A 90,158-nucleotide genomic window follows, 5' to 3' on the forward strand; every position below is an offset into this window, starting at 1 on the left:
GTGATTGTAAAAAAGAATGGGTTGCTGAAACAGAATTTTCTGAATTAAATAGATCCAATTCTAGAATTCAATACAAGGTTATAGAATAAATACTCTTTAGATCCTGTGCAGGATATATCTTATCTGTTCCACTCTAATCAGACAACATAAGAAACCGGAGACATTGATTATGGACAATGAAAATACTAAGCTTAATGGAAAATTTGCTGCATGTTTAAATTGTATTGATGGTCGTGTCCAATTACCCGTCATTAACTGGATTACATCAACATACAATATCGATTTTATAGATATGATCACCGAACCCGGCATGGATGGTTTTTTGGTTGATTCAGAATCTGAATTAAAACCATTATTAGATAAACTTAATATCGCCATTAAAGTTCATGATTGTGAGGAAATATTCATTGTAGCTCATGAGGACTGTGCAGCAAATCCCGTTGATTTTAAAACCCATGCCCCAAACTTGAAAATTGCATCTGAAAAAATCAAAGATGTCGCCTCCAAATGCAAGGTAATATGTATTTATGTTTATCTAAATGGAAATGTTATAAATTAATTGAGAAATAATTTTCAGAAGAGTATGAGAATATGATTTCTAGAAAGGATTTTTAAGGAGGAACCAGAAATCACATTCCAAATACTACTGAGGATCGCATTTGTTTACTTATCGGCTGAACAATAAGTAAGGAGGTTTTGGTTTGCCCATATAGGGCAAACCAGTGGTTCTTTTTAAAGAAAATTGGTTTTTCTTTAACTTGACCCTATTCTATAGATCGCATACAATTCTACCCACTCATTTTTAGGCACACCTAAATCTAAGTGTTAGTTATAGTAACTAACTCATAACATATAAATATTTCGTAATTTTTAGGTTAGCCTAAATTTCTTTAGTTTAACTTAAAATTATTTTTAAAGATGAATTTCACACAAGTTTCATTCTAAGCCCGTTTTTTATACTATTTGATCACAAAATATTTTGCAGATACAACCAAAAAAAAATAGGCAATTAAATATTATAAAGAAGTTATATGCATTTCCATTTTATACTGTGCTGGTAAGGTTAAGAATCACAGCACCACCAATAATCACCCCCATTGCAAATGAATTTAAAGGATTGACTTCTTCACTAAAAAAAATAAGGCCCATTATAGCTACTAGCCCAATTCCCAAGCCTGCCCAAACCGTATATACGGTTCACATCTAAATAGATTTAAGACATATAGAAAAGAGGTAAGTATACTTGCAAAGAAATAAGAAATCCTATAGTGGGTATACTTAGTAAAGCTCTGATAATTTTAAGCAAATAGTTGCCGCTACTTAAAGCCCACTCCAATTAGAAGTAAACCCCAGTCATTAGGCATAATTTCCTCACCTTAAAATAAAAGACCTGGAATAAATTAAATATTCCATCCTAAGCTTTCATTTTGAAGTTTCACTAATCTACTATACAGATTTTCATTATTAATTAACTTATCATGTGAACCCTGTTCAATCACCTTTCCTTTATTTAATACAACGATTTTATTTGCGCCTTTTACTGTTCGCATCCTATGGGCTATAATTAGTAAGGTTTTATTTTTGATTAGTTTTGTTATTGCCTCCTGTATCTGGGTTTCATTTTCAACGTCTAGTGATGCTGTGGCTTCATCAAGTAAAATAATTGGAGCATCTTTAAGTAATGCACGAGCAATGGATATTCGTTGACGTTCGCCTCCAGATAATGTCCACCCATTCTCTCCAATTTCAGTATCATATCCCTCAGGCATATTCATTATGAAGTCGTCACAGTTGGCAAGTTTCGCTGCAGCTATAACTTCTTCAGTTGTTGCATCTTTTTTACCAATCTTTATATTGTTTAATACTGTGTCATTAAATAACACAACATCCTGAAAAACTATGGCAAAATGGGATAAGAGTGTTTCAGGATCAATATCTTTCACATCTTTCCCCCCAATTACTATGTTTCCTTCATCAACATCCCAAAAACGAGCTATTAACTTAGCAATAGTACTTTTACCACTTCCACTTGGTCCCACTAGAGCAGTTACTTCGCCCTGTTTCACGGTTATGGAAACATCATCCAATACTTTTTCTTCATTGTATCCAAAACTTACATCTTTTAATTCAACATCATAATCATGTATACTGAGGTTGGTTGCGCCAGTCATTATTTCCTGATTTTCCATTTTATCCATTCTATCAATCATGGTCATTAACACAAATACTTCTCCCAATTTCATCATGGCTATGGTTAATGGATCGTATAATCGTACTGCAACGATTAAAAATAGGATGTAATATATGAAATTGATGCTTCCTGCAGTTAATGCATCTACACCAACTAAAATTACCAATGGAATTCCTACTCTTAAAGCCATTTGAGCTCCACCAATAAATAGACCCATTACCAATTCCAAAGTCATAGCACTACTGAAAAAGTTTTGTAACTTAAAATCAACTTTATCAAAGTGATTGTCTATCTGGTTCGATGATTTAATTACTTTTATTCCCTCTAAAGATTCTTGTATAGCATCAGCTACTTCAATTTTGTTATTCATGTGTTTATTTGCAAGTTTATCTTTAACTTTTCCACATCCCCAAAGAAGTGCTAATGAAACCGGAAGACCAATTAATAAACTGATACCCATTCTCCAATCAAAAAGCATCAGCATAACCACTATTATTACTATGGCAATTGTTGATCCAAACAGTTGCGGAACAGAATGCGAAAATATGTTTTCTAGAAATGTAGCGTCATCCATCATGGTTCCTGTAAATTCAGCTAGATCTTTTTTACCAAAGAATGATAGGGGTAATTTTCTTATTTTTTCAGCTAGCCTTATTCTCCTATTGGCGCTTTCTTCATATGCTGCAATATAAGTCTTCTTATAATAATACAGTTGAGTTAGAAATATTACTAATAAAATTGCTCCTGCAATCATAGTATAAATTATTAGATTTAAATTAGCGCCACCTAAACCAAGCAAAGGATTTAATAATTGCTGAATAAGTCCCAACAATATAAAAACGGGCAACATTAATGTTAAATCAGCCAATACTACTGAAAAAATGGCTTTTTTTAAGTCATTAGCACCTTTATCTGTTAAAACAAATAATTCTTTAAACATTTGGTTCTACCTCCTTGTTTTTCTCCTTGTTTAAGATATGCTCCTCTGAAACATTCTCATACTTTCCAGAATTGATTAGTTCAGCATCAGTAGTTATATTATCAGTTTGCTTTCCAACATTCCACGATAAACCTAATTGATATTCTCTCCACATGTTAGAATATAATCCCCCATTTCCCAAAAGCTCATCATGGTTTCCTTTTTCGATAATTTTGCCTTTTTTAATCACTAATATTTCATCTACATTTTTTATGGATGATAACCTGTGGGCTATCATAATCACAGTCTTATTTTTTGTGAGTTCCTCAAAGGCAAGTTGTATTTTGTGTTCATTTTCCGGGTCTGCAAAGGCTGTTGCTTCATCAAAGAGAATTATCGACGAATCTTTTAAAATTGCTCTAGCTAAAGATATTCTCTGTTTTTCGCCTCCAGATAAATATACTCCCTTAGTTCCAATTACAGTGTCAATGCCATGGGGTAATTTTTCCAGTATATCTTCACACTGGGCCAATCTTGCTGCTTTTAAAACATCTTCTCGATTTGCATCAGGATTAGAAAACTTTATGTTATTCAAAATACTGTCTTTAAATAGGTAAACATCTTGAAACACAATGCTCAATTTGTCCATTAACTCAGAATAACCGATTTCTTTGATATTTATATTACCAATTGTTATCTCCCCACTATAAACATCCCAAAATCTTGGAATTAAATTGGCTATAGTTGTTTTACCTCCTCCAGAAGGCCCCACTAAAGCCATTATTTTGCCCTCATCTACTTCAAATGAAATATTTTCTAAAGCCATTTCTTTTTTCTTCTCATCTGACGATGCATAGGAAAAACTCACATCATAAAATCCGATATTATTATTTTCAGGTATTTTGGGATTTTTTGACTCTTTTAATGGTTTTTCCTCAAAAAGTGCGTCAATTTTTTTTAGAGATTCTGAAACCATCATCTGATCAGAAGCAGTGTACATAATCTTCATGAGCATAGATGCCGTGACTGGCGCAAATACTGCGTAAAATATGAAACTCAAAACGAATGACTCGTAATTTGTAGCATAATAACTCAATATAATACCTGCAGGAATCAGTAAAAAGAAAGCCCCATTAATGACAGTTACAAATAAACTCATTGATTTTTCCATGGACAATGCATACTTCAAAACAAAATCTTTGTATCGTATTATAGAATCGTAGAAGTTTTTAAATGAATATATGGTCTGCCCAAATACTTTTACTACGGATATTCCCCTTACATATTCCACAGCAGAGTTATTCATATCCCCCAAAGAATTTTGGTATATTTCCAAAAATTTTTGGCTTGATCTCTTCATTATAGCATATTGAATAGCAAAACCTACGATTAATGGGATTAAACAAATTATCCCCAAAAGCCAATCAAAGTATAATAATAATATTAAAATAGCAATAGGCGTAACCAGACTACCAACCAAATCCGGTAATCGGTGAGCTATGAAATCTTCCAACTGTAAAGTATTAGTTTCTACAATTTTACGAAGTTTTCCACTGGGATTCAGGGTATGGAACCCCAGAGGTAATGTAGCAAGATGTTTTAATAGATTGTATCTCAAATTTTTGATTGTTTTGAAGGCCACTACATGAGTACACATCAATGCTGCAAAGGTCACGAAAATTCCTGAAATGGCGAAAAGCAGCGCTAACCAACCGTAATGTATTACTAAACCAGTATCCACTAAGCTTATATTCCCTCCTACCATTAATATTTCCTTGATTATAAAGTAAATATAAACAAAAGGACCTAATGTTAACAAACTACCAATTGCAGATAAAATACATCCTAAAACCAATAGTATCTTTAATTTTCCCGTTAGTTCCATTAAACGTGAAAAACCGTGGTTTTCTTTATTTTTATTCAATTTTAGTCTCTCCAAAAAGTTATATATAAATTCTATTTTTCAGATTTTAAATGGCCTAATATTCTAATTGCCATCATAACCAATAAAAAATCAAAAAATAATCGTTCAAGCACACGTTTTTTTAAATTAAAATTAAAAATCATTTGTTATAATTAAAAACATTGCTTTTTCAAAATAATTTGATTTTCATTGGCAAATAGTAATTTATACTCATACTATATAAATTTAGGCATACCTAAAAATATTTACCAAACAATATAAAGTAATACCCAGTAAAGCCCAAATCTCTTAAATTCAAAAAAGGCTCCTTAAAAATTTCTTAATTTTTAGGTATACCTAAAAATTTATATATTGTTTAGGTGTAACTAAATTATGCACTACGTTGATGAAGTGAATAAAATGTTCAAATCATCAGATCCATCAAATAAAAAAAAAAGTGAGTAAAATGAATAATAAATTAAACACAAAAGATTTAATTACAACCGGAATATTCACAACGATTTATATTGTGATATTTTTCACTTGCGGTATGCTTGGATACATTCCGATTTTACTAGTATTGCTTCCGCTTATTTGTCCAATTGTAACTGGGATTCCATTTATGTTATTTTTAACAAAAGTGAAAAAGTTTGGAATGGTTACTATAATGGGACTCATTATAGGGTTAGTTATGTTTTTAACAGGACACACCTTCGTTCCAGTCATAACAGGATTAATATTTGGTTTAGCTGCAGATTTGATATTTAAAGCAGGTAATTACCAGAGTTTTAGAAATTCGGTTATTGGATATGGGGTGTTCAGTCTTTTCATACTAGGGGCTATGGTTCCCATGTGGGTTATGAGAGATAGTTATTTTGTGCATATGAGTTCTAGTATGGGAACAGAATATGTAAATACAGTTATGGCACTTACTCCCGAATGGATGTTCTTTGTTCTGATAATCATAGCTTTTGTGGCTGGCATTATTGGGGCTTTTCTTGGAAAATCTGTCCTAGAAAAACATTTCAAAAGAGCAGGTATTGCTTAATGAGGATAATTTAATGAACAGTGAAATTCTACAATCCTCAAATACCATTTCTAATTTTAAAATAGACCCCAGAACAAAAATAATTGTACTGGTGATACTAAACTTGATGGTTTTTGGGGAGGCACCACTTTATGCAACCATATCCATGGTTAGCATCCCCTTTTTTCTTTTATTATTCAATAAAAGAAAAAAAGTTGCATTGATCTATATTTCAGCCTATACCCTGGCCTTGTTGGGAGAAATATTTCTTGTACCAGCGACACATGGGATATTAAACCTGTTGATTGTAATGATTACTAATCTTTTAGTCCGGATGATGCCTGGAATTATTATGGGATACTATTTGATTGTTACTACCACTGTTAGCGAATTTTTAGCATCAATGGAAAAAACCAGAATTCCAAAAATGATATCTATACCCATTTCAGTAGTTTTTAGATTTTTACCAACTTTAATCGAAGAAATTCGTGCTATACTTGATGCCATGCATATGCGCGGAATTGGACTAAATTTAAAAACAGTTAAATCCCCATTAACAGTGCTTGAATATATTTTAGTGCCTTTATTAATTAATGCTGTTAAAACAGGAGATGAATTATCTGCAGCTTCATTAACTAGAGGACTGGGTAACCCTATAAAAAGAACCCATATCTGTGAAGTAGGATTTCATATTCAGGATATAATTTTATTAACAATTTCTGTGGCAGCATTGATCATATTTCTTCTATTTAAATGAGGAGTTTTTTGTTATGCTAAAAATTAAAAACCTCAATTTTTCATATAATGGAAATGATAAAGAACTAGATTTAAAAAATATAAATCTTCAGATTAAAAAAGGAGAATTGATACTTTTATGTGGAGAATCAGGTTGTGGAAAGACCACACTAACCCGAATTATCAATGGCCTGATCCCATACTTTTATGAAGGATCAATTAAGGGTGAAGTAAAAATTAACAATAAATCCATCAATAAAATCCCGATATATGAAACAGCTAAAATTATAGGATCAGTATTTCAAAATCCCCGATCACAATTTTTTAATGTGGATACCAATAGTGAACTAGTTTTTGGCTGTGAAAATATGGGCCTTCCTATTGAAGAGATCCGAAAAAGGCTTTTGGATGTGATATCTACTTTTAATATCCACGATTTATTAAATAAAAGCATTTTTAAACTATCCGGGGGTGAAAAACAAAAAATTGCTTGCGCCTCTGTTTCTGCGTGCCGACCTCAAATTTTGCTTTTAGATGAACCCTCATCAAATCTTGATTCCAAATCCATACGGGACCTTAAAAAGCTAATTTCAATATGGAAAAATAGAGGAGATACAGTAATAATAGCTGAACATCGTTTATATTTTTTAAACGGCCTCATTGACCACATTATCTACATGAAAGATGGGAAAATCCAAGAAAAACTAAGTAAGGATGATCTAAAATTCATGGACAATGACTCATTTTCAAAATTAGGTCTTCGACCGTTATATTTAGAAAATATTTATAAAAAAGGATTTTCTCAAAAACCAGTTGATATGAATAATAATCTAAATCTGACCAATATGAAATATTACTATGGGAAAAAAATAGCAATCAATATCCCACATCTGAAAGTTCCACAAAATGAAATAATAGCCATAATTGGGGAAAATGGTGCTGGAAAATCTACTTTTGCACGGTGTCTTTGTGGACTTGAGAGAACATGTAAAGGTTTACTAGAAAAAGAAGGAATGATCTTAGGGAATAAAGAACGTTTGAAAATTTCTTATATGGTTATGCAGGATGTAAATCATCAAATTTTTACAGAAAGCGTATTGGATGAAATTTTACTAAGTATGGAAAATGATAAATCACCTGAAAAAGCCAAAACGATATTAGAAAAAATGGATTTGATACATTTAAAAGAAATGCATCCAATGGCATTATCTGGTGGGCAAAAACAACGCGTGGTCATTGGTAGTGCCATTGCTTCAAAAAAAGAGATTATTATATTCGATGAACCTACAAGTGGTTTAGATTTAAAACACATGCAAAAAGTAGCCCATAATATTAAAGAACTTCAAAAAAAAGGCATCAGCATATTTATCATTTCTCACGACATGGAACTTATATTAAAATGTTGTTCCCATGTTTTACATTTTGAAAAAGGAAGAGTAGTTGATAATTATGCTTTAGATGAGATTGGAGAAGAAAAATTAAAAAGATTCTTTATAGATCCTGTTAAAGATCTCCAGGTTACACCAAAACCTTCAATTTATAATGCTTGATAAAATTTACAAAAAGGAGGAATTATATTGAATCTTGTAAGAAAGATCCTGGCAAACACCCGTAAACCCAAGGAAAGTACAAGTGGTAGAATTATGTTAAAGATGATGAACATCATGCATGACAAAAATGCCATGTGGGGTTTAAATCATATTGAAATAAAGAATTCTGCTAATATCTTAGAAATTGGGTGTGGTGGTGGGAAAAATATTTCAAATCTATTAAAAAAAAGCCCAGAATTCTAAAGTTTACGGTGTGGATTACTCCAAAACAAGTGTAGAAACTTCAAGAAAATTCAACAAAAAATCAATTTCAGAAGGGAAAGTGGATATTGTTCTTGGAACTGTTTCATCTCTACCTTTTGAAAATGAAAAATTTGACCTTGCAATCGCTTTTGAGACCATATACTTCTGGTCTGATTTAATAAATGATTTTAAAGAAGTTAATCGTGTTCTTAAACATGGAGGCGAATTTTTAATATGCAATGAAGTATCCAAAAACGAAGGAGTTGAATGGGATAAAATTATTGATATGAACATTTATACTAAAGAGGAAATTTCAGATGCACTCATTAAAGCGGGTTTCGATAAAATAATCAGCCATGAACATGAAAATAAAAAATGGTTATGTGTAATTGCTCAAACCTTAATTACAGAAAATTCAATTAATAAATGTAAATCAAGTACCTAAACCATGTTACTATCTTTTAAAATACAATAGCCCACCCTAATACGCTTAATTTAATTAAATAAATAAATATACATCCCTACAATCTGATTTACAATTCTACTTTGAATAATATTAACTATTTTATAAAATCAATTGAGAAATATTTAACACAACCAGCAATTATTAATTATAATATTCAGAAAATAGTAAAATTCTATTTCTCTATTTAATCTAACAAAAAATTATCCATATGTGATTAAAAATGATAGGAATAAGTGCAGATTTTGACCCAGTCCACAAGGGACACGTAAAATTAATTCAAAAAGGGCGAGAAATTGCCGAAGAAACTGGAGACGAAGTAGTAGTTTATCTTAACAAAGGTTACAGTGCCAACCACGCCCCATTTTTCGTGCCATATGAGGCCAGAGCAGAAATGGCTCTAAAAGCAGGGGCAGATCGTGTAGTGTCCATAGAAGGATTGCATCACAGATTAACTTTAGCATATACCGTCCCCATAAGAATAGCCATGATGATTGAGGATGGTGCTGTGGATTATGTAGACGCTGCTGGAGTGAATGTTTCCGTGCCCATGCTTACTAAAAAAGCCAAACAATTTGCAGAAAAAGGAATATTCAGTGGTATTCCTCGAAGTTTACCTAACAGAAATGTTATACGCTGGTTTGCGGTTAATGAATTTTTATATAACAAATATAACCGGAAAATGAAGTTCCATATTATTCCTGAACTTTCCATGGGTGGAAAAATATCTGGAAGAGAAATTAGGCGCGCTATAATTGAAAATAATATGGAAATACCTTCTGAAGTTGAAGAATTTCTCCCATCAAGCACAGTAAAAATTCTAAAAAGAGAAATAAAAAAAGGAACCATTCCCGGTTATCGCGACCTACCCATTATTATTAAAAGAATGAATACTTATTCCCGGGCCAAATTAATGGAAATAGCCCATTTAAATGCAAATGCAATTAACGAAATCATAAAAGGAAGAGTATACCGTGAAGAAGACCAAATATGGGCTGTTTTCAGGCGAGCAGGATATGGGCCTGTATTAACCAGGCTTGCTATAAGTGCCATAGAACAAAATGTCACCAGGGTAGAAGTTCATAATCTGATTAAATCCTATGAAAAGCAGGGCTTAATTCCCACAGATCAAACTATTGACAAAGTAATTCAAAGGGCATGGTTTGTGGCCAATAAAACAGTCCATGGAATAAAGTCTTCAGAGGCACATGAAGAATTTAGAAAAGGATCAACTTTAAAAAGTCCCCCTGATTTAAGTTTTGATGGGGGATTTAATATCCGCAGTTTTGAAGCAGAAAAACTTGAATCCAATATGGATGCCAAAATATACGTGGACCAAAACGGGGTTTTATCATGCGAACTGCGGGCCGGTGAAAAAATTAAAAGTCCATTGAAATTGCCTGCTAAAATGGCAACATATCTCAGGTTGCTGGTTGATTCTCATTTCATCCCAATTAAAGGAACTGTAATTAAAAAAGAAAGAGGTATTCGAATTAGAATAGAAATTGGGGAGAATTAATATTATTTCTCTCCTCTTTTAATAAATTCCTCCCTATGCTCCACTACAGGGCAGCTCCATTCTTTACAGAATGTCATAACCAATTTACCATGATCTGTGTTAATATAAATTCTCCAGCACTCATCATCATAAGACTTGAAATTTATGTCAATAACTTTTTTTCCCACGAGTTTTTCCAACACTTCCCGACACTCATGGGCTTGATCTTCATTATGCATATTAAAATCTCGCGCATATTATTTAATAATGAATAAAATTCTAATTGATTTATAGTTGATATTTTAATTTAATAAATAATAAAATTTTGCAAATTCAAAAACTCCTCGGTTTTTGGCCCATGCATTTACATTATTTATTTTCTAAATCAAATAGCTTAAAAATCTCTTGATAATTTGCTGGTCGTTCATCCAGTTTTCCTAATCTTTTAAAAATTAATTCAAAAATGTTTTCAGTGGATTGAACCATTAATGATTCATTGATCTGAGATAAAAAATCTTTAACTTCAATAATTTCCTCTGATCGTCTCTTTGAGTGGAATGCACTACTAATTAATCTGGATTTAGCAGATTCTTCAAAGTTTGGTCCTTCCGTCTCAGCAATAATATTTAAAACCTCTTTATCTAGCCCTAATTTATAAGCAGCGAATACAGTTTCCCATAGGATCATAGAAACACCCTTAGTATAAGAACTCCTAAGCATCTTTATAGCAGAGGCTTGGCCTATCTCCGATCCCACTATTTTTATATTGAATCCAAAATCATTTAGTTTTGAAAAATCTTCCGCAGAATTCCCCGAAGCAATGATTTGAACTTTATGGCCTTTTTTGTGTACGCTGCCAATTATAGCCGCGTCCACCACCTTATGATTCTCCACAAGGGAAAGTGATTTTTTTACAGTTTCCGGCGAAACATTATTTATATCCACATAAATACCTTTAGATAATTTTCCCAGCTCATAAGCCACAGAAATTGCCATTTCAGGAGTTACAGAAGAAATTAATATATCTGCCTCTTCTGCAACATCCCTATTTCTTAAACATAATTTTGCACCACTTTGTTTTGCTAGTTTTTGAGTTTTTGAACTCCTACCATCTACACAAGTTAAAACATTTACCCCTTCATCTATAAGCCCGCGGGATAATTCTGATGCAACTTCACCAAAGCCTACAAATCCTACTTTCATTAAAAACCACCATCATCATAAAACCAACCACAACATGTATAAACCAGATAAGAATATTAAAAAACCAGAAATCTGTTTTATTTTAATTGATTGCCCCATCAGTTTTTCCAGATTAATTTGGGAAATGAATAATCCCACTGCGAATATGCTAACTGCAAATCCCGCAGTATAAGAAATGATATTTATTGAACTGTAAAATGGGTCTCCAGACGAAACACTGAAAGTAATTAATGCTATTAAGTAAGAACCATAACATGGAGCCCATGCCAGAGAAGTGAGTAACCCCCAAATAAAAGAACCAATAATACCTTTTTTATTTGACTCATAAGAAAATGAAAATTTAAAAAAGTTTTTATTTATTAAAATCATCAACCCCAATATTATTAATATGGCAGCGGCAAGTATACGAAAATAATTTAAATAAAATTGTATTGCAGCAGTAAATAATATGGTGAGGACAATAGTAAGGGCGAATATAGAAAATAGTCCTATTACGAATGCTAGAATTTCCGTATTTTTTCTTTGAGGTAAAGTATAGCCAATAACTACAGGTATGATCGGCAAAACACAGGGCGATACCACTGAAGCCACACCAGCTAAAAAAGATATGATGGGAACTATATTCATGTTATCTTCCATTCACAATAAATTAAGAAGATCTTCTGGAGATTGATATCCCAAAAGTCTTGTTATTTCTTTCCCATTAGAATCCATTATAATTATGGTAGGTAAACCATATATTCCATATTCTGAAGATAATTGAGGATTGTTATCTGTATCAATTTTAACTGAAACATATTTTTGAGCCAGTTTCTGCTTGACATCATCATTAGAAAGAGTATTGGACTGAATTTCCTGACAGCCCGGGCACCAATCTGTATAAAAAAGTGCAAAAATGGATTTATTATTATTTTGGGCCTCTGAAATTGCTAAGTTCATATCAGTATACCATTTAAGTTCGCTTGGCCCTTGAGAATCATTATCCAATTGAACATTCTGGTTGGTAGCGGGTTTATTAATAAATGCAATGGCAGCTACAATAATTAGACCAATGGCAATTGCTGTGATTATCCAATTTTTCATGAATATTATATAGAAGTTCTTCTGATAAAAAATATACCTCTGTAAAAAAATATCTGAAATAAATAAATTAAACTTAAAAAAATTAATTGATTTTTAGTAAAATATTTGATTTCTCTTTAACCCCTATATCTCTAGCAGTAGCTGAACATTTCGTATTTAATAAACAGAAAACAGGGGTTTGGCCAAGATCAATCTCAGTTAATCCTTCATAATTCCCCAAACCTTTTGCAATAATCAATTCTGCATGGTCAAATATCTCTTTAAATTCAGCAGATAATTCATCATATATAACTCCAACCGAATCTGTCCCCGTGGTGATTATCTCCGCTGAATCATCCAACCCAACTTCAATAGCATCAACCATACATGCATCATTTAAGATAGGTTTTTCTTTTACTGCGACTACGATTTCGACACCATATTCCTTTAATTTTTGGATAAGGAGTTTATCAAACATTATTTCCCCAGTATTATCTGCCAAATATAAAACTTTTTTTGAGCTTTTTAATGCAGATTCCAACTCTTCCCTATCATTAATTACCAAAGGAGATTCCATAACAGATTCCATAATATTTAAAGGGTCAAAATCTACACCCAATGCTGCAAAATCAATTAAATTCCCAATTATGGCTGCTTTGATATAATTTTCAAGAGTATTCTCTTTTTCTAATATTCCAATTATTACTGGAAGCATTCTTTCTGCTATTTCATTTCCTTTCTTTTTTTGAAGAAAGTAGGGGTCATCATTGCCAGTCTTTTTCTTAATAATCCTATGCATAGCAGTTCCCATGGAATTAGACGCTGCACCCTCTTTAAATTCCCTGCCTAAAAAAGTAATAATCTCTTCCATGATTTTTATTTTCAAATCCAGATCATCAGTAGCCAAATCCAGAGCTTCCTTAGCCTGGCGTAAAAAACAAGGCGCACATTCGTAGTAGACTTTCATTTTAATTCTCCAAAAAACCCCATATAATTTATTAATCAGATAAAAACAATATTATATCTATTAACCACCATATATTACCTTAATTATCTCAATAACATCGCCTTCATGGATTTTCTCTTCTTCTATCACAATTTGTCCATTTTTTTTCACAACTACGGTTTCAGTTGGAAAATCCATATCCTCCAGGATATTTTTAATAGTAATTCCATCCTTACTATCTTTAGATTCTTTTTCGTCTCCAATTATTAAAGTAAATTCCATAAATATTCCTCTTAAATAAATAATTATTTTTCTAATTCCCTGAGAAAAATACAAGCCCTACATAATTCATTAGCTGCTGGTTCTCCACAGTTAGTACATTCACCGACACCAAACTCTTTTTGGAATTCTTTTTTGATTACCGGCCTAATTTTATCAAATCCCCTCAATGTAGAATACATTATAGTGGGATGTTTTCGGGAAAGATTCTTTAAAATCTGACCAACTTCTCCCCTAAACGATTCTTCAGAATAAGGGCACCCCGCAAAATGAACTTCAAGGTTTTTAGCTACCACATACAATCCAATTTCTTTTTCAGGAATTTCTCGAAGTGGTTTAATTTTTACGGTGAATTTATCACTTTTTGAACGGGTTTTTGGGCCGATTTTAGCCAAGTTTTCGATATTGCCCTCCAAATAATTCATTAAAATGGCCTGTGTTTCATCATCCAGATTGTGTCCCGTGGCTATTTTTGTGGCCCCCATTTCAAGTGCGACTTTATTCAAAATCCATCGCCGGAAAACCCCACAGTATGTGCATGCTTTTCTTTGAGAAGATCCGTCCATTATTTTATCCAGAGTCAAATCAAAATATTCATCAAAGGTAACTATCCTGTGTTCTATACCCAAACTCTTAGCATGGTTTTTGGCAATTTTAACTCCGTCTTCGCGGTATCCTTTAATTCCCTCATCAATAGTGACTGCAACCATATTAATAATTCCCCTCTCATAAAGGGAATTTAGTATATCAAGCAGCATTACACTATCTTTACCCCCAGATAGAGCAACTAATACTTTATCTCCTTTTTCGATGAGTTTGTACTTGCGAATATCCTTTAAGACTTTTCTTTCAATACCCTGCACAAAGCAGTCCTGACAGAGTTTTTGTCCAGAGTGTTTCTTTATTATGATTACCTCCGGGGCTCCACATTTTGTACAATTCATTATAATTTTCTCCAAACTATCCTTTTAAGGCATTAAAATTCTTTTTCTATTTCAAATGGCTTTTTAAATAATTCAAAGTCTTGAGTGTAATTTTTATTGGTGATTAAAGCAATTTCTGCCTTTTGTAATTCAGCACCCATATATGTCGCGTGCTCCAATCTGCTAATTAAATTTAACTTGAGTAGTTCGCCATAAATTTTTTTGGCTGTTTGACCTACTATGACCATAGTCGGTTCCATTTTTTTATAATGAACTACTTTTATTTGATTGTCATCCACCATTATCTTGAAACTTCCAGCTCTATCCTGTACAAATTTTTGATCTCCCGTGGCTTTAACAATAGGGACATCTAATTCAATTTCCATCTTTTCGAGTTTTCTCTTATCCTTAAAAACAACTAAGTTTATACCCAAGTCTTTAGGAACTGAACCTCTATTTCTGGCTAAAAACATCATTTTAGAAGAGACCGCTAATTCATAGACACTTCTTAATGTTTTACCACTTTCTTCAGGAGTAAACAGAATGCTGGCTTCTAATTCCATAGCAATACCCGATAAGAGAGAATTAACTCCAACAGAATCAGTATCTAAAAGTTCAGTAACGTTCCCAATTCCAAAAAATAGGGGTTCTGGATTTTTTTGGTGGAAATCTTGGCATGCCCTTAGGGAATCTACTATGCTGCTACTATTAATTGGGTCCAATATGGGATCAGCAATAACATCAATTTTTCTACATTTTTTACGAAGTTCCTCAAGTGATTTTACCCTACCATCCACTGTTTCAGGAACCCACGCTTCTTGAAAGTTAGTAGGTAATATAACAGCAGGAATCTGTTTTTCTTCAATTAAAGGAAGAACTGAGTCGCAGTTACCATGGTCCAAACTCAGTACCATATCCACCCCGGATTCAACAGCACTTTCTATTTCAACAGGATTTAAAGTGTCGATACTTATAGGGGTGTTTTTAAATTTGTTTTTGAGTGTTTCCACCATTTCAGGGATTTTATGAGATAAATCTTCACCCGCGACCATCCCAATATCTACCATGTCTGCTCCGCTTTTGATAAAATATTCTGTCCTTTTAATTAGGTCTCCTTTAGTTAAAAAAGGAGCATTTGCAATTTCTGCAAGTACCCTCATTGGAAAATCCTTCCCAACAGGAAGATTACCCACCATAATATTATCCTGTTTTTTAAGAAGTTTTGATTTGTTTTCTTCATTCTTTTCAAAGTTTTCAATGAATTCCAGGGCTTTTTTTCGCTGTTCTTCTTCGATTAATCTGTCTGCAGAAGTTTTAGGTGAAAGTTCTATATCATCAAGCATATCCAAGACAATTTGCAAATCTGCAGCATCAGTCGGGCCTTTGACTGCACTAACACCTAGTTTCTCCTTAATGAAACTGGCGTCTTTGCGTATCAACCCCGGGATAATAATCAGGTCAATAGACCCCAAATCTATTTCTGAATTAGATTGAAGTTCTTTACTAATTTTTTGAGGAGTTAAAAACGCAGCTATGGGATTATTTACTACATGAATCTCTACATTTTGCTTAGATTTTTTAGAAATACTCTGTACAAGAGGATTTGCAAGTTTTCCCGTGACTATAAGAACTTTCATAATCATGCCTCTATTAATTAATGATGACCATCACCTATATATATTAAAAATTTATAATGATTAACTATGAGGAATGGAGGTAAAAAATGATCGAAATTCGATTTCACGGACGCGGTGGACAGGGCGCAGTTACAGCAGCAGAGATTTTAGCAAAGGCTGCTTTCGAAGATGGCAAATATGTGCAAGCATTTCCATTTTTTGGCGTAGAAAGAAGAGGTGCCCCCGTCATGGCATTTACCCGAATAGACGACAAACCAATCAGGCGAAGATATCAAGTTTATAACCCAGACTACGTTGTAGTTTTAGATGATGGGCTTTTAGATGTAGTAGATGTGTTTTCAGGACTAAAAAATGATGGCGTGGTAATTTTAAACACCAATAAGGAAGTTCCATCACACGAAGGATCAGAAACTCATGTGATAGATGCTACAGGTATTGCACTTGAAAAATTAGGGCTGCCAATTGTGAATACAGTAATGTTAGGAGCATTTGCAGGAGCAACAAATCAAGTGACCCTCGATTCCCTTATAAAAATTATCAAGGAAACTTTTCCTGGTAAAATTGGATCAAAAAATGCTGATGCTGCTGAAGCAGCATATAAACACGTTAAATAATTAATTAAAGAAATAACCAAATAATATAAAATTATTCAATTTTAAATTTATATTTAATACAATATTAAATTTCGCAGGTGATTACATGGAAATTGGAGGAGCTGTCAAAGAACCGGGAAGCACTCGGAAAAACAAGACAGGGAGTTGGAGAACCTTCAAGCCCATTTTAGACAAGGACAAATGTATAGACTGTGATAACTGCATACTATTCTGTCCAGAGGGCTGTATTAATAAAGAACACGACATTGATTATGATTATTGTAAAGGGTGCGGCATATGTGCCGAAGAATGCCCAGTGAAAGCCATAAAAATGGAGAGGGAATAAATGGTTCTTAAAGTTATGACCGCTAATAGGGCTGTAGCCGAAGCCGCAAAACTTGCCCAACCGAATGTAATTCCTGTTTATCCAATTACCCCTCAGACAAGCATATCTGAATATTTAGCACAATTCGTTGCTGATGGAGATATTGATGCAGAATATATAATGGTGGAATCTGAACACAGTGCTATAAGTGCAGCAGTAGGTGCTTCTGCAACAGGAGTGCGTACTTTTACTGCAACCTCTTCCCAGGGTTTGGCTTTAATGCACGAAATTTTGTTTATAGCCGCAGGGTTAAGGCTCCCCATTGTGATGGCTAATGCTAACCGAGCACTTTCAGCCCCATTAAGTATCTGGAATGATCATCAAGATTCTATCTCTCAAAGAGATGCAGGGTGGATACAAATTTACGTTGAAAATGGTCAAGAGGCTTTGGACTCAATCATTAGATCATATAAAATTTCTGAAAATAGTGATGTATTACTACCAAGTATGGTCTGTTTGGATGGATTCATATTAACTCACACAGTAGATCCAGTAGACATACCATCAGCAGAAGATGTTAAAAACTTTTTACCAAATTACGATGCGCAACACGCATTTTTAGACCCTGAAAAACCTATGTCCATAGGTACACTCACAGATCCAAATTATTACATGGAAGCAAGGTATCAAATGGAATTGGCTATGGAAAAATCTGGAAAAGTCATTGACAAAATAAATAGCGAATTTGAGGAAATATTCGGACGAGAATATCAGTCTGTGAATGAATATTACTGCGAAGACGCGGAAATTATCTTAGTTGCTATGGGTTCAATATGCAGTACTATCAGAGATGTAATTGATGATCTTAGAAGTCAAGGTGAAAAAGTAGGATTATTAAAAGTGAGAACTTACCGTCCATTCCCTAAGAAAATGATTGCTGAAGCTGTTAAAAACGCCAACAAAGTAGCTGTTTTAGATAAAAACATTAGCTTTGGAATTGGTGGGGCTTTATACACAGATATTAAGGCAAATATTGACGTGGAAACTTATGGATTCATTGTGGGGCTAGGGGGAAGAGATATTACTCCAGACCATATCGAGGACATTGTTAAAAAGACCAGAAATCCTACCAGGGACATTACCTGGATCGGACTAAAGGAGGAGGAGGTCTAAATGAAAATACCTGAAGAAGAATTACTGGCACCAGGACACAGAGGCTGTGCCGGGTGTGGTGCTACCATAGCTGTTAGATTAGCCCTTAAAGTATTAGGAAAAAACACAATTGCAGTTTCTGCAACAGGTTGTTTAGATGTTATAACAAGCCCTTATCCTGAAACTTCTTGGGAAATACCATGGATACATGTAGCTTTTGAAAACGCTGCAGCTGTAGCTTCAGGGATAGAAAGAGCCCTAAAAACCCAGGGTAAAGATGATGTTAATGTAGTCGCCTTTGGGGGCGACGGAGGTACAGCAGACATTGGGATGCAAGCATTATCTGGAGCTATGGAAAGGGGACACAACCTTATCTATATTTGTTACGATAACGAAGCTTACATGAACACTGGAATTCAAAGAAGTGGAGCAACACCTTATGGTGCTTCTACCACCACCTCACCACATGGTAAAGAGAGTTTTGGAGAAGATAAACCAAAGAAAAATGTTCCTATGATCATGGCCGCTCATGGAGTACCTTATGTGGCCACTGCATCTATTGCTTATCCTGAAGATTTTATGGCTAAAGTCAAAAAAGCTGAAGAAACTGAAGGACCTGCCTATATACATATCAGCCAACCATGTACTACCGGTTGGGGTTTCGATCCATCGAAAACTATTGAATTAGGTCGATTAGCCGTGGAAACTGGTTCATGGATCCTATATGAAATTATTGATGGTGAATTTAAAGTAACTTATAGGCCAATCCAAAGGAAACCAGTGCATGAATACTTAAATGCTCAGAAAAGATTCAAACATTTGGTTGATGAAGAAAAATCCAAAATCCAGGAATACGTTAACCAAGTATGTATGGAATTAAAAATATAAAGGGGGATAGAACTTGGATAAAATAATAATTCAGCCAGAACTTTGTGATGGCTGTTTAGACTGTGAGGAAGCATGTGGAAAGCTCCATGGAGCATCCAGAATTATGATCCGAGAAATTGAAGGATCATATTATCCAATTATCTGTCAACAGTGCGAAGATGCTCCCTGCAAGACTATCTGCCCTACAGAAGCTATTGAAGATAAAGAAGTTCAATCAGAGAAGTGTATTGGATGCGGATTATGCATGATGGTGTGCCCATTTGGTGCAGTGGTTCTGGAAGATCGTAAAGCTCAAAAATGCCATCAATGCCCAGATTATGATACGCCCTCCTGTATTAAGGCTTGTTCTAAAAGAGCCCTTACTTTAGTAGATACTGAAAAGTTAAAACTGGAAAAACAGAACAAACACATAGCAAAGATGGCTGGAGTTGGAAAGAAGCCAAAAGGTTCCGACGTAATCCACCTATTAACTGCTAAAACTCGAGCTAAAGGAGCTTTTAAATAGGAGGAATGGGATGAAAGAATTAGTTTCAAAACCAGAACTCTGTAATGAGTGCATGAAGTGCGAAAGAAACTGCCCACAAAATGCCATTAGGGTTATAAGCGGAGTTCCCGTGTTTTGTATGCATTGTGCTCCTGAAAGGGCTCCTTGTTTAAATATCTGTCCAGAAGATGCTATTGAAGAGATAGATGGTGCAATTATCATCTTGAAAGACAAATGCATTGGTTGTGGCCTATGTCGTGATGCCTGCCCCATTGGTGCTATCACCATGGATGAGAAAGGTATCGCCGGAAAATGTGATTTATGTTTCAACCTAGAAAAACCACTTTGTGTCTTAGCGTGCCCAACTGAAGCTCTAAAATCAGATTCTAAAGAGTTAATTGCAGGTAAACAAGATAAAATAGCCAAAGAACTGGAAAGACTAAAAAATATTATGAAATATTAATGTTATTCCCAAATCAGTTCAATAATTTATTTTTTTATTTTCTTTATTATTTCTGCAATTACATCTGATTGATTATCTAAAAAATTATATTCTTTAGAACAATTCAAAACAATAACTTATTTATCAGAAATTACTAATCCTAACTATATTAAAAGTTTACTTGACTACAAGGCAGGAAAAACTGCATATTTATATCATATAATAAACGAATTTTTACTTTATTGAGGTTCTCCCATGATATCTACAAAAAGGATAGAAGATACCATTTGCCAATTATTCCAAACAGCTGTTATCAATTTGCCGTCAGATGTTAAATCTGCGCTTCAAGAAGCTTATGAAAAAGAAGAAAGTGAGCTTGGCCTTTTAAATTTGAAGGCAATTCTGGATAATATTGATATGGCAGAAAAAATGGAGATTCCTATGTGCCAGGATACAGGACTTCCCATAATTTTTGTGAAAATGGGGCCTGTGGAAGTTGAGGATCTTTACCAAGGGATAAAAAATGGGGTAGAAAAAGCAACTGAAGAAATACCCCTTAGGCCAAATGTGGTAAATCCAATTAGTAGAAAAAACACAGGGACCAATATTGGAAAAGAAATACCCCAAATAGACATAGAACTGATTGAAGAAAACCATTTGGAACTTACAGTTTTCCCAAAAGGTTTTGGATCGGAAAACAATAATGCATTGAAAATGGCTTTGCCTGGTGAAGGTATTGACGGCATAAAAAAATTTGTTGTTGAAACTGTTATAAAGGCCCAAGGAAAACCATGCCCCCCTGTTGTTGTAGGAGTAGGTGTGGGTGGATCATCCGATATGGCAATGAAAATGGCTAAAAAGGCATTATTAGGCAAATTAGGCCAAAGAAATCAGGACAAACTTATTGCCCAACTAGAAGAAAAAATCTTAGCTGAAATCAACCAATCCGGCATAGGTCCTATGGGATTAGGTGGTAAAACCACCGCACTGGATGTTAAAATATTAACTGCAGATACACATACTGCCGGCCTACCCATAGGTGTTTGCATTCAATGCTGGGCAGATCGTCATGCTACTGCTATTTTAAAACCGTGATTTATTTTATAATTTTTTAATAAAACTAATTTTTAGAAATTGATTTTTAATTAAATGAAGGATTAAACCACACCTACAGTTCACATTTAGTAATATATTTTACACTTGAAGTGTATGTCTAAAGTGGTTTTATAGTCTTAATAAAATTACCCCAACAACAACCGAAATTATTCCACCTATTTTTGTTAGGGAAAATTTATCTCCTAAAAATAGAACGGCTGCAATGAACGTGAATAATGGAAATATAGCTATTAAAGGGACTACAACAGACGCATCTCCAGATTTAAGAGCATAATAATAAAATAATTGACCTAAAAGCGCAGCAAAGATACCTTCCAATGCAATAAAAGTCCATCCAGTCATACTGACATCAATAAGCGGACTAACATCCTTGTTTAATATTAACCAGAATAGCATAATTCCACTTATAATGAAACTTCGAATAGATAGTGCAATTACCGGATTAACGCTTTCTAAACCTAATTTTCCAAATATGGGGGCAAGTCCAAAACAAAAAGCCGTTAGCATGGCGAAGATATAATAATTCACGGGATCAACCTCAATATCTTGAAAAGTTACATTAAAAAAGAAAGATATATTTTAGCTAATAAAAGAAAATTTAAATAAAATCAGGAAAACGTCCCGATTATGGTTTTTCGCAAGTTATCATGAAAATAGTTCGATCACCAATACTAACTGCACGGTCCCCCACCCTTTCCAAGAATCTAGCCACAAAGAGCAGATTAATCAAATAGTATATTGCTTCTTTATCATCAAACATACTACCAGTTATATGTTCTAATGCCTGATCAAAAAGATCATCGACTTTATCGTCATCATGCCTTAGCTCTTTTGCCATGTCCATGTTTTGATCTAAAAATGCATAGATTCCTTTGCTGAGCATCATCTGAACAAAATCAGCCATGTGTTTTAGATCTTCTTTTGGTTTTTTAGGTATTTCTTCGTCTTTTAAATTTCGAGAAGCTTCTGCTATATTCGCTGAAAGATACGCAATCCTCTTAAGATGACTGCCTACTTTTATACATGCTTCAATAAACCTTAAATCACGAGCAACAGGTTGTTCGGCAGCAATAATGCTTATACATTTTCTTTCTAAGTTGAAAACCAACTCATCAATTTCTTTACTGTCTTTTATAATTTCTTCTGCCAGTTTTTCATCATAGTCCATAAATGTAGTAACTGCATTTTTATGGGCTTGAATGGTTCTTTGGCCAACATCTTCCACTTCTTTTCTTAAATCCTTGAGTCTTTTTCGGAACAATATCCGCGGGTATCTTTTTTCCATAATAACCCTCCCTAATCTTTATAGCCAACTAATAAACTTTCTACATCATCCTCTGATGGTACCCTAATTCGATATTTTGAAAGTAATGATTCTCTCGACGAAAAATCAGAAACATTTTCATTTAGTATTAAATCAATTTCAATAGGTAGTGAAAGCTTACATTCTTCATTTAATTCCATCAAAGTATCAAACAAACTTTCATCTGTTTTATAAACTTCTAAATTCGATTTAGATACTATTTTAATTAATTTCATGGCATTATTTTCATAAAATTCTTCCAACGAATCCACATCCATACACCAGGACCCTACAATCAAATCACCTTTAATGAAAATTATTCCTTCATTATCTAGATTTAAAACCCTCAAATATCCAAATTCTGGAAGATGAGATCTTTTTAAGTTACTGTAGTCCATAGTTTTTGGATTATCAGTGGGGAGCCACATTTTATTCCTCATTATTTATCGCATTAAAACATTATAAAACACTTTATGGTGCATTACTCTTTTTCCTACAATCATGTAAGCTATTCTGTCCGCCATCCCCATTACATGGTGCCCCATACTCAACAGATTTCGGCCCACTAACATCAGATAAGTGGATGAACTGGCTAATGAATCATCATCATACTGGGCAAACATCTGGTTATAAAAATCTTGGATAGTGACATAGTTTTTTGTGGACCTTTTGAGGAGTTGAATATCCTGACTTATTAACGCTCCCATAGCATCTTTAAGCATTCCCTGAACCGATTGGGACATGAAATTTAAATGGGGTGGTTTATAAGGGTTACGAGAATTTTGATTAGCATCTATTGCATATCTAGCAATATAAGCTGCTAGAATGTTTATTCGCTCTAATTCAATAGATGTTCTAAGCACTGCTGCACCCATACGCAGATCCTTAGCTACAGGTTGGTGGAGTCCTAAAATTTTAAGACATTCATGTTCTATTTTATGACTTTTTTCATTTACAGTAGCTGTTAATTCTATAATATTCCTTGCTTTTCCAAGATCTCCATCTAAAAAACTGTTTACTGAGTCATTTATTCTATCAGCGGTCTGTTCACTATATCCCAGAACTTCTTGGCTTAATGCAGATAGTTTATTTTCAAGAATAACTCCAATCAATTACTTCACCCAAATCTACCAGTAATATAATCTTCAGTTCTTTTATCTTCTGGTTCTAAGAACAGTTTTTCAGTGAGGCCACTTTCCACAATTTCCCCGTGCAAAAAGAAAGAAGTTCTTTTGGAAACCCGGGTAGCTTGTTGCATGTTGTGAGTTACGATGATTATTGTGAAATCATCCTTAAGTTTGTGTATTAAATCTTCTATTTTGGTTGTGGAAATAGGATCCAATGCAGAACATGGCTCATCCATAAGTATTACTTCTGGTTGAATAGCAATAGTTCTTGCTATACATAATCTTTGTTGTTGTCCACCAGAAAGACCCATTGCAGATTTATCTAACTTTTCTTTCACTTCTTCCCATAGGGCAGATGCTTTTAAACTTTCTTCCACTCTTTCTCGAATAATTTCTTTATCCGCTATTCCATGAACTCTCATACCATATGCTACATTATCGAAGATGGACTTAGGGAAAGGATTGGGTTTTTGAAATACCATTCCCACTTTTTTTCTTAAATCCACCACATCCACTTTAGGATCATAAATATCTTCACCATCTAAATAAACAACACCCTCGTGTTTAAATCCAGGAATTACATCATTCATTCTATTTAAAGTTCGGATAAATGTGGATTTTCCGCACCCAGACGGGCCTATGAGGGCTGTTACTGTGTTTTTTGGAATTTTAATGTTTATGTCTTTTAAGATATGTGCATCGTCAAAGTGAACATTTAAATCTTCAGCTTCTATTCTATTCATTATTATCGCCCCATCATCTTTTTCTGGTAGCGTTCTACCAGAGTATTGGTGACTACTGTAATTACAAGCACTAAAATAACCAGTACGGCTGCTGTACCAAATGCATTATCCATAGAAATCCCTTCTGTAGCCAGGACATAGAGATGCAATGGTAAAGGCCGTCCAGGATCAAATATAGAAATAGGCATTGCCAGGGCAGACCCGACTACAAACATTATAGCTGCTGCTTCAGATATGGCTCTTGCCATCCCCAATATGACTCCAGTTGTGATTCCCGGAATCGCTGCAGGTAAAACTACCCGATAGATTGTTTCCCACTTAGTGGCCCCTAATGCCAAACTTCCTTCACGATAAGATTTAGGCACTGCTTCAATTGACACTTCTGCCACCTGGAAAATAGTGGGCAAAGCCATAAGTGCCAGTACTAATCCTCCTGAAAACAGGGACCAGCCCATTCCCAAAAATATAACGAAGAATGATAATCCAAATAGCCCGAATACAATAGAAGGGATGGAAGCCAGAGTTTCTGCCCCAAATCGAATGAGTTTCACTATATTATTTTCACCAGCATATTCTGCCAGATATACTGCGGCCCCCACACCCAGAGGTGCAGCTACAATACCTGCGATGAGAGTAACGTAAATACTGGAAACAATCATAGGAGCTATTCCACCAGCTTTACCCGAGTCAATAGGTTTACCTATTAAAAATTCCAGGTTAATTACAGGCAATCCTTTAATCAAAATATAACCAATGATAATAATCAAGATTATTATGGTTAGTATCCCAGATGCCCAGAAAACCCCTTTCATAATCTTTTGAGCATTTTTTGGAGAAATTACCCTAAAAGGCATGGACTATTCCCTCACATCTGTAATTTTCATCAGATTGTTTTTTGAGGAAGTTCATAAATAACCTCCTCCAATAACCACTTTTTTCTTATAGTGGAAGTAGTTGGCAATAATTAACAGCACCATTATCATAATAAACAAGACTACTGCAGTTCCAAACAAGGCATTATAATGGAGTCCTGTTGCATAACCCATCTCCAAAGCTATATTTGAAGTTAAAGCCCTCACTGGGTCCAATATAGAATGAGGTATTTGAGTTACATTACCGGCTACCATAATTACAGCTAATGTTTCTCCCACAGCACGACCCATCCCCAAAATAATAGCAGTTATAATTCCAGGAATAGCCGCAGGAAATATAACATTTTTTATGGTCTGCCATTGGGTAGCTCCTAAAGCAAGGGATGCTTCTTTATATTCATGAGGTACAGAACGTAAAGCATCCTCTGACACACTGATAATTGTAGGTAATATCATTATAGTTAATATTATGGATGCTGTAAACATACTAAAACCAGTACCCCCAAATTGAACCCTTATTACAGGTACCAACACAATTAACCCGAAAAACCCATATACTACTGAAGGAATGCCCGCTAAAGTTTCAATAACTGGCTTTAATATCCGCCTCATATTTTTAGGTGCGATTTCAGCCATGAATATAGCACATAATAATGACAAAGGCACAGCCATAACCAACGCCAACGCGGTTAGGGCAATGGAGCCTATAATCATGGTGAAAACCCCGTACTGATCCTTAGATGGAGCCCATTCCATTCCAAATATGAACTGTAAGAATCCGTATTCCTGAAATATAGGGAATCCTTCTCTGAATACAAAGGCTATGATTATTAGAATTGCAATTATAGAAAATATTGCCGTTATGAACAGGCCCTTTTCTATTAAATATTCTCCCATTTTATTTTTATTCATAAAGCACCTCGAATAATTATAGTAGATTAATTCTTGAATATTTAGATGAATTTAATAAATTTATGAATAATCCAACCGATCTAAGTGTCATCTGAAACATTAGCTATAGCTGGAACTATTTTTTCATTTCTAACGATAGATTGTCCTTCTTCTGAAAAGACCCAATCAATAAATTCTTTGGTTACACCGGTAGGCTCTCCTTTAGTTAAAAATTCAAAAGGAACCTGTAATGGATATGAACCATCAGCAATGGTTGTCTCAGATGCATTTATTCCATTTACTTCAATGCCTTTAACATCAGAACTCATATGAGATAATGATACAAAACCAACGGCATACGGATCTTGTTTAACAGCCTGTTTAACTGCTTCAGTCGAACCTTGTACAATAGCATCAGGCCGGATTTCAGTTTTATTCATTACCAGTGATTGGAAAGAACTTAATGTGCCAGACCCTGATTCTCTTACAACTACATGAATAGTAGCGTCTGCACCACCTACCTGATTCCAATTAGTAATTTTACCACTGAAAATATCTCTTAGTTGATCTACAGTGAGATCATTAACTTTATTTTGAGTATTTACTGCAATTACAATTCCATCACGGCCAATTATAAATTCCTGCAGATTACCCTTTTCATCAGATTTAAGTGATTTTGAACTTGTTCCAATGTCAACTATTCCCTGTTCTGTGGTTCGGATACCCATTCCAGATCCACCCCCCTGAACATTAATTTTTACATTAGGATGTTCTTCCATATACTTTTCTGCAAGCTTTTCTGCCACTGATTGTACTGATGTCGAGCCAGCAATTTCAATACGGTCATATTGAACTCCTGGTTTAAAGAGCATGTAAGCTCCAATGATTATTAATATGATAATTATACCTAACTTAATTTTCGAGTCCATGCCATCACCTATTGTGAATAATTGCTTATTCATCTATTTAAATAGTTCCGTGCAATAGTGATAGAAAAAACTCGAGACGAACTTTAATGAATTTTAAAAGCATTTTAAAAAGCTTATTTGTATTTTAATTTTATTAAATCCTTTTAAAAAAATTAAGGACATTAATAAAAAAAATCATTAATGTGGTTTTTAATCCACATTAACTAGCTTGCGTTGGCAGGCACTACTTTTTCTTCTTTGATTATAGCTTGACCTTCCGGCCCTAATACCCAATCAATGAATTCCTTTACTTGGCCAGTAGCGTCACCTTTAGTCAAGAATAAAAATGGTCTTTGGACTTCATAGGTTCCATCAGCCACTGTAGATTCTGAAGGTTCAACACCGCCAATCTTTAGTGCTTTAACACTGTCATCAAGGTTAGCTAAAGATATGAAACCTATAGCATTTGGATCTTGTTTAACAGATTGTTTAACAGCTTCAGTAGAACTTTGTACTATTGCAGTTTTTAATATTTCAGTTTCTTTGCCCATTACAATTTCTTGGAATGCATCTCTAGTACCTGAACCATCTTCCCGAGTAATGACATTTATTTTAGCATCTGATCCACCGACTTCTTTCCAGTTGGTGATGTTACCACTAAATATGCCTTTTACCTGGTCAGCAGTTAAATCACTTACACCATTTGCAGTGTTTACTGCAATGACAATTCCATCTTTTCCAATTAAATATTGGGTTATGCCTGCTTTGTCTTCATCTTTTAGTTCTTTGGAACTGGTACCAATATTGGCAGTGCCCTGTTGAACACTGGTTATACCTACACTGGACCCTCCACCCTGAACATTAATCTTTACATTAGGGTGTTCTTCCATATACTTTTCTGCGAGTTTTTCAGCAACAGGTTGCACAGAAGTTGATCCAACTATTTCGATAGTGGATGATTGACTTCCGCCACCAAGCGCCAATACGGCGCCGACTATGATTATTATAGCAACGATTATTCCTATGATGATTTTGGTGTCCATTTTATCACCTCACCCTATACCTTATCTTAAGAGTATTTAAATGTTGCTATTTAGTGTACTAATATACACTTTTAGTGAACAAATATTGATTAAGGTGTTAAAAGCAAGTAAAAAAAGACCAATATTTCTCCTAATAGGAACATTACTACCTAAAAAGCAATAAGTTTAAATATTGGCCATGTAATATGAAAAGACATTATGATTAGTGAAAATGTGCTCAAAGATATTTTTAAGCCTAATAACTTAAAGTGGAGAACTGCAATAACCAAGGTTGAACCAAATCGAATACTCACAAGAGGCTATTTGCAGGAAAAGCTAATAGGGAATATCTCTTTTGCAGAAATGGTTTATCTTTTAGTTAAAGGAGAATTACCATCTAAAAATGAGGCAAAAATGTTAGAATCAGTTTTAATCTCATTTTGCGATCATGGCGTTACACCTCCCAGTACCCAGGCTGCACGACTCATTGCATCAGCTGGATCTCCCCTAAATACATGCATAACTGGAGGACTTTTAGCTTTTGGAAAAAACCACGCAGGAGCCATAGAATTTTCTATGGAAATGCTTCAAGAGGGAATTCAAAGGACCCGTTCAGATCTGGATATCGACAAAATCGCCCAGATAATGGTAGCAGAATCAATGAAAAATCAAAAAAAGATTCCTGGATTTGGGCATCGTTATCATACAGAAGATCCCCGAGCACCTCGATTAATGGAATTGGCTCAGAAAAATAAATGTTTTGGGCGCCACTGCGAGCTGGCACTGGAGATTGAAAACATTTTATTTGAATCCAAAGACATACGTATGAACATTGATGGTGCCAACGCAGGAATATTATCTGATTTAGGATTTGATTGGAGACTTGGAAGTGGCATATTCATGATAGGACGCCTTCCGGGACTTATGGCCCACGTTCATGAAGAAATTAGCCGGGACCCACCATTTAGAAAAATCTTCCACAATGATGAAATATATTACGATGGGGAAGAGGAAAAACTCTAAGTCAAAGATATATAATCTCAGTAATAGTTCCCTAAATGGAACTCATTTTTTAAAATTTTTATTTATAATTATTATAACTAAAAATTCCACATTTAATTTTTTTTTATAAGAATATAATATCCAACTTCACCCCAAATCAATTTTTTATAAAATATATAATACCATTATGCACAGAATATTAATATAAATAAGTCAGAGGTAGTTTCATGGATCCGGAATATGAAAGTGCTAAAAGAAAGGTAAAAGAATTGAAAGGGTTTTATAACCATCTATTTATTTATATAATGGTAAATGTAACCTTATTTATTATAAATATAATATCCTCCCCTGGCGCCTGGTGGTTTTATTGGGTTACTGCATTCTGGGGAATCGGATTACTATGGCATGGCGCAGGAGTTCTATCTGAAAACAGATTATTAGGAAAGGACTGGGAAGAGAAGAAGATTCAAGAATATATGAAAAAAGAGAAAAAATAATTCATTTTCCATGATTTTTTTTAATAAATTAGGGAGATTGTTCTCTTCTAAAACGTTCAGGAGTAGTCGTTCTAGGAATATTGCGATAATACTCCGCGGCAGTATCAACTATCTCCATAGAAATATCACCGACTCTCTCAAATGCTTTAACCACACGTGACAGTGAAATATAGTAAGTTGAGCGGTCAACATCTTCAAAAGTGGTTTCTGCCATTTGAGTAGCGATGCAGTTAAGAGCTTTCTTTTGGATTTGGTGAATTTTTTCTTCATAATCCATGACTTCATTTTTCAATTCCAGTTTTTCCGTGATAAATGCTTCCATGGACCATTTTACCATCTTACGAGAGGTCTGGTACATGCTTTCCAAATATTTCATCATTTCAGCATCAATCTCATATGATTCTTTTATGATAAAATTGGCTATGATCCCCGAATGATCCCCTATACGTTCCAGATCATAAGCTATTTCACTGAAAACCATAGTTTTACTAAATTCAGAGTAAGGATTAATAGCTATTGCAGTATCAACAGAAGATCTGACTTTTTCATGCATTTTATTTGTAGTGTAATCCATTTTAAGGGCTTCATTGGCCATTTCTTCACTATTTTCAGATAATGAATTAAATGACATTTCTAATTGTTGGCAAACATGTTCAGCCATGTCTTTTAACATTTCTTTAATAAAAAAACTCCCTGCATATTCTCTGGAAGTTCTCTCTTCTTCGAACATTTCAGAAAATTCATCAAATTTTTGAAGATCCACAATATATGCTCTTCTAACCACACCTTTTTTTACCATAGGTTGTAATAATTTAGTAACATATCTTCGGGTTATTCCCAATTTATCTGCTATTTCATCTTGAGTTGCTGGATTTTCGTAAAGTATGATATCCAGAATGGATTTAAGAGTCGTATTTTTAGTTTTTTTATTCATAATATCCCTAATCATTCCCTGATTCTCTTTCAATATCTGAATTATCACCATTAATTTTCTCAGGTTCTTCTTTTTTCTTTTCTCGGATTATAGCAATAGCTTCTCCAAACAGAGATAAAATAACAAAGCTTAAAGCCAAAATAGCCATCAATGATATTAGAAAGTCAAACTGGCTGAATAATTTTGAATAAAGCTTTACTAAAGGTGAATTGATATCCAGTAATCCTCTTAAAAGGACCACAATACCGACAGATGATAATATATACCCATAAGTCCGTTTTATGTTTTCAGACTGTATGATAGGGAGAACACCCATCAATATTAAACCGATTCCAATAAATCTAAATAGATTCCAACCAGTAGCTCCCTCTAACAAATAAAATATCTGTACCCACTTATAATGCAAGGGCATTAAAATATAAATTAGTTCTATGCCTAAAATAATTAGAAGCGGAAAAACATAAACTAACCGGGTTTCGACTTTCTGGGTTCTTACCCTACCTAATGGTTCTTTAATATAATGAGACATAAGCTGATATAACATTGACCCTAAAACAGCACCTATTACTGTCCCACCTATTCCCAGTTGAGTGGTGGTGAATGCAACTATGCCGGATATAACTCCAGCCATCAATATATCAAATGACTTTGACATTTAAATCACTAATAAACTACTTAACTATGCATTAAACATGTTTTTAATCTTTTTAACAATTAATTTATAATTCTTATATTGCATATTAATTTTCTCTATTCGAGAACTATTATACTTATTTTGGAATAATAAAATAAAAGTTTATCCATACTGAAAAAAATGGAAATGAAAAATATAGAAATCAATAAAAAAAATAATGTCACTTACTATGCATTAAGTGTTTGTAAGAACAAATAACATACTCTTCCTCTTCCACTTTAACTGAATAGTTAGCCATTTCTTTTTTATCACCAGTTTCTGTGTTTATAAGGTTAACCATAATGTCTTCATCCCTTATTAATAACTGGTTGTGTGAAGGGAAAGTAGTACCCCTTAGTTTACGTGTTGTTGCTGTTCCAGAATTAAGAGTAACCATCTTCTCCATCATCCATACATTAGGAACGTGTTTATGGCCATTAAGAACGAAATCCACACCACATTCAACAAATAATTTCATTAAATCTCCTGAATCAAGCAATATATTTCTTTCACGCCCAGTTTGAGGTATAGGGAGTAGGTGATGGTGGAAGGTGACTATTTTGCACAGATCATCAGGTAATTTTTCCATTTGATTGCGCAGCCAATCCAACTGATCAGTTCCTATCTGACCGTCATTAATATCCGGTTCAGAAGAATCCATTCCCACAATAGCAAAACCCCCAGTTTTGTCAATATGAACAAATTTACGGCGCCCGATTTCCTTTTCGAAATGGATTAAACCAACATTACGAGCATCATGGTTTCCAGGTATAATGTAAGTATTAGTAATAGCTCTTAAATCTTCCACAAATTCACTGGCCTGTTCGTATTCATGAGCATAACCTTCTGTAGTTAAATCTCCCGACACAATAATTAAGTCTGGATTTTCTTCTGCAAGTTGATTTAGAAGATTGTCTTTTAACTGCGATGAAAAATTTTTTTCGCCGAAATGAATATCAGATATTTGAGCTATTTTTTTCTCCATTAAAAATCACCTATAATAATAAACCCACTTACTCATTGGTTGTTCTAATTTTTTATTAACAATATTCAGCCGGAGATTTTGAGATTATAAAAAATCTTAGCTAATAAATACTGCTCATGAAAAATAGAAAAACAACCATAAAAAGCCTTAGGGGGGATTCGAACCCCCGACCTATGCCTTACCAAGGCATCGCTCTACCGGCTGAGCCACTAAGGCGTTTCCATAAGGAAATATCATTGCAAATAATTAATTCGAGTATTATATGGGTTTAGAAAAACTCATTTATATAATTTTCTATCGTATAATAATACTTAAATTCTTTTTTAAGTAAAAAGATATATGAATTTCATTTAAATTAAATTATAACAGATATAAATGCAGGGGAAGGGATTCGAACCCTCGAAGGCCTACGCCAGAGGATCTTAAGTCCTCCCCCTTTGGCCGCTCGGGCACCCCTGCATACTATCGTAAATTGTACAATATCATATATTAACTTAACGGTTATTAAATAGAACATAATTAATACTCAAGATTTGTTAAAAATACCATTATATAAATCAATACAAGCAGAAATTTACTAATCTCCACTTAAAAAGTAAATATTGAATATTTTTTAAATTAAAAAAATATAATGTGCTTAAATGGTTTTTAATGGTCATTTACACAAGAACAGAAGTTGACCATATAATTTTGAATCAATTAAATCTGTCCATAATCATGTTTAACAGCCACTTGAATAAAGTATTAAATAATTTAAATTATAATATTAATTAAAATAATGATTAATCTACAATCCACATTATTATTTAATCAAGGAAAGTCCATCAAAGGTGATTTATTGAAATTTTTGGAAAATAGGTGCGGTTACTGTGGAGCTTGTGTAAGTGTATGCCCGTTAAATATATTAGAACACGATGAGTGGAAGATCATACTAAAAGAAGGGTGCAAGCAATGCGGTAATTGTATTGAAGTATGCCCATTAGGAGCTATTGAGGAGATATAATGAACTATGACATAATCGTAGTTGGAGGGCGGGTTTCAGGATCAATAAGCTCATTATTTGCCTCAAAAAATGGGGCTGATGTTTTAATGATAGAAAAACATCAAGAAATTGGGACCCCTGTTCAGTGTGCAGGGGGTGTGAGTGATTCATTTTTTAAGCATATGGAAATGGATCCATTATCCCACAATATTTGCACCCGTGTTGAAGGTGCTAAAATTAACACCCCTGATGGTAATTCCATATCTGCAAAAAATAAAGGATTGTATGGTTATATATTAGAACGAAAACTTTTTGATAAAGATCTTGCAATAAAATCAGCGGATGCTGGAACAGACATAATGCTTAAAACAACATTAAAAGACCTAATAATAGAAAATGGGACTGTTAAAGGAGTAGTTGTTAGACATAATGGGGAACTTATAGAAATACGGTCAAAGATAGTAATTGCGGCAGATGGTGTTGAATCCCAAACTGCTAAAAAAGCGGGGCTGGATACCCATTTTAAAATAGAAGATCTTTGTTCCTGTGCCCAGTATGAAATGGTTGGCTTAGATGTGGACACAAACCTCATGGAATTTCATTTTGGGAGCAATATATCTCCAGGAGGTTATATCTGGATTTTTCCTAAAGGTGGCAACAGAGCCAATGTAGGGATTGGTGTTAGGAATTCACCAGGAAATGCTCATTATTATCTTCAAAAATTTATATCACAATTAAATGCCACACCAGTAGAATTTAATGTTGGTGCAGTACCTGTTGGTGGTCCGGTTAAAAAAACTTACACCGACGGATTATTAGTAGTGGGTGATGCTGCAGGACAAGTTGATCCATTAACTGGAGGAGGAATTCATATTTCAGCTAAGTGTGGTAAAATTGCTGGTGAAATTTCCGCTGAAGCTATAAAAAAAGAGGATACTTCCAGTAAATTCTTGAAAAAATATGAAAATTCCTGGAAAAAAAATGTAGGAAGCGGCCTGGAAAAATCATTAAAGTACCGCAAGATTTTTGATAAATTAACCGATGAAGACCTCAACAATTTACTTAAAGCGATTCAAGATCAAAACTTAGATTCAGTTTCCACATTTTCACTATTAAAAATGGTCAAAGGTTATCCTCAACTCTTAAAACTATTAAGGAGCATTTTATAAATATTGTAATTTATTAAGCTCATGCTCCAAAAAAGTGAATGGACGACCAATTCTTTAATTAAGTTAAAGAGAATAATATCAAAATTGCAATTTAATCTTATTAACTATTCATCTAACCCTACTTATTAAAAACGTTATATTAAACGGTGAATTTATGAATAAATTATCCCTTTCAGAATTTATAACAAAACACCAGAATAAATTTTTTTTGATATTGATTATATTATTCTCATTTTTAGTTAGATTAATACCGAGCAGAGGATTCAATTTTGCAGGTAATGATGCCTATCTTCATCATGATATTGTGATGAGAATAGTGGATCAGGGATTTGGTATTATTTCTAATGATCCATTATCATGGATGGGTTTGAGTTCTTATGGATACCCTCCACTATATCACATACTAGGCACATTATTGTACCAATTATTCCATACACCATGGGTATTCTTTGTACTCCCGGCATTATTAGGTGTGGGGTCAATCTTAGTCTTTTATAAGATATCTCAAGAGATATATGATGAGACAAAAATAGCCCTATTATCAACATTACTCTTCGCATTTGTCCCATCATTTGTAACCCGTACCGCAGTATTTATTCCGGAATCTCTAGGACTGTTTCTTTTTACATGTATCCTCTACTTTATTATAAAATACATTAAATCAATCCCTGGTTATGAGAATTTAGAAAATTTATCCATGAAGGGTTTTTTGAAAATATTTAAAGGTAATTATAAATATTTAATATTAGCGTTATTAATATGGATTGTTTATCTATTTACTCATAGAGGCTGGGTATTTTTAGGCATAACTCTGGCCATACTGCTAGTTACATTTCTTCTCCCATCCTGGGGGAAAAAACCAGTTACCATATCTTTAATCTTTTTAATAATAATTGCAGGATTTTTCGAATTTATATCAATCGCCGCAAGATTTCAGGATATTCCCGTTACAATACTTGGTTTTCCCAAATGGGTAGGGATTATCCAGATCATAGCCGGACTTTATGGAATATTCATATTTATAAAATCAAAAAATACAGTATATCGTTTCCTGGCACTATGGGCAATAATATTTTTATTACTTGGGTCTAATTCATTCAGATTTAGAGATCCCTATTCTGCCATCCCCCTTGCTTTAATTGGAGGATATGTACTTTATACAGCAATATTACCCAAAATATATGAGCTTTCCATTTGGAATAATTATAAGTTATTTGGAAAAAATATTGGCAAATACTGCCGAACATTGGTAATCTTGATACTTCTATTGACACCAGTGGCCCAAGGAGCATATATTGCTTATTCATCTGTTGTACAGGCGAGTCCTGGTGAAACTGAATCATTTGAATGGATAAATGAAAATACACCAGCCAATGCTACTTTTCTAACATTAAGAGATAATGCATATTTACTCATAGGAAATACTCAACGTAAAGATGTTGCTCTATGGAAAACTGTTTATGAAGGATTTATGGGCCAATCTCCCACATTAAAAGAGACCGCCGCAACAGTAGCTGATGTTGATATTATTTTTAGTTCATCAGATAAAAGTGAAGCATATTACATGTTAAAAAATTATAATGTGTCTTATATTTACATAACAAAAGAGATGTATGATATGGCTTCTATTAGATATGGATTGGCCAGTTATATGCCTTATGATACTCATTTTAAAAATTCATTTGATTCGGGAGATACTTCCATTTATCAGTTTATCCCAGACCCCGAATTAAAACCTCCCACAAACCAATTAAATATAACCTCCAATTCAGAGTATGCAAGAACTATTGGATTTATAGAAGAGTTTTGGAATGGGTATTCTTACTCCGAAATAGGGGGAAAGTATCAAAAAGACAAAGAACTTGATTTTGAATTTGGAGGGGATTATAAAGGCAATTATAATTTAAATGCTCAAATTGCATTATTATACAACCAACTATATCAAAAAACGAATAATATGGGATTAAATGATCGTTCAGAATATATTATTAATTGGTTGAATTATAAACAACGAAATAATGGTTCTTTCCCATCAAGTATTCCCCCAGAAGATTATACATTGACTACCATGGAAACAATTTATCCTTTAATGAATTTAGAAACTAATAATATTAATAAAACCCACATTTTAAATAGAGGTTCTGATTTCATTAAAAACCAAACTGGAACAGACTTCATAAATATTTCTGACTCAGAAAGAAATAATATTGAAAATCAACCAGATTATATCTCCCTCAAGACAGATGCTCAAATAAGTGGTATGAATGATACTAACAAAAAAAGAATTGTATCAAATATTATAATGCAGCAAAAAAGCGATGGTTCCTGGAGTGATCATGCTTATCAAAATATAGAAGTTCTTAAGGGATTGAGTCTTTACTATAATTTAACTTCTGATCCTAATGTAAAAGATTCTATTAAAAAAGGTGCTCAGTGGTTAAAAAATAATCAAAATAGTGATGGTTCATTTGTATCCGATGGAGATCCCGTTATTTATGGTGTAAATTATTATGCCGATGCTGCTTTAGTATATTACACAGTAAAAGATAATGAATCTGTCAATAAAACCATGCGATTTATTAACTCTCAAAATATCAGAATGGATACAACTCCATTGAAATCATATCTCACATTAATATTTGACCTGACTTATATTTATGGAGACGATAAAGCAATTCAAATTTCTAATCAACTTATTTAATTTTTTATAAGATAAAATTCATAATAATCATGAAAAGTAAATTTTGATTAAGAAATAGTTGATATCCCATTTATCCAGAAAAAATTTTCATGATCCACTATGTTTAGGGGGGATCATATAATTTATAACGAATATAGACCAGATGTAGACGAATTAGCAGCCAAAAAAGATGTTGAAGGTTTAATTAAAGCTTTAGAAAATGAGGATTTTATTATCCGGAAAGAATCCGCACATGCTCTAAAAAATGTTGGGGATTTACGTGCGGTAGATGCTTTAATAAAGTCATTAGAATATGACGACTGGCAAGCCAAATATTCCGTTTTAAGTAGTGTGCGTGCCAATTCTGCTGAGGCATTAGGAAAAATAGGAAGTAAAAAAGGAACATTACCTCTTATTGAAGCATTAGAAGATCCAGACAGCGAAGTAAGGTGGAAAGCTGCAGAAGCACTAGGAAACATTGGAGATAGAACTGCAGTGGATTCTTTAATTTTAGCATTATCTGATAAAGATAGTGATGTTAGAAAACATGCAGCAAGATCTTTAGGTGATTTGGAGGATAATAAAGCATTATATCCTTTAATAGATGCTTTAAATGATGTTGATTGGCCTGTGCGTAAAAATGCTGTGACTGCATTAGGAAAAATAGGGGATGAAGACTCCCTTAAATTCATTTTAAAAGCATTAGATGACAATGATATTGATGTTAGGAGACATGCCATTGGCGCTCTGGTTAAAATGAAAAAAACTGCCGTAAAACCCCTTCTAGATAAATTAAATAGCTTCGATTGGCAAACTAGGGCAATAGCTGCAGAAGCATTAGGGAGAATAGGAGATCGCAAAGCAGTTATGCCCCTTTCAGAAGTATTAAGTGGTCACAAGAAACGTGACGAAAATCGTTATGTTAGAGGAAAGGCAGCTGAAGCACTAGGGAGAATAGGGGATAAAAAAGCAATAAAATACTTGGAAAGTGCCCTGGATGAAAAGTATATATTCGTGAGAAAAAGGGCTCAAGAAGCTTTAAATTTAATTGAATTAACGCCCGAACTGGATCATTTTGAAAATGAAGAATTTTGTTTTGATTTTCCACTATTTTGGGATGTAGAAAACATATACAAATATGAGAAACTCATAATAGGTTATTGGCCGAGTAAAAGTTTTAAATTTTCAATAAATCGGAAAAAAAATGTAGATGACATTACTGCAGAGGATTTTGCAGATGTAATTGCCGATGTTTTTGAAGACCAAGATGCGGATAAAATTTCCAAATCCGAAGTTTCCATTGCTAATTCAAATGGATTTAGAGTGATAGGAGATAACCTCACCCTATCTCAGAGGACTCTAGTTTTTGTATTTAAAAAGTATGGTGATTTATTTTACTTTTGGTTTTCAGGAAACCCCAAAGACATGAATGAATCATATAAATACATTGAAATTCTGATAAACAGCTTCCACCTGAGATGAAAATAAAAAATTATTAAGAATAAAATTTAAGGTATAGGATAAAAATAAAAAATTAAATTAAATTTTAGTTTTATATGATTTCATTGCTTCTTCTAAGACCTCAGTAAAATCTACATCATTTCGTAGATCTTCCAGATCTTCAATTGAAAATATCTTAAGGACATTATCTTTACAAGCATCTACACAAGCTGGAAGTAAACAGTCAGAGTCCATGCATAATGTGCATTTTTGAACTGATTTTTTCGCATCATCTATAACTAAAATACCAATTGGACAGGCAATCATACATAATCTACAGAGGATGCATGAATCTTCATCTACCACTAAAGAACCACTTTCTTCTTTAATTGCACCCGTAGGACAGATCCTAGCACATGGTGCTTTTTCTGGATGGCACTGCAAGCAAAAAATAGGTACTGTGCTACTTTTTTTAGTTCTGGCTACCCCGTGTTCTTTTTTACATGCATTGATACAATCATAGCATTCACTGCATCTGTCAGGGTCAATTACCATTAATGTTTTCATTTAATCACCTTATAACTTATCTCTGCTTAAAAAAAGAAAAGATGAAATTTTTATGTTCAGGCATGTTTAGCTAGATAATCTGGAACGCCTGAAGAGTCACGTGGTCCTACAGTAACTTCCCAGCCAGAATCATCTTCAATTTCACCACTCACTGGAGCAGCAAGCCCCGGAATAAGTAATTTACGGGTTTTAACCTTGTCTTCAATACCTGTATCTTTTATAAGATCGGCTACTGCTTTACCATTGAGTTGGCCCCCAGCAAGAGATACATCTACTGCTCTTCCTTCAGTTTCAAGTACTAAAAGATAGCAATTGGCTTTTCCAGATTTTAAATCACCTTCAACAGTGTAGTAAGTAAGAGCGAAGTTAGTGGTTAACATTACAGGTGAATTTTCATCAAGATCCCCAAATTCATATATTCCAGGGTCAACCGCTTGTGGTTTACGTGGATCAGTGTAAAGACTCTGTCTTAAAGTTAAAACAGGGATTAATTCCCATATATCTGTTCCATTTAATATCATCATATCCGCATACTTGTTCATTAAAGTTGTAGCAATAGTTGCCTCTTTAATCCCTTTAGTTACATCATCATCTTCACTGTTTAATCTTAAAAGTGCAGGAATGCCTAAAATAGGGAAACGGAAATCACCATCTCTTTCTTCAACAGCCAAGCGACGTATCATAATAAAATTGTCCAGAGTGTCACCTATAGCATCTCCTACAAATGTACCGGGGTCAAGGACAATGTCAGTTATTCCTTTAGTTCTTAGAGTATGTGAAAGTTGTTTCATTTTCTCCAAATCTCCAGGAACAAACAAGGCAATAGGGCAATTGTATTCCAGTGCTAAGTCTGCCATTTCTTCAATATTGTTTTCAGTGGCAGCATAAATTAGAGGATTTTGATCTCCCACAATTTCCAAAGCAGCTTTCATAGCCGCAGGGTTAAGAGAACATAATACTAAAGGATATTTTGCATCCTTAACTTTTTCGACAGCTGCTGCAAATTTATCAACATCTCCCGATTTATTCCGGACGGAAATTGCATCCAAAGTTAATGTTTCCCCAACACGTTCAAATTCTATGTCTTCAATAGCTTTGACCTTTTCTTCAAAGGCATTATCTTCCAGATCATCACTAATATCAATGGCTATAGATGTGGGGTTATAATATGTTAATTCATAACGATAAAGTACTTCATCTCCACCGATGGTGGTAGTTTTATCACCAACACCAATTACTATTTCTTTTACAGCCGGTGCAATTAAATCTTCCAGAGTATCAAATTCATCTGGAGTCATTTGAGTACATAATTCTAAATCAGTCTCTTTTTCAGATAACTTAGTTGCAAACGCCATGCAAGATGCTTCTCCACATTTTGCACAGTTTGTTTTGGGCAGTAACTTGTAAATATCCATTGCAGAAACACTCAATCTAAAACCTCCTTAAATTTTGAGCTTTTAGCCCTCCAGTTGAGTTATCCAATCATCTATCTCAGGGAGTTCGGTTGTCAGGTAATCGTTAACAAATGTCTCACCGATTTCACGTAGTAATTTTACTGAAGTCGGGTGAAGCATCATGAAAATATCCACACCATTTAGCATCATGGTCAAACCAGTGACAATTTCCCAGATCGGCCCTCTGTAATCAGTTGGTCCCCAAGCATCATTTTTCATCCAAGCTTCCCTAGAACCCCAGGCATTGGTAGTTCCAGATGACATAGGCATTTGTAAATCAGTATCTCCTTTTAAGGCAGCTAATCTAGTCCTAGTCATAATATCAATGGAAAATTCAATACCATATCCTAATGCACAGGTAGTGGGATCCATAACAATATCGGCCTGAGTGAGTCCTTCTTTCATTAGATAACGGTTAAGGGTTTTTTGCATATTAACATCAGTAATAGACCAGGACAGAACGGCATGGTCATAATCCACTGCTGCTTTTGCTACTTTTTGATAATCCAAATCCAGGTTTGCTGATGCTAACAAACATCTTTCACCTTCAGCAGCCTCTGCTGCAGCTTCTAAAACAAGGGGATCTTTAACAGGGTCTCCTGAAGCACCAATTACTAAAGGAACATCAACTGCTTGTAAAACTTCTTCAATAGCTTGTGCAGCTTCTCTTGGTGATTTATCCATAACTTTAGGACCAGTACCAATTAGATGTATGGTTACCATGTTTGCCCCAAATTCGTTTACTGCCTTTTTAGCCCATTCACCCGGGTGTTCCATTACATCCTCAAAGTTTTCCCTTATTGGCCTTGGTAAGCCCGGCATGGGAATATCAAAAACATCGAAAGTTACTACCGGAGGGTTTGGTTGTGCTTCTTCAAACCTATAAAGCGCTTGTTGGCCTCCCAAATATACTGGCTTCCTAGTCCCTTTTCCAAGCTGAACTTCTGCCACTTTTCCAGGATAATCCTGTATCGGTGGTTTAAATTCCTCCATTATCAAAGCTTCTTTTGAGATAGCTTTTTGTGTTTCTACTGATTTTTGAACGGCTTGTTGAATAGCAGGCATTAAATATAGCTCTAACTCTTCAAAATCCATTCGAAACTCATTTATTTCTATAGATTTTGTATTTTCAAGTAGCTTAAGAAGCTGCGTCATTTTATCCATAAAACCCACACCTCTTGAATTTTAATTTTTATCCGTATAAATTCTTATAAATCATTTTATTTATGAAATATTAAATTAATATTTTATTAATGATATCTGTGATAGACTTCACAGGATATGATTCATCTGGAAGTTCAATAAGAGGCTTACCAGCCATATCATATTCTGAAACAATAGAATCCTCGTAAATTATACCCACGAGTTCAATGCCTATTTCAGCAACTTTTTTTCTTAGTACTTCTTCATTATCTTTTTTTACTCGATTAAGTACTAAGTATAATTCTTTAAAGTTAATATCCAGTTCTTTCGCAAGTTCACCTATTCTTTGCGCGGTAAGTATTCCCCTATGGGAAGTATCAGTGACTACCAACATAACATCCACATTTTGAGTGGTTCTGCGACTTAAATGTTCTAGACCTGCCTCAGTATCAATTACTATTGCATCATAATTGGAGGATAAAGTTTCAATTATCTTTCGAAGCATGTTATTAACTGCACAGTAACATCCGCTACCTTCAGGCCTCCCCATAACCAGTAAATCAAAGTTAGGGGTTTCAATAATAGACTCCATTATTTTATAATCAAGAATATCCCATTTATTAGCACTTGCAGGTATACTACCAGACGCAGTATCTTTTTTAAGTTCTTCTCGAACATCACCCACGGTTTTTTCTACTGGTACACCTAAAGCTTCCGGCAAATTAGAATCCGGATCGGCGTCAATAGCCAGGATGTCTTTATCTGTTTGCATTAGTAGTTTAATTAAGGTGGCAGAAACCATAGTTTTACCAGTCCCACCTTTACCACTTACTGCGATTATCACTAAATCACACCATCAATAAATTAATGAATTATACAATTTATAATTAGAAATGATTGATTAAATCATTTCTTTTTAATAATTACCTTTTCCGCATATATTTTAGCATTTTTAAATATGATTTTTACCCCACCAGAAGCAGGTACTGTGAGTTCAGGAGCAGAAACTACTGGAACGAATTGGCCTTCTGCCATTTCAGTTTCTTCCATTTCAACTTCTTCTTCTGTTTCTTCTTCTGAAACTTCATCTTTAGCCGTGGCTTTGATTCTTTCCAGTACAGGATGTTCATGTTCTCTGATGAATCTTCGGATTTCTTTAATGCTATTAGCATCTTCTTCTGTCGGAATTTTATCACGTAATTCTTCTGGAATGAATTCTAAAACAGAATCTTTAATTTCTTTAGGCATCCATATGACTCTACCATACCCTCCGTCAGCTTGTAAAAATTTAGTAGATCTCATATATTCTAAACTCATTCCCGTGAAACCCTCTACCTGTTTTCCTCCAGAGCATTGGCCTGCCATTGCCGAGAATGGTATACCCAAAGGAGTTTCACCACGGAAATCTCTGTTTACTAAGCCAATACCATCTAATTCAGGGATATAAAATGCTACTGCTTCAAAACAACCACAAGAAGTGTGAGGATATTCAAATACACTGTGAACATAAACCCTATCAACAGTACCTTGAGATTTTTCAGCTACTGCAGCATTAACATTTGAATATTCTCCTTTTTCAGCATCGATTACTTCACCTTTTTCAATTTCGAATATTGGCCCTTCAGGATCCATTTTAGCTGCCGCACGGCAGTCAAACCAGTTTATAGCACCACAAAGAGCTGTCCTATCTGGAGTAACTACACACATGTGAGTTGGCGCAAAAGATTGGCACATTAAACAACCATAAAAGACATCTACATCCTCATCAGAAAGCTCACGAGCCCTTGCATCCCTAATTGCATACTGTTCACGTGCCAAATCAAGAAATTGTTCTACATTTTCTTTTTCTGTGAAAATAGTAACTGAAATAGATTCTATGATTGGAAATTCTTCCTTAAATAATATTGAAAGAGCCTTGCCCAAATGTTCTAACTTGAAACCAGCCTCAAGAGCTTCTGTGCTAACTCTACACCATATTTGATCCCTTTGATTAAGATGCATGAACCCTTTCGCATAATTACATAATTCATGTAATCTCCGTTCAATTACACCTTCTAATTCAGCTTCGAGTTTTTCTCCTTGAATCTCTATTTTAACTCCAAAAGGATAAATTTCTCCCTTAGTCATTTCACTAAGCTCTGGTCCAACAACAGTTACTTTTTCATCTTCAACATTTTCTGCAACTTGAACCAGTTCTGCACCAATAGATTTGGGGCCAGCCAGTTCTACGAACATATTAGCTGCCCTTATTCTTTCCCCTTCATACATAGGGCTTACATCAACAGGTATATCTTCAAACATTGAATTCCTCCATGAATATACACACCTAAAGCTACTTCCATACTTATTTTAATATTTCTATCGTGAATTTATTAATTAAATAATTTAATCAGTCTTCATTTTTTCCAGATATTTCAACCATTCCTCATCTTTCATATTAGGGAATGATGCATCGGCATTGGAATGGAAAAATTTACATATGGTGAGTGTTTTTAAATGAGGAGCAAAGTGTTTCAAAGTGGATAATCCTTGAGAAGCAATATAATAAATGCAACCAATGAACATTACCAAATCGTGCTGACCTTCTCCTTTTATTCCTTCCCATTCAGGGTCTTTAAGCAAGTTAACAATTTCAACTACACCATAATGACTATTTTCTACTCCCATATCTTTAAAAGTTTTATAAGCATCACCAGTAGTTACTATGGGAAGTTCCCAATGCTCCGCAATTTCTTTAGTTAAAGAAAGAATCGGTTCTTGTTTAGCCAGGGGACCTACTACAAAAAGAGGTCTTTTAGACTTTTTAAGCATCATTTTAGCTGTTTCTGGCGTGACCAGTAAAGCCTGTTTAGGACCTGCAATCACAGTTGGTTGCCATGGGATTACTCGCTCGTTCATTACATCACCATTATACTATTTATTTATAAATTAATTTAATTAATCTATTAAGTATTTCATTTTGATTCTGATTTAGAATCAACTTTAAAATCCATTGTAGATGGTTCTTGTGGAAGTGATCTTGGTTCCCATCCTTTTTCTTCCAGTAAAGCCATTATATCCTTTTTATATGTAATAGGTATGTCTTTTTCCACCCTGATGAATTTATAAACATCTTCCGGAATATCTCCAAAATATTTACGGTTTAAATCTATATAATGAGTTAACTTCAGCTGTCTACCTTTGGAAGTATCATTAGGCCTAATACATAATTTTGCTATGGCCACAGTAGCTTCTTCACGATTTTCTGCAGCATATAACAAATGTTCAGGGGCCGGCTCACCATTCACCACATTTCCAGATCTAAGATCATTTATCTCCCATTTTTCTTCTTTATCTGTCCTTCCAAGATAAAGTCTTCGATATTTAGTCCCATGAGGCCCTAAAACAACAGGTATTCCCCACCGATTTACTCCTGTGGCAATAGATGCTGCTTTTTGAGAGTATGCTCCCCACGCAACACCACACGCTCCTACTCGATTAAGAATATAATCAGCAATTTCCTCGAAGTTTCCTTCTAAAGGTTTTTTGGCAAATATATTAGCAATCTTAATGCATGCTCCCGGAATATGGGCATTGGAAACACATGAACCCACATTGACTAACCCCCTACCATCAAAATCACCAGTGAATCGTTCATAAAGGGTTTTACCTTCTTCATTGCGGAATTCACCCACAGTCATGGCACCGCAACCACTGGTTACTACGATATAGTTTCTTTCCAGAAATTCTTCTGCCATTTTAGCAACGTCTTCTGCGCCTTCAGGATAATTGGTGCAGCCTACAAATGCCACAACACCCGGCAAATCTCCCAAAACTATAGGGGCGCCCACTCTTCGTATTTCGACATCTTGAATAGGTCCTCTCCCAGCCCTAATGTTGAATCGCTGTTCTTTGAGTTTATTTTCACCAATTTTTGCCATTATGGACATTATTGGTATTTCTCGTTCACATTCCTGTTCACATCTGCCGCAGGAATAACAGACATCATTGTCATACAATTCTTCCATTTTTGTGAAGTCTCCCTCACCAGCAGCCATCACTGCATCCATCATCGGAATACTATTAGGACATACCCGAGTACACCAACCACATTCCGTGCATTCGTGAGCCATTTTTTGAATTTCGTCCATATCCGGAAGTAATTTTAGCATGTCCCTGTCATTTGATATCTGCATAGCTACTTTAGTAGCCACTTCACCAACTTTATCTGGATCAAGGATAAGAGCACCTTCAATTTGGTCATTTACCAGTTGAGATACTATTTTATCTGCATCTTCATTAGTAACATCAGGTAATCCCAGACACATTTTATCAGTAGTGGCAATTACCTTAGCTTTATTCTTCTTTGCTTCTTCTAGAACATCGGTTCTTATGCACTGTTCATCCACCACAATGACATCGGCAACGCCACTTCTTATGAATTTTAGTTGTTTGGATATGGGCCCTACAACTTTTGCATGCTGGTTGTAACGTGTTATATCAATAGCAGCACAGCATATACCGCATACTTCCACATCATCTTCCATACCCTGGTCTTCCACATAATCAATAACCCCTGCCCCAGATGATACATTATGACCAATACATAAAACCACTGGTTTTTCACGGTCAATGGTCCCTATTCCCAGTTCCACTAAGGGTGCGTCTTCATCACCTTTAGGCATGTTTAGAGCTACGATTTGAGCAATATCACCTATTTCTTTACCTAAATTATCCATTAATCCTGCGTGCAATGCTTTAGATTCAAAATCGATGCTACTTCCTTCTTGTCCTGTGTGGCAAGCTGATAAAAGGTGTAAATTTTGTTCTTCCATGTAGTCCATAGCTTCTCTCAAATCACCCAGTTTTTTAGGAACTATACCTACCACAGTTCGAATAATAGGGGCTTCTATATCAATATTCATTCCCATATCAATAGGGAAATCTTCCCCTTTCTTTTCAATTAAATGTTCTAACAAGTGCCTTGCATGGGCTGAGTGAGCTGCTGCTCCAATACAACATGCCAATAATACAAAACGTGCCTGCTGAGCCTCTATATCAATTCCGCAAGCTCCTTTTTTACCTTCAGTTAAATCACATTTCCCATAAGTACATAAACAACACATATCGCAGAAAGGTGCGTAAAATGGTTCATACCGATCTAATAATTTCATATCCCATGACCGCAGATCTGTAACATGAGGTTTGGGAGTAGGGCCCATTTCAATAGGTTCTTCTCCTTCCTTTAATTCATCATGAACAATCTCACCAATGGAGATTTTAATATCCTTGGACTTCCAAAAATCGTCTTTAAAGTCTTTAGGTTTAGTTGATTTAGGTGCCACATTTATCACCAATTTTTTAATCCTAATATTTTCGCTCAACCATTAATTAATTATTAATGATTTATAATGATATTTTGAATTATCACATCAAGGCATATAAAGTTTTTGTATTAATTATCGAATAAAAGATTGATAAAAAGTAATAATATTTTAGATATTAACTGTGTCATTTATTAAAAAAATATCATCAAAAAAAAGGATCCTATGAATAATTAAATAATAAATATATAAAAAAATTCATGATAAATCTGATTAAAGAATAACATCTGTCAAATTTTTAAAATGTTAATACAAAAAGTGGTTTTAAAACCTTTAATTAATACTTTCGTAATAATTTCACCCACTTATTCTCGAATTTAGTAATACTAACTACAACATTTATAAGATATAAATTCAGATTTTTATAGGAGGATATAAGGGTTAAAAAACTGTTTTTTAAGTATTAACCCATTTAGAGTTTAATAAAACATTGATACTTAAAAAAATATATTGTTCCCTTAATATTGATTTTTAATAAGGAGGTTGAATATGCATATACCAGATGGTTTTATACCTTTAGGGCAAGCCGCAGTATACTGGATTATAGCCATTATTGCATTATACTTCAGTTTAAATTGGGCTCGTTCTAATTTAGATGAAAGAAAAATTCCACTTTTTGCAGTTTTAGCAGCAGGAATTTTTGCCATACAAGCCATGAACATCCCTATCCCCTGGGGAACCAGTGGACATATGGTAGGAGCTGCATTAATAGCAATATTATTTGCAAGTCCATGGGCTGCCGTGCTTGTTTTATCAATTGTGCTGATTTTACAGGGATTAATATTTGGTGACGGTGGAATGACCGCATTAGGAGCCAATATATTTAACATGGGAGTAATTGGTGGTTTTGTAGGATACTATGTATTCAAAGCTACACGAGGACTAGGAGAAATACCTTCCATATTCATAGCAGCATGGGCTTCTATATTCTTAGCAGCGATTGCATGTGCCATTGAAATGGCTATTGCCGGTACTTTCCCATTAGTAATGGGCATAGAATTTATGGGATTATACCACGCGGTAATTGGGTTAATAGAAGGTTTAATTACAGTAGTTGTAATAGTAGGTATCCAAAAAGCCAGACCAGATCTATTCTCATTTAAGAATTGGGGAAAAAATAGTGCTGAGGTGGATTCAGAATGAAAGACAAAGACAAGAAATTGTTGGTTGGAGGATTAATTATTGCTCTAATCATTTGTATTTTAGCACCATTTTTGGCCTCATCCAATCCAGATGGTCTAGAAAGTGCTGCTGAAAAATTGATGCCTAATCCTGAAACTGAACCTGCTTTAGAAGCAACACTACCAGATTACACTATACCTGCATTAGGTGAAGATAATCCATGGGGTGGAGTTTTAGCTTTAATAGTTGGAACACTCCTAGTTATACTTTTAGCTTTTGGGATAGCATCTATTTTCAAAAAAACACCTGAAGAAGAAAGTAATGGAGAAGAATAAATATCTCTTTTTCCACTTTTTCTTTTCTTTTTTATATTAGTACAAACAACATAATTTAAAAAAAATCTAATATTTTTTCAATGGTGGAGGAAATCCATGGAAGACCTGATGCATATAGAAAGGGAGTCAACTCGCGGAAGTTCACTGCATAAAATTGACGGCAGAATAAAAATCATAATCACCTTTTTAATTATTATCTTCGCAGTCAATACTACTGATCTTCGAATCTTGTTGATAATGGAAGCTTATCTTCTAATACTAATATTAATCTCCAAAATTTCCCTAACTTATGCTCTAAAAAGATTAATTTTAATCTTACCTTTTGGTGGATTTGTCGCTATTTTTCAGCCATTTATAAGACCCGGTGATATAATATGGACTGGACCACTAGGTTTAACTATAACTGAACAGGGAATCATCTTTGGCGCACTCTTACTTGCTAAAATTACGGTGTGTGTTACCACCATCATATTTCTCTCTTCATCTACATCCATGCAGGATTTAATTGGTTCTGCGCGGAAACTTGGAATTCCACATGAATTTGCAATGCTTCTAAACCTTACAGTTAGATATTTATTCTTCTTTTATGATCAACTGGAAAGAATCAGAAGAGCACAGACCAGCAGATGCTTTGATATATGGAATAAAAAAACAAGTTACAAGTGGAGAGTACAAAAAGTCGGAGAAACAATTACCATGATGTTTTTAAGGGCTTATGAACAGGGGGAAAGCGTATACTTAAGTATGCTAAGTAGGGGGTATACAGCAAATGCACATTCTTATACATTAAAATCAGAGATTAATTACAAAGATATTGTATTTATAGGCATAAATATCAGTTTTATAATAGGTTTGTATTTAATTCAAAATTTTTATTTTTAATTTATTTTTATTTATAAGGAAAGATTTTATGGTCAACACAATTATTGAAGCTCATAATATGAGTTACATTTATCCTGATGGAACCTCTGCACTTAAAAATATTAATTTCAAAATAAAAGAAGGTGAAAGAGCTGCGATAATTGGTTCAAATGGTGCCGGGAAGTCAACACTGTTTTCTCATTTTAATGGATTGTTAAAGCCAACAAAAGGGCAAATAAAAATTGATGGCAGTCCCATGAGTTATAAAAAGGAAGATTTGATTAAAATTCGCCAAAAAGTAGGGATAGTTTTTCAAAACCCTGACGATCAACTATTTGCACCAACTGTTGGAGAAGATGTGGCATTTGGACCATTAAATTTAGGCATTTCTAGAGAAGAAGTAGATAAAAGGGTGGAAGAATCATTAGCTAAGGTTGAAATGACTGGTCTTGAAAGGAAAGCACCTCACCATCTATCAGGCGGGCAGAAAAAGAGAGTTGCTATAGCCGGTATACTCGCCATGACCCCCGAAATTATTGTTATGGATGAACCAACCACCGGTTTAGATCCTAAAGGTGTTGGACAAGTCTTAGACATCCTATTCAAATTAAATAATGAAAATATGAGTATAATTATTGCATCACATGATGTTGAAATAATTAGTCAGTTTTCCAATAAAATTTTTGTTCTTCATGAAGGGCAGATAATAAAACACGGCCCCCCTGAAGAAATATTTAATGACTGCACTACTTTAAAAAGAGCTCATCTAAAACCTCCAAAGGCGGTAGAACTATTAAATCTCCTTAAAAATGATGGTTTTGATGTCAAATCCAAATTAACAATTAACGGAGCTTACCATGAGATCCTGCACCTTTTAGGAACAGATGTTTATCATGAATTGCTTCATTTAATAAAAGAAGATAAGCAGCATAAAATTTTGCATGAAATTGGTGAGGAAAATTATCACCATTTGCTACATATCCTTAAAAATAATAAATAAATTAAAAAATTTAGATTTGAGGTTCCAAACGTTTTATCATGAACGCCAGGAAACCAACAATCATAGGGAACAAGAAGAAGTAAAGTACTATCAATGCAATAGGTGGAAGAACTGCCCCCATTACCGTGGATGCTGCAATAAGCATGATTAAAAATATAACTGGGCCCAAAATAGCCACAAACATATATATCATGGTAAATGAGTTTAGTTTTTGAGCATAATCTTTTAACTTCATTCTCATTTCATATGCTATGTCATCTGCAATAACACTCAAGGTTCTGGAAAGATCCCCACCACTGGAAAGTGTCCGGGTTATTTGATATACTGCTCTTTTCATTCCATCAGAATTAATACGATCACTCATATCTGTAAGTGCATTTTCAGTTGTTTCCCCATATTTTATCTCTTCTAAAGTTCTTGCAAATTCTTCAGAAAGAGGGCCGTATCCAGACATAGCAACCGACCTCATACTATCGTGTAAACCCAAACCTGCTCGAAGTTCAGTTGCCATTTGTCTTAAAGCATAAGGCAGTTCACGGGAAGCCTCAGCAGATTTTTTTCCTTTTTGTATATTGGGTAAAAATATGATAACCATGGACATTAAAAATACGACAAGCATTAAAGCCAGCCCAATTTCTATTCCGAAACCCAGAACCACCATTACTCCCATTACAATTATCCCAGACGCCGCGCCTAGCCCAATAATTAGTTTTGGATCCAAACCCTCTTTCTCTTCCTCTTTAAGTAGTTCTTCCAGCGACGCCTTTTGAAAAGAATCATCTTTAGCTTTATCTTTTTTAGGTTTAGGAGTTTTCTTTTCAGATTCAATAAGTCCTTTAAAAACTTCGATTTCTTCATCACTCATTTTCATTCTTTTTATAATCTTGGATGACGTTTTACTGGATTTAGAATCTCGAGAAAGCATACCTCCACCAGATTTCTCAGAGCTTTCTCCCCTAGAACGTAGTTTATCAAATAGTCCACCACCACCAGATTTCTCACTGGTTTCTCCACCAGAGCGGATGCCACTAAACATCCCCCCACCAGTTTTTTTAGAAGTTTCTCCCTTGGATCGTAATCCACCAATTTTAGGTTTGTTGATCTCGCCTAATTTATTCACAGGGGCTTGAACACCTTCTCCGACTTTTTTACTGGAATTTATTGTGAATCCGCCAATTTTACCGAAGAAATCTTTAATATCTGCCATATTTTCACCCTAAATATCATCTAACTTATAATTTGAATTACAATACTCGCTCCAGAACTTCATCAGAGTCACGATAATAATCTTGTACATATTGTCCTACTTCATCAATAGAACGAATATTTTTATCAGCCATGTATTCTAAAACAAGTCTTCTTTTTTCAATTTCTTCCTCAACTTCAGTTATACTAATTCCCCTAAGTTCAGAAACTTCTCGCAGAGTCTGGCTGGCGATACCCACATACTCTACCTTATCTGTAACATTATTCCATTCAAAAATTCGATTCAACTGAACATTACCTTCTTCCATTCCCACAACTTCGGCAACTTCAGTTACACGCCTAATTGAACCACCTTCTGGCCTATACATCCTATTTTGCATTATAATGAAGTCTAAAGCAGGTATCATGATATTTGGAACATCCATAGGAGGGTTAACTAAACGAGTGATTGTTTCACGAGCAGTGTTAGAGTGAAGTGTACCAAAACCAGAGTGTCCTGTATTCAATGCTGTGAAAAGAGTTATAGCTTCCCTACCCCTTACTTCACCTACAATTACCCTATCGGGTCTTTGACGTAGAGAGTTTTTTACCAGAGTATCCATGTCCAATTCACCTTTGCCTTCAATATTTGGAGGTCTAGTTTCCATTCTTAAAACATGCGTGTGAGGAAGTTGAAGTTCCAGTGTATCTTCAATAGTGATTATTCTCTCACGAGGAGGTACAAATGAAGTTACACAGTTTAAAGTTGTTGTTTTACCAGAACCAGTACCTCCTGCAATGATTGAATTACAGGGCTTAACTCCTAAACCATCAACACAAACCCACATGAAAGCAGCCAGATGAGATGACATGGTTTTAAAATTAATCAAATCTATAACTGTAAGTGGATCTTTCCTGAACTTACGTATAGTCAAAGTAGAACCATCAGCAGAAACAGGGGGAATCGTAGCATTTACCCTTGAACCATCAGGAAGTCGGGCATCGAGAATAGGTGTTTGTTGGTCAATTCTTCTGTTTACTTGACGGGCTATAACATCAATTAATGATTTAATATCATTATCCTCTTCAAAAATTACATTGGTAACCATCATTCCTATTTTACGATGGTAAACAAATACTGGTTTTTGAGTACCTAAAACCATGATCTCTTCCAGATCATCGTCTTTAATTAAAGGATCAAGTTCTCCATAACCTAACATCTCTTGAGATATCTGTGATGCTAATTTATCAACATTACGTATCCCTTTCATTCTTAAAAATTCTTTTACTTCTTTTAAGAAACTGGTTTCATCAATCCGAAATTCATCCCCTTTAGAAACAGCAACTTCAACTAATTTTTCCCTTATCTCATTTAGAAGTTGTTTTTCATTATCAGAAAACTTGGGTACACTAACATTATAATTAGGAACTAATTCTTCTTCGATAATTTCTGCCTTAAGACCTTCGCTCATTGTTTTAGCGGCTTTTTGTGGCTTAGTGGGCTTTTGCATTATCTTTTCGATGTTGAAATCTTCCTCTTCTTCCTCTTCTTCCTCTTGATCATCGAATATTGGAGCTGGCTTTTCTTCAACCTGTGGTTCTTCAAATGACTCCTCTACCGGTTTTTTAACTTCATCCACTTCAACTTCATCAGCAGATTCCTCAGCAGATTCCTCAGAACCGAATTCGCCTAATAGCTCTTTCAATATGTCTTTACGTTTCTGTTTCATAGAACTCAAATATTTAATATGATTAAACCCATATTTAAGGATATGGACTTAAAATGCAAGTGCGGAAGTACCTGCATAAGGACTGCGAAGAAAATTTTAGAAAACACAAATGAAACTTTTGCACCATGTACACAATGTATAAATCCACAACTAAAAAAATTCTCTCCACTAACCCAACAGATAAAGCTTACTACTATTGATCGAGACTTTGGACTCTGCGACTGTGGTAAAAGACATATAGACAGTGTGATTGCACATATACTCAAAATTATGATTGACGAAGGCATAAAACCACCAAACTCAAATCTAAGAAAAACGTGTATTCCCCTTATCAATCCAGCATATGATCTTCAAGCAGCCCCTTATCTAAGAGAAAAATCTCTTATAGTACTTTCACCAGAATTTAACAAATTATGTGCAGAAAGAATCATTGAAGACGTTGTTGAAGTAAAAGGAGTACTAATGGGAGATGCTCACAGTACAGTTGGAATAAAAGATTCCAACTATAAACCCTATGTTTATGATCTTCTTGCCGGGTGTGATTTACGTTGTGATATTGTAAACAGCCCATGCGGACCTATATGTATTCACAAAGATCAAGGAGAAATACATATAGAATTTCCTCGAAAGAAAAACCTTAAAGTAGCAGCAGTTTCTAATTTTATAAAAAAAAATTACTTAGAAAATGAGTTCTCTGTTTTAGATGCAACTTGCGGACCCGGAACATTGGGAATTTTTTCTTTAAAAGCAGGTGCCCAAAAAGTTATTTTCAATGACCTCTGGAAACCTGCCACCAATATGACTGCATTAAACTTAGAATCCAATGGATTTCAAGTCGAATTTTTTGATGAATTTTTAGAAAATTGTATGGTAGCCAGTGGAAAAAATTTCGAAGTTTACCATATGGATATAAGACATTTAAGTGAAAGTTTAGATGAAAAATTTGATTTGTGTATTATTGACACATTCCCTGGTGTAGAAAATACGGACTTTATTAAAGCCGCACAAAAAATCGCCAAAGATATTTTAGTAATTTAATATTTTTAATCTTAAAAACCCATATTGAAATAAATAACTACTGCCGGAAGTATTAAAACGCCCATTAATTGGGACTTACTGACCCCTAAATAGTGAGGTAGTAACCCTATGGCTATAGCAGTTGCATAAACTAAAGATATAAATGGCAGAGAAACATTCTCTAAAATTGAAAAAATCAGTAAAAGGCCAGACATAAATATTATAACCCCCCATGAAATCTTTTTATAGTTTAATTTTTGCATATATTCACTGAGATAGTCTCCTAATTTTATGCACAGTATTAAAGAAACTGAAACTGCAGTCAGGGATGCAAAAATGAAAAATAGCAAATAATTTATATTGAATTCTTGAATCAACTGAGATAAATACACTGCAATACCACTTCGAGGATTTCCAATTAAATAAATTGCAATTAAAGAAAAAAGGGTATCTGATGTATTTACTCCACTCATAGAAGTTAAGAAACTTTCATTGTTTTCTTCACTACCACCACTCAATTCTTGTGCAATTATACTTCCCTGAGCCGGTCCAAAGCCAGGTAAAAACCCCAATATAGTGCCAGCTATGCCCCCTGCCACCATTCCTCTGAAAATATTAATATTCAAACAAATTTTATTGAATTTATGTTGATGGGGTAAACATGATTTTTCATTTAAACTAAAAAGCATTGTGCTGACTCCAAACATGCCTGTAAAAAGACACATGAGAGACAAACCAGAGGATATGGGTGTATTCAACATTACCCACCCCATAATGCCTGAAAATAAAAATAAGAATAAAGACCATAGAAATGTATTTAAATCTGCACTGAGTCTTATTAACATATAAATAGACATTATAATCAGTATTATCCAAATATATGGCTTTAAAAAACCATAAAGTGGTGGTAAAAATATTACAAAAAGAGGTAGCAATAAAATAGTAATCATAATAGCTCCAAAGCCCCCCACTGCCACCAAACGTATGGCTTCTCTAGATCTCCCTTCCAAAACCATCCTATGTCCCGGTAGGATAGAAAGAGCCGTGGCTTCTTCAGGAACTCCTAAAAACATAGACGGAATGAATTCTAAAAGAGCATGAGAAATTGACATGGCAACTAGAAAAACACACAAAAATTCTAAAGAGAATAAATTTAAAAGAGAAGTTGCTGATGCAAAAACAATAGCACCTACAGTATTTACATGAATACCCGGTATAAGACCAGTTATCACACCAAACAAAACTCCGATTATGCAAGCCAGGATGAGATCAAAAATATCCATCAACCCTGAGATAATTTAAAAAAAAAGAATATGGAATAAAAATTACATTAATCGACGAATATCAGTTACTTCAACATTGCTTACATCGTCAATTTTAGAAAAGTTTTCTTCTACTGCTTCTGTTCCACCTTCACCATCGTCCACAATAACCAGAACGTTAAGGGCTACAAGGCCAAAAGCAATAGGCTCTTCTTCAATTTTATGCAATTCCGCTTCTTCAGGAATACATGATTCAACAGATTGTTTAATTTTTTCTAAATCAACATCTGGGCTTTCTGGCATTAATTTTATAGTAGCTACTACTTCTCCCATTTAATTACCTCCAATAATCATGAATTAATTAATTGTTAATTCGTTAATAATACTGATTACTATAATCTTAATACTTTTAATATTTAAAGATATAGGTTAAAAATCAGTAGTTATTAATATTAAATTAGTATAAAATTACCCAAAGGAAATCTGATAAATTAGATGAAAAATATATAAGATTTAATTATTATCAAATCTAAATATTATCCAATGTATTTATCTGATTTAAAAACTTAAGGTCCTTTAAATCCACATTTGCAAGTGTAGATGTGTCCAAAGGTTCGACATTTTTGACATCGGTAAATGATTTCGTCGCACTCAGGACATATAAACTTAACATAAGTCTCTACCAGAGGTATCTCTTGTTTGCAAGATGTGCACTCTATTTTCTCCATTTAATCACCTCTAACAAGTGTGTATAATGTATTTTTAATATCAGCATTTTCCCTGATTAACGATAGAATCCTCTCAGGATATTTTCCATTAACCACATAACAATTAGACCCGAATTGGAGTAAAAGTTCACTCAGGGCTGCGTCAATTGAAGTTTCACCAAAAGATAGTAGTTTTTTTGCACTTATTTCATGTATAAGTATAGCATCTTTGGCAGATGGTTTTCGGGTATATATACCATCTACATCCGTTGCTATTAAAAGTTTTGCTTGAATCAACTGAGAAATATAAAATGATATTGAATCAGAAGTTACATTCCATGAATGTTCCAATGGATCCATATAGTGTAAAAGTCGAGATGGTAATAAAATAGGAATTTTACCTTTTTTTACAATCCTCTTTGCAGTTTTTAGATCATATACCGCCTCAGCATTATTACAAATATCTGCTAATAAACGGCCGGTGATGTCCATACATAAAATTGCAGATTCGTGGGCTGCATTATCTGAAAAACTAAATTCCGCATCGTATTTTCTGATCTGGTTGGCAAAGTTACCACCACCACAGATTATGATAACATTCTCACCATCCAAACCTTCAACTAAATTTTTTGCATGATGAGGAAATATGCTCCCACCAACTTTAACTACCCAATCCATATAAACCATCTGCAATTAATCTAATTTAAATTTCCAAACATCCAACTTTAAGATAGATATGATATATGGCACGTTTGATCAAATTCTATCAGATTAATAGTAAGACTACTTTAGTAACTTAAGGTCTTGTGTAATCTTATCTATTTTTTCATCATCATCTGGACCAATCCCTAAACAAGTTACAGTGGAACTGGGTATTTCAGTATGGCCGGCATCACGTACTAAATAGGATGCTATATCTGCCTTTTTTACTAATTCACGTATCTCAAAAAGTTCCTGTAAATCATTTACTTTTACTACAACTTTTTTTTCTCCTTCCAATTCCCATTTTCTTATTTTATTGGAATCAGCTCTTTTAAACGAACCTAAAGAACCATGACATGCTTGTGCAGCGATTTTACCCCTACTCATATTTAAATCGCCTCTCATTATAATAATTTGTTTCATAATATCACTAATATGCACTATTTATTATGCTTTTTTGCTATAAGTTTGAATAATTGGAATGTGCAATAATAAAAAATCTATTTAAATAAACTTCACAAATTTTTGCTCTATGAAATTATATAAAAATTTATTATAAATATTATACGAATCTTTAAATAATAAATTTTGATCTCATTAAATAATTATTATAACTCAAAAAACAATTTAGTTGGTTTTAATGCTTGTAGAAACAATGAAAAATGATGATAAAGCTGTAAAAAATGAAAATGAAAGCTGTTTTTTACCGAATAATGATGGAATATATTACAATTCATTAATGGTTTTTGAATTAATAGAAATTGAAAAATTCGACGATTTATTATCCTCATTCAATGACATATTTGATAACTTTGAATCTATTGACTATTCTACAATTGAAAACATCGAATTAAATATTTTAAACCATAAAAACAGTTTATTTAAAGAATACGATGTTGTTCTCCCATTTATAAACAGTACTAAAATTAAGAAAAGATTCTCCTCAAATCGTGTTTATCATGATTTAGGCGAATATATTAATGCTATTCAAATAATTATACATGGAACAAGCCCTTCAACAATTATTTTAAATATTAGGGCTTTATTAAATGAAAAAGCATCTGATGACTTAAATAGCATCATATATAAAAACCATGACCCATTAGTTAAAGCTCATTCCCAACACACAAGACACCAAAATATCATATACACCCCAAAGCAAGTTAAAACTGAAGAAGTAAGTGAATTAAGGTCTAAAATAAAAAAAGATTTAATTAATTTTTTAAAAGGAAATGGAATTGATGGATATTTCATTAATCCACAAACAAACCCAAATCAAGTTCCAGGAATTGATTTATTATCATTTGATACTCCTGATAGAGATTATTGTCATGAATGGGCCTTAACTAATGAAAACTTTTTGCATTGCTTTAATACTTCACTAATTCCCGAACACACATTTACTCATGAAAACTTTATTTTAACCAATGAAAATTTGAAAAATGAAAAAATACGCAATTATATTCTTTTTTCCCCATATACCATTGACCCTGTTGAATCGCTTGAACATTTAAAAAACTGTGGTTTTCCTTTAATAGCATTTAAAAGGTGGTTTGAAATCCAGGAGATTAAAATTAACAGTTTAAATCAAAATTTATCCAAAGATTTAATGGATAACAACAATACCCAATTACTTATAAAAACACGTTCTGATATTTATAATGACCTTCATTCATTCAAAAGATTTAAAGAAGAACTAGAATCAGGTTTACCACTAAATAAATGTTATTTTGAAAATATAACAAGTAATTCTGACTTTTTTAATGAATTACAGTCAGATATGATCAAATATGGAGATTCTATATCTGAAAAAGTCGATACATATCTGAAAGCATCAGATTCAACTTTAAAACTTAGAGCCATACAATCCAATGAAAAAACACAAAATAGAATTTTATATCTAAGTTACGCCATTATATTTATGATACTATTGCAGGTTGGATTATTAATAATAGCAAATAAAGAAATTATATTTTCATTTTTATAGCCCAACTGATTTAATATTTTAGAGAATTAAAGCATCCTCCTATTTAAAACCATTAGATTCAAGAAATACTGCTTTTAATAACCATATTAACAGCTTAACCTTATAATAATATAATTATTATTTTTAATACAGTTGCGGAATATGTATTCCAAAAAGTGCACATTCTTTAGGAGAGAACTATCAACCACTCCTCACTTTAATCAAATTACCACTATGACATACATAGCCCCACATAATGTAGGGAGGTCACATTTGTAATATACATTAAAAATATGACCATATAAACGATAAATTTAAATAGTTTAGAGTATCAGATAAAATTGAGGTGATATTATGGCTGAATTACCAGTTGCACCAGTCGGAAGAATCATAAAAAACGCAGGTGCCATGAGAATAAGTGATGATGCAAGAGAAGCTTTAGCAAAAGCTTTAGAAGAAATGGGCGAAAACCTGGCTTTAGAAGCAGTTAAACTAGCAAAACACGCTGGAAGGAAAACTGTTAAGTCATCAGACATCGAATTAGCTGTTAAAAAAATTTAAGCTAATTCATACCATTTCTTTTTTTTATTTGCTGTTTGATTTTATTTAAAATTTAATTTAAATTATTCTAGTTTTCTAATAATTATAATTATTTTTAAGGATATTCAATTATTAAAAATTTTAATTTGATTTAATCAAGTATTTATAAAAATAAAATATAATAAATGACAGCAGAAAAACTTAAATCAATTTGTTATTGTTTCATGAATTTGATAAAAGTTCATGTGATTGGATATTGTTAGTTTATTGTCCACATGACCTTCAATTAATAACTTAAATTCAGTTTTATTGGTGATATAGTGAGTAGAATTTCCATATTAGATCATGATCGATGTCAACCTAAAAAATGCAACTATACCTGCATTGAATATTGTCCTGGTGTGCGGATGGAAGAGGACACCATCGTGATTGATGAAAAAACAAAAAAACCGTTAATATCAGAAGAACTATGTTCTGGCTGTGGTATCTGTACCAAAAGATGCCCTTTTGATGCAGTTAGTATCATAAATCTTCCTGAAGCATTAGAATATCCCATCCATCGCTATGGTCAAAACATGTTTGAACTTTTTGGTCTGCCTAATATCAGTGAAGGGGATGTAGTTGGAATTTTAGGGCCGAATGGTATTGGCAAATCAACCATAATTCGCATTCTTTCTGGAGAGTTGCAACCTAATTTAGGAAATTATGGGGAAGAAATCTCCTGGGAAGACATACTCAACTATTTTAAAGGTTCACAATTACAAAATTACTTTAAAAAGTTATCACAAGGCGAAATAAAAGTTGTTCATAAACCTCAAATGGTAGATATGCTCCCGAAATATGTTAAAGGAGAAGTAAAGGATTTATTAACAAATTTAGATGAACGAAACCAAATTGACACGGTTTTAAATACACTGGATATTTATCCAATAATGGATCGGGAAATTTCTAAATTAAGTGGAGGAGAGCTACAGAGAGTAGCTATTGCTGCAGCAGTTTTAAGAGATGCTGATTTTTATTATTTTGACGAACCAACTTCATGGTTAGATGTTAGACAACGCCTTAATGCAGTTAAAGTAATCAGACAACTGGCTGAAGAAGGCAAATCTGTAATGGTTATTGAACACGATTTAGCTGCTTTAGACGCCATATCAGATTATGTACATTTATTATATGGTAAATCCGGGGCTTATGGTGTAGTTTCACAACTTAGAGGCGTTAGGGTTGGTATAAACTCTTACATCAATGGATTCCTCAGAGAAGAAAATGTTCGATTTAGAAAACAAGCTATTGAATTTCAGGTGCGTCCGCCCACTCCTGAAGAAGAAGGTGAGGTTTTATCAGAGTATTCTTCTCTTAAGAAAGAATATACTGGGTTTAAATTAGAAGCAGATGAAGGTAAGATATACCACAATGAAATTGTGACTGCTTTTGGCCCTAATGGTATTGGAAAAACCACCTTTGCCAAAATGTTAGCTGACGTTGAAAAACCAGACAAAGGTAAAATCAAAAAGAAAGTTAATATTGCATATAAACCACAATATCTCTCTTCAGAATTTGAAGGTTCGGTGCAAGACTTTTTATATACTCACGCCCCTACTTATGGAACCAATATTTTCAAAAGCGAAATCATGAAGCCGTTTTCACTAGAAGAATTGTTGGAAAAAGAGGTAAGTGACTTAAGTGGTGGAGAACTGCAAAGACTAGCAGTAGCAAGTACATTATCCCAACAGGCCGATATCTATCTTTTTGATGAACCAACCGCATTTTTAGACGTGGAACAAAGGTTAGTTGCAGCAAGGACAATCCGTAAAATTATAGAAAATCGCAATGCGGCATCCATAATTATTGACCACGACATAGTATTTATTGATTACATATCAGATAGAGCATTTGTATTCCAGGGCCACCCAGGTATTGAAGGACATGCTTCTAGCCCCACCGAACTTAGAAAGTCCATGAACAAATTCTTATCTGATGTGGGCATAACCTTCCGTAGAGATAAAGAAACAAAACGTCCTCGGGTTAATAAGTTTGATAGTTATCTAGATAGAAACCAAAAACAAATCGGTGAATATTACTACTTAAAAGACAAATAGATAACTATTCTCTTTTTTTAATTAACTGTTAATGATATTAAAAATAGACTATTTTCTTTTCCCAAAAATTAAGTTATTTATTTAAAAAAGAATTAAATGGGTTTAAGGGATTTTATTCCTTCTAAAAACCTTTCTGCAAAAATTTTAACCTGGTACTCAGGTACAGAAAAACTAACCCTGAGATATCTGTTACCAAATGATTTACTGGTGTATGCCCCCTGGCGAACAAAAACTTTCCTTTCCAATAAATAATTTGTCATATCCATAGGATCAATACCTGTTCCTTTTAAATCAATGGCCATCATATTTCCATCTGAAGGATAAACTGGAATAAATGCACCTTCTACCTGATCCACAGCATTTTTAATTATTTTTTGATTACTGCGTGTTTGATCTCGAATATAATCTATCCATTCATTCTTAGATTTTAAGGCAGCTATTGCTCCTGATTGAGCCATGACATTGGTCCCTAAATCATTAATCAAAATACTTCTTATAGAATTAATAACTTCAGGAACTCCTATGACTGCACCAATCCTAAGCCCGGCCATTCCAAATATTTTTGAGAAGCTGTAAACGGTGATCGTATGATTTGGAGCATATTCTGCTGCGAGATGATGTTCCCGGGCAAAGTCCCGGTAAGTTATGTCATGCAGCAAATATATATCATTTTCTTCAGCTATTTCAGCAAATTCTTCCATCTCTTCTTTAGTATAACATGATCCTAATGGATTCAAAGGGTCTATTAAAGAGATGATTTTGGTATTTTCATCCATATTTTCCCTTACTAATTTTGGAGTTAACTTGTATCCGCACTCCTCATTGTATATGGGTACTGAAATAACTTGAGCCGCAAACCTGCTGGCGAAGTTGTCAATGATTAAATATCCAGGATCACAGGTTATTACATTATTCTGCGGATCCAAAATATCATTCATACATAAATAGAGAGATTCTGTCCCTCCAGCAGTTATTAATATGTCATAATCCTTACTTAAACCTAGATCATTTATCACAAGCTCTTTAAGTTCAGGAAAACCTTCTGGTGGTGGATATTTGCAGTATTCCCTACTATTCACGCAATCAATCATAGCATCCATGATTTCAGTATCTTGATGAAGATGATTGGTGTTTTGACCCATCCAAATAATTTCTTTATCACTAAAGACATGAGCAAAGAACTCATTTGCCGTTTTAAAGCCTTTTGGTGGTATCTTTGCGGCCTTCGCATACTTTTTAGGAGAAATCATGTTTTATCACATCATTTTAATTTAAAGACTCAATGCTGAGAGACTCTTCAGAAGAAAATAAGTATTTTAGTTTCATTGTTAAATTGTTTATTTACACTAAATATACATTATGCTCTTAAAATTTAACAAGCAGCCATAATTTATAAATTTCTTCTGATTATAGTCCCAGAACAAAGTCTGATTATAATATAAAGATTTTAACAATTTATCAAGTTAATTATAATGGTTTTATCAAGAGATTATATAATGATAATATCCCCTTATCAAACTATAAATGTTATTTGACGGTCTTATTAATAAACTTTAATAATTTTGAGACTTATTCAAATGATGGTCGGAAAAATAAGTATATTAATTATTTACCATATCCTATTTTGTATTACCTGGATTCATTAAAACAATTTTAATTACCCAAACCTCTTTCTATTATTCTAAATCTGGTTTTAATACCTTCTACTTTACTTTTATGTCGAATTAAGGTTGCACACCTTTCACCCACAACATCACCCTTTTCTAATCCCACAATGACCTTGCTCCAGTATTTCAAAATAGTTCCACCAACAGGTTCAATAACACCATTTCCACTTTCATCAAAAACAGAATAAATCTGATTGGTTATTACCACAGCCAAATCATATTTTCGAGCCATTCGAAGCAATAGCGCCATTTGTTTACCTAACTCGCTATTTAATTTAGTAGAATTCCCATCTTTCAACCTATATAATGCCACAGCTGAGTCTAAAATCACCAAATCTACTTCTTCAGATTGTGACTCTAACAATGCCCATACTTTTTTTAAAACTTCATTCTGTTCTTTAAAAGACGTAGGTTCAAATACGATGATATTTTCAGCAACTTTATCAAAATCTAACCCAGATATTTGCTGAATTCTATCAATAGAAATTCCACCTTCAGTATCTATAAATATTACTTTTCCACCATCCCTTGCAGACTCAACAGCTAATTTTAAAACAATATTCGTTTTTCCAGACCCCGGAGGTCCATAGAATTGAGTTAGATTTCCTTTTTCAACTCCCCCTCCTAAGATACCGTCAATTGAGCACCCGGTAGAAATTTTTGTTGACTTGTTAAGATCAGATAATACCTTCATATTTCCTCAATATCCTTTTTATTACATTAAAAACTTGGATTATACATATTCTATGAATAAAGATTAATGAAATTACTCTATTAAATATATTATTTACTTTTAATAATAACTCTTATAGATCCATATCATGGAGACTATTTAAATAGCCTGCACCTTTTCTTAAAATTTTTGGTTGATCCAAAGAAAAATCAATGACCGTAGATGGTTCTAATTTCGTTAATGATCCAGCATCCAGAACCAAATCTACTTCCGAACTTAATTGATTTAAAATTTTTTCTATATTATCCATTACTGGCATCCCCGATATATTAGCACTACTAGCAGTAATTGGAAATTTTTTAGTTAGTTCTTGGCATAATATATTGTCTGGAATTCTTATTCCAATATTTTCTCCACCAGCAGTTAATATAGGGGAGATATTTTCTTTCCTCTTTAAGATTATAGTGAATGGACCCGGCAGCAATTCAAATATTTTATACTTAAATTTATCATTAATATGAGCAATTTGAAAAATATTTTCAAGTTTAGAAACACAGATAGATATGGGTTTTCTTTTTGATCTTTTTTTAAGATCATATAACTTATTTAAAGCATCATCATCAAATATATTAACAGCTAATCCATAAATAGTATCTGTAGGATATAAAACAATTCCACCATTTTCCAAAACATTGATGGCATAATCTATATCTTTTTGATCTGGTTTTTCAGGGTTAATTTTAATAATTTTCATTTTTGTTCCTATACAAAATATATATTACTGGGATTTATAAATTACCAATATGCTGAATCGTTTTAGGCCTGGTTTGAAAAGATTTATTGATCCAGTAGCCAGTAAAATCAAAATAAATCCAAATTATTTGACAATTTTAGGACTTTTAATAGCTTTATCGTCTGCTTACATGTTTGCAAAAGGCAGTTTATTGTGGGGAGGAATTTTAATCGTCTTAAGCGGCCTTTTAGATATCATTGATGGCGCAGTTGCACGTAATAATTCAGGAACGACTAAATTTGGAGGTTTCTTAGATTCCACAGTAGATCGATTCGCAGATGCATTTATAATAATAGGAATAATTTATGGTGGATTTGTAAACTGGATTTTTGGAATACTCGCACTACATGCTTCTTTAAGTGTAAGTTATGTGAGGGCAAGAGCCGAAGTGGAAGGAATATCTTGTGGGGTCGGGATAGCAGAAAGAGCCGAACGTTTAGTTATTCTAATTGCTGGTGCTTTTTTAAGTGTATTCTTTGGTGCAGATATAATGGGTCTGGCTGTTATAATAATTATGGTTCTGGGTTACTTCACTGTTTTAGAGAGAATTTACCATACTTGGAAAAATTTGGAAGAATAATAAATTTAAGTATCCCTCAGACATTAATGTAATTTAGAGGAATAATGCAGTTAAATATCAAAGTTTTAACATAAATAACTAGATTATCCACTAGAGGAATATTATGGAATATGAAGAAAGAATAAAAAAAGATGTGGAAATATTAGCAAAAAATTTAAAAGAAATTGAAGCCATAAAATTTACCGAAAAAGAAAAAGAAGTAATAGATAGAGCAGAAAATTATAGAGACGATGCCCTTTATTATTTAGAAAAGAAGGATTATATCACATCATTTGGATGTATAACCTATTCACATGGACTTTTAGATTCATTAAGATTACTGCACAAATTAATATAATTTTCTTGATTTAACCCGGTTTTATTTTTAAAAAAAATCAGTAAAGTGGGTAACATGAAAAAATTTTTTGGAAGAGAAAGTAAAGTTGAAAAATACTCCAAAGAACATGTAGATCTGGTTTATGAATGTTTTCAAAGTCTGGAAGAATTGATGTTGGGTTTTTATACTGGAAATAAACACCAAATAAACCATTTTACCAAACAAATAGGTATTTTAGAACATAAAGCCGATGAACTTCGACGTAAAATGGAAATTGAATTTTATGAAGGTGCTTTTTTACCATTTGACCGGGAAGATCGCATAATCTTAGCCGAAATGGTCGATAGCGTAGCAGACGGTATAGAATCAGCTGCCTTTGAAATCTGTCTCAGTAAAGTGGAATTTCCATCAGCATTTGAAGAAGATTTTAAAGAGATGATGGATCTTACCGGAAAGACTATTTTAACGCTTAAAGAATGTATTGCTTTTTTAGAAGAAGATTTAGGAAAATCAATTAAAAAAGCTCATGAAATCGAAGATCTTGAGGATCAAACAGATATTGTAGAGCGGAGAATAATTAAAAAATTATACAACTCATATCGTAGTAAAAATATAGGAATTCTTAAATTATTAGAACTTAAAGAAAGCACTAAAAAAATAGCCAATATCACGGATAGGGCAGAAGATGCGTCGGATCGAGCATTAATCATTGCTGCTAAGAGAAGAGGTTAATTACCTTATGGATATTATAAAAAAAGCTGCGAAAGATCTTAGATATTTATTAGATAATGGTTATCGCAAAAAAATCGCTTTAAATTTTGTAGGGAACCATTATTTACTAAATCAAAACCAACGAAACTATTTATCTCGATGTATTTTTTCAAAAAGTGTGATTAAAGAACGTGAAAATAAAATAACATCCCTAGAATCAGTATATGGAAATATTGTTTTTATCGACGGATATAATGTTTTAATTACTACAGAAACTATTTTATTAAAACCTGAAAATTTGATAATGGCTCAAGATGGAGTTTTAAGAGATTCTTCAGGCATATTTGGAAAATATAAATTTAAAAATGAAACTTTAGACTCATTAAACCTGATTTTAAAAGTTTTAAAGGATAAGAGCCCTTCTTTTGTAAAATTTTATTTTGATGAAAAAGTTAGTTTTAGTGGGCGGTTATCACAAGTAGTAAATAATTTTTTAGAAGTTTATGGTATTCCTGGTGCAAGTATTCTTTCATCAAATGTTGATTTTGATCTGGTTAAAGAATGGGAGGAAAAAGGAGGGTTCATTGCCAGTAGCGATGGAGCTATGATTGACAAGGTAAAACATGTGATTGATATTCCATTTTTTATATTGAATGAAAAAGAAGATTTAATGATAAAAAAATGTTAAAAGAAAAAGATAGAATTTAGAGTAATTCATCCATCTCTTTGAATCTACCTTCCAATTTTTCCATTACACCCGGCAGCGAAGTGTATTCCATTTCATCTGCAGGTAATCTGTGTGGTTCGAAAGGACCGTGTCTTCTCATGTATTCTGCAATTTCAGCTGCTTGTTTTCGGGCAGGGTCATAAGCGGGGTCATCAAACATATCCGCAGGGCCGACGAGTTTGCAATCAGCTATCTGGAATCCAAGAGCCATTACACGAGGAGGTCCGTCAAATCTTACAGGGTAAGCATCTTTCTGGCCAACAGGCATTAATGGTCCGTTGTGGGAACCTCTCATCCATCCACCTACCAAATGAGGGAATGCGAATGGTTCTACTACTTCTCCCGCTGCAGGGAATCCTGATTGAGATCTTACAATAGCCACCGGATCGTCTTTTCCTACGTATGCACCAGCCATTAAATTTAATCTTTCGGTACTTACTGCTGCAGCTATTTCATTGTCATCTATTCTTCTGATTCTTTTTATGACGTATCTGCTGATGGTGCCTATTAATGCTAGTAAATCATACATTTCAGCCGGACATTTCATGGTAACTTTTTTGTGCTCCATTACATCGAATATTTCAAATTCAAATCCATTGTGAAGTGATGGATCAATTACTAATCCTGCTGTGTTGAATGGATCTGCAAACATTCTAAAAAGAGGCAAGTTAAATGCGCCAGGCTCTGTTTTATCCATACAGAAAACTACTACGGGGTCACTTGGTCTTTCTTTGAACTCCATTTCAGCACATCCTGGACCCATACCTTTAATGTTTCCAGAGAATGTATCAGATAATAAATCTTGACCTGCACCGTAAAGTTTTAAATCCTTTGCAATAGCAGTTGCTTCCATGAAAGCTTTAAAAGCTAATTCATGAATTTCCTCGTTTTCTTCACCTTGCCGGTGAGTCATTATTAGTTCTGTATCGTCACCACAGTTGGTGACATAAAAGTCTTCCAGAAGTGATTCTTCCTTAGCTTTTCCTAAAATTTCTTCACATTTTGCCAATAAGGCAGGGTGAGCGAGTCCATGTCCTGCTACACTCCCAACATCCGCTTTAATTACACTAATAGTTGTTTTCATTTTAAAAAACACCTCCACAATATCATATTTTCTAAAGAATAACTGATGTTAATCCTTTTATAAAATTCAACCATATTCTGTTTTAATAAGCTGATTAAACATTTTAAATTTAATAAGCCTAAAATAGTTATAATACTCTATAATGTATTTATATTTATTTTATTATAATTTAAAAACTTATCCCTAGCTAATTAAAATTCACATTTAGTGGTTTTTTAAAATTTTAAAATATATATTTTCAGATATTTTTTAATGATTCTAAAACAGTTTTTAGTTTTTGATCCATGTCCACTGCTTCTTGTGCATCTAAAACCCTTTCGATATCAGCCTTAGTTTCAGGATAACGAGGAACTGCACTACAACCTCCATCAGGAATAATAGATATTTCATAAGTGCCTATCTCCTTAGCCATGTTTTCAATCTCCACCTTATCCATTCCAATCAATGGACTTAAAATTGGCATAGATACTGAATGTCTGGTGGCCAATAAATTGGGCAATGTTTGAGATGCTACCTGACCCATACTACTTCCATCTACTATGGCCATAGCACCCTCTCTTTGAGCGATTATCTCTGCTGTATGGTACATGCCGGTTTTACATAGTACGCAGGTTAATTTTTCAGGTGCTTTTTCTTTACATGCCTGCAAATATTCCCCATATTTTACTACTTTTAGTTCAAATTTTACACCTGAAGAATATTCTCGAAGTTTATCTGCCATTTTTTTAACTTTTTCAATTGATTCAGGATTAGTAAATGGTTCATTATCAAAGTGAATAGCAATAATTTTGCAGCCTCTTTTCATCATCATATAAGCAGCCACAGGAGAGTCTATTCCTCCTGAAAGCAGGGCTACTAATTTTCCTTGTGTTCCCACTGGGAGGCCACCAGGTCCCTGGATTTTGGTATGGTAAATAAAAGTATCATCGTCTCGAACTTCAATGAAAATTTCAACGTCAGGGTTTGTTAAATCCACCGGAGAACCTATTTTTCTAAAGACCACAGCCCCTGCAAAAGCTCCTAGTTCTTGGCTAGTGAAATCATGTTTTCCTACCCTACGTGCTCTAATAGCAAATGATGTTTCAGAGGAAATGATTCCATCATCTGCTAATTTATCCACATATTCGTCCAAGGTTTCTGCAATTTGGTCTAAATCAGTTACTGTAGAAATAGCAGGGCTAAATGATACTATGCCAAATATCTTTGTTAACCACTCCATTGCATCATCATAGTTTTTTGGTTCAATAAAAACTCTACCCTGCGTTACTTCAATATCACAGTCAAAAGCATTTTTGATATTGGATACCAATTTCTTCTCAAACCTACGCCTTACACGGGGGCTTTTAATTCCCAATTCACCATATCTAACGATTATCAAATCATAATCCAACATTAAATATCTCCTAAATTACAATATAAGCTAACTATCCGGGCATGAATAAATGGAAAATTTACCTTTCTTAATTTTATTTGTGAGTTCATCTGTTATCTCCCTGGCCCTTTTCAAGTCAGATTGTCTGCAGGCAATTGGTACTTCAAACTCGCCGAGATCAACTTCCAGTTCTACATATCCTGTTTTCATTACAAACGCACCGTGGGGACAGGAATATGCACACATTCCACACCCAAAACATTTTCTAGTATTTAGATTGTGGGTGAATGCTAATGTGGGGCATCTCTCCCTAACCAAGCATGTGGCGCAGTCCATGCATTTATCGCAGTGGTAACTCGGACGTTCATCAGAGCCATTCCACATTTCACCATAATTAGTATTGGTTAAAGGCAAGTGCCTACCTTTTATATCTGCTACTGGTAAAGAAATATCTGAATTTTTTATGAATGTATTCTCTAAAACTTCCTGGCTGGTGATAGGAATAGCAATAGCCACAGAATCATAAATTTCAGGACCTGCCGCAGTTCTAAATCCACCCAAATAATGGGAATCCATTTCATGCATATCTGCAGTTAACATAAGATTAGGTTTTTCCAAGTTGCTTCTAGTTCCATTATCAATTATAAATCCTTCAGCGCCATTTAAAAGTATTTTAGTTCCTCTGCAAAGAGTTTTCATTTGAGGATCGTTTTGTAATGGGTTAATTTCTCCACAACCTGAAAAAGATAACCCTTCAAATGGCCCATCCATGTCAATAGCATGAAATATAGATGAAACTGGTTCAGGGTCCGGATTTACAAACGCAGTGTAATTTTTAAATGCCATACGAGTACCAATCATCCGCGCAGTTCCCATTTCATTTAAATTAGTGGTGGACTTAATAATTTCACCGTGGATGGATTCTACTTCAATTTCAATTTCTCTGCCTGCTAACATATCCTTAAATAAAAAGCCACCTCCATAATCAGAGTCATGGATGCTGTGAGCAGTCCCATATATCATCAAATCTACGGATCCCAACCATTCATTGGGACATGGCCCTGGAAACCCCGGTACCCCATTCAAGTATATTTTTTTTGCTTTTTTGAAAGAACCCGGTTCTCCTGCTTTTAAGTGCAATATAGCTGCAGTTCCAGACATTATGCCGCACGTTCCAGTAGTTACCACATCCACATCTTCAAGAGTAGGTGCCCGCCCATCCATCACTCTCTGTGTGACTTCTTCTGCAGTTAAAACTGTTGCTTCGCCATCTGCAATTTTTTGATTAATTTCTCCAATAGTGCGCTTCACTATCCAACCCTCATTATTGTAATATTTATGACTATTCCTATCTCTACTCTTTTTAATAAATCTTTATAACAGAAGTGATGTAGAATAGTATATGCATAAAAAAAAATCTTCTATCCCATATTAATGACTGGAAACCCTACGTTTTCCTGCACTTTTATAATATTAAAATGGTTAAATAACATTTTTTTGGAATAATATTACATCAAATTCATTTTTTTTAGAAAAGAAAATAAATTTAATCTATTAAAAAAGACATTGCAATCTAAAAAAAAAAAAATATTATTATCAGTTGTTAGGCACACCAAAATATTTTCTATATGCACCGGCTATAAACCATATAATAATAGCTCCAACCAACCCATATTTGAATTCGTAAAAACTAAATGCCCCCCCTAAAAGAACTAAAAGACCTACAAAACCTAGAATATACAGCGCAAAATCAATTTGTTTATCATCCATTTTTTTACCTCAAATATTATTTTATCTATTTTAAATGAATATTTTAATTCTATTTAAAATAATAGTACAGGGATACATATATAAAATACATATGAATATCAAGTAATATTATAGCGATTAAATTAACTCAGTTTAAGTTAGATTCAGTTGATTATTAAAAAAAATAAATAAAATAGTTTATAAACTATTTTTCAAATTTTCCAAGGCAATATCAAGAGCTTCGCCCATTTTATCATTTTTAGGGCCCGCTCCCTGAGCAAGGTTTGGTCTGCCCCCACCACCACCACCTAATATAGCTGCAGATTCTTTGATAATTTCATTTATTTTAACACCCGCATCCATAGCTTCTTTTGATGAAGACCCAACAATTTTACCTTCTAAATTGCCTAAAATAACCACATCGAATTCTCCACCATCATCAGTTAAATCCAGAGCCATTTTCTGCATTTCACCCATATCTGCTTCAACCATGTCTTTTAAAACCTTTAGATCCCCTACAGTTTCAGATTTACCCACAATCCCTTCCATCTTCAAAGAAGCCATCTGGTCTTTAAGACGGTTGATCTCATTTTTAAAAGCTTTCCATTCGCTGAAGAACCTATCACAAGTTTTAGGCAGTTGATCAACATTCACCTTAAAAATACTGGCACTTTCTCTTAAAAATGCATCGTTAGATTGCATAGATTCCACTGCAGCTTCACCTGCAGAAAAATCCACCCTTTCCACACCGTCCTGGATTCTTTCGGTTTTATTTATTTTTATAATACCAATATCACCAGTTTGGCCGACATGAGTACCGGCACATGCCTGTACATCCACACCACTAATCTCAATAACCCTTATAGAAGAACCAGGCACTATACCGCCCTGGTAAAGGATGAATCCATATTTCTTCTCAGCGTCAGTCCTATTCATCCAATTTACATTGACTCTGGAGTTCATCATGACGTATTTATTGGCCAGTGTTTCAATCTGATTTATTTCATCAATAGATATGCGTTTATAATGAGATAAATCGATTCGTGATCTTTTTATGCCCTTTTGGGCTCCGGCCTGCCAGATATGATCACCCAATATTTTTCTAGCTGCCGCTACAATTAAGTGTGTTGCCGTGTGGTTACGAGCAAGAGCTATGCGCCTTTCCCAGTCAATTCTACCATTAATATCTTTTCCAATTAGATTTTCGAATTTTGATATTTCTTTCTCATCAATTCTATGTAAAACAACAGTATCCACTTTTTCAGCGTGTTTTACCCTAATTTTCCCATCATTCACATCTAAAAAACCAACATCAGAAGGTTGGCCTCCCCCTTCAGGGTAGAAAACCGTTTGATTCAAGATAACATTATTTTCATGGAAACCTAATACCTTAGCCTTAAATTCTGTTTGATTTGGTTCATCATAGAAAAGTAGTTTTGTTTGAGGATAATCTAATTCCAATGGGGCTTTTTCCTCTACTTTTTCCTCTTCGTGTTCATTAGCTACTAATGTATAGAAATTATCCGGAACATTAACTGGAAAATTCATATACTCCGAAATTTCTTTTATGGTTTCTGGAGGTATTCCTTGAGAATCGTAAAGTTTTATAAGCATGTCTAAAGGCATTTCCATTTTTTCTTCTTTTTTAAGATGTTTAATACTCTTTTTAACCATGTTTCGTCCTTTAGAAACCGTTTTTGCATATCTCTTTTCTTCCAGATTGATGATATTCATTATGTGATCCTGGTGTTTGAGGATTTCAGGATAATGTGAAGCCAAAAAATCAGCCTGGATATCCATTACATCTGAAAGAGATTCCGTCATCTTTAAATCATGCATAAAGCGTATGGTTCTTCGAAGTACAAGACGGGCCAAATAACCTTCTTTTACATTGGATGGGATTACTCCATCAGCCAACATGAATGCTAAACATCGAGTATGATCCGCAATGACATAAAGTGCTTCCATGGGTTCAGCAGATCTTTCCAATACTTCAACTGAAATACCCAACCTATCAGCTACCTGTTTTCTAAGGCTTCTGAGATCGGCAAAGGTTTCAATATCCATCATGCCTGCAACTTGAGCATTTTCAGCCAGTATCTGTCGATCAACTTCTATCCCCGTGATATCCTTTAATTGATTTATAACTGGTCCAAAAGATGCATCATAAGCTGTGGGAGTTCCTTGAGAAATCCAAGCAAATCTTTCTAATCCATACCCCGTGTCTACTATTTTTAATGGGATTTCTTCCTTTTGACCACCAGGAAGAGTTCTATATTGAATGAAAACCAGAGTTGCCAGTTCTACTCCCCTTACACAGATTTCGTAACAGGGCCCTGCATTTCCTCCACCCTGCCACCAAGATTCAATGAAAGTTATTTCTTCAGGATTTATCCCAATGTGTTTGATGAAATCATGGCAGTATTTTACAGTTTCATCTTCCCAGTAGACAGGATTATCCGGGGTGTTAAAGGCGTGATGTCCGCCCATAGTGAAACAGGTCATGTGTCTCCCAGTCCTGCCAACATTGTCCACATCATTTAAACGAATTGATGGTTGGGCAACTACCAATGGATTGGCGGGGGGTTTTACCATACCCGATGATACCCATGGTTGGAAATTGTATATAGATGCACCTACCAGAAAAACATCATCTCTCCATCTTTTAGCCAATACAGGATAACGTTTAATAGGCGTGTGGCCATTCTTCTGGAAAAACTCTTGGAAAGTTTTTTGAATTTGGTAGAGATCATATTTTTTCTTGGTGGCCGGATTTCCAATGAACTCGTACTTATCACACGGAGCGTCTCCACAAGTATTACGCTCAATTAAAGACCAAAATTCATTTCCACAAGTTATACAAGTGCTTTTTTTATATCCAAGTTGTTCAAGCTGGTGAGACATAGCAATCATTCATAAAATTTGTTAATTTCAAAAATCTATAAATTAAAATCATTATAATAAATTTATATTATGATTTAAAAAACTTTTTTATTAATTTTAGTAGTTTAAGGAACTATTTAAAACTAATTTTATTTGAATTAATTTTATGGATTAGGATAATTGAAAAATAAAAATAATAAATGGGTTCGAAACCCGTTATCTCAAATAAAGATATTTTAATAAAATGTGTTTTAATTGAAGAATTGAAAAGTAAAAAAAGAAAGGAAGTTTATCCGAAGAGAGCGCCGAGACCAGCTGCGGCTTCTTCTTGTTCTTCTTCCTCTTCCTCTTCTTCCTCTTCTTCAGCAGCTGCTTCAGCTACAGGTGCGGCTGCGGCAGGTGCTGCGGCAGCTACAGCAGTTTTTTCCATAGCTTCTTCGATGTCCACATCTTCTAATGCGGCGATTAAAGCTTTAATTCGAGCATCGTCAGCTTCTGCTCCTGCTGCTTCTAAGATCTTTTTTACATTTCCTTCGTTAATTTCTTCACCAGTGGTGTGCAATAACATTGCTGCGTATATGTATTCCATATGATCACCTCAATTTCTAATCAAATTTATTTCGCTTAAATAAGCTAATTTAGCTAATTTTAATTTAAACCAATACAGATGGTAATTCATTTTATCAAAACAATCATGGACTATCCGAACAAGGCACCTAACCCTGCTGCGGCATCCTCTTCTTGTTCTTCTTCCTCTTCCTCTTCTTCAGGTTCTTCTTCCTTTTTTTCTTCTACTGCTGGTGCACTGGTAGCACTAGCTGCCAATTTTTCCAGGAGTTCTTCATCAACTGCACCGGAATCCTTTTCAGAAGCATCAGATGCTAAAGCTAACATCTGAGCATAGGCCTTGGCCAGTAACATTTCAGAAGTTTTTGAAGTGAGTATAGAGGCGTTGAATGCTAAGTTGAGTGACTTCGTAGCTGCATTCTGAATGATTGCAGGCATTGACTCTTTATTACAAATAACTGCATTAACAGACAGATTAAATGCCCGAGCAAAGGCGTTTTGTATGTCTGAAAGGGTCTTTTTTTCATCGATAGTTAAAAGATCTGCAGTATAAACAGCTTCATTTTCATAAGCTGCTTTAAGATCAATTCCTACTTCCATAGGATGGATATCCAATCGAGTTAAGATACTTGCTACTTTTGCTGAAACTTCTTCTCCAGCTTTCACAACTACTTGATCTTTTTGCACGACAATTTTCCCTTTTTCAATCTTAGCCTGAATTCCAGCTTGCTGTAATTCACCTAGAATCGGACCTGGTGCAAAACCAGTGTCCCCCTTTGGAACCATTATATCCTCAGGAGCAATAGCCCCTGCTTTAGCCGGAGCTGCAGTTTTACTGCCTTCAAGGATTTTAAAAAGTTTAAATGGATTCATATCAGTGAACACTAATGCGGGCTGTCCATCCATATAATCGTTCAGTGCGTTAATATCGCCTTCTTTCTTAGAATCATCCAATGCTAGACTAATAAGGGTTTTTTTGGACATTCGGATGGTGGCTTTATCTTTTAAGGTCTGCCTCATTTTTTGCAGTTGACGAGCAGGAATGTCAGATAAGTTGGCAATTCCTACAACTTCATGGTTGTCAATCAGTTCTTTGAGATCATTTACCTCATCCTTTTTCCATTCAGCAACGTGAGCCATTTAAATCACCCTCACTACTGGACCCATGGTTGTCTTAATATACATGGATTTTATTTGACTTCTTCCTTTTTCTAAATTACGGTCTAATATACTAAGAACTGCTTCAATGTTTCCTGCGATCAATTCTTCATCCATTTCCTGAGTTCCCACCAGAGTCTGAATTACAGGTTGGTCTTTGATCCGGACTTTAACCGTGCTTCGTAGTCTTTCCAGAATAGGTTCTGGTTTAGCAGATGCAGGTACGGGTTTAGGCATTTTCTTCCTAGGACCTAAAACAGGACCTAAAAATCTACCTACCAACGGCATCATATCTGCCTGAGCTACAAAGAAATTATGTCGGTTAGCGAGTTTCTTGGCTTCTTTCCGGTCTTTACCCAAATCTTCTAATTCTTTTTTGGTAATTATCAGATCTGCACCGGCATTTTCAGCCTGAACAGCAAGTTCACCATCTGCGATAAAAGCGATTTTAACATCTTTTCCGCGTCCATTTGGTAGAGAGACTTCTTCGTCAAATCTATTCTCTGGTTTATTGACGTCCAAATCTTTGATGTTTATAACAACATCAATAGATTGTGTGAAGTTTCTCGGCTTGGTCTGTTCTTTAGCCTTCTTCACCGCTTCCAATATCTCTTGTTTCATATAAATCCTCCATGAACTTTTAAATAAAAGTTCACCATTATGGGATAAATTTGGTTTTAGGTGATCAATTGTAATTAATCACATAAATATTAATTGATAATTGATGACTTTTAAGTACAATCTTAAATCTTTAAAAACCATTTTAAGCTTTTAAAATATCATCATAAACGCCCTGATCAACTTCTTTTTGAGTTTCTCGAGGATCTTTACCCGCTACTGTTATTCCCATACTCACGCAAGTACCCATAACTTCTTTGGCAGCGTGTTTATAGTCATTGGCTAGTAAAGCATCGAATTTCATTCGGGCAATTTTGAGAGCTTGTTCAATAGAAAGATCTGCCACTTTATCCATACCTGGATCTTGGGAGCCTTTTTCTATTTTTAGCTCATCCATTATTAAAGCTGTAGTTGGTGGAGTACCAATTTCAATTTCAAATTCTTTAGTACCAGTATCAACAATAACTTTTACAGGTACTTTCATTCCTGCAAAATCTGAAGTTTTACTGTTAATTTGTTCCACTACTTGCATCATGTTAATTCCTAACGGACCAATCGCAGGACCCAGAGGTGGGCCTGGAGTGGCTTTTCCGCCTTCTATAAGAATCTCAACGGTATCTTTAGCCATTAGTCAGCCTCCTTTTGTATTATTCTAATTTGATCACCTTTAACGGTTACAGGGATAGGTACTGCAGCTTCAATAAGTTCTAAAACTACTTCCTCCCTGGATTCATCTATCCTGACCACCTTGGCCTTTTCTCCTTTGAATGGGCCAGATATAAGCTCTACAATGCTTCCTTTATTAATAGAAGCAATTATAGGTTCTGGTTTCAGGAATCGTTTTACTTCTTCAAAGGTTATGGCATTCTTTCCTTCCACAATACCCCTTAAATGAGGCACTTTTAAGGCAGGGTTTTGCATGTCTATTTTGGAGGAAGACTCCACTAAAACATAACCTTTCAAAGATTCAGGCACCAAAACAGCGTTTACCTCAATACCACTATCTTTTACCTTTCTAGCTAGCATTCTAGCCACGTTTTTCTCCTGACCTACTGAGGTCTTGAGAGCATATATGGAGTTTATACTATCTTCCATTAACCACACAACCTTATATATAATTCCATAGGTTTGGTTTATCTGACCGATACCACAAATGCTATAAGCAAAATATAGGGTATCGAGAAAATAATTATAAATAATATGTGTTTTATTTACCTTACCATTAACCGTTCTATGAAATATGAATTAATAAATATAATACCTTTCTGATTTTGAATATTTCACTATTAAATTTTTGAATTTGATGTATCTTTGAATGTCATTAAGCAGTTATCCACCTAATAACTGGGCTATAAAAGTTACGGCAAACCCTATAACTCCTATAATTATTATTCCAATACCAGTAATTTTGGCCACATTAATGAACTCATCCTTATCTGGCTTTTTCGCTACGTGCAGTACTCTTTTGCACTGATTTATAAAATTGAGAGTAGATTCCTTATAACTCATGAAAATCCCTACTTTAATAAATTCTAAAAATAAGGAGTAAAAAATGTAATTTTTACAGATGATATAGTAGTTATCTTCAGGGATTTATAAAGGTTTCCTTTAATTTCATCCACAAATAAAAAAATATGAATATATTGAGGGGGTAATTGGGGGGTAGTAATTAACTAGGTAATCAATGTGGAACATCAGATTACCGAATCTATACCATCTGTTAATTAATTGATTACTAGTTGATATTAGAAATATCAGTAAATTTAGATTAAATACACTGCATATTTCATATACTTTTAAATAAGTTTTAATCTGCTTAATTAATTTCAATTCTGGTGATTAAAATACACCATCTATGAATTCTTCCAATGCAGACTCATTAACCGATTCATTTTCCCTTTGTTTTTCCTCAGCATATTCTCGCTCAATAGGAGTACCAAAAATATGTGGTGATTTCACACCAGCAACTACAATAGTAGTTCTGATAACATTTTCTAAGTCTTCCTGAATTTGAGCTCCCCAGATTATGTTTGCATCTGGATCCAACTCATCAGCAACAATTTGCACTATTTTCTCTGCTTCATTTAAAGTAAGATCAGAACTTCCAGAGATGTTTATAAGTGCACCCTCAGCATTGGATATATCTAAATCCAATAAAGGACTATTTAAAGCTTCATGAACTGATTCCAAAGCTCTATCTCCAGATTCAGACTCACCCATACCAATCATAGCCATTCCTGAACCCTTCATTATGCTCCTAATATCAGCAAAGTCCAGACTTACTAATCCCGGTTTGGTGATGAGTTCAGTTATACCCCTGACAGCACGACCTAAAAGTTCATCAGCAACCATAAAAGCCTTGTTTAAAGGTAAATTAGGTGCAACTTCCAATAATTTGTCATTAGGAATTACAATGACTGTGTCTGCTGCGCTTTGAAGTTTTTCCAAACCTTTTTCAGCATTTTCTCTCCTTCTTAAACCTTCAGCGCTAAATGGCATAGAAGCCACAGCTATAGTTAATGCTCCTGCTTTTTTAGCAAGTTTAGAGATTACTGGTGCTGATCCGGTTCCGGTTCCGCCTCCTAACCCACAAGTCACAAAGACCATGTCGGCCCCATCTAACTCTTCTCTAATATCATCTTCACTTTCTTCGGCACATTCTTCTCCCACATCAGGTACACCACCAGCTCCTAATCCACCGCAAGACTTCCTACCAATTAGAAGTTTTCGGTGCGATTCGCTGTAGAACAAATCTTGAGCATCAGTGTTCACAGCAACGGTTTCAGCCCCTTCAATACCTATCTCCGTCAGTCGAGATATGGTGTTGTTACCAGCTCCCCCCGTTCCAACTACATATATCTTGGCTCGACTTTGTTCGATAATACTTCTGAGGTCTTGGTCTATTTGCGTGTCCCTGGGTGTAGGACCTTTTTTATCTATTCTCTTTTCAGATTCCTTTATGGCATCGTTTATGAATTTCACTTACTACCCCCACATCTATCTATGGAATGTGTTTTTGTAATAACTAATATTTAAAAGCAACGGTTATTTGGAAACAATTTCGGTTACCACATAACATTTTTGACTGTTAAGGTTGTAGTCAAATGATGGCTGTCACACCTAGATTATAGAATTTTTTTGAGGTTTAGAACTTAACCATAGGTCACTTGAAAGTTCAAATTTTGAATAAATGAGTTGAAAAAAATTAAAAATTGTTAAGGTCGTGGCATGGCAATTATCTCATGTATTCTCAAATCGAAGATACTGTTCATGTGCGCTGGAGTAAGAACTAGCGCAGTATCTGCACCTCGAGCATTTCCACCAATTGCAATTATCTCTTGGTCTGTAGGTAAGAATCCTCCATCCGCCGCCATGATACTTACCTCCACACACACCTTGAATCCTTGAGATATCATCCTCAATGTTTCTGCCATAACTTCTACAGGAGTTACTCCTCCAAACTTGTTGGATATACCTCTTCCCACCCCACTTAAAGCATGCGAACTAGTATAGGTTGATATACCCATATTATTAAGTTTCTTGTTAACAGCCAGGTCAATTTCTAATTTTCCTTTTTCCCTGAAACCCGCATGATGAGTGATGCTAACCAGATTAACATCTTTTATTGCGTCTGCAACTTTTAAAGTGGTTTCTCCAGAAACAGAAGCTACAACAATATCTTGAATATTTAATTCCTCTTTCCTAATTTTAACCAGTTCTATCAAAGTATCAGTATTCTCTTTGCCCGGTTTTTCAAAAAAGTGAATATTTTTTTCCATCTTATCACCTAATCCATTCAAATATTGATATTAATATTATCTCCATCTGATTTTATTATATCTATTAAAGTAAAAATAATTTGCATATTAATTCTTGTCCCGGATAAAATACGAAGGAATCAAGTAATGAATAAAATAACAGTTATCCATTAAATCAGCAGACCATCTTACAAAAATTGAATTTTTAAAAAATAATTTATTAATCATATAATAAACATAATATAACAATACTAAAATTAGAATTAATATAATTAGAATATCATGTTATTACATAAATCAAAAATAGTTAAAAAAAATTGTTTTTATGAAGGGGATAGATGTGAATGCCTTTAATTTTTTAACACCTGAAAGATTAGATAAACCACGAGATAATGGAATTACTATGGTTTTAGATAAAGGACTTGGTTTAAAAACTGCTGAAAGTCTTATGCAAATATCAGGACCATATTTGGACTTTATGAAGTTTGGTTGGGGAACTATTGCCTTACATGAGAGAAGTCTAATAAAAGAGAAAATAAAGATGTATCGCTCTTATGATGTGAATGCTTATCCGGGTGGAACATTATTTGAAATAGCATACTTACAAAACAAAATACCTGCTTTTTTTGAAGAAGCCGAAAAGTTAGGATTTGAAACCCTGGAAATATCCGATGGCTCCACTTCCATGACAATGCAGGAAAAACTTGATTTCATCTCTCAAGGTAACGACCGAGGATTTAAAATAATCTCTGAAGTTGGTAAAAAAGATCCTGTTGAGGACCATAAGCTAGATCTTCAAACTAGAGTGAATCTAATAGAAATGGAGCTTGATGCTGGTTCAGAAAAAGTATTAATTGAAGCTCGTGAAGGTGGGCAGAACATAGGGATTTTTGATGAAAAAGGAGGTATAAAAGAAGGAGAAGTTGATTATTTAATGGATAGCATCCCATCGGAAAAACTCATCTGGGAAGCTCCTAAAAAAAATCAGCAAGTTTATTTTATACTTAAAATTGGCACCAATGTGAACTTAGGTAACATTCCCCCTGAAGAAATAACATCATTAGAAACCATGCGCCGCGGACTTAGAGGGGATACTTTAGGGAAGGTGAACATCTAATGATAGAAACCATTACTGTTCTTGGAGGTTATGACAAACAAAAAAATAAAGAACCTGTCAAGAAAGTGGTTATAAACAAAGGAGAAATTTTTGGAGTGGTAGGGCCAACTGGAAGTGGTAAAAGCTCTTTAATAGGCGATATTGAACAATTAGCCCAGGAAGACACTTTTTCAAAGAGAAAAATCCTTGTTAATAACGAAGAGCCCAGTTATGAAGATAGAACTAACCCTCGCAAAAAAATGGTTGCTCAACTTTCACAAAATATGAATTTTCTAGCCGACATGAGTGTTGGTGAATTCTTAAACCTCCATGCAAAGTGTAGAGGGGCTAGTAATGCGTGTGTTGATAAAGTAATAAACTTAGCCAACACATTAACAGGAGAACCAATAAAAAAGGATCACGATCTGACTATTTTAAGTGGAGGGCAATCCAGAGCTTTGATGGTTGCAGATGTGGCTATAATCAGTGATTCACCCATAGTGCTTATTGATGAAATTGAAAATGCAGGTATAAGAAAACATGACGCATTGAAAGTTTTAGCAGGGCATGGAAAAATAGTAATGGTTGTAACTCACGATCCTGTGCTTGCTTTAATGGCTGATAAAAGAATAGTAATGAAAAGTGGAGGAATGCAGGACATTGTTAGTACCACAAATCAGGAAAAGATTATTTCTAAAAAACTAAATAAAATTGACGAATTAATGTTGAGTCTTAGAGAAAAAGTTCGGATGGGAGAATTAGTTGAAGACATTTCCCTTGAAGACATTATGGGATAATTAATTTGTATATTCATTAAATATTCTGAAAATTATTGAATTTCAATTAATTTTTTAAGAAGTGAAAAAAATGAGAATGGTAATAGTTGCTGGAACTCCGGGTTCTGGAAAAACTGCAGTTTTAATACACGCCCTTAAAAGTTTAAAAGTTGGAGGATTGTCATCATCAGTAGTAAAGATTGACTGTTTGTATACTGATGACGATAAAAAATTTAAAAAAATAGGTGTTCCCACTAAATTAGGATTATCCATGGACATGTGTCCTGATCACTATGCAATATACAATATTGAAGATATGATTAGTTGGGCTAAAGATAATGAGTCTGATTTTTTGATTGTAGAAACTGCCGGACTTTGCCATCGCTGTGCCCCATATACAATGAATTGTTTAGGGGTTTGTGTAATAGATGCTACCAGTGGGCCGAATACTCCATTAAAAGTTGGCCCTTTCTTATCGACAGCAGATATTGCTGTGGTTACTAAGGGAGATATGATTTCTCAAGCAGAAAGAGAAATATTTAGAGAAAGAATATTGGAAGTTAATCCCAAAGCTAAAATAATTGAGGCTAATGGTTTAAGTGGACAGGGTTGTATGGAACTGGCTGAAGAAATGACAAAAGCTCATGAAGTTTCATTAGAAGAAGAAAAATTAAGACACTCTGCACCTCTTGCAGTTTGTACTTTGTGTGTAGGTGAAACCAGAGTTAATAAAAAGCACCACCGCGGAATACTTCGCAGAATAGATGGTTTTCAAACATACGAAGGAGAATGAAAACAAAATAGTTTGGTTAATACACCCACACCTCCTTTTTTGTTCAATATTATGAGGTCTAATAAATGACAGATAATACCAAATCCCTCCCCATAGAATATATTGTGCAACTACTGCCGGGTTATAACTGCGGTATATGTGGATACGCTCGTTGTGATGAATTTGCAGGGGCTCTTTTAAAAAAATATACGGATTTGAAAAAATGCCGTTTTATGTATCAGGAACTTTTCAGTGAAAATCTAGAAAACCTGGAGAAAATACTTAAAGAAGAAAAAATAATCCCTGCAGAAGAAAAAATAGTCGGTCTTTTAGATGGATATGAAGCAGATTTCTTATTAAAACCATTACCTGAAGAAAATTCATGTAGAGAAATTTTGTTTCCGTTTAGTAGAATACAGCTCAAAAAAGGAGAAATTATCCGTTACAGGCCGTTAGGGTGCCCTATAACTCATTTTGCGGAAATAATTGAAGAAAGTCAAGGATTAATAACTGTGCATATAGTCGGTCCATGCCACCGTATGGATCAAGATTTTGAATATAGGGACATAGGCGTGTGTTTGGTGGGAGGTTTTGAAGGAATAATCGAGGGAAAACTTCCAGCAGTGGGAGAAACCATTCGTTTTCTGCCTAAACACTGCATGATGCAGAAGGTTCATTCTGGAGTGGTAGTGCAGATAGAGGGGAAAAGAGCCATGATTGAGGGAATAGACCTGAAAGTATGGGCTCCTCCAATAAAAGGGAAAAAATAATTCTTTTCTAAATTATTTAATGAATAAATAGGCAAATTTTCTTAAATTAATTTTATCATGCTATGTGGTGAAAGTTCATTGAAATCAAAAAATAATCCAAAATATACCATCCGCAATGCCAAAGTAATTCCCGTGGAAACCAGATACATAAAACCCGGCGAGAGTTTAAATATCATACTAAATGCAGCAAAAAATTATTTAAAAGATGGAGACTTTTTAATAATCTCTGAAACTCCAGTTTCAATATCACAAAGACGTTTAGTAGATGAATCTCTTTTTAGTCCATCATTAATGGCTATTTTTCTTGCAGATGTTTGGTCAAAATTAATTTGGGGTCATATACTCGGGCCTTTATTTAGAATTAAAAAAAGAACCATACATAATTTAAGGGAATTGCCTCCAGAATCCAGAGCCCATAAAGAAGTAGTTTTACAATATTACGGCTTAAAACACGCTTTAAAGCCAGCTTCAGAAGCAGGCATAGATCTGAGTAATGTTCCAGGATCAATGGTTTCTTTACTCCCTGAAAACCCAGAAAATGTAGCTAAACTCCTTTCTAAAAAAATTAAATCAAATTGCAGTAAAGATATTACCGTGATTATTATTGATACTGACGCCACATATGAATTGGGTGGAAAAAAATTTACCTGTTTACCTATTGCGCTGAGTGGAATAAAAGAAGATTTAGGAATTTTGGGATATATAATGGGTAAATTTGGGCACACCATTGGACCTACACCATTAGGCGCTTCACATGATTTAAATGTTGATTATGCTTTGAAACTTGCCCAAATAGCTGAAAATTACCAAAAATCAGTTGAAGGGCATTTAGAAACAGTTTATAATATGAAAAATTCATTTAAAGGTGAAATTGATAATGTGAGTATTGAAATGTTAGAATCGATTAAACACACCCCTGCAATAATAATAAGGCATCTTTAAAAGCATAAAGCCTTTTGTTATTCGTGAGCAATATTGCTCTTAAAAAATATTTAAATACCATAAATTTTAATAAATAGATATGTTAAAATATAGATATAGAATGTGTCTATATTCAAAAAGCACATATTTGCACTTTTGATATTAATTGACTGAAATTTTGTCCATTCAATATTTTACTACCCTAGGATTTATTATTTCATTAAATATTCATTGTGCTGGTATTAATCTTACATGGCCACCCAATCGCAGATTAACATTAATTTGACGGTGATTTTACCAACGGCCTTTTACTTAGGAGGAACTGAAATGCTTAAAGATCCACTGGTTCAAGCTTTAATTCATGACATTATCGATGAAGAAGAAGAAGGCAGCATAACTATTGTTGATTGCTTAATTAAAGGCAAAGTAACTGATGAAGAAATTGCTGAAGAAACTGAACTGAGATTAAATATTGTTAGAAGAGTCCTTTATAAACTTTATGACGCGGGTTTAGCCAGCTATAAACGAAGTAAAGACCCTGAAACACAATGGTATACTTACACTTGGAAATTCGAAGAAGAACGTGTAGAAGAAATGATTACCAAAAGACACGGCGAAATTGTGGCTAACTTGAAATCAATTTTAGAATTTGAAGAAAATAACATGTTTTTTGCATGTAAAACCAACGATTGCAGGTGTACTTTTGATGAAGCTTCAGAAAATGGATTCATTTGTCCAAAATGCGATGGAGAAATGGAGTACATGGATAACAGTCCAATTATAGCACAAATTAAAGAAGAATTGAGTTTGTATGAGAATAGTGGCTATGGAATGGACTATGCTGGAGAAAATTCTTAATAGCATATTAAATGATTTATTTTATCTAATTTTAATTAAATTAATTATCCTATTTTTAAATGTTTCAAAGGTGACTATTTGAGCATTAAACTTCTAAAAAAGATGAGATGTCCCGAATGGGTAATACATCACTCGCAAGCAGTTAAAAAAAAAGCGATGGATATCTCACAGAATTTTGATGTCGATGAAAAATTGATACAAGAAGGAGCCTTGTTGCATGATATTGGCCGATGCAAAACTAATGATATGCATCACGCAGTTATAGGGGCTTGCATCTTAAGTGAACACGGGTTTTCAGAAGATTTAATAAAAATAGTTGAAAGACATATAGGTGCCGGTATTTCAAAAAAAGAAGCTATTTTGATGGGTCTTCCTCCAAAAGATTATATTCCAATATCTTTAGAAGAAAAAATAGTGGCTCACGCTGATAACTTACTAAATGGTTCACAAGAAGTTAACCTTGATTTTGTGATAACAAAATGGACTTCAAAAAGGGGATGTGACCCTCAATCAATTGAAAGACTCAAAAAATTACATCACGAACTTGTTTCTTGATTTAATTCACTCATAAACCTATATTATTATATCTAACATCTAATTAAAAATAATTTTTTATAAAATATGTTTTTTGAAAATTAACTTTAAGTTCCAAGATCAATATCTCACTTACAAATAACATTAAATTCATTAATAAAAGCCCATATATTTTTAACAAATGATTTCTGCAGAATAAACAATATTTGGCTGTGAGATGAAATGGTGCCATTAAATGAGTCCAAAAAAAAGAAAGTAGATTGTATCTGTTCGAAATGCCCCAGCTATCCTCAGGATAAAAATGAAAAATTCTTCTGTTTTAATGGGAAGAGCTTGCACGATGTGCCTGAGCGAGGATGTTTATGTAGTACCTGCCCTATTTACACAAAATATAATCTTAATGGGATCTATTTCTGTGATAAAGAACACGTGGGAGATAGCCTAGTTTTAATGCGTAAGAAAAAACACGACGAAGACATTGAAATTTATCAAACCATGGTTGATATTAAGACCATTGCCAAAACAGGAGAAAGTGTGATCAGTTCTATGGGATCACCTAAAAAAACTCCTTACTCATGGGATGATATCCATTTCATTCCAGCGCAATTATATCAAATCCCACTTAATCAAGAAGAAATATGTACCAATATAATACTAGGTAAAAACTCAAAAAAGCCACTGCAACTTAAATCCCCAATTATGATCTCAGCCTTGAGCTATGGTGCAGTATCAAAAAAAGTTAAAGAGATAATTGCAACTGTTGCCAAAAATACAGGAATTGGATTTAATTCCGGTGAAGGAGGAGTACTAAAAACTGACTTAGAATTAGCTGCATCCCAACTTATTATTCAATATTCCACTGGAAGATTTGGCCTGAATGAAAATATATTAAAACAAGCATCCGCAATAGAAATCCGATTTGGTCAAGGAGCTTATCCTGGAAAAGGCAGTTATCTCCCTGCCCATAAAATGAATGAAGATATAAAAAAGATTCGTGGGCTTAAAAAAGGAGAAGATTCTTATTCACCCGCACACCATCCAGATATTCTTACAGAAAAATCACTTAAAGAAAAAGTAGAGTGGCTCAGAAAAATAACTAATGGTGCACCTATTGGCGTTAAAATAGCATGTGGAAATATTGAAAAAGATTTAGAGATTTTAATTAATTCAAATATTGATTTCATAACAATAGATGGATTTGGAGGAGGTACTGGGGCTGTTAATCCCACTATACGAGATAATGTTGGTTTGCCACTTATTGCAGCCTTACCTAGAGCCGTGAAGTTCTTGAAAAATAACAAGAAATATGGCCAGATAGATTTGATAGCCAGCGGAGGTCTTAGAACATCTGCAGACATAGTTAAATGCTTAGCCATGGGAGCAAATGCAGTTTACATTGGAACTGCTGCTTTAATTGCAATTAATTGCCAACAACATAAAATCTGCCACACAGGAATGTGTCCCACAGGGATAACAACCCATAAAAAAACCCTCCTAAACCAACTAAATGCAGAAAAAAGTATTTTGCAACTGGAAAACTTCATTAATGTCTCAAAAAATGAAATAAAAACCTTTACCCGGATTCTAGGTAAAAAAGACATTAATGACATCAATCAAGACGATTTAGTTGCATTAGACAAAGATTTAGCAACCCTAACTAATATTGAATGGTTAAATGGAAAATACGTTTGAATTATTTGTCCCCATACATCCAATAATGTGAATCGCAGATTTAAATAGATTTGAGAATAAAACAAATGAAAATAAATAAAAAATTTGAATTAATAATTTTATTAAGATATAAATTGCTAATTATCATAGAGGATACAAAATGAAAGTTCTTTGTTCGAGTGAAGAATCTCTTTATCGTCCCGAAGCAGTGCGGTGGAGAGAAAGAATGAATCTATTAAGGCCATTAGGAAATGCAGTTGTTATACTGCCATGCAGCATGCGTAAACCTTATTCCAACTCCAAATCACACCAAATATTTATGAAAGTAAGTCGACGTATTCAAGAAGTAATATTAACATCCCCGTTTGGAATATGTCCCCGCGAAATGGAGAAGACTTATCCCATACAATCCTATGATGTTTCTACCACCGGCGATTGGTCCCAAGAAGAGATAAAAGTAGTGGGAGAACTCTTAAAGGATTATGTTAAAGAAAAAGAAGTGCTTGCCCATGTCTCAGGAGGGTATATGGAAGTTTGTAAGGAATACTTGGATGATTGCATATTCACATGCCTCGATGGGAGGCCAACATCTCCAGAATCCATGCATAATTTAAAAAAACATATTAAAAAATATGATAAGATATCTGCTCGTGAAAAATTAATTAGCGGACTAAAAAATCTGGCAATTTATCAATTTGGCCCGGAAGCTGAATCTTTAATTACAGATGATTGTCATGTTAAAGGACGTTACCATAAAAGAATATTTAACTCAAAAGGAGAACAAATTGCAGCTTTATTAATGGACAACGGTCTTTTTTCCTTAAATCTTGAAGGAGGAGTTAGATTAGTGGATACCGGAGTCAAGTGGGTTAATATAGGATTTGAACTCAAAACTAATACTCTGTTTGCTCCAGGAGTTGATAGTGCAGACCCAAATATAGTTCCTAAAGATGAAGTGATAATATTGAATAAAGGCAATTTAGTTGGAGTTGGAAAAGCTATTTTAAGTGGTGAAGAAATGGTAAAAGCATCCCAAGGGGTTGCTGTAAGAGTTCGCCACAGAGTCAAATAATTTTTTCAAAATATTTAAATAGGCCCTTGCAGACAATAAAAAATCACTTTATTAAAAAATATCTCACTATAAAAATCTATTAAGATAACAAAGATATTTCTTAGAGGTATAATAATGTCAGAAGAACTAGTAGAAAAAGTGAAAGAAGCTTTGACCAAAGTCGCAGATCCCCATATGGGCATAAGTATAGTGGAAATGGGACTGGTTGAAAACATCGAAATCGAAGAAAAAGATCAGAATATTGCTAAAATTGTTATCAAGCCAACTAATCCGGGTTGTATGAGTGTAGCTCGTATGGCAATGGATGCACGGACCATGGCTGAAAAAGTTGAAGGCATTGATAAAGTTGAAGTGACAGTAACCGGTCACATGATGGCTGATGCCGTAAATGAAATGGTCAACAAATCATAAAATCTGTTGATTCTTAATTTATTCTGTAGAATCCATTATCATACTAATTTTAAAAAAAAAGGTGACAATTGATGCCCTCCTGGGATATTGCCGCAGTGGTAGGTGTCCCGGGAGTAGGCAAAACATCCATATGTGAATATGTGTCACGAAAAATTGGATGCCAGTACATTAATTACGGCGACCTTATGTTAGATATTGCCCGTGATGAAAACTTGGCAGAAACTAATTATCAAATGTTCTCTTTAGATATGGAATTACAGTACCATATCTGGAAAGAAGCGGCCAATATAATTAGTGAAAAGGAACATACCATAGTGGATTTGCATGGCCTGGATCAATCTCCCAGAGGTTACCTATTTTCCATGCCAATCGAAATCATTTCGCCTACACTAATTGTCCTTGTTGAAGCCAATCCTGAAAATATCATTCTCCAGCGAAAAGCAGACTCAAGCAAAAATAGAATAAAAGATGATTTTAAGAGTTTAAAAATCCACATGCAGATGTTAAGAGTTTCCATGGCAATAAGTTCCGTTATTTTAGGAAGTGGATTGTATTTATTAAAAAATAATAATTTAAATGATTCCCAAAAGGAATTAACAAATTTACTTGAAAATTTCTAATAAATTAGCGGAAACCCCATTAAATATGTTTTTTAGATAGCAGGGGCTCAAATTTATTCACAAGTTTTTGCCTAATCCTCACAGAATCGTGGCTGTAAAGTTGTTGGGGGTTGGGACTTTGCGAAAAATTTTTTGAAAAAA

The 90,158-nt window shown here is 34.2% G+C and carries 95 protein-coding genes, 2 tRNA genes and 1 pseudogene; 43 read left to right on the plus strand and 55 right to left on the minus strand.

Annotated elements, in window-relative coordinates:
- Positions 1–169 precede the first annotated feature (169 nt).
- Entirely contained in the window at positions 170–559 is a 390-nt protein-coding gene (locus tag MXE27_RS09210) for a carbonic anhydrase (protein ID WP_248612139.1), read from the plus strand.
- Positions 560–1,044: 485 nt separating this feature from the next.
- Here the strand turns inward: MXE27_RS09210 and MXE27_RS09215 are convergent.
- The 3 genes and pseudogenes from MXE27_RS09215 to MXE27_RS09225 form a co-directional block, all read right to left on the minus strand.
- Positions 1,045–1,185, minus strand: a pseudogene (locus tag MXE27_RS09215) (DMT family transporter); the annotation flags it as partial.
- Positions 1,186–1,400: 215 nt separating this feature from the next.
- Positions 1,401–3,131 carry an ABC transporter ATP-binding protein gene (locus tag MXE27_RS09220; protein WP_248612141.1) on the minus strand — a complete coding sequence of 577 codons (1,731 nt, stop codon included), beginning with the start codon at positions 3,129–3,131 and terminating at the stop codon, positions 1,401–1,403.
- Positions 3,124–5,034: an ABC transporter ATP-binding protein gene (locus MXE27_RS09225; protein WP_248612142.1), complete on the minus strand. Its 1,911-nt coding sequence runs from the start codon at positions 5,032–5,034 to the stop codon at positions 3,124–3,126. The genes MXE27_RS09220 and MXE27_RS09225 overlap by 8 nt, the downstream gene beginning before the upstream one ends.
- A 445-nt stretch (positions 5,035–5,479) precedes the next feature.
- On the opposite strand from MXE27_RS09225, the gene MXE27_RS09230 reads away from it, so the two are divergent.
- The 6 genes from MXE27_RS09230 (at position 5,480) to MXE27_RS09255 (ending at position 10,550) form a co-directional block, all read left to right on the plus strand.
- Complete coding sequence (locus MXE27_RS09230) at positions 5,480–6,061, plus strand: MptD family putative ECF transporter S component (RefSeq protein WP_248612143.1); 582 nt, start codon at positions 5,480–5,482, stop codon at positions 6,059–6,061.
- A 13-nt stretch (positions 6,062–6,074) separates the two neighbouring features.
- Positions 6,075–6,797, plus strand: coding sequence for an energy-coupling factor transporter transmembrane component T (locus MXE27_RS09235; RefSeq protein ID WP_248612144.1), 723 nt, complete (start codon positions 6,075–6,077; stop codon positions 6,795–6,797).
- A 13-nt stretch (positions 6,798–6,810) separates the two neighbouring features.
- Complete coding sequence (locus tag MXE27_RS09240) at positions 6,811–8,325, plus strand: ABC transporter ATP-binding protein (protein WP_248612145.1); 1,515 nt, start codon at positions 6,811–6,813, stop codon at positions 8,323–8,325.
- 27 nt (positions 8,326–8,352) lie between these two features.
- Complete coding sequence (locus MXE27_RS09245; protein WP_248612146.1) at positions 8,353–8,568, plus strand: hypothetical protein; 216 nt, start codon at positions 8,353–8,355, stop codon at positions 8,566–8,568.
- Positions 8,569–8,578: 10 nt separating this feature from the next.
- Positions 8,579–9,013 carry a class I SAM-dependent methyltransferase gene (locus MXE27_RS09250; protein WP_248612147.1) on the plus strand — a complete coding sequence of 145 codons (435 nt, stop codon included), beginning with the start codon at positions 8,579–8,581 and terminating at the stop codon, positions 9,011–9,013.
- Between the two features lie 241 nt (positions 9,014–9,254).
- Positions 9,255–10,550 (plus strand): adenylyltransferase/cytidyltransferase family protein, encoded by a 1,296-nt coding sequence (locus MXE27_RS09255; RefSeq protein WP_248612148.1) that lies wholly within the window; start codon positions 9,255–9,257, stop codon positions 10,548–10,550.
- A gap of 2 nt (positions 10,551–10,552) precedes the next feature.
- Here MXE27_RS09255 and MXE27_RS09260 read toward each other — a convergent pair whose 3' ends face one another.
- From MXE27_RS09260 to MXE27_RS09295, 8 genes are all read right to left on the minus strand, one after another.
- Entirely contained in the window at positions 10,553–10,768 is a 216-nt protein-coding gene (locus tag MXE27_RS09260) for a hypothetical protein (protein ID WP_248612149.1), read from the minus strand.
- A 130-nt stretch (positions 10,769–10,898) separates the two neighbouring features.
- Entirely contained in the window at positions 10,899–11,732 is an 834-nt protein-coding gene (locus MXE27_RS09265; protein WP_248612150.1) for an NAD(P)-dependent oxidoreductase, read from the minus strand.
- A 15-nt stretch (positions 11,733–11,747) separates the two neighbouring features.
- A complete protein-coding gene (locus tag MXE27_RS09270) occupies positions 11,748–12,359 on the minus strand; it encodes a cytochrome c biogenesis CcdA family protein (RefSeq protein ID WP_248612151.1) in 612 nt (203 codons plus the stop codon).
- A gap of 12 nt (positions 12,360–12,371) precedes the next feature.
- Positions 12,372–12,815: a thioredoxin family protein gene (locus tag MXE27_RS09275; protein WP_248612152.1), complete on the minus strand. Its 444-nt coding sequence runs from the start codon at positions 12,813–12,815 to the stop codon at positions 12,372–12,374.
- An 82-nt stretch (positions 12,816–12,897) separates the two neighbouring features.
- Positions 12,898–13,761, minus strand: a complete 864-nt coding sequence (locus MXE27_RS09280) for a damage-control phosphatase ARMT1 family protein (RefSeq protein ID WP_248612153.1) — start codon at positions 13,759–13,761, stop codon at positions 12,898–12,900.
- A 60-nt stretch (positions 13,762–13,821) separates the two neighbouring features.
- Positions 13,822–14,022 (minus strand): MoaD/ThiS family protein, encoded by a 201-nt coding sequence (locus MXE27_RS09285; RefSeq protein WP_248612154.1) that lies wholly within the window; start codon positions 14,020–14,022, stop codon positions 13,822–13,824.
- 23 nt (positions 14,023–14,045) lie between these two features.
- A complete protein-coding gene (locus tag MXE27_RS09290) occupies positions 14,046–14,963 on the minus strand; it encodes a TIGR00269 family protein (protein WP_248612155.1) in 918 nt (305 codons plus the stop codon).
- Between the two features lie 32 nt (positions 14,964–14,995).
- A complete protein-coding gene (locus MXE27_RS09295) occupies positions 14,996–16,579 on the minus strand; it encodes a dihydropteroate synthase-like protein (protein ID WP_248612156.1) in 1,584 nt (527 codons plus the stop codon).
- 86 nt (positions 16,580–16,665) lie between these two features.
- Between MXE27_RS09295 and porC the strand changes: the two genes are divergently transcribed.
- From porC to MXE27_RS09330, 7 genes are all read left to right on the plus strand, one after another.
- Entirely contained in the window at positions 16,666–17,193 is a 528-nt protein-coding gene (porC, locus tag MXE27_RS09300) for a pyruvate synthase subunit PorC (RefSeq protein ID WP_248612157.1), read from the plus strand.
- Positions 17,194–17,278: 85 nt separating this feature from the next.
- A complete protein-coding gene (gene porD / locus MXE27_RS09305; RefSeq protein WP_248612158.1) occupies positions 17,279–17,518 on the plus strand; it encodes a pyruvate synthase subunit PorD in 240 nt (79 codons plus the stop codon).
- On the plus strand, positions 17,519–18,670 hold the full coding sequence (porA, locus tag MXE27_RS09310) for a pyruvate synthase subunit PorA (protein WP_248612159.1): 1,152 nt from the start codon (positions 17,519–17,521) through the stop codon (positions 18,668–18,670).
- Positions 18,671–19,537, plus strand: a complete 867-nt coding sequence (gene porB / locus MXE27_RS09315) for a pyruvate synthase subunit PorB (protein ID WP_248612160.1) — start codon at positions 18,671–18,673, stop codon at positions 19,535–19,537. It begins immediately after the preceding gene.
- A 13-nt stretch (positions 19,538–19,550) separates the two neighbouring features.
- Complete coding sequence (locus MXE27_RS09320) at positions 19,551–20,042, plus strand: 4Fe-4S dicluster domain-containing protein (protein ID WP_248612161.1); 492 nt, start codon at positions 19,551–19,553, stop codon at positions 20,040–20,042.
- A 10-nt stretch (positions 20,043–20,052) separates the two neighbouring features.
- The gene (locus MXE27_RS09325) at positions 20,053–20,484 is read left to right on the plus strand and encodes a 4Fe-4S dicluster domain-containing protein (RefSeq protein ID WP_248612162.1); all 432 of its coding nucleotides are present in this window, start codon (positions 20,053–20,055) and stop codon (positions 20,482–20,484) included.
- A gap of 234 nt (positions 20,485–20,718) precedes the next feature.
- On the plus strand, positions 20,719–21,558 hold the full coding sequence (locus MXE27_RS09330; protein ID WP_248612163.1) for a fumarate hydratase: 840 nt from the start codon (positions 20,719–20,721) through the stop codon (positions 21,556–21,558).
- Positions 21,559–21,687: 129 nt separating this feature from the next.
- Here the strand turns inward: MXE27_RS09330 and MXE27_RS09335 are convergent, their stop codons facing one another.
- The 9 genes from MXE27_RS09335 to MXE27_RS09375 all read right to left on the minus strand — a co-directional run bounded on the left by MXE27_RS09335 (position 21,688) and on the right by MXE27_RS09375 (position 28,466).
- On the minus strand, positions 21,688–22,107 hold the full coding sequence (locus MXE27_RS09335) for an EamA family transporter (protein ID WP_248612164.1): 420 nt from the start codon (positions 22,105–22,107) through the stop codon (positions 21,688–21,690).
- Positions 22,108–22,204: 97 nt separating this feature from the next.
- Complete coding sequence (phoU, locus tag MXE27_RS09340) at positions 22,205–22,864, minus strand: phosphate signaling complex protein PhoU (RefSeq protein WP_248612165.1); 660 nt, start codon at positions 22,862–22,864, stop codon at positions 22,205–22,207.
- A gap of 11 nt (positions 22,865–22,875) precedes the next feature.
- Positions 22,876–23,310, minus strand: coding sequence for a DUF2226 domain-containing protein (locus MXE27_RS09345; protein WP_248612166.1), 435 nt, complete (start codon positions 23,308–23,310; stop codon positions 22,876–22,878).
- A 15-nt stretch (positions 23,311–23,325) separates the two neighbouring features.
- Positions 23,326–23,994, minus strand: coding sequence for a phosphate signaling complex PhoU family protein (locus MXE27_RS09350; protein ID WP_248612167.1), 669 nt, complete (start codon positions 23,992–23,994; stop codon positions 23,326–23,328).
- A gap of 5 nt (positions 23,995–23,999) precedes the next feature.
- Positions 24,000–24,752 carry a phosphate ABC transporter ATP-binding protein PstB gene (gene pstB, locus MXE27_RS09355; protein ID WP_248612168.1) on the minus strand — a complete coding sequence of 251 codons (753 nt, stop codon included), beginning with the start codon at positions 24,750–24,752 and terminating at the stop codon, positions 24,000–24,002.
- Positions 24,753–24,754: 2 nt separating this feature from the next.
- A complete protein-coding gene (gene pstA, locus MXE27_RS09360; RefSeq protein ID WP_248612169.1) occupies positions 24,755–25,606 on the minus strand; it encodes a phosphate ABC transporter permease PstA in 852 nt (283 codons plus the stop codon).
- A 51-nt stretch (positions 25,607–25,657) separates the two neighbouring features.
- The gene (gene pstC / locus MXE27_RS09365) at positions 25,658–26,536 is read right to left on the minus strand and encodes a phosphate ABC transporter permease subunit PstC (protein WP_248612170.1); all 879 of its coding nucleotides are present in this window, start codon (positions 26,534–26,536) and stop codon (positions 25,658–25,660) included.
- Positions 26,537–26,616: 80 nt separating this feature from the next.
- Positions 26,617–27,444: a phosphate ABC transporter substrate-binding protein gene (locus tag MXE27_RS09370; protein ID WP_248612171.1), complete on the minus strand. Its 828-nt coding sequence runs from the start codon at positions 27,442–27,444 to the stop codon at positions 26,617–26,619.
- Between the two features lie 203 nt (positions 27,445–27,647).
- Positions 27,648–28,466 (minus strand): phosphate ABC transporter substrate-binding protein, encoded by an 819-nt coding sequence (locus MXE27_RS09375; protein ID WP_248612172.1) that lies wholly within the window; start codon positions 28,464–28,466, stop codon positions 27,648–27,650.
- 198 nt (positions 28,467–28,664) lie between these two features.
- On the opposite strand from MXE27_RS09375, the gene MXE27_RS09380 reads away from it, so the two are divergent.
- The gene (locus MXE27_RS09380; protein WP_248612173.1) at positions 28,665–29,468 is read left to right on the plus strand and encodes a citryl-CoA lyase; all 804 of its coding nucleotides are present in this window, start codon (positions 28,665–28,667) and stop codon (positions 29,466–29,468) included.
- Between the two features lie 206 nt (positions 29,469–29,674).
- Positions 29,675–29,944 (plus strand): 2TM domain-containing protein, encoded by a 270-nt coding sequence (locus MXE27_RS09385; protein ID WP_248612174.1) that lies wholly within the window; start codon positions 29,675–29,677, stop codon positions 29,942–29,944.
- A 28-nt stretch (positions 29,945–29,972) separates the two neighbouring features.
- Here MXE27_RS09385 and MXE27_RS09390 read toward each other — a convergent pair whose 3' ends face one another.
- The 5 genes from MXE27_RS09390 to MXE27_RS09410 form a co-directional block, all read right to left on the minus strand.
- Positions 29,973–30,878, minus strand: a complete 906-nt coding sequence (locus MXE27_RS09390; RefSeq protein WP_248612175.1) for a phosphate signaling complex PhoU family protein — start codon at positions 30,876–30,878, stop codon at positions 29,973–29,975.
- Positions 30,879–30,885: 7 nt separating this feature from the next.
- Positions 30,886–31,533 (minus strand): hypothetical protein, encoded by a 648-nt coding sequence (locus MXE27_RS09395; RefSeq protein WP_248612176.1) that lies wholly within the window; start codon positions 31,531–31,533, stop codon positions 30,886–30,888.
- Between the two features lie 199 nt (positions 31,534–31,732).
- Positions 31,733–32,536 carry a metallophosphoesterase family protein gene (locus MXE27_RS09400; RefSeq protein WP_248612177.1) on the minus strand — a complete coding sequence of 268 codons (804 nt, stop codon included), beginning with the start codon at positions 32,534–32,536 and terminating at the stop codon, positions 31,733–31,735.
- Between the two features lie 143 nt (positions 32,537–32,679).
- Positions 32,680–32,752 (minus strand) — tRNA-Thr (locus MXE27_RS09405).
- A gap of 160 nt (positions 32,753–32,912) precedes the next feature.
- Positions 32,913–32,995 (minus strand) — tRNA-Leu (locus tag MXE27_RS09410).
- A gap of 379 nt (positions 32,996–33,374) precedes the next feature.
- Here MXE27_RS09410 and MXE27_RS09415 point away from each other — a divergent pair.
- From MXE27_RS09415 to MXE27_RS09430, 4 genes are all read left to right on the plus strand, one after another.
- Positions 33,375–33,539 carry a 4Fe-4S binding protein gene (locus MXE27_RS09415; protein WP_248612178.1) on the plus strand — a complete coding sequence of 55 codons (165 nt, stop codon included), beginning with the start codon at positions 33,375–33,377 and terminating at the stop codon, positions 33,537–33,539.
- A complete protein-coding gene (locus MXE27_RS09420; RefSeq protein ID WP_248612179.1) occupies positions 33,539–34,687 on the plus strand; it encodes a geranylgeranyl reductase family protein in 1,149 nt (382 codons plus the stop codon). The genes MXE27_RS09415 and MXE27_RS09420 overlap by 1 nt, the downstream gene beginning before the upstream one ends.
- Positions 34,688–34,841: 154 nt before the next feature.
- Entirely contained in the window at positions 34,842–37,388 is a 2,547-nt protein-coding gene (locus MXE27_RS09425) for a glycosyltransferase family 39 protein (RefSeq protein ID WP_248612180.1), read from the plus strand.
- Positions 37,389–37,487: 99 nt separating this feature from the next.
- The gene (locus MXE27_RS09430; protein ID WP_248612181.1) at positions 37,488–38,849 is read left to right on the plus strand and encodes a HEAT repeat domain-containing protein; all 1,362 of its coding nucleotides are present in this window, start codon (positions 37,488–37,490) and stop codon (positions 38,847–38,849) included.
- 57 nt (positions 38,850–38,906) lie between these two features.
- Here MXE27_RS09430 and MXE27_RS09435 read toward each other — a convergent pair whose 3' ends face one another.
- The 7 genes from MXE27_RS09435 to cdhA all read right to left on the minus strand — a co-directional run bounded on the left by MXE27_RS09435 (position 38,907) and on the right by cdhA (position 47,304).
- Positions 38,907–39,374, minus strand: coding sequence for a 4Fe-4S dicluster domain-containing protein (locus tag MXE27_RS09435; RefSeq protein WP_248612182.1), 468 nt, complete (start codon positions 39,372–39,374; stop codon positions 38,907–38,909).
- A gap of 56 nt (positions 39,375–39,430) precedes the next feature.
- Positions 39,431–40,804: an acetyl-CoA decarbonylase/synthase complex subunit gamma gene (acsC, locus tag MXE27_RS09440; RefSeq protein ID WP_248612183.1), complete on the minus strand. Its 1,374-nt coding sequence runs from the start codon at positions 40,802–40,804 to the stop codon at positions 39,431–39,433.
- Between the two features lie 27 nt (positions 40,805–40,831).
- Positions 40,832–41,992 (minus strand): CO dehydrogenase/acetyl-CoA synthase subunit delta, encoded by a 1,161-nt coding sequence (cdhD, locus tag MXE27_RS09445; protein ID WP_248612184.1) that lies wholly within the window; start codon positions 41,990–41,992, stop codon positions 40,832–40,834.
- A gap of 70 nt (positions 41,993–42,062) precedes the next feature.
- The gene (locus tag MXE27_RS09450; protein ID WP_248612185.1) at positions 42,063–42,815 is read right to left on the minus strand and encodes an ATP-binding protein; all 753 of its coding nucleotides are present in this window, start codon (positions 42,813–42,815) and stop codon (positions 42,063–42,065) included.
- Positions 42,816–42,877: 62 nt separating this feature from the next.
- Complete coding sequence (gene cdhC / locus MXE27_RS09455; RefSeq protein ID WP_248612186.1) at positions 42,878–44,272, minus strand: CO dehydrogenase/CO-methylating acetyl-CoA synthase complex subunit beta; 1,395 nt, start codon at positions 44,270–44,272, stop codon at positions 42,878–42,880.
- 84 nt (positions 44,273–44,356) lie between these two features.
- Entirely contained in the window at positions 44,357–44,869 is a 513-nt protein-coding gene (cdhB, locus tag MXE27_RS09460; RefSeq protein WP_248612187.1) for a CO dehydrogenase/acetyl-CoA synthase complex subunit epsilon, read from the minus strand.
- A gap of 56 nt (positions 44,870–44,925) precedes the next feature.
- Positions 44,926–47,304 carry a CO dehydrogenase/acetyl-CoA synthase complex subunit alpha gene (cdhA, locus tag MXE27_RS09465; RefSeq protein WP_425438285.1) on the minus strand — a complete coding sequence of 793 codons (2,379 nt, stop codon included), beginning with the start codon at positions 47,302–47,304 and terminating at the stop codon, positions 44,926–44,928.
- Positions 47,305–47,823: 519 nt separating this feature from the next.
- Between cdhA and cbiM the strand changes: the two genes are divergently transcribed.
- From cbiM to MXE27_RS09485, 4 genes are all read left to right on the plus strand, one after another.
- Positions 47,824–48,477, plus strand: coding sequence for a cobalt transporter CbiM (cbiM, locus tag MXE27_RS09470; protein WP_248612189.1), 654 nt, complete (start codon positions 47,824–47,826; stop codon positions 48,475–48,477).
- The gene (locus MXE27_RS09475; protein WP_248612190.1) at positions 48,474–48,791 is read left to right on the plus strand and encodes a PDGLE domain-containing protein; all 318 of its coding nucleotides are present in this window, start codon (positions 48,474–48,476) and stop codon (positions 48,789–48,791) included. The genes cbiM and MXE27_RS09475 overlap by 4 nt, the downstream gene beginning before the upstream one ends.
- A gap of 96 nt (positions 48,792–48,887) precedes the next feature.
- The gene (gene cbiQ, locus MXE27_RS09480; RefSeq protein ID WP_248612191.1) at positions 48,888–49,673 is read left to right on the plus strand and encodes a cobalt ECF transporter T component CbiQ; all 786 of its coding nucleotides are present in this window, start codon (positions 48,888–48,890) and stop codon (positions 49,671–49,673) included.
- Positions 49,674–49,701: 28 nt separating this feature from the next.
- Positions 49,702–50,652: an ATP-binding cassette domain-containing protein gene (locus MXE27_RS09485; RefSeq protein WP_248612192.1), complete on the plus strand. Its 951-nt coding sequence runs from the start codon at positions 49,702–49,704 to the stop codon at positions 50,650–50,652.
- Between the two features lie 10 nt (positions 50,653–50,662).
- Here MXE27_RS09485 and MXE27_RS09490 read toward each other — a convergent pair whose 3' ends face one another.
- Together MXE27_RS09490 and MXE27_RS09495 are read right to left on the minus strand one after the other, a co-directional pair.
- Positions 50,663–51,859, minus strand: a complete 1,197-nt coding sequence (locus MXE27_RS09490) for a type II secretion system F family protein (RefSeq protein ID WP_248612193.1) — start codon at positions 51,857–51,859, stop codon at positions 50,663–50,665.
- 37 nt (positions 51,860–51,896) lie between these two features.
- On the minus strand, positions 51,897–53,309 hold the full coding sequence (locus MXE27_RS09495; protein ID WP_425438286.1) for a TadA family conjugal transfer-associated ATPase: 1,413 nt from the start codon (positions 53,307–53,309) through the stop codon (positions 51,897–51,899).
- Positions 53,310–53,585: 276 nt separating this feature from the next.
- Between MXE27_RS09495 and MXE27_RS09500 the strand changes: the two genes are divergently transcribed.
- Positions 53,586–54,605 carry a class I SAM-dependent methyltransferase gene (locus tag MXE27_RS09500; protein ID WP_248612195.1) on the plus strand — a complete coding sequence of 340 codons (1,020 nt, stop codon included), beginning with the start codon at positions 53,586–53,588 and terminating at the stop codon, positions 54,603–54,605.
- Positions 54,606–54,616: 11 nt separating this feature from the next.
- On the opposite strand, the gene MXE27_RS09505 is transcribed toward MXE27_RS09500, so the two are convergent.
- The 5 genes from MXE27_RS09505 to pth2 form a co-directional block, all read right to left on the minus strand.
- Entirely contained in the window at positions 54,617–55,861 is a 1,245-nt protein-coding gene (locus tag MXE27_RS09505) for a tripartite tricarboxylate transporter permease (protein WP_248612232.1), read from the minus strand.
- Positions 55,862–55,909: 48 nt separating this feature from the next.
- The gene (locus MXE27_RS09510) at positions 55,910–56,179 is read right to left on the minus strand and encodes an elongation factor 1-beta (RefSeq protein WP_248612196.1); all 270 of its coding nucleotides are present in this window, start codon (positions 56,177–56,179) and stop codon (positions 55,910–55,912) included.
- A 233-nt stretch (positions 56,180–56,412) separates the two neighbouring features.
- Positions 56,413–56,574 carry a zinc finger domain-containing protein gene (locus MXE27_RS09515; RefSeq protein WP_248612197.1) on the minus strand — a complete coding sequence of 54 codons (162 nt, stop codon included), beginning with the start codon at positions 56,572–56,574 and terminating at the stop codon, positions 56,413–56,415.
- Positions 56,575–57,231 (minus strand): amino acid kinase family protein, encoded by a 657-nt coding sequence (locus tag MXE27_RS09520; protein ID WP_248612198.1) that lies wholly within the window; start codon positions 57,229–57,231, stop codon positions 56,575–56,577. It lies immediately after the preceding gene.
- 105 nt (positions 57,232–57,336) lie between these two features.
- On the minus strand, positions 57,337–57,678 hold the full coding sequence (gene pth2 / locus MXE27_RS09525; RefSeq protein WP_248612199.1) for an aminoacyl-tRNA hydrolase: 342 nt from the start codon (positions 57,676–57,678) through the stop codon (positions 57,337–57,339).
- Between the two features lie 217 nt (positions 57,679–57,895).
- Here pth2 and MXE27_RS09530 point away from each other — a divergent pair, with 217 nt between their 5' ends.
- The 3 genes from MXE27_RS09530 to MXE27_RS09540 all read left to right on the plus strand — a co-directional run bounded on the left by MXE27_RS09530 (position 57,896) and on the right by MXE27_RS09540 (position 61,860).
- Positions 57,896–59,242, plus strand: a complete 1,347-nt coding sequence (locus MXE27_RS09530) for a hypothetical protein (protein ID WP_248612200.1) — start codon at positions 57,896–57,898, stop codon at positions 59,240–59,242.
- A 333-nt stretch (positions 59,243–59,575) separates the two neighbouring features.
- Positions 59,576–59,782 carry a histone family protein gene (locus MXE27_RS09535; RefSeq protein ID WP_248612201.1) on the plus strand — a complete coding sequence of 69 codons (207 nt, stop codon included), beginning with the start codon at positions 59,576–59,578 and terminating at the stop codon, positions 59,780–59,782.
- Between the two features lie 299 nt (positions 59,783–60,081).
- A complete protein-coding gene (locus MXE27_RS09540; RefSeq protein WP_248612202.1) occupies positions 60,082–61,860 on the plus strand; it encodes a ribosome biogenesis/translation initiation ATPase RLI in 1,779 nt (592 codons plus the stop codon).
- 92 nt (positions 61,861–61,952) lie between these two features.
- On the opposite strand, the gene MXE27_RS09545 is transcribed toward MXE27_RS09540, so the two are convergent.
- The 3 genes from MXE27_RS09545 to MXE27_RS09555 form a co-directional block, all read right to left on the minus strand.
- Complete coding sequence (locus tag MXE27_RS09545; protein WP_248612203.1) at positions 61,953–63,110, minus strand: pyridoxal phosphate-dependent aminotransferase; 1,158 nt, start codon at positions 63,108–63,110, stop codon at positions 61,953–61,955.
- Positions 63,111–63,513: 403 nt separating this feature from the next.
- A complete protein-coding gene (radB, locus tag MXE27_RS09550) occupies positions 63,514–64,221 on the minus strand; it encodes a DNA repair and recombination protein RadB (RefSeq protein ID WP_248612204.1) in 708 nt (235 codons plus the stop codon).
- Positions 64,222–64,333: 112 nt separating this feature from the next.
- The gene (locus MXE27_RS09555) at positions 64,334–64,954 is read right to left on the minus strand and encodes an L-threonylcarbamoyladenylate synthase (protein ID WP_248612205.1); all 621 of its coding nucleotides are present in this window, start codon (positions 64,952–64,954) and stop codon (positions 64,334–64,336) included.
- A 49-nt stretch (positions 64,955–65,003) separates the two neighbouring features.
- On the opposite strand from MXE27_RS09555, the gene pgsA reads away from it, so the two are divergent.
- From pgsA to MXE27_RS09575, 4 genes are all read left to right on the plus strand, one after another.
- Complete coding sequence (pgsA, locus tag MXE27_RS09560) at positions 65,004–65,573, plus strand: archaetidylinositol phosphate synthase (protein ID WP_248612206.1); 570 nt, start codon at positions 65,004–65,006, stop codon at positions 65,571–65,573.
- 103 nt (positions 65,574–65,676) lie between these two features.
- Positions 65,677–65,910, plus strand: coding sequence for a DUF357 domain-containing protein (locus MXE27_RS09565; RefSeq protein WP_248612207.1), 234 nt, complete (start codon positions 65,677–65,679; stop codon positions 65,908–65,910).
- Positions 65,911–65,964: 54 nt separating this feature from the next.
- Complete coding sequence (locus MXE27_RS09570) at positions 65,965–66,621, plus strand: TIGR00153 family protein (protein ID WP_248612208.1); 657 nt, start codon at positions 65,965–65,967, stop codon at positions 66,619–66,621.
- A gap of 7 nt (positions 66,622–66,628) precedes the next feature.
- Positions 66,629–67,288, plus strand: a complete 660-nt coding sequence (locus MXE27_RS09575) for a DUF434 domain-containing protein (RefSeq protein WP_248612209.1) — start codon at positions 66,629–66,631, stop codon at positions 67,286–67,288.
- 16 nt (positions 67,289–67,304) lie between these two features.
- On the opposite strand, the gene fbp is transcribed toward MXE27_RS09575, so the two are convergent.
- From fbp to MXE27_RS09640, 13 genes are all read right to left on the minus strand, one after another.
- Positions 67,305–68,411, minus strand: a complete 1,107-nt coding sequence (fbp, locus tag MXE27_RS09580; protein ID WP_248612210.1) for a fructose-1,6-bisphosphate aldolase/phosphatase — start codon at positions 68,409–68,411, stop codon at positions 67,305–67,307.
- 238 nt (positions 68,412–68,649) lie between these two features.
- Positions 68,650–69,801 (minus strand): tRNA uracil 4-sulfurtransferase ThiI, encoded by a 1,152-nt coding sequence (thiI, locus tag MXE27_RS09585; protein ID WP_248612233.1) that lies wholly within the window; start codon positions 69,799–69,801, stop codon positions 68,650–68,652.
- A 30-nt stretch (positions 69,802–69,831) separates the two neighbouring features.
- Complete coding sequence (locus MXE27_RS09590) at positions 69,832–71,097, minus strand: methanogenesis marker 16 metalloprotein (RefSeq protein ID WP_248612234.1); 1,266 nt, start codon at positions 71,095–71,097, stop codon at positions 69,832–69,834.
- 282 nt (positions 71,098–71,379) lie between these two features.
- Positions 71,380–71,553, minus strand: coding sequence for a hypothetical protein (locus tag MXE27_RS09595; protein ID WP_248612211.1), 174 nt, complete (start codon positions 71,551–71,553; stop codon positions 71,380–71,382).
- Positions 71,554–71,730: 177 nt separating this feature from the next.
- The gene (gene alaS / locus MXE27_RS09600) at positions 71,731–74,445 is read right to left on the minus strand and encodes an alanine--tRNA ligase (RefSeq protein WP_425438284.1); all 2,715 of its coding nucleotides are present in this window, start codon (positions 74,443–74,445) and stop codon (positions 71,731–71,733) included.
- A gap of 259 nt (positions 74,446–74,704) precedes the next feature.
- On the minus strand, positions 74,705–75,004 hold the full coding sequence (rpl12p, locus tag MXE27_RS09605; RefSeq protein WP_248612213.1) for a 50S ribosomal protein P1: 300 nt from the start codon (positions 75,002–75,004) through the stop codon (positions 74,705–74,707).
- A gap of 110 nt (positions 75,005–75,114) precedes the next feature.
- Positions 75,115–76,122: a 50S ribosomal protein L10 gene (locus MXE27_RS09610; RefSeq protein ID WP_248612214.1), complete on the minus strand. Its 1,008-nt coding sequence runs from the start codon at positions 76,120–76,122 to the stop codon at positions 75,115–75,117.
- Complete coding sequence (locus MXE27_RS09615; protein WP_248612215.1) at positions 76,123–76,761, minus strand: 50S ribosomal protein L1; 639 nt, start codon at positions 76,759–76,761, stop codon at positions 76,123–76,125. It lies immediately after the preceding gene.
- Positions 76,762–76,903: 142 nt separating this feature from the next.
- Positions 76,904–77,386 (minus strand): 50S ribosomal protein L11, encoded by a 483-nt coding sequence (locus MXE27_RS09620; protein ID WP_248612216.1) that lies wholly within the window; start codon positions 77,384–77,386, stop codon positions 76,904–76,906.
- A complete protein-coding gene (locus tag MXE27_RS09625) occupies positions 77,386–77,853 on the minus strand; it encodes a transcription elongation factor Spt5 (RefSeq protein ID WP_248612217.1) in 468 nt (155 codons plus the stop codon). Before MXE27_RS09625 ends, MXE27_RS09620 begins: the two co-directional genes overlap by 1 nt.
- A gap of 234 nt (positions 77,854–78,087) precedes the next feature.
- Positions 78,088–78,267, minus strand: coding sequence for a protein translocase SEC61 complex subunit gamma (locus MXE27_RS09630; protein WP_248612218.1), 180 nt, complete (start codon positions 78,265–78,267; stop codon positions 78,088–78,090).
- Between the two features lie 330 nt (positions 78,268–78,597).
- Positions 78,598–79,740 (minus strand): cell division protein FtsZ, encoded by a 1,143-nt coding sequence (ftsZ, locus tag MXE27_RS09635; RefSeq protein WP_248612219.1) that lies wholly within the window; start codon positions 79,738–79,740, stop codon positions 78,598–78,600.
- 233 nt (positions 79,741–79,973) lie between these two features.
- Positions 79,974–80,537: a pyruvate kinase alpha/beta domain-containing protein gene (locus tag MXE27_RS09640; protein ID WP_248612220.1), complete on the minus strand. Its 564-nt coding sequence runs from the start codon at positions 80,535–80,537 to the stop codon at positions 79,974–79,976.
- 319 nt (positions 80,538–80,856) lie between these two features.
- On the opposite strand from MXE27_RS09640, the gene comA reads away from it, so the two are divergent.
- From comA to MXE27_RS09695, 11 genes are all read left to right on the plus strand, one after another.
- A complete protein-coding gene (gene comA, locus MXE27_RS09645) occupies positions 80,857–81,633 on the plus strand; it encodes a phosphosulfolactate synthase (RefSeq protein ID WP_248612221.1) in 777 nt (258 codons plus the stop codon).
- Positions 81,633–82,409 (plus strand): ATP-binding cassette domain-containing protein, encoded by a 777-nt coding sequence (locus MXE27_RS09650; protein WP_248612222.1) that lies wholly within the window; start codon positions 81,633–81,635, stop codon positions 82,407–82,409. Before comA ends, MXE27_RS09650 begins: the two co-directional genes overlap by 1 nt.
- 70 nt (positions 82,410–82,479) lie before the next feature.
- The gene (locus MXE27_RS09655; RefSeq protein ID WP_248612223.1) at positions 82,480–83,181 is read left to right on the plus strand and encodes a GTP-binding protein; all 702 of its coding nucleotides are present in this window, start codon (positions 82,480–82,482) and stop codon (positions 83,179–83,181) included.
- A gap of 65 nt (positions 83,182–83,246) precedes the next feature.
- Complete coding sequence (locus MXE27_RS09660; protein WP_248612224.1) at positions 83,247–83,930, plus strand: (Fe-S)-binding protein; 684 nt, start codon at positions 83,247–83,249, stop codon at positions 83,928–83,930.
- Positions 83,931–84,008: 78 nt separating this feature from the next.
- Entirely contained in the window at positions 84,009–84,872 is an 864-nt protein-coding gene (locus MXE27_RS09665; RefSeq protein ID WP_248612225.1) for a coenzyme F420-0:L-glutamate ligase, read from the plus strand.
- A gap of 306 nt (positions 84,873–85,178) precedes the next feature.
- The gene (tfe, locus tag MXE27_RS09670; RefSeq protein WP_248612226.1) at positions 85,179–85,709 is read left to right on the plus strand and encodes a transcription factor E; all 531 of its coding nucleotides are present in this window, start codon (positions 85,179–85,181) and stop codon (positions 85,707–85,709) included.
- 78 nt (positions 85,710–85,787) lie between these two features.
- The gene (locus MXE27_RS09675; RefSeq protein ID WP_248612227.1) at positions 85,788–86,264 is read left to right on the plus strand and encodes a TIGR00295 family protein; all 477 of its coding nucleotides are present in this window, start codon (positions 85,788–85,790) and stop codon (positions 86,262–86,264) included.
- 201 nt (positions 86,265–86,465) lie between these two features.
- Positions 86,466–87,935 carry a glutamate synthase-related protein gene (locus tag MXE27_RS09680; protein ID WP_248612228.1) on the plus strand — a complete coding sequence of 490 codons (1,470 nt, stop codon included), beginning with the start codon at positions 86,466–86,468 and terminating at the stop codon, positions 87,933–87,935.
- Between the two features lie 139 nt (positions 87,936–88,074).
- The gene (locus tag MXE27_RS09685; RefSeq protein WP_248612229.1) at positions 88,075–88,986 is read left to right on the plus strand and encodes a DUF5591 domain-containing protein; all 912 of its coding nucleotides are present in this window, start codon (positions 88,075–88,077) and stop codon (positions 88,984–88,986) included.
- Positions 88,987–89,100: 114 nt separating this feature from the next.
- Positions 89,101–89,397 (plus strand): metal-sulfur cluster assembly factor, encoded by a 297-nt coding sequence (locus MXE27_RS09690; protein WP_248612230.1) that lies wholly within the window; start codon positions 89,101–89,103, stop codon positions 89,395–89,397.
- Between the two features lie 71 nt (positions 89,398–89,468).
- Entirely contained in the window at positions 89,469–90,017 is a 549-nt protein-coding gene (locus MXE27_RS09695) for an AAA family ATPase (RefSeq protein WP_248612231.1), read from the plus strand.
- Positions 90,018–90,158: the final 141 nt, after the last annotated feature.

This window comes from Methanobacterium alcaliphilum (assembly GCF_023227715.1).
In the GTDB taxonomy this organism is placed as follows: domain Archaea; phylum Methanobacteriota; class Methanobacteria; order Methanobacteriales; family Methanobacteriaceae; genus Methanobacterium_E; species Methanobacterium_E alcaliphilum.

Excerpts from the sequence above, each read along its gene's own strand:
- MXE27_RS09380 (WP_248612173.1), top strand. The coding sequence starts at position 28,665 with ATGATTAGTGAAAATGTGCTCAAAGATATTTTTAAGCCTAATAACTTA.
- MXE27_RS09685 (WP_248612229.1), top strand. The coding sequence starts at position 88,075 with ATGAAAGTTCTTTGTTCGAGTGAAGAATCTCTTTATCGTCCCGAAGCA.
- cdhC (WP_248612186.1), bottom strand. The coding sequence starts at position 44,272 with ATGTTTGAAGATATACCTGTTGATGTAAGCCCTATGTATGAAGGGGAA.
- MXE27_RS09370 (WP_248612171.1), bottom strand. The coding sequence starts at position 27,444 with ATGGACTCGAAAATTAAGTTAGGTATAATTATCATATTAATAATCATT.
- pgsA (WP_248612206.1), top strand. The coding sequence starts at position 65,004 with ATGCTGAATCGTTTTAGGCCTGGTTTGAAAAGATTTATTGATCCAGTA.
- MXE27_RS09425 (WP_248612180.1), top strand. The coding sequence starts at position 34,842 with ATGAATAAATTATCCCTTTCAGAATTTATAACAAAACACCAGAATAAA.
- MXE27_RS09290 (WP_248612155.1), bottom strand. The coding sequence starts at position 14,963 with ATGAATTGTACAAAATGTGGAGCCCCGGAGGTAATCATAATAAAGAAA.
- MXE27_RS09610 (WP_248612214.1), bottom strand. The coding sequence starts at position 76,122 with ATGGCTCACGTTGCTGAATGGAAAAAGGATGAGGTAAATGATCTCAAA.
- MXE27_RS09570 (WP_248612208.1), top strand. The coding sequence starts at position 65,965 with ATGAAAAAATTTTTTGGAAGAGAAAGTAAAGTTGAAAAATACTCCAAA.
- MXE27_RS09210 (WP_248612139.1), top strand. The coding sequence starts at position 170 with ATGGACAATGAAAATACTAAGCTTAATGGAAAATTTGCTGCATGTTTA.
- MXE27_RS09420 (WP_248612179.1), top strand. The coding sequence starts at position 33,539 with ATGAACTATGACATAATCGTAGTTGGAGGGCGGGTTTCAGGATCAATA.
- pstA (WP_248612169.1), bottom strand. The coding sequence starts at position 25,606 with ATGCCTTTTAGGGTAATTTCTCCAAAAAATGCTCAAAAGATTATGAAA.
- fbp (WP_248612210.1), bottom strand. The coding sequence starts at position 68,411 with ATGAAAACAACTATTAGTGTAATTAAAGCGGATGTTGGGAGTGTAGCA.
- MXE27_RS09430 (WP_248612181.1), top strand. The coding sequence starts at position 37,488 with ATGTTTAGGGGGGATCATATAATTTATAACGAATATAGACCAGATGTA.
- MXE27_RS09330 (WP_248612163.1), top strand. The coding sequence starts at position 20,719 with ATGATATCTACAAAAAGGATAGAAGATACCATTTGCCAATTATTCCAA.
- MXE27_RS09620 (WP_248612216.1), bottom strand. The coding sequence starts at position 77,386 with ATGGCTAAAGATACCGTTGAGATTCTTATAGAAGGCGGAAAAGCCACT.
- MXE27_RS09475 (WP_248612190.1), top strand. The coding sequence starts at position 48,474 with ATGAAAGACAAAGACAAGAAATTGTTGGTTGGAGGATTAATTATTGCT.
- MXE27_RS09690 (WP_248612230.1), top strand. The coding sequence starts at position 89,101 with ATGTCAGAAGAACTAGTAGAAAAAGTGAAAGAAGCTTTGACCAAAGTC.
- MXE27_RS09650 (WP_248612222.1), top strand. The coding sequence starts at position 81,633 with ATGATAGAAACCATTACTGTTCTTGGAGGTTATGACAAACAAAAAAAT.
- MXE27_RS09660 (WP_248612224.1), top strand. The coding sequence starts at position 83,247 with ATGACAGATAATACCAAATCCCTCCCCATAGAATATATTGTGCAACTA.
- MXE27_RS09325 (WP_248612162.1), top strand. The coding sequence starts at position 20,053 with ATGAAAGAATTAGTTTCAAAACCAGAACTCTGTAATGAGTGCATGAAG.
- MXE27_RS09220 (WP_248612141.1), bottom strand. The coding sequence starts at position 3,131 with ATGTTTAAAGAATTATTTGTTTTAACAGATAAAGGTGCTAATGACTTA.
- MXE27_RS09390 (WP_248612175.1), bottom strand. The coding sequence starts at position 30,878 with ATGAATAAAAAAACTAAAAATACGACTCTTAAATCCATTCTGGATATC.
- cdhD (WP_248612184.1), bottom strand. The coding sequence starts at position 41,992 with ATGGATAAAATGACGCAGCTTCTTAAGCTACTTGAAAATACAAAATCT.
- radB (WP_248612204.1), bottom strand. The coding sequence starts at position 64,221 with ATGAAGGTATTATCTGATCTTAACAAGTCAACAAAAATTTCTACCGGG.
- cbiM (WP_248612189.1), top strand. The coding sequence starts at position 47,824 with ATGCATATACCAGATGGTTTTATACCTTTAGGGCAAGCCGCAGTATAC.
- MXE27_RS09565 (WP_248612207.1), top strand. The coding sequence starts at position 65,677 with ATGGAATATGAAGAAAGAATAAAAAAAGATGTGGAAATATTAGCAAAA.
- MXE27_RS09655 (WP_248612223.1), top strand. The coding sequence starts at position 82,480 with ATGAGAATGGTAATAGTTGCTGGAACTCCGGGTTCTGGAAAAACTGCA.
- MXE27_RS09435 (WP_248612182.1), bottom strand. The coding sequence starts at position 39,374 with ATGAAAACATTAATGGTAATTGACCCTGACAGATGCAGTGAATGCTAT.
- MXE27_RS09400 (WP_248612177.1), bottom strand. The coding sequence starts at position 32,536 with ATGGAGAAAAAAATAGCTCAAATATCTGATATTCATTTCGGCGAAAAA.
- MXE27_RS09615 (WP_248612215.1), bottom strand. The coding sequence starts at position 76,761 with ATGAAACAAGAGATATTGGAAGCGGTGAAGAAGGCTAAAGAACAGACC.
- MXE27_RS09275 (WP_248612152.1), bottom strand. The coding sequence starts at position 12,815 with ATGAAAAATTGGATAATCACAGCAATTGCCATTGGTCTAATTATTGTA.
- MXE27_RS09515 (WP_248612197.1), bottom strand. The coding sequence starts at position 56,574 with ATGGAGAAAATAGAGTGCACATCTTGCAAACAAGAGATACCTCTGGTA.
- pstB (WP_248612168.1), bottom strand. The coding sequence starts at position 24,752 with ATGAATAGAATAGAAGCTGAAGATTTAAATGTTCACTTTGACGATGCA.
- MXE27_RS09535 (WP_248612201.1), top strand. The coding sequence starts at position 59,576 with ATGGCTGAATTACCAGTTGCACCAGTCGGAAGAATCATAAAAAACGCA.
- cbiQ (WP_248612191.1), top strand. The coding sequence starts at position 48,888 with ATGGAAGACCTGATGCATATAGAAAGGGAGTCAACTCGCGGAAGTTCA.
- tfe (WP_248612226.1), top strand. The coding sequence starts at position 85,179 with ATGCTTAAAGATCCACTGGTTCAAGCTTTAATTCATGACATTATCGAT.
- cdhB (WP_248612187.1), bottom strand. The coding sequence starts at position 44,869 with ATGAACGAGCGAGTAATCCCATGGCAACCAACTGTGATTGCAGGTCCT.
- MXE27_RS09500 (WP_248612195.1), top strand. The coding sequence starts at position 53,586 with ATGATTAAACCCATATTTAAGGATATGGACTTAAAATGCAAGTGCGGA.
- MXE27_RS09695 (WP_248612231.1), top strand. The coding sequence starts at position 89,469 with ATGCCCTCCTGGGATATTGCCGCAGTGGTAGGTGTCCCGGGAGTAGGC.
- alaS (WP_425438284.1), bottom strand. The coding sequence starts at position 74,445 with ATGATTGCTATGTCTCACCAGCTTGAACAACTTGGATATAAAAAAAGC.
- MXE27_RS09385 (WP_248612174.1), top strand. The coding sequence starts at position 29,675 with ATGGATCCGGAATATGAAAGTGCTAAAAGAAAGGTAAAAGAATTGAAA.
- rpl12p (WP_248612213.1), bottom strand. The coding sequence starts at position 75,004 with ATGGAATACATATACGCAGCAATGTTATTGCACACCACTGGTGAAGAA.
- MXE27_RS09625 (WP_248612217.1), bottom strand. The coding sequence starts at position 77,853 with ATGGAAGATAGTATAAACTCCATATATGCTCTCAAGACCTCAGTAGGT.
- MXE27_RS09680 (WP_248612228.1), top strand. The coding sequence starts at position 86,466 with ATGGTGCCATTAAATGAGTCCAAAAAAAAGAAAGTAGATTGTATCTGT.
- MXE27_RS09230 (WP_248612143.1), top strand. The coding sequence starts at position 5,480 with ATGAATAATAAATTAAACACAAAAGATTTAATTACAACCGGAATATTC.
- porC (WP_248612157.1), top strand. The coding sequence starts at position 16,666 with ATGATCGAAATTCGATTTCACGGACGCGGTGGACAGGGCGCAGTTACA.
- MXE27_RS09280 (WP_248612153.1), bottom strand. The coding sequence starts at position 13,761 with ATGAAAGTCTACTACGAATGTGCGCCTTGTTTTTTACGCCAGGCTAAG.
- MXE27_RS09270 (WP_248612151.1), bottom strand. The coding sequence starts at position 12,359 with ATGAATATAGTTCCCATCATATCTTTTTTAGCTGGTGTGGCTTCAGTG.
- MXE27_RS09595 (WP_248612211.1), bottom strand. The coding sequence starts at position 71,553 with ATGGATGATAAACAAATTGATTTTGCGCTGTATATTCTAGGTTTTGTA.
- MXE27_RS09495 (WP_425438286.1), bottom strand. The coding sequence starts at position 53,309 with ATGAGCGAAGGTCTTAAGGCAGAAATTATCGAAGAAGAATTAGTTCCT.
- porB (WP_248612160.1), top strand. The coding sequence starts at position 18,671 with ATGAAAATACCTGAAGAAGAATTACTGGCACCAGGACACAGAGGCTGT.
- MXE27_RS09240 (WP_248612145.1), top strand. The coding sequence starts at position 6,811 with ATGCTAAAAATTAAAAACCTCAATTTTTCATATAATGGAAATGATAAA.
- MXE27_RS09490 (WP_248612193.1), bottom strand. The coding sequence starts at position 51,859 with ATGGCAGATATTAAAGATTTCTTCGGTAAAATTGGCGGATTCACAATA.
- MXE27_RS09260 (WP_248612149.1), bottom strand. The coding sequence starts at position 10,768 with ATGCATAATGAAGATCAAGCCCATGAGTGTCGGGAAGTGTTGGAAAAA.
- MXE27_RS09345 (WP_248612166.1), bottom strand. The coding sequence starts at position 23,310 with ATGTGGCTCCCCACTGATAATCCAAAAACTATGGACTACAGTAACTTA.
- MXE27_RS09530 (WP_248612200.1), top strand. The coding sequence starts at position 57,896 with ATGCTTGTAGAAACAATGAAAAATGATGATAAAGCTGTAAAAAATGAA.
- MXE27_RS09510 (WP_248612196.1), bottom strand. The coding sequence starts at position 56,179 with ATGGGAGAAGTAGTAGCTACTATAAAATTAATGCCAGAAAGCCCAGAT.
- porD (WP_248612158.1), top strand. The coding sequence starts at position 17,279 with ATGGAAATTGGAGGAGCTGTCAAAGAACCGGGAAGCACTCGGAAAAAC.
- MXE27_RS09285 (WP_248612154.1), bottom strand. The coding sequence starts at position 14,022 with ATGGAATTTACTTTAATAATTGGAGACGAAAAAGAATCTAAAGATAGT.
- MXE27_RS09235 (WP_248612144.1), top strand. The coding sequence starts at position 6,075 with ATGAACAGTGAAATTCTACAATCCTCAAATACCATTTCTAATTTTAAA.
- MXE27_RS09375 (WP_248612172.1), bottom strand. The coding sequence starts at position 28,466 with ATGGACACCAAAATCATCATAGGAATAATCGTTGCTATAATAATCATA.
- MXE27_RS09575 (WP_248612209.1), top strand. The coding sequence starts at position 66,629 with ATGGATATTATAAAAAAAGCTGCGAAAGATCTTAGATATTTATTAGAT.
- MXE27_RS09265 (WP_248612150.1), bottom strand. The coding sequence starts at position 11,732 with ATGAAAGTAGGATTTGTAGGCTTTGGTGAAGTTGCATCAGAATTATCC.
- MXE27_RS09555 (WP_248612205.1), bottom strand. The coding sequence starts at position 64,954 with ATGAAAATTATTAAAATTAACCCTGAAAAACCAGATCAAAAAGATATA.
- MXE27_RS09485 (WP_248612192.1), top strand. The coding sequence starts at position 49,702 with ATGGTCAACACAATTATTGAAGCTCATAATATGAGTTACATTTATCCT.
- MXE27_RS09255 (WP_248612148.1), top strand. The coding sequence starts at position 9,255 with ATGATAGGAATAAGTGCAGATTTTGACCCAGTCCACAAGGGACACGTA.
- MXE27_RS09630 (WP_248612218.1), bottom strand. The coding sequence starts at position 78,267 with ATGAGTTATAAGGAATCTACTCTCAATTTTATAAATCAGTGCAAAAGA.
- MXE27_RS09520 (WP_248612198.1), bottom strand. The coding sequence starts at position 57,231 with ATGGATTGGGTAGTTAAAGTTGGTGGGAGCATATTTCCTCATCATGCA.
- MXE27_RS09640 (WP_248612220.1), bottom strand. The coding sequence starts at position 80,537 with ATGGAAAAAAATATTCACTTTTTTGAAAAACCGGGCAAAGAGAATACT.
- phoU (WP_248612165.1), bottom strand. The coding sequence starts at position 22,864 with ATGGAAAAAAGATACCCGCGGATATTGTTCCGAAAAAGACTCAAGGAT.
- MXE27_RS09295 (WP_248612156.1), bottom strand. The coding sequence starts at position 16,579 with ATGAAAGTTCTTATAGTCACGGGAAAACTTGCAAATCCTCTTGTACAG.
- porA (WP_248612159.1), top strand. The coding sequence starts at position 17,519 with ATGGTTCTTAAAGTTATGACCGCTAATAGGGCTGTAGCCGAAGCCGCA.
- MXE27_RS09395 (WP_248612176.1), bottom strand. The coding sequence starts at position 31,533 with ATGTCAAAGTCATTTGATATATTGATGGCTGGAGTTATATCCGGCATA.
- pstC (WP_248612170.1), bottom strand. The coding sequence starts at position 26,536 with ATGAATAAAAATAAAATGGGAGAATATTTAATAGAAAAGGGCCTGTTC.
- MXE27_RS09545 (WP_248612203.1), bottom strand. The coding sequence starts at position 63,110 with ATGATTTCTCCTAAAAAGTATGCGAAGGCCGCAAAGATACCACCAAAA.
- pth2 (WP_248612199.1), bottom strand. The coding sequence starts at position 57,678 with ATGAAACAAATTATTATAATGAGAGGCGATTTAAATATGAGTAGGGGT.